The sequence below is a fragment of the Nannocystis exedens genome, from assembly GCF_002343915.1.
Classification (GTDB): Bacteria; Myxococcota_A; Polyangia; order Nannocystales; family Nannocystaceae; genus Nannocystis; species Nannocystis exedens.
In genome coordinates this window covers 7,516,693-7,632,035 of record NZ_NETK01000001.1, presented here as the reverse complement: position 1 = coordinate 7,632,035, position 115,343 = coordinate 7,516,693, and the positions used below count along the sequence as shown (strand labels likewise).

The following is a 115,343-nucleotide window of genomic DNA, read 5'->3' as shown; positions in this document are numbered from 1 at the left end:
CCGCCGAGCAGGCGCAGCTCGGCGGAGATGTCCTTCGGGACAGGCGCCGGCTCGGCGGGGCTGTCCGCGCGCGAGGCGAGGCTGTCTTTCGGGTCATGTGCGGGCGGGCTGTCCTTCGCGCCAGGTCCGGCGTCGCGGCCGCCCTCGGCGCCATGTTCGGCCGCGGCGAGCGGCGACGGCGACGTGTCCTCGGAGACATGTCCGAAAGGCCGGACGAGCAACAGCCAGGCGGCGGCCGCGGCGAAGGCGACGCCGAGACCGATGACGAGGGCCGAGCGGCGGCCGGCCCCGGGGCGCGGCGCGCCGGTGACGGCCGTCCGGTCGGCGAGGAAGCGGTCGACGGCGGCGGCGACGAGCGCGTCGTCGGCGGCGGCGTCGGTCGCTTCGGGTTCGCCGCGGCGGAGCGCGTCGAGCAGCTCGCGCTCGCGCCGCGTCGCCGGTCCGTCGCCGCGGTGCGCCGCGAGGAAAGCGGCGTCGTCGGCCGGGAGCGGGTCGCCGCCGAGGGACGCGTCGACGAGCCGGCGCCAGCGTCGGTCCTCGGGGGTGTCGTCGATTGCTTCGGGGTCGTGGTGCATCGGAGGCTCCGTCACGGGGCCGGACGGCCGAGGTTGAGGTCGCGGCGGATCAGCTTGCGGAGGGTCTCTTCGGCCTTGAGGACCCGCGACTTGACGGTGGGCACCGGCGCTCCGGTCAGCTCGGCGATCTCGGGCAGGGTGTGGTCGAGCGCGTGGCGGAGCACGAGGGCGATCCGCTGCGGCTCGGGGAGGAGCGCGAGGTAGTCGGTGACGGCGCGCGGGATGTGCTCGCGGAGGTCGTCGCCGAGGTCGGCAGGCTCGCTGCCGAGGTCGTCCTCGTCGTGGGCGACGACGGACAGCCGGCGCCCGCGACGGAGCCAGCGGAGGGTGACGCGGACGGTGATCCGGCGAGCCCACGCCTCGAGCGGGCCCTGGCCGGCGTAGGTCCGCGCCGACTCCAACAGCTCGATGAGCGCGGACTGCGAGACGTCGTCCGCGTCGGTGCCGGAGCCGAGGAGCGCCCGGGTCACCCGGCGCGCGACCGGCAGGAGCCGGCGGGCGAAGCTGGTCGCGGCCTGGCGATCGCCGGCCGCGGTCGCCCGCGCGAGCGCGCGAGCCTCGGCGTGCTCGGCGACGTCGTCGGGCTGCCCGTCGGCGGCGACGGCCACGAGCACGGGTGCGGGGGCCTTGGCGAGCAATCGGCGGTAGGGTGGCCCGGCAACGGCCCGGCGGATGAAAAATTATGGCGGGGCCCGGGCGGTCGCCGCCGCCGGTCGGCGGGCGGACCCGACCGCGCCCTGGCGCACTCGGGCGGGGCCAGGGCCAGCGGCGGCACCGACGCTCGGAGGCGGACCCGACGGCGCCCTGGCTCGGGGCCAGGACGACCGGCGAGGCATCGGAGGCGGACCCGACCGCGCCCTGGCGCACTCGTCGAAGGCGGACCAGACGGCGCCCTGGCACGCTCAGGCGCGGCCGCTCGACGGTCGGCACCTACCGGTGCTAGCGCACCCACGACAGGCCCAGGCCCGCGGTGGCGCCGACGGTCGGCGGGCGGACCAGCGGGGTGGTGCCCACGGGCGTGCGGGCGACGAGGTCGAAGTTGCGCAGCCAGAGGTCGAGGCCGGCCGCGAGGACGAGGGCGAACCCGCGCCCGAGCTGGAGGCCGAGGCCGACGGTCGGCGCGAGGGCGACCCGCAAGCCCGCGCCGCCGCGCGCCTGCGAGCCCGCGGTCGGCCGCCAGACGATCGCCTCGCCGCGCCCGACCACGGCCGGCTCGACGAAGAAGCGGCGGCGGGCCCCGAGCGGCACGCGGAAGCCGACCCGCACGGTGAAGCCGACGCGGCCGAGCCGCAAACGGGCGTCGTCGCGGGTCTGCTGGCCGAGCTCCGGGGTGAGCGGGGGGTGGAGGAGGCCCGCGCCGCCCACGGCGACGACCAGGCCGCGGCGGCCGAGGACGCCGAGCTCGACGCCGAGCCCGCTGCCCCACGGGAGCTGGGCGGCGTAGCTCGAACCGGCGTACCCCAGCCCGAGCGACAGGCGCAGGCGCGGCGCCGGGGCGGGCTTCGGCGGGGCGGCGGGCGCAGGCGGCGGCGCGGGGGCCGGGGACGGCGGGCGCTCCTCGGGCACCGGCACGGCGATGACCTCCATGTCGGCAGGAGCCTCGCTCGCCGCCAGCGAGGCGACCAGGCCGCGGATCACGACGCCGAGGATCTCCCGCGTCTCGAGCGGGTCGTCGGGCGTGTCGAGGTGCCGCGTGTAGAGCCGCTCGGGCGCGCCGAGGAGCAGGTAGACGGCGCTCCCCTGCCCGGCCGCGGCCTCGACCCAGACGACCGCGAAGGCCCCCTCGGCGAGGCGCTCGCGCGCCCACCCGAGCGGCTCCGCGAGCGCGGCCGCCGGCCGGGCCTCGACCGCCGGGCCGACGTCGAGGTCGGCGAGGTGGCCGCGGAGGGCCTGGACGACCGCGACGGCGTCGAGCCGGCCGCCCTCGATCACGCCGACGACGATTTGCCGGGGCTCGGTGGCGGTGGCGGTCGCCTCGGCGGGGGGACTCACGGGCGAGGGCTCGCCGACGATGAGCGCGAGGGCCAGAGGGATGGCGACCACAGGCGCCAGTTGTATCCCGGCCCGCGAGCGCCGACCAGCAGGGCGCGGCGGTTCAGCACTCCAGGCAGGTGCCCACCACCGCGGTGCCCTGCGGTTCGAGCTCGACGTTGTTGGACGCGACGATCCCTCGCCACTCGAACAGGCCGCCGCCGAGGTCGGTCGCGGCGTGGTTCCACCGGTCGACGGTGACGGCGTCGGTGGCGAGCTGCACCCACCAGGCCGCCCGCGCGGCTCCGGTGTTGGTGAGCGTGAGCTCGTAGCAGGAGCCGCTCACCCAGTCGCTGGTGAGCACGCGAGCGACCGCGAGCCCCTCGGAGGCGTCGACGACGACGAGGCCGCAGCGCCCGTCGCCCGGCTCGCCGCCCGCGAGCTCGAGGACCTCGCCCTCGCCGCGGCAGGCGAACACCAGCGCGGCGCCGAGCAGGGCGAGCAGAGGGCGACGTCGAGCTCGCGGAGCGGCGCGCATGTCCTCTTCTTCTAGCGGGCGGACCCGCGGCAGGCAACGGCCCCGCCGCGCCGCGCTCGGCGGACGAAGCGCTCGCTCGCCGCCTGCAGGGAGCATCCGCGCAGGCAACCGCCGCGCCTCGCTCGGCCCGGCGCACGAGGTGCTCGCTCGCAGCCCGCTGCACGTGCCTCGCAGGCAGCGGCTGCCCCTCACTCGGCCCGGCAGACGGCCACGTCCGCCGCGCCTCGCTCGGCCCGGCGCGCGAGGTGCTCGCTCGCAGCCCGCTGGACGGTCCTGTCGCTGAGGCACACGCCTCAAGCATGTCCACGAAAACATGTCCTGATAGACGTGTTTTCGTGGACATGCTCTTCAAGACAGCCCCATCGCCCGGCGGCGGACGCTTCGCGGTCCCCCGGACGTCCGGGCGCGAGCTGCTGCACGAGCGGCCGCCTGCGAGCGGGTCGGCCCGGCCTCGGCCGCTCGCGCCCGCGACGGCCGGCCTCACTCCTCGCGGCGGACGAAGTGCTCGCTCGCCGCCAGCTGCACGTAGAACTCGCGCAGGCCGACCTCGCCGTCCTGCAGGGCCGTGCGGGCCTCCTCGGCCAGGCAGTTCTCCTCGACGCCGTAGGCGAAGTTCGTCAGCAGCCCGCTGACGCAGTCGGTCGTCTGCGGCAGCTCGGCGAGCTTGTTCGCCAGGTCGGTCAGGCCGTCGAACTGGATCAGCGGCGTGAGCATCGAGTCCACCGCCTGGCCGGTGGCGTCGATCGGCAGCCCGTTCTCGTCGGCGCGGAAGCGGCCCGCGGCGTCGAAGTGCTCGAAGCCGAAGCCGATCGGATCGAAGTACTGATGGCACGACTGACACGCGGGGTCGCCGGCGTGCGCGACCTCGTAGCGCTCGCGGGTGGTCTGCGCGCCGGGCATCGGCGGGTCGATCGCCGGGATGTTCATCGGCGGCGGGATGTGCGGGCCGCACAGCAGCCGGTCGTAGACCAAAAGCCCGCGCTTGGTCGGCGACGAGCTGTCGGCGTGGGCCTGCCCCGCGAGCACCGAGCCCTGGGCCAGCAGGCCCACGCCCCAGTCGGCCGGGCGCTCGACCACCGCGCTGTCGCCGGCGACCTGCCCGAAGCCGTAGAACTGCGACAGCGTCGCGTCGAGCACGGTGATCGGCGCGGTCAGCAAGGCGCGGACGTCGCCCTCCTGCGCGAACACCACCTCGTCGACGAAGCGCCGCGTCTCGTCGATCATGCGCATGCGGATGTCGTCGAACGTGGCGACGTCGATCTTCACCTTGCTCTCGACCTGCGGATACTTGGCCCACTGGCGGAAGAACAGGTGCAGGACGTCCTTGCCGCGCGGGGTCGAGAGCAGCGCGCCGGCCTCGGCCATGCGGGCCTCGGGAGTGGCGAGCGCGCCCTGCTCGGCCTTCGCCAGCAGCTCCGGGCTCGGCGTGCTGCCGCCGTAGGTGTACGCGAGCGCGGTCGCGACCTCGTACGGCGTCAGCGCGTAGCCGTCGTCGCCCGGCTCGCCGAGCTCGCTGCGGTACACCGCGTGCGGCGACTGGATCAGGCCGACGAGCGTCCACTTGAGCGCGACCGGGAATTCGACCTCGGCGGCGATCGCCGCGAAGTGCGACGCGTAGCGCGCCCGCTCGTCGGCCGTCAGCGGGCGGCGGAACAGCCGCTGCCCGTATTTATCGATGAATTCGGCGGCGCAGGCGGAGTCGGGGCTCTGGGCCGCGCACGGCAGGATCAGCGGCAGCACCGCGGGCGCGGTGACCGCGTCGCCGACGTCCTCGGCGGTCGCGAGCCACTCGGCCGCGGTCTGGTCGCCGACGAGCAGCGTCGCGGCGTCGTTGGTGAACCCGTGCTTCGACGCCGGATCGATGCCGAGCTGCACGCCGGACCAGGTCGCCTCGATCTCGGGGAAGATGTCGCGCAGCGTGTGCTCGAGCTCGACCTGCGACAGCCGGCGGAGCACCCGCGCGCCGAGCCGCGACTGCTCGCAGCGCCCGGACGGGTTCACCGGCGGCGGGTCGTCGGTGTCGCTCGATCCGCCGGTCGGGTCGTCGGTCGTGGCGCCGCCGGTCGACGCGCCCCCGGTCTCGGTGTCGCCGACGTCGGTGTCGCTGCCGGCCCCGCCGCCGCCCGGGCATCCTGTCCCGAAGGCCAGGCCGAGCGCGAGGTACACATGTCGGGAGGAGAGGTGGGTGCGTGTCATGCCTTGAGCTCCTGGATCGCAGAGACCGACTGACCGCCGATCGAGCCGAGCGGGACGTCCATCGCGTCGGCGAGGGTCGCCAGCATGTCGATGTGGCTGCGCTCGACCTGGACCGCCTGCTGCGTCTTGAGGTAACCACCGCCGCCGCCGATCAGGATCGCCGGCAGGCTCGAGCTCCACGGCTTGCCGTCGAGCCACACGTCCGAGTGGTCGGAGTTGTGATTGGCGCCGTCGGACACCTCGCTGCACACGTACACGAGGGTGTTGTCGAGCACGGTGCGGGTCGGATCCTCGACGTCGAGCGGGTCGGGCTGGTCGAGCACCTTCAAGAACTTCTCGGCCAGGCGCTCGAAGAACCACTTCTGGCACTGCGCGAACTCGGCCCGGCCGGCGCCGTCCCACGAGTGCGACACCGGGTCATGGTGGCCCTTGGGGATCCCGGGGCCGCCCTCGAAGCCGAAGTTGAGGCCGGCGTTGACCCACATGTTCTGCAGCGTGATCACCCGCGCCGAGCCGCACAGGAACGCGTACGCGCTCGCCTCGAGGTGCGCGTCGAGGATCTTGCCGAAGAAGCTCTGGTTGAGCGGGTCGAGCCCGGCGACCGCGTCGACGGCCGGCAGCGCCGGCTTGCTGTCGCAGCTGACCATCGGCGGCGGCGGCCCCTCGCCCGAGGCCTTGGCCTTGAGGTTGCGGACCGCGTCCAGGTGCAGCGCCAGCTTGCTCTCCTCGCGCGTCAGGCCGGACACCGCCGCCTGCATCGCCTCGATCTCGCCCTCGGTCAGCGCCAGCGTCGCGGCGCGGAACTTGTTCTCGTCGACGCCGGGCATCGGCATCGGCGCCGGACCGACGCCCTGGAACAGCTGCGCCACCGCCTCGACCGGGCTCTCGATCGGCCGCACCCACGAGCCGTGCTTGACCAGGTAACAGTCGCTGTAGAAGCCGGCCCCCTTGTCGTAGGGGATCGCGCCGATCACGTGCGGGGTGACGCCCATGCCGTCGGCGATCAGCCGATCGATCGAGTCGCTGCCCTCGCCCTCGGCGAAGCCGGTCAAGGTCGCGCGGATCGCCACGTGGTTCGAGATCCCGCCGTTCATCGACAGCCCGTTGACGACGGCGACGCGGCTCTTGTACGGGACGAGCGGGCTCAGCACGTTCGAGCCCTGCAAGAAGGCGTCCCCCTCGCCGTAGGGCTGGAGGTGCTCGGGCGGCATGCCGTGCGGGATGTAGAAGATGAAGAGGCGCTTCGGCCGGTCGCCGGGGGCGGCGACCGCCAGGCGCGACATCTTCGCCGCGAGCGGCGCGGCGATGCCGAGGCCCATTGCCGCCAGGAAGGTGCGGCGCATCAGTCGGTGCTGCGATCGGTGCATGCGTTCCTCCGCGCGCGCGGAGCTGCCCGCGCGCGATGTTCGACAGGAGTGTGACGGGAGCAGGAGAGCGAGGCGCGGCGGAGCGGCATGGACGAGCGACCGGGCGTCGCCCGACCGGCGCCGAGGAGTCACCTCGGAGATGACCCAAGGTTCATGGTAGTAAGTTCATGTCGTAAAGTTCAGGCCGGCCCGCCGGCGTCGGCCGGGTGACGCCTCACGCCCTCCTGTGGCGCCGCGGCGGCGGGGTGGATGAAAAAAAATCGCGGCCGCTCCCGCGCGCGACCGCCCGGCCGAGGCGCGCGCCCCCGCGCCGACCGTGAGGCGCCGAGCGCCCAGACCCGCTCCTGCAGAGGAGCGGAGCCCGAGGCCGCGAAGTCGAGGGTGCGGTGGCCGTCGACCGTGTCGACCGGGCCCGCGCCGCCCGCCGAGTCGCACGCCCAGCGCGGCTTCAGGTCGGGCCCTGGAAGCCGCCCGCGCGGAAGGTCAGCACCAGCGTGTCACGGTGCCCGCCGGCTTCGTCCAGCGGCTGGATCGGCGTGGTCTCGTGGATCACGCGCGCGTCGTCGAGGAGCAGCAGCGTCCACGGTTCGCTCATCATGAAGCGCAGGCCGTACGGACCCTCGGCCTCGAAGACACGGGTCTCGCCGCCCTTGATCGCCCGGCGCGCGACGAGCAGCACCGCGACGAAGTCCACCCCGTCGCGGTGCGCTCCTTCGGGGGTCGGGCGGCCGATGCCGTCGGCGGTGTCGATGCGGAACTGATGCGCCTCGACGAACCAGCGCGGCACGACCGGCGCGCGCGCGCTGCACACCGCGCCGAGCCGTCGCAGCAGCGACGACCACACCGGCAGCTCCGTCACCTGCGGCAGCATCGGCGCGAACCACCGCTCCAGGCCGCCGTGGAGCGCGTTGTACTCGAGCGGCTGCCAGTGAGCGCGGTGCGGCGTGATCTCGACCCGCGCGCCCTCGACGACGAAGCAGGAGTGACGGCGCCGGCGGTAACGGCCGCCGTCGCGCAGGTACGTGTCCGGCGGGAGCTCGTCCCACGACGGCTGCAGCGCCTGGAGCCCGCCGAGCCCCTCGGGCAGCCAGGACGCCAGGACCGGCGCAGCCACGATCGCGTAACCATTGCGACGGAGGGCTGCCTCGACGTCGGCCGGGTCGGTGTAGGGAGGGAGCAGCGGGGTCATCGGGGGACGGAGAGGCTGGCGCTCGAGCGACGCGGCGAATGTACAGCATCGCGCCCATGCGTGGCCCGTCCTCGCCGAGCCGACGGCGCCGCCAGGGCGATCCTCCGCGCACGACGTCCCGCGCCCGCCCCTGCGGCGCGGGCAGCGAGCGGGCCGCCGTGTGTCCACCGGGTTTGCCCTGGTGAACCCGAGCGCGCGGCCGTCGGCGAGAAGACACGCGGGCCGCCGTGAGTGTCCCCCGGGTCCGATCGATCGGGAAGATCGTGGTGAAGACGAGCGAGCGGTCGTCGCGGGACATCGCGGGCCGTTGTGTGCGTCCGGGTCTCCTCGTGATGGAAGATCGTGGTGGACCCGAGCGAGCGACCGCCCTCCTGAACAGACCCATGGGCGACCCCATGGGGTTGTCCCATGGGGTCTGGCGGTCCGCGAGGCGCGTTCCGGCCCCCGCGCGACGAGATTCCGAGGCTTTAGCCGCGGCGTAGCCCTTGCTGAGGCCGCACCGGCGCCGCACGGGCCCGACCCGAATGCTGCGAGGCGCCGGTCCAATCAGCGACGAAGGGATAACGAACGAATGCGCTCGAGAATCAGCAATCATGGTCCTGGCTTCCGCTCTTTCACCACGACGAGCACGATCGTGGCCGCGTTCGCCGCGTTCGCGCCCGAGGCGCACGCCGACCCGACGCGGCTGTGGGGCACCTACGACGGCGGTTCGGGGACCGACGCCGGACGCGGGGTCGTCATCGACGACGAATTCAACGTCGTGTGCGTCGGCGAAACCACCTCCGAGACCGGGATCACGGCCGACGCCGCGCACGACGGCGACTACAACGGCGGCCGCGACGCGTTCATCACCAAGTTCGACTGGTTCGGCCAGCAGATCTGGGGCAACTACTACGGCGGCAGCGGCGACGACATCTTCCACGACGTCGTGTTCGACGAGGCCGAGGGGACGTTCTTCGCCGGCGGCGCGACGCGCTCGGCGAACACCGGGAACGTCATCGCCACCACCGGCACCCACCAGACCGCCCTCGACGGCACCGGCGACGCGATGCTGGTCAAGTTCCGCAACAACGGCGCGCGCCTGTGGGGCACCTATTTCGGCGGCGACCAGCTCGAGGAGGCGTTCGCCACCTGCATCGACTCGCAGGGCGACGTCTACATCGTCGGGACCACGACGTCCGAGGGCCTGTTCGACGGCATGGTCGGCTTCACCCCGTGGGACGACGAGCTCGACGGCAGCATCGACGCGTTCATCGCCAAGTTCGACGGCACCGGCGGGACGCTGCTGTGGGGCACCTATTACGGCGGCTCGGGCGGCGAGACCAAGGCGCTCGACTGCGCCGTCGGCTCGGACGACGCGGTCTACGTCACCGGCCACACCACCTCGGCCAACAACGAGCTCGACGGGTCCCACTTCGACACCTACGGCGGCATGCAGGACGCCTTCCTCGTCCGCTACGATTCGTCGGGGGTCCTCGAGTGGGCCACCTATTACGGCGACACCGGTACCGACCAGGCCCGCGGGGTCGCGGTCGACGTGTCGGGCACCGACGACCTCGTGTACATCGTCGGCCTCACCGACTCGGACAACGATATCGCGGTAAACTCGACGACGCTCAGGGCCGGCTCCACCGACGCGTTCATCACCCAGTTCGACGTCGACGGCGACATCCTGTGGGGCCGCTACTACGGCGGCGCAGGCCTCGACCAATTCGAGGGCGTCAGCGCCGAGGGCGTCATCCAGGCATCGGGCGCCACCTCGTCGTCCGGGCTGTTCACGAGCGGCTTCGACAACGCCTACTCCGGCTTCGGCTGGGACGGGATGTTCGTCACATTCGACGCGAACGGCACCGCCGTGTGGGGCTCCTACAACGGCGGCGACGGGCTCGACGAGTCGGTGATCGCGGTCGACCGCCGCTACGACACGCTCGTCGGCGTCGGCTCGACGACGTCGACCAGCAACACCGGCATCAACGACTCGAACTCGCCGGGCACGATCCACGACCCGACCTATAACGGCGACTACGACATCTTCATGACGTTGATTCGCCTGTTCTCGACCTGACCGCGGCGCAGCAGGTCTTTCACGGGACCGCGCCCCGGTTCGCCGAACGGCGGACCGCTCCGCAAACGTGATCGGACCTGCTCGCGTCCTCGCTATTGCGCGGGCAACCGCCGCTCGGGTGCACCCCGTCCGGCCGCGTACGATCCTCTCTCTCCTCGAGGATCGGCGCGGTGGCGTCGCACGACCGCCGCCCTCGCCTCACGCCCACCATCGCAGGTCCTCGAGCCGGAGGTGTCGTCGTTGGGCTATCCTCGACGCAAGTCCGACCCGAGGCACACGCAATGCTCATTCGTCCGTACACCCCGGCCGATCGCGAGGCCTGCCTCGCGCTCCTCCGCAGCAACATCCCCGAGCACTTCTCCAGCGGCGAGGAGCCCGACTTCGCGCGCTACCTCGACAGCCTCCCCGGGCCTTACTTCGTCGTCGAGGACGGCGGGAGGATCGTCGCCGGCGGCGGGATCGCGGCCGAGCCGGACGGCATCACCGCGACGCTCTGCTGGGGCATCGTCGACGCGGCCCGCCAGCGGACCGGGATCGGCACCCAGCTGCTGGCCCACCGCCTCGACGCGTTTCTCCCGGCCAACCCGCAGATCCGGCAGCTCCAGACCAACACGTCGCAGAAGGTCCAGGGCTTCTACGCGAAGCACGGGTTCGTCGTCGTCGAGGTCAGGCCCCGCGCGTTCGGCCCCGACCTCGACCACGTCCGCATGATACGCCAGCTCTCGCCGCCGGCGTCCGCACCGTGAAGGGACGAGGCGCTGCACGGAGCCGACGCGGACGAGGGCGAATGTCTCGACCCCCGGTCGTGAATCACAGAGTCAGACGCCGCGCACCCCCAGGCAAGGACGAACTCGTCGCGTCGCCCGCGCGCGCGCCGGCTCAGGTCCCGTCGCGCTGCAGCAGCGCCGACGCCTGCGCGCGCAGCGGCGCGGCCGCCTCGGACTTCGTCGCGAGCACCTGCTCGAACCATCGCGTCGCCGCAGCGCGCTCGCCCTGCGCCGCCGCGAGCTCGCCTGCCCGCAGGGCCGCGCGGGCGCCCGGCTCGCTGTCGCCGGCGCCAATTTCCGCGTAGACGGCAGCCGCTTGCTCGTACGATTGCCGCGCCTTCGCCGGTGAGCCGGCCGCGGCCGCGAGCTCGCCGAGGCCCGCGTGGGCCTCGGCGAGGAAATTGTCGCGCACCCCGTTCGCCTCGGCGACCCGCAGCGCGCGCGCGTAATGATGATGGGCCGCCTCGCGCCTCCCTGCCCCCGCGTACGCGTGGCCGAGGCCGACCAGCGGGTACAGCAGGTAGCGGTGCTCCGCGTCGTAGGTCGCCTCCATCAGCGCCAGCGAGCGGAGATAATGGGGGATCGCCTCGAGGTGGCGACCGCGGCGGACGTCGACGTCGCCGAGCCCGTGGATCGGGTGCGCCAGCAGCGGGTGATGTTCGCCGAGGATCGCCACGAACAATTCCGAGGAGCTGACGAAGTGGGCTCGCGCCGCGTCGAGCCGGCCCTGCTCGAGGTACATCAGCCCGAGGTTGTTGTGGACGATCGCCTCGAACGGCTCGCGCTCGCCTCGCTGCCGCAGCCCCGCGAGCGCCCGCTCGTACGCGCCGCGCGCCGCCGCGAGATCGCCGCGGATCTGCTGGTTCGTGCCGACGTTGTTGTGGAACAGGACGCGCAGGACCGCGTCGTCGCCGGCGCGCTCGATCAACGACTCGGCGAACGGCGCCGTCGCCAGCGCCTCGAGCGGGCGGCCGAGGTGGTTCCCGACCACGAACATGCGCACCGTCGCCGCCTCGGCCGCGGTCGCGTGCAGGTCGTGGCGGATCCCGAGCCGCGTCGCCCGCTGCAGCGCCGCCTCGGCCTCCTCGCCGCGCACCAGGTTCATGAGCACGCGCCCCTCGACCAGCGCGGCCTCGGCGTCGAGCGGCGCGTAGCCGAGGCCCGCCGCCTCGTCGCGGGTCCGTCGGGCGAGCGCGAGGCCCTCCTCGTATCGACCTGTCCGATCGAACACATCCGCACGGGCCAGGTCGGCGCGCAGCGCGGTCACCCGCTCGGCCACCGCGGGGTCGGCGGGCAGCGCGAACGACAACAGCCCGCTGGCGTCGGCGCAGGTGGCGAGGCTCGGCAGCGCCGCCGCGGCCTGGACCGCGTTCTCGACCACCGCGTTGTTGGCGGCCGCGAACACGTCGACGAGCGCCGACAGGTGGGCCTTGCGGCGGTCGAGGCAGGCGACGCGGAGGTCGGCGAGGTTGTCGGTCTGCGCCCCCGAGGCCCGGTCCTCGCACGCCGCCTGGCGCTCGGCCACCCACGCGCGCGCGTAGGCGTCGATGCGGCCCTGGACCCGCCGGGCCGTGTCTGTCGCGAAGGGCAGGTGCGTCGCCGCGAACGCGCGCGCCACCGCGGCCTCGCGCGCCGGGTCCCACACGCCCGCGAGCTGCTCGACGCCGACCTGGCAGCGCTGGCCGTCTTCGATCCGCGTGACCGCGATGGCGTAGCTGGCCAGCGAGGCCGCGCCGATGAGCGCGGCCGTCGCCGCGGCGCGCATGCGCACGCGCCACGGGTCGTGCTCGAGCGCCTCGATCATCGCCGCCATGCTCGGCCAGCGCTTCGCGGGGTCGATCTCCAGCCCGCGCAGCAGCGCCTTGAACACGCGCCGCGGCACCTGCGACTCGAGCGGCGGCGGCGGGACGACCCCGCGCTTGACCGCCTCGCGGATCGCCGCCCACGAGTCGCCGGCGAACGGCCGCACGCCGTAGAGCGCCTCGTACAGAGTGACGCTGAAGCTGAACTGATCGGCGAGCGGGCTGGCCACGCGCCCGAAGTGCTGCTCCGGCGACATGTACGCCGGGGTGCCGAGCGAGTTGCCCATCTGCGTCAGGCGGACCGACCAGTGCAGGTTGTTCGAGCGATCGGGCGAAGATGTCCCCGAGGACACATGGGTGGATTGCGGCGAGCGGAGACCTTGTTCGGTGTCGACGAGCTCTTGCTCGAGCGCGGCCGCGCGGGCCGCATCGTCGGGCCCGCCCTCGGCCTGCACCAGCCCGAAGTCGAGGACGCGGGCCCGCCCGCGCTCGTCGACGAGCACGTTGTCGGGCTTGAAGTCGCGGTGCACGAGGCCGGCCGAGTGAGCGGCCGCCAGGCCGCGGCCGGCGTCGCAGATCGTGCGCAGGACGAGCTGCCACGGCCGCGGCTCGGCCCGCAGCCAGGTCGCCAGCGTCTCCCCCTCGACGTACTCCATCGCCAGATAGATGCCGCCGTCGTGCTCGCCGACCTGATAGACCTGCACGACGTTCGGGCTCGACAGGCGGGCCATCGCCTGCGCCTCGCGGGTCATCCGCTCGCGCACCGCCGGGTTGTTGAGGAGCTGCCGGCGGACCAGTTTCAGCGCCACCTTGCGCTCGAGCCGGGCGTCGTAGCCCTCGAAGACGACGCCCATGGCGCCCTCGCCGAGCTTGCGCAGCACGCCGAAGGGGCCGATGAGGGCCGGATCTGGGCTGGCCTCGCTCATCGCGCAGCTCTACAGCGCGCCCACGATCTTGCCGCTCTGGAGGAGCCCGCCGGACGCGAACGGCGTGCCGCAGGCGGGCAGCTGGCAGCTCAGCGGCTGCGGGCCGAGGCGCATGTTGTTCGCGTTGAGGCAGACCGCCCCGTTCGGCCCCCACTCGGCCTCGACGACGAATTGATGGTCGGGATCGACGTTCTGGATCCCGAGCTGGTCGAGGACGTGAATCACCGTACCCTGCTCGGTGTGCGACACCCCGTCGCCGCAGTAGTCGGCGCGGACGAGCCGCGTGCAGGCCTGGTGGACCTCCCGCAGATCGGCGAGCCACGGCTTATAGCCCCATTCCACACACTTCGCCAGGGCGGTGTCGCGGCACGCGAACGTAACGCTGCTCACTGCGGGCGGGATGCGCCCGCCGGTGCCCGGATTCCACACGTCCCCGAGCAAGATCGCCTGGGTCGGCTCGCCGGCGCCGTCGAGGCACAGCGGGCCCCAGCCGCCGGAGTCGACCTTGAGCGAGACGTCGAACAGCCACACGTCGGAGCCCGGGGCGAGCTGCGCGACGTCGAGGATCTTGAGCAGCTTCTGGTGGGTCGTCCCGCCCTCTTTCACCTCGAAGTGCAGCTTGGCGTCGTCGAGATCGACGCCCGACAGCTCCTCGCCCTGGTTCGAGGTGACGACCAGCATGCTGCCCTCGAGCCGGGCGTCGTCGGCCGCGCCTTCGCCCTTCACGTTGACCTTCTTCAGCTGGATCTGGTCCGCCGGGCCGTTGGGCCCGTTGAGCAAGGCCCCGTTGAGCAGCGCCCCGTTGAGCAGCGCCCCGTTGAGCAGCGCCCCGTTGAGCAGCGCCCCGTTCACCTGGGCGCTGCGCGCCTCGACCTCGTCGCCCCCGCAAGCGCCGTCACCCGCCCGCGGCTCGTCGCACCCCGCAATCGCGGTCATCACCACCACCGCTCCGAACATCGAAGTGATTCGCATCGGCCCCTCCCGCGTCCGATCATTATACACAACACCCTTCGATGGTGGCCAGCGCGAATATCGAGCGGCGTGTACGACCCTGTCGGCCGTCTCCTACGAATCCGCCTGCCGTCATAACGAGGACGAACAATGTTGCCTCTCCCCGTCGCCCGAGCGTCGCCGGGAGCGCGACACATTGGAATTCTCGGGCGCGGGCCCCTCGAACATCCGTTCGCATCGCCGCGCCGACGCGCCGCGCGAGCGAGCACCGGTGATTTCCCGAGGGGCGTTGTCGGGGCAGGTCGTCAAATCTGCCAGCGTAGCGCCGATCCTGCCCCGTACTGGCGTGAATGTGACACCTCGCGACATGGCGCGGAGTAGGCGCCGATCGCCGCCGCGCACGGTGCCTTCAGACCCCGACTGTCGCGTCGAAACTGCGGGCATTCAATCACCGGAGCCACGGTACGAGCATTCGCGGGAGGGCGAACGACGGCCGCCGCGACTCAACCTCGTCGTCGACACGGGTCGTGATCCTTCGCCCGGCGAACGAGGCCCTGAGCGACGGGGCGGCCCCTCGTCGAACTCGGAGTCCTCGCGGCAGCGAGGGCCTCACTCGAGCAATTCGCAGTAGTCGGCCTGCGGTGGGGAGTCGAGCAAGACGGTGAGCGCGAGCGCCAGCTCCTCCATGAACAGCGAGAACAGCGCCGTGTCGTCGCGCAGCGCCTTCGAGAGCTCGACCTGGATCCCGCCGAAGTCCCTCGCGCCGGTCGCGTTGGGGGAGACGCGGTTGACGATGTTGTCCTCCGAGAACCCCCTGTAATCATCGCTGTCCGGCAGCGCCGGCGAGTTGTTGGTCACGTCCACGGGGGCGCCGTCGGGCCCGTAGATCTTGTAGGTGATCTCGCTGTCCCTGCCGTGGAGCACGTCGAGGCGACCCTCGATGAAAGTGGCGATGTAGCATTTGGTCTGGCGGCTCGCCCGACCCCCCAGGTACACCGCGGGCACGTCGTGATCGAACCCGTGCAACGAGACGGCGTAGGTGTACGGGCCGCTGTCCTCGAGCTCGCCGTAGCCCGGGAACGACGCGCCGGAGATCTGCGTCGCCGTCACGTGCCAGCGCTCGAAGGTCCCGCTGCCCACTGCCCCGAAGCGTCCCAGACGCTCGGCGCATGACCGCGTCCCGCCAGGACGCTCAGGAAGCCGGGGAGCAGGCCGCCCGCCCCGCTGAGCCCGGTCTCGATGCCGCCGCCGTGCGGGACGAGCACCGCCAGGCGATCGTCGCCGCGCAGCTCGACACACTCGCGGAACTGTTTGTTCGCCGCCGCGTTAGCCTCGGTGAAGTGGTCCCGGCGCTCGACCTCGCCGTCGGTCCCGACGACGTAGGTCGCGGACGGGGCCGTGCCGTAGACTGTGGCGAACTGAGGGTTGGCGAACACGGTCGTCGGATTCTGGGTGCCGAACAGCTTGAAGAAGCCGTTGTCCTTGTCGCCGGAGTTCAGGCGCCGCCAGATCTCGACGCGCAGGTCGTCTTCGGTCTCGTCGATCTCCGCCACGGTGAAGTTCGCGTTGGGGATCGGGCTGCCGGCGCCGAGGCTGATGCGGATCTGCGCCGCCTCACCCTCGAGCGCGACGTCGTCATCGATCAGCCCGAGCGCGTCCGCCAGCCCGGCGGAGATCCGGACGTGCTCCCGGCGAGGAAGCTCGCCCGGGAGCGGTCCCTCGCGCAGCACGATCTCGACGTTCGGCACGATTTCGGTCGGCTCGCTGACGGTCGTCGTGGCGGTGAGCTGCTCGCAGCGGTGGGTATAGAGGCTCGCGGCCTCGGCCGAGGAAGCGGCCGTGAGCGTGGCGAGTACGGAGAGGAGAGAACAAGCGTATATTTGAGACATTGTGGTGATCCAGGTGGGTGGCGTCGAGCCAGGACCGCGTCGACCCTTCGGTCTCGACGCTCCCGGTAGACTCGAGCCCCGCCGATTCGATCACGGAAAAACGCGAGGCGGCGCCTCGCCTCGGTGGGACCGAGCGCATGGGCTTGCGAGCAGGGGCCTACGGGATCATCCGATCACGCTGTCCGGCGCCGTCGTGCTGGCGCCTCACGGCCCGCTCGACGAGGCCCGTGCCGTCGCTCGCGTTCGCGGGCGCAACTCGGCGGTACCTGAGACATCGCCTCGTCGCCCTCGCCGCCGTCCCGCTCATCGCAGGGCGGGGATCAGGGAGCGGGCGTCTTCACACCGCATCACCAGGGACCACCTCGAGCGTGGCCGGCGAGCGCGGGCGTGGCTCGGGTCGCTCACGGACCGGACCTTCGCACGTCGGCGCGACCGATCGGCCCGGCTCGTGCGTTCGGCCCACAGGCGCAGCACCGCCAGGTTGAAGCCCGCCCCGCCGCCGTACACGATCACCAGCACCGGACCGCGGCCGACGAGAGGCGGCGCGCGATCGTAGATGACCGAAAGGCCAGCTCGCAGGCTGGCTCGACCAGCACCCCGTGGTCGTCGACGAAGCGCAGGCATGCCTGCACCGCCGCGAGCTCGCTGACCGTCCACGGCACGATCTCCCGGCGGCTTGCCCCCCGCGCTCGCATCATTCACGCCGGGCCACGACATGTCATCGACCCGAGCTCGCGTCCTCCCCCGCCGAGCGCAGCGCCGGCGGCGTGAGCCGGCGCCGCCAAGAGGGCGGTTCCGGCCAGCGCCGCTCCTCGGCGTGGATGAGGCGCCTGCGCTCGCGATAGACCGCGTGGACGCGGCCCAGCGCGGCGCCGGTGCATGGGCCTCGCGGCGCATGACAGCAAGGCCTCCGGCCGCCTGCCGAATGCAAGTCGGCGCCTCCGCCAGGAGCGGCGGCGAGACCGTGATCGTCAGACGACGATCTCGATGCCGTGAAAGTTCTCGTAGAAGCCGAGGTCGACGGCCTTGCCCGGGGCGAGATCGAAGCTGTGCGGACCGAGCCAGGCGCGGATCGATACGGCCTGGGCGGCGGTGCCGGCCCACTGCAGGGATTGAATGCGGGTGCGCGGCGCCGGCGACAGCGTCGAGGAGAGCGAGCGGTGGCCGCGCTGCACGGTCAGGGTGACGGGTGCTGCGTGCGTCCCCACCCACGTCAGCGCCGCCGGCGAGAAGGCGTGGTGATCGATGGCCGTGATGACGTCGCCCGGCGCGAGGCCGGCGGCGCCGGCCGGGCTGTCGTCGAACACGCCGTAGATGCTCGGCGTGATCGACCCCTGGAAGACCAGCCCGAGCGCGAGCTCGGGTCCGACCGCGACCTCGAACCCGAGCGCGCGGAGCTGGCTCGGCGTCTCGAGCCCGGCGGGGCGCTCGACCGCGGCTTCGATGAGCGGCGCGAGCGGACGATGGAGGTCGGCGAAGAACGCGAGCACGTCCTGGGTCGTGTAGCCGGCGTGCCCGGGGCCGAAGCCGACGAACCGCTCGTAGAACGCCCGGAACGCGCCGTCGAGCGACTGCCCCGCGCCGGCGGTGCGGAGCGTGGCGTCGATGGCGAACGCCACCAGCATGCCCTTGTCGTAATAGTCGATCGAGTTGTTGACGCGCCCGGCGTACTTCGCATGATTGAGGTACGAAGCGTACGACGAGTCGGCGCCGCTCACCCGTCGATAGGCCGGCTGCACCGTGAGGTGATTGAAATACCCGACCAGGTTCGAGAAGAACTGGCTGGCCGAATAGATGCCCGCGCGGGTGCAGGCGAGGAATTCGTAGTAGCGGGTGAAGCCCTCGGCCACCCACAGCCCCTCGGTGAACGCGCCGCCGACGAGGTGCGTCTCGAGGTGGCCGAGCGGCGCCGGCCGGCAGCGGCGCACGTTCCAGGCGTGGAACAGCTCGTGGGCGCACACGCGCACGCCGATGTTGAACTGATCCTCGTCGACGAACACGTCCGGCCCGAGGCCGCACATCGTGCTGGTGAGGTGTTCGAGCCCCCAATCATTGTTGGGGTTGAGCGACAGCACGAACGTGTAATCCTCGAAGGGGAACGAGCCGAAGACGCCGTGAAACACCTCGACCGCGCGCGCCACCGCGTCGGCGAAGCGCCCCGATTCGGCGGCGAACCCCACCCCGCGATCGAGGAACACGAAGTAGAACGGGGTGCCGCGGACGTCCCGCCGGAGGGTGTCGAAGTGGCCGAACACGACCGGCGTGTCGAGGAGGATCTCGTAGCTCGGATACTCCCACGCCGTCTGTTCGCCGAGCCGCCGCGCGCCCGAAGGGTGGTGCACGTGCCAGTCGGCGGGCAGGCGATAATGCACCTCGCAGGCGCCCAGGTGGGCGGGCGTGAACAGGTAGCGCGCGCCGAGCACGACGGCGAATCGCTCGTCGACCAGGCCGGCCGACTCCGAGAGATCGTCGCCCCAGGCGGACGCGGTGTACGCGATCCGGACGTCGCCCGCGCCCTCCTCGACGATGAACGCCTGCCAGCCGTCGCGCCGCACGCGTAGCTCGCGGCCGGTCACGCCGCAGGTCGCCCGCACGTCGAAGAGATCGCGGGCCTGCGGCGCAAATTCATAGTCCCCCGGCACCCAGGTCGGGATCTGCAGCCGCACGCTGCCCTGCGCGGCCGGCCCGCGCACCACCATCTCCACCCCGAGCTCGTGCTGGTGCGGCTTCAATTCCACGGAATAGACGACGCTCGACGATTCGACCATGGTGCTCCTCCTCTGGGCTCCAGACGACGCAGGGGCCGTACGCCGCGGCGACCCGCGACCTGCGGCCCCCATTGTTTCAGGCCGGACAAATGAACGGATAATGGCGATTGTCGATGATCGGCTCGACGTCGAAGAAGTCGTTCAGCACCGACTCCGCCGTGCAGTACGCGCCCTCGACCCACGCCTGATCGTTCGAGTAGGCCTCGCCGACGATGAAGATCTGCGCGTCGACGCCGTGGACCAGCTGCGACGGCTTGCGGATCTTTCGCTGCACGTCGCCCACGTCGTAGTGGGGCGCCCACTCGTGGTAGCCGGCGTTGAAGGGCGGCAGCGACCAGTCCATGTAGCGGGCCTCGAGCGGCGGGGGCACCTGCGAGAAGTCGGAATTCGGGCCGAAGTGGAGCTCCGCCAGCATCTTGCGCAGCATCTTCACCATGCGCGGCGGCACCCTGCGCGGACCCTCGAGCGGCTGCGTGTCCTGCGACGGCGGCACCTTGCGATCCTGGTTGGGCTCGAGCTCGAGCTCGTGCCAGAAATCGGCGTTGTCCTCGTCGTCATAGCTGGCGAGGATGCCGTAGACCTTCGGCTGGTTCTGGTTGCGCGCGTTGTTGCCGAAATAGACCACCATGCGGATCGGCGAGTTGGTCACGCTCGGCCCGATGGTGTCGCGGCGGGCGGCCTCGCCGAGCTGCTTCCGCTGCGCGATGGTGAGCGCCGTCTCGGTGATCCCCTCGATCGTCCGTACCAGCGCGTCGAGCGACGAGAACGGCTGATAGTCGACCTCCGGCCGCGCCATCGCCTCCAGCGCGTTCGCCGGGAAGCCCTGCTTCGCCAGCGCGGCCACCACCTGCGGCGTGCTCACGTAGCCGGTGATCTGCGCCGGGTAGGTCGGCGGGCTCGACGCGTCCGGCGCCCACCACGGCTCGTCGAAGAACATCCCCACCTTGTAGGACGGCTGCATGATCGCCGCCTCGAGGTAGAGCGACACCTTGTCGGCGTTGAGCACGTCGGCGGCGTCGGCGTGCGCCTGGAAGCGCGTGGCCTGCGCCACGAGGTCGATCGCCGCCCGCGGGATCGCCAGCCACGCGTAGTCGGCCACGCGCTCGCCCGCGGCGATGTTCGGGTTGTCGCGCGTGGCGTAGGTGAAGACCGCCTTGTCCCCCTTCCAGAGGATCGAGTGGAGCCGCGTGTCGGGGTGATAGCGGAGCTCGACGCCCTTGGCCTTCGCCAGCTCCACCACACGCTCGAAGAGCGCCGTGAACATCCCCGAATAGCCGATGGACAGCGTGCGATAGACCGCGCCGGGGGTGAACTCGTCGTTGACGCTGATCGACACGCCGGCGTGGGTATTGATGACGTTCGAGCTGTAGCCGTTGCCGTCGGCGGCGTAGTCGTAGCCCTCGCAGCCGAGCTGATCGTAGAGCAGGTTCCAGTAGCCGATGTCGCGCAGCCGATCGCCCTGCTGGAACACGCTGCTCTCGGGGAGGCGCGCCGTGATGGTGCCGTTGTCGTAGAAGTTGCACCACCATTCGCGGGTCTGCGCGCGGGACGGCACCGCGAGCCTCTCGATGATGGCGAAGCCCTGGTCGGGCGTGGCAGCGGCGCCGAAGTTGTTGACCGCGTATGGCGCCGGGTCGTGCGAGGAGATCCCGTTCAGGTAGAAGTTCCGGCTCCGCAGGTAGAAGAGCTGGTTCTCGGTGACGTTGAAGGGGATCGCGTAGCGATCGAGCCCGAGCTTCTCGACGACGGTGGTGACGAGGCGGTGGCCCGGAGCGGTGTAACTCGAAGTGTCTCGCTTCTTGCTGTCCCAGTAGGAGTACCGCATGCCGCCGAGCTCGAGGTACGAGTTGTCGGGATCGTCCTTGTAGAACCACGTGCAGATGCGTGCGCCCGGCGACCGCGAACCGGGGTGCGCCTGTGAAAAATTGTAGCGCCCCCAGTCGTACAGCTCGAGCACGTCGCCGGCCGCCGGCAGCTTGGAAGCCTTGCCACCCACGGGCTTGCCCTCGAGCAGGCGCCACGCGGTGTAGAGCCCCGCGGCTCCGGCCCCGAAAATGGAATAGGTCTTCCCCTGCTTCATCTTGTCGTCCATGGTCAATGCCCCCTTCCCCGGCTGTTCATCCCCCACCGAGCCGCTTCATCTGGCCCGGCAGATCTTTCTGCGGAATCACCACCTCGACGAGGACCGGCCGGTCGTGGATCCCCGGGAGGCGGCGCAGCGCGGCCTCGAGCTCGGCGATCGTCTCCACCCGGACGCCTTCGGCTCCGAACGCGCGCGCGAGGGCCACGTAGTCCCACTTCGGCAGGACGTCGAAGGCGTCGAACTTGTGCTGCGGGCCGGGCTCGAACGCGCTCATGTCCACGAACACCTGCTCGATGGCATAGACCTGATTGCTCATCACGAAGATCACCGCATTGAGCCGGTTCCGCGCCAGCGTCGACAGCGCCTGGCACACCATCATGAACGCGCCGTCGCCGGCGACGGTGATCGCCCGCTTGCCGCTGCCGAGCTGCGCACCCAGAGCCGCGCCGGTCTCGAAGCCGATGCATTGCCACGTCGCCGAGGCGACAAACCCGCCCTTGGCCAGCCCGACCATGTTGGTGGCGACGTAGAGCGAGGAGCTCACGCCGTAGACCATCACGATGTCGCGGAGCAGGTCGCTGTCCTTCAGGAACTTCGTCGTGTGCTGAAAGAAGCGGTTGTAGGTGATGAGGTCCGGCCTGTCTCGGAACTCGGGATCGTCGTTCGACGCCCACGGCTCCGGCCAGACCGGCGGCGGCGGCGCGACCGTCGCGAGCGGATACCCCGCAGCACCGCGGAAGCGCTCGACGAGCGCCGTGATGAAGTCCTTCATCGTCACGTCGGGGTATTCGAAGTACCCGACGCGCACGCCGGCCGTGGTGGCGAGCACCATCCGGGCGTACTTGTCCTCGATGAAGGCGAGGTAGTCGTCGGTGATGATGGCGCCCAGCGTGAGCACGCAGTCGGACGCCATCACGATCTCGCGCACGGAGGCGATCGAGGCCGCGTCCGAATAGGTGCCGATGAACTTCGAGCCGCCCTCGTCGAGCACCGTCTTGCCGAGGCTGGTCGTCGTGTAGAGGAAGCCGCTCGCGTCGATGAGCTGCCGGAGGAGATCGGTCAGGCCGAAGCGCAGGAGCTCGACGCCCGCGAACACGAGCGGTCGCTTCGCCGCGGCCAGCATCGACCACGCCTGCGCCACCGCGTCCTCGAGGGCCGCCGGCGGGCTGTGCTTCACCCGCGGCGCGAGCACCTTCGCGGGCGGCCGCGGGCAGGGCTGCCCCCACACCTCGCTGTAGCAGGCGATGTACACGGGCCGCCTGTGGGTGATGGCGTCGACGAGGAGCTCGTCGATGGCCTCGGCGGCGCCGACGTTGGTGGACAGCGTGACCGCCCGAACGGTCACCTGCTCGAGCACCTTCTGGTCGGCGTCGAGATCGCCGGTGGAGTGGTGAAAGAGCACCTCGTACATATCGGTGATCTTCCGCGCGTCGGCGCCGGGCGTGGCGCTGATCACCACGATCGGGCTGCGCTCGACGAAGGCGCCCGCGATGCCGTTGAGCGCGCTGAAGGTGCTGACCCCGAATTGCAGCGAGATCGCCGCCAGCCCGCGCGTGCGCGCGTAGGCGTCGGCGGCGTAGCTGGCCTCGAGCTCGTTGACGGTGCCGACGGTCTCGATCCCCTCGAAGTGCTCGAGCGCCTGGGTGAAGTGGCGGACGTAGTCGCCGGGGATCTGGAACACGTGATCGACGCCCAGCTCCTTGAGTCGCGTGAGCAGGTAATCGGCAACCGTGAATGGAACGCTGGCCTCGTGATCGACCATCTCCCCCACCTCTATTCGCGAATCGCGCCGCGCCAGCGCCTGGCCTCCGGCTCCCCAAAATGTTGAAGACCCAACTACAACACTTCAACGATGGGCGTCAATCGATCGCTCGCATCTTTCACGCGGCTCGGAAACGCCCGAGGCGTCGCCAATGCAACGTCTTTGTCACCGGGCGAAATGGCACATCGGTCCACGACGCCGAGCTCATCCGCCGGACCGTGGGCCGGAATGCGCGCTCGCAATGGTCACGGCGCGAGGAACGACGGCTCGGCCCTGCCCGTCGCTCGGCTTCATCCGATTGGTCCTCGGATCTCCATCGGGCGCATGGCCATGACGCCGTTAACCCCATTCCATACCAGCATTCAAGCATGCTCGCCCCTCTCCAAATTGGTTCGGCCGGGTCTGCAATGGGTCGCATCGCCGGGACGCCGTTATTCCATTCCTGGTCGGCAGCTCGGAGCGCTCGATTCCGGTGGGCGACGAGCGGCGTATGCCTTCGGCGGGGGCTCTGCCCGCCACACCTGGGTCTCGAACTCCTCAATGCCGGCCGTGCGCGCGCGTGCCGTCCTGTCACCCCCACGTCAGCGACGCGACGCGCGATCACGGGTAGAGTTGCGGCCCACGGAGCGGGGCTTGACCCGACTGCCGCGTGGAGGAGAACACTGATGATTCGAGAAGATCAAATCGAGGCCCGTTATCGCCGCTCGTTCGGGTACCGCGCCGGGTACCTGCCGCGCGACCGCCGTGCGGTCGACGCGTTCCACCGTGACCTCAAGCGCCGGCCCCACGAGACGGCGTCGCTGCGCAGCGGCGCCGTGCTGCGCATGGCGCAGCTCATCGAGACCAACCCGATCATCCGGATGTACGTCTCCGAGATGATCGACCAGGTGCCGGGCGACCACAAGGTGATCGAGAACACCGCCGAGCTGCTCCTGGCGCTCCAGCGCGTCACGGTGACGGCGCCGGCCTACAACCCCGATCCGGCCCAGCGCAACGCCTTCCCCATGTCGTCGCTGTTCGCCTACATGATGATGACGCCCGCCGGCGAGGCGCTGTTCCGCAACGACGCCTGGAACGACTCGCTGCGCGGCGTCCTCCGGGAGTGGTGCGCGTACCTCGATGGTCCGGAGAGCGCGCACGTGCTGAACGAGGGCGAGGACGGCTGGCTCTCCCCCTTCGCCTACCAGGACATGAAGCTCTGGGAGTTCGTCCACGATCGAGACCGCCCGCACTGGGGCTGGACCTCCTACAACGACTTCTTCCACCGGGAGATCCGGCAGGACGCGCGCCCGATCGCCGCGCCCGACGATCCGCGAGTGATCGTCTCGGCCAACGACGGGAACCTCGTCACCATCGCGCGCGGCGTGAAGCGCAAGGACCAGTTCTGGCTGAAGGGCGAGCCCTTCTCGCTGGAGGACATGCTCGCGCGGAGCGAGCACGTCGACCGCTTCGTCGGCGGCTACGTCTTCCAGTCCTTCCTCAGCGGGGCCAACTATCACCGGTGGCACGCGCCGATCGACGGCGTGGTACGCGAGGCCCGCGTGGTCCAGGGGCTCATGTTCAGCGACGCCGAGTCGGCGGGCTTCGACCCGAACGCCGGGATCCTCTCCGAGGGGTACGACGCGACGGTGAACACGCGCGGCCTCGTGTTCATCGAGAGCGCCGATCCTCGGATTGGGATGGTGTGTGTCATCCCGATCGGGATCACCGAGATCTCCTCGATCACGATCCGCGTCGAACCCGGCAAGGTGCTGCGTAAGGGCGACGAGCTGGGCTACTTCAGCTACGGCGGCTCCAGCATGTGCCTCGTCTTCGAGAAGAGCGCGATCGATCACTTCACCGTCGCGTCGCCGCCGCCCCTCCCCGTGGTCGACCCGACGAGCGGACCGGCGCTCGCGGTGAACGGCGGGATCGCGATCGCCGCGGTCACCGGCGAACGACGGCGGGCATGACCCGATCGAGAGCGGCGGGGGAGGCAATTCCCCCGCGTGCGGCTCAGGACGGGCCGCTCGCGAGCGCCCCCGGGGCCGCGAGGGCCGGGGTTGCGGCGATGCGGGTGTTCGCCGATGATCGGCGCCGGCCATCACCGTGGCCCGCCCCCGCCATGCCCCCTCGTTCTGCGCTCATGCTCGGTGCTGACCCGGCCCGCTCAGCAGGATGATGCACCCGGACCATGGCACGCGGAGAGCAACTCCTTCGCCAGTGGTCGATCCTCGACCTGCTGTCCGAGGGGCGCAAGAGCCGGCGAGCGCTGGCCGAGCAGCTCGGCGTGTCGCTCAAGACGATCACCCGCGACATCGAAGCGCTCTCGCTCTTCCCGATCGCCGAGGAGCGTGAGGGGATCGATGTCTTCTACCAGCTCCTGCATGGCTCGGCGCCGCGGATCCGCTTCGAGCCCGAGGAGGTCGCCGCGCTGCTCTTGAGCAAGCGGACCGTGCTGGCCGCGCTCGAAGGATCTCCGTACGCGGCGGCGGTCGCCTCGGCGCTGGCCAAGGTCGAGCTGCTGCAGCGCGATCGCACCGACCGCGACCTCCGCCGGCTCCCCGAGGTGTTCCAGAGCAGCTTCGACATGCCCCGGATCCGCGCGGACCTCCAGGAGCGCCTGCTGGAGGCGGCGATCGAACGTCGGCGCGTGTGGATCCGCTACTTCACGGCCGAGCGTGGGGCGCACAGCGAGCGGGTCGTCGAGCCGTTCTTGATCCGCCTCCACCCGCACGGCCTCGACCTCGTCGCCTACTGTCTGGAGCGCCGGGACTTCCTGTCGTTCCACGTCAATCGTATCGAGGCGCTCCGGGTGCGAGACGACACGTTCGACCCGGCCGCGCGGGCGTTCGACCTCGATCGGTTCCTCGCCACGACCTTCGATGGCCGCCGCGGAGACCCCGTGATCGACGTGTGCATCCGCGTGAAGCAGCCGACCGCCGCGTGGGCGCGCGATCAATTCTACCACCCGACCCAGGAGCTGCGCGAGCTCGACGACGGGGTCGAGATCCGATTCCGCTCGGGCGCGCCCGAGGCGATCGCTGCGCGGGTCCTGAGCCTCGGCCCGGACTGCGAGGTCGTCGAGCCCGAGGCCCTGGCCCGGCTGGTGGCGCAGAAGGCCGAGGCCATCGCGGCGCGCTACCGCGATGCTGCGAGCGGGCCGGACCCTGGACCGGATCTGTCCGGGATCGGTGCTAACACTCGCCGCGAGGAGGGAGGTGCGACATGACCCAGCACCATGAGGGGCGCGTGCGGGTGCCCCGGTTGCTCGATCGAGGCCACCCGTTTCGCCAGTGGAAGACCTGGGAGATCCCGGGGACCGACTTCACGCTCACGGGCTACTCGCGCGCCAACGACAAGACGTTCTTTCACATCCCGGAGCTGCGCTGTTGCATCGACGCCGGGCTCTGCGAGGGCCGCCAACCCGACACGATCTTTTTGACGCACACCCACAACGACCACGTCGCCGACATCGAGTTCATGGTGGGCAAACCGTCGGGCGTCGATCTTTACGTGCCGAGCGCCGCGGCGCCGTACGTCGAGCGCTACGTCCGCGCGCGGCGCGAGCTCAACCACGTCGCCGCGTTCGACCCGTCCCTCGCCGGCGAGCTGCGGATGCACCCGGTCGGCGACGGCGACACGATCGCTCTCGGCAAGCGCGGCACCTATCAGGTCCGGGTCGTCGAGTGCGCGCACAAGGTCCCTTGCGTCGGCTACTGCTTCTCCGAGCGCCAGAGCCAGCTCACGCCCGAGCTCGCGCGCAAGCAGGCCGAGATGGCGGCGGCGGGCGAGGCCGCGGCGTTCGGCCGGCTGGTCGCGCAGCACCGCAAGCAGGGGGTCGCGGTGACCGAGGAGCACCTGCGCCCGCTCTTCGCGTTCCTGGGCGACACCCACGCCAGCGTGTTCGAGCGAAACCCGTGGCTGTTCGACTACCCCGTGATCATCACGGAGTGCACGTACCTCGACGACGGCGAGGAGGAGCGCGCGAACCGCGTCGGCCACACGGTGTGGAAGCAACTGCGGCCGATCATCGCGGCCCACCCGGAGAACACGTTCGTGCTGATCCACTTCAGCCTGCGTCACTCGGATCGCGAGGTCGTCGAGTTCTTCGAGGCGGAGCTTCACCGCGAGCCCGGCGCCAGCCTCGACAATGTCGTGGTGTGGGCCCACCGCGACAGCTACCTGCCCGAGCAGCACCAGCGCCGCGAATCGTGAGCGTGGAGGCCGGGTCACCCGCAGACGCTCCGGCGAGCGCCTCGCGTCCTTGAATTCCGTCGGCCGCCTCGACCTCCTCGTCACCTTTCGAATTCTGCTTCGAGCTGCTCAACCACGACATTCAGCAGGACGACGCGTCATGTCGAATCCAGCGTTTTCCATCGCCCCCTCGATCGAGCGACTCTCGGACTGGCTCGCCCCGATCCAGCAGATATTCGTTCGTCGTGGGTACCCGCAGACCTATCTCGGCGGTAGCAGCGCCCGGGAGATCCTCGATGCCATCCTCTTCGACGAGCCGCTCGCCTTGCGCGACATCGATCTTTATCTGGTCCGGGGCGGCGGTGCCGGCGATCTTCGCAGCCTGTGCCTCGACATCGAGCAGGAAGGCCACGCCAGGGTCGGACGGCTCCGGGAGAAACGGCGAGCCAACCCGGACCTCCCCGGAGACGCGTGCTACCAGCACGTCGTCGGCGAGGGCGCCCACCTCTACGCGAAGGGACGGCCCATCCTGAGCCTGGGCGTCCTGCATCGGCGGGGCGACCTCGCGCTCAACGGCCTGTTCGACGTCGACACGACGTTCCTGTGCCTCGACAACCACCGGCGCCTCGCCGATTACGCCCTCCTGGCCGCCCGGTACCGCGACGATCCCGGCGGCCTCCACGTCGCGGGGCTGATCCTCGACCCTCACCACGGCTACCTCGCCTGGCGCGACAAGGCCCCGACGATCGTTCACTGGCAGGAGGTGGCGCGCTGCCCCGCGCAACAAGCGTTTCGTATGGTGCGGACGCTCGCCAAGGCGTCTCGACATCGCGTGCCGCCCGACCTGCTCCTCGGCTATCAGAGGATTCGAAGGGCGTCCGGCCGCGACGATGCGCACGAGCTCGACCAGAGCTTCTTGAAGATCCTCGGCGACACGTACTGGACAGAAGAGCTCGGCATGCTGGCCGAGCTGGACACGCTCTCTTCGCTGTCGGCGCCGCTCTCCGAGCTGATGTGCTCGCACCCTCCCGAAGCGCTGAGACGGCGCGTCCCGGAGCTTTCGACCGTGAGCCCCCGCCGACTCGCCTGCACGAGGATTGAAGGATTGCTGCGACTCCTGGCCACGCCCTCCGCGAGGGAGCTACGAGCGCGCCTCCTGGCTGTCGTCCCGTTCGTGTTCGGCCCCGAGGATTAGGCCATGGTCCGCTTCCAGACGCCCTCGGAGGCCGCCGCCTACCTCGCGCCGATCCTCGATCGACCCGTCGCGCCGTTCGAGACGGAGATTGCGCCCGGGATCGTACTTCAGACGGCTGCGCTCCCCCTGTCCGGCGGCGCTTTCGTCAACTCGTATACGGTCACGTGGAGACCGCCCGCGCGGGCCGCCCTCTGCTTCTCCGATCCTCCCATCAGCGCGCTGGACTTCGCCCGCCGGAGCGAGAGCGTCGTGACGACGACCGGCGGCTTCTTCTTCCTCGCGGATCACTGCCGGCACCGCCCCAGGACCCTGAGCCTGAACCTCGCAATTCAGCGCTCCCAGGTGTCGAGCCTCCCGGTATCCGATCAGGACGCCCTGGTGAACCGGGACGGCGCCCTGTCGGTCGTCGAGGTCGCCGCCCATGGGGTCTTGACGCTGGGGCGGCGGCCCTTCCGCTGGGCGGGGTCACGCACGCAGCACGACGCCGATTGCTACGCCTACGGCAACGCCAACAGCATCATCCTGCATCAGCCCGATGCTCGGACAGGGAAGGCGCGGATCTTTCAGGAGAGCTCGCGCTTCACGCCGGAGATCACCTGCTCGCGCTGGAGCGACATCGGCTTCATGTCACGCCCTGACGGTCATTTCGCGGCCGTCTCCCGTCAGGATCGAGGACAGCTCGACATCTTTCGCCACGATCTCGTGCTGCGTTGCCCGCGGACCCTCGCAATGGAAGGGGCGCACCTCGAGGTGCATACGATCGGCCCGCTGTCGCTTTCCCGCTCGATCCAGGCGGCCATCTCGGTGGGCCCGTCCTTGTCGTACCCCGACCTCTCGCGGCACCCGCTCAACCACGATCGCTCGCTCGGGAGCTTCCCATTGCTGGCGGAGCGCCCTGCGACGCGTCTCGTGTTCTACCAGACAGTCGACGGGGCCCGGCACCTGTGCCTGCTCGACGGCCGGCCCGGGAGCGACACGTTCCCGGGGGCGACGCTCGCCGAGACGATCGCGCTCGTCAACTCGCGCGGCCAACTCACTGCGGGTTGCTTCCTGGATTCCGGCCACACGAGCAAGATCATCGCGCGCCGGAAGGGCGCCTTCTCCACCTACGGAAACCGTCATTATCTGCAGTGGCCGAGCGAAGCGGACTCCTCTTTCCTCTGGATGCCCGATCGAGGGCGCCCCACCGCGAGCTTCATCGCACTTCATCCCGGCGAATCCTGAAGCGACGGCGAGCGCGGCGTCCTCGTCGCGTTCGCACGTCGCGGTGCTCTCGCGCGGTGGAGCGAGTCGCCGCGGGTGGCGGAGCGGGCGCCGGTCTGCGACGTGCTGTTCGCGGAACGGGTCCGGTCGCCGCGCCGATTGTCTGTACATGGATCACCGTCGCGGCGGCGCGCCGGACCAGCTGTGTTCGCCGGACAGGCGGCGGGCCCGCCGGCGCGAACGCAGAAGGTCGTCGCAGCGGCCCGCATGGGCACACGAGCGGCACGCGTGACCCGCATGCGAGGAAGGTGCTCGCATTTCGCCGGCTGTTGACAGCAGCGCATGATTCGAAGATCGTCCGTGATCATCGGCACCTTGCATCTTGGTCGATGGCCGGGCTGGCGCGGGAGCGACGCGCGGAAGCCCGCATGTGATGATTTCGCGGCGAGATCCCGGCGCTGTCCAGGAGCTGGGCGATGACTGAGTCTCAGGACTACATTCTGACGGCAGAGCTCCACGGCGGGCTCGACGCGATCATCTACGAGGGTCGCCGTGGCTCGGACGGCGCGCCGGTCGCGGTGAAGGTCCTGCGCAACCAGCTGCCCGGGCCCCGCGAGATCGCCAAGCTCAAGCACGAGTACGCGCTCCTCAAGGACCTCGACCTGCCGGGGGTGGTCAAGGTCCACGCGCTCGTGCGTCGCGACCCGGGCGGCCTCGCGCTCGTGCTCGAGCGGCTGCAGGGGCGGTCGCTCGCAGACGTCCTGCGCGGCGGACGGCTCGAGCCGAAGACCGCGCTCGAAGTCGGCGCGTCGCTGGCGGACACGCTGGCGGCGGTGCACCAGCGGCAGATCATCCACAAGGACGTCAAACCCGCCAATGTGTACATCGATCCGGCGACTCGCCGGGTCAAGCTGATCGACTTCGGGATCTCGACGCGGCTGTCGCAGGAGCCGCAGCGGGTCCAGAGCCCCGACTCGCTCGAGGGGACCCTCGCGTACGTCTCGCCCGAGCAGACCGGGCGGATGAACCGCGTCGTCGATCACCGCACCGACCTCTATTCGCTGGGCGTCACCCTGTACGAGATGCTGACGGGCGCGGTGCCGTTCCGCTCGGCGGACCCGATGGAGCTGGTCCACAGCCATATCGCGCGCTCGCCGGTGCCGCCGCACAGGCTCGCGCCGGACGTCCCCGAGGTCGTGTCGGCGATCGTGATGAAGCTGTTGGCGAAGGCCGCGGAGGACCGCTACCAGAGCGCGGCCGGGCTCAAGGCCGACCTCGACGCGTGCCTGGCGGCGCTGCAGGCGACCGGGCGGGTCGCGCCGTTTCCGCTCGGCCGGCGCGACGCGGCGTCGGAGCTGCGGCTGCCGCAGACGCTGTACGGCCGCGATGCCGAGCTGCGCGCGCTGCAGGACGCGTGGGAGCGGGCGAGCCGCGGCGCCGCCTCGCTCGTGCTGGTGTCCGGTTCGGCGGGCGTCGGCAAGTCGGCGCTCGTCCACGAGATCCACAAGGCCATCGCGCGCCGGCGCGGCTACTTCGTCGCCGGCAAGTTCGATCAGCTCAACCGCTCGGTGCCGTACGCGTGCGTGGCGGAGGCGCTGCGCGAGCTCGTCCGCCAGATGCTGACCGAGCCCGCGCACGAGCTCGCGCGCTGGAGGGTGCGGTTGAACGAGGCGCTCGCCGGCAACGGCCAGGTGCTCGTCGACCGGATCCCGGAGCTCGAGCTCGTCATCGGCCCGCAGCTGCCGGTCCCCGCGCTCGGCTACGCGGCGTCCCAGTACCGCATGAACCTGGTGTTCCAGGGCTTCCTGCGGGCCGTCAGCGCGGCCGAGCGTCCGCTCGCGGTCTTCCTCGACGACCTCCAGTGGGCCGACCCGGCCTCGCTCAAGCTGCTGCGCCACCTGCTCGGCGACGGCGCGGGCGCGTCGATGCTGGTGATCGGCGCGTACCGGGACAACGAGGTCGACGCGAGCCACCCGCTCGCGCTCGCGGTCGGCGAGCTGCGGGCCGCGGGGGCGAACGTCGACGAGATCCAGCTCGGGCTGCTCGATCCGCCGACCGTCACCCGGTTCGTCGCCGACACCCTCGCGTGCGAGCCCTCGCGGGCCGCCTCGCTCGCCGCGCTGGTGTTCGAGAAGACGCACGGCAACGCGTTCTTCGTCGCGCAGTTCCTGCGAGCGCTGCACGACGACGGGCGGCTCGTGTTCGACGCCCGCGCCGGCCGGTGGACGTGGGAGCTCGAGCGCGTCGCCGAGATGCCATGCACCGACAACGTCGTCGACCTGATGGCGAGCAAGATCCAGCGCCTCGCGCCGGCGACCCTGCGCGCCGTCGTGCTCGCCGCGTGCATCGGTCACCAGTTCGACCTGCGGACACTGGCGACGATCAGCGAGCGCTCGCCGTCCGAGGCCGCGGGTGACCTGTGGGAGGCGCTGCGCGAGGCGATCGTCCTGCCGGTCGACAGCGAATACCGGTTCGTCCACACCGCCATGGACGACAGCGCGGACGCGCCGGACGGCCCGGGCTTCAACGTCGCGTACCGCTTCCTGCACGACCGCGTACAGCAGGCGGCTTACTCGCTGATCGACGCCGACCGCAAGCAGGCGCTGCACCTGCGGATCGGGCGGCTCTTGCTCGCCCAGCGCAGGGGCGGAGAGCTCGGCGAGGCGCTGTTCGACGTCGTCCATCATCTCGACCTCGGCGCCGCGCTGATCACCGACCCCGGCGAGCAGGTCGAGGTCGCGCGGCTCAACCTCGCCGCCGGACGGCGCGCCAAGACGGCGACGGCGTACGAGGCGGCCGCGGCTTACTTCGCGGCCGGCGCGGCGATCCTCGGCGCGGGCGCCGAGCTCGAGCGCGAGCTCGAGTTCGAGCTGGGCGTGGCGCAGGCCGAGTGCGAGTACCTGGCCGGGGCGTTCGACCGGGCCGAGGCGCTGTTCGCGGCGATCTTGCAGCGCGGCGGCGCCAGCTCGCGTCGCGCCGAGGTCCACGGCCTGCGCATGACGCTGTACACCTCACAGGGTCGGTTCGCCGACGCCGTCGAGGCCGGGCTCGAGGGTCTGGCGCTGCTCGGCGTCGATCTGCGCGGGACGCCGGCGGAGCAGGCGGCGCTGCTCGCCGCGGAGTTCGCGGCCGTCGACAGCAACCTCGCCGAGCGCAAGATCGAGGCGCTGTTCGACGCCCCGGCGCTGGTCGACCCGCGGCAGCGCGCCCTCTCGAAGTTCCTCGCCGGCATCTGCGCCAGCGCGTACCACGCCAACCAGACGATCTTCGCGCTGGCGATCGTGAAGCAGGTCAACATCGCCCTGCAGCACGGCCAGTCCGACTGGTCCGCGGTCGCCTTCGTCGAGTACGGGTTCGTGCTCGCCATCACCTTCGCCAAGTTCGCCGAGGCTCACGCGTTCGGCAAGCTCGGCATCCGGCTGTTGGAGCGCGACGGCAACGCCGAGCTGGCGGTCGAGGTGTACTTCGTGTTCGCGCTCGGCCTGCATTACAGCGAGCACGTCCGACGCGCGCTCGAGTATTTCGCGCGCGCCCGCGAGGCCGGCCTCGCGGTCGGCCACTTCGTGTTCCTGTCGTATTCGTGTCTGCACCCGGCGACGATCCGGCTCAGCCTCGGCGACGAGCTCGCGGCGGTCAAAGAGGATGTCGAGGACGGCCTCGCGCTGATGCGGCGGACGCAGGACGCGCTGACCACCGGGGTGCTGACGATCATTCGACGGACGATCGACGCCTTGACCGGCCGCGCCGCGGGCCTCTCGACGCTCGGCGGCGACGGGTTCGACGAGGACGCGTTCCCCGCGGCGATGGAGCGGGCCGGGCTGACGTACGTCGCCTGCTTCTTCTACGTCGTCAAGCTGCAGCTCTGCTACCTCGCCGGCGAGTACGCGCGCGCGTGGACGATGACGGAGCTCGCCGCGCAGCGGGTCACGATCGCCGGCGGGGCGTACTTCACGACCGAGCTGTCGTTCTACGCCTGCTTGACCGCCGCGGCGCTGCTCCCGGGAGCGAGCGGCGCCGAGAAGGAGCGGCTGACGGCCGCGCTCGCGGACCACGCCGACAAGCTGGCGAACTGGGCCGCGCACTGCCCGGACAACTACGAGCACAAGCACATGCTCGTACAAGCCGAGCGGGCGCGGGTCGCCGGCGACGAGCTGGCCGCGCTCCGGCTGTACGACCAGGCGATCGCGGCGGCGGAGGCCAGCGGGTTCGTACGCTCCGAGGCGCTCGCCGCCGAGCTGTGCGCGCGGTTCCACCGCGCATGCGGGCGGCCCAAGGTGGCGCGCGCGTATCTCGGCGACGCCATGCACGGCTACGTCCGCTGGGGCGCGACGGCCAAGGCGGACCAGGTGCGGGCCGAGCACGCCGATTTGCTGGTCACCGCCCTGTCGGCGCGCCCGACCGGCGAGGATGCGTCGCCGTCGACGACGACGCGGGCGATGAGTCCGCAGCTCTTCGACGCGGCGGCGGCGGTCGAGGCGGCCCAGACGCTGTCGGCGGAGCTCGTCCTCGATCGGGTCCTCGAGCGGCTGATGCGGCTCGTCACCGAGAACGCCGGCGCGCAGCGGGGCGCGCTGCTGCTGAACCGCGACGGCGAGCTGACGATCGAGGCGACCGTCGCGGTCGAGCCGTACGAAGTCCGCGTCGGCCTCGCGCGCCCGCTCGACGCCGGGGCCGAGCTCGCCGCCACGGTCGTGCAGTACGTCGCGCGGACGCGCGAGGCCGTGGTGCTCGACGACGCGGGCGAGAGCCGCTTCGCCGGCGATCCGCACGTGCTCGCCCGCGCCCCGCGGTCCATCCTCTGCCAGGCGCTGATGCACCAGGGCCGCCTGACCGGGATCCTCTACCTCGAGAACAACGCGGCCCGGCGGGCGTTCACCCCGGCCCGGCTGAAGCTCTGCGGCCTGATCTCCGCGCAGGCGGCGATCGCCGTCGAGAACGCGCTGCTCCACGAACGCGTGCAGCGGGTGAGCGACGAGCTCCGGCGCACCAACGAGCAGCTCGAGGAGGAGGTCAAGGCGCGCACGGCGGAGCTGCGCCGCGCCGGCGAGCGGCTCGAACAGGAATTCGCCGAACGCGCTCGCAGCGACGCGGCGCGGGCCGCCCTGCAGGAGGAGGTGATCCGCGCCCAGCGGGCCCGGATCGAGGAGATGTCGACGCCGCTGATCCCGATCACCGACCGGGTGATGGTGATGCCGCTCGTCGGCACGCTCGACACGCCGCGCGTGCAGCAGGCGCGAGAGGCCGCGATGCACGGTGCGCAGGTCAACCGCGCCGAGGTCGTGATCGTCGACATCACCGGCGTCTCGCTGGTCGACGCCGAGGTCGCGACCTCGCTGCTCGAGACAGCCACCGCGCTGCGCCTGCTCGGTACGCGCATGGTGCTGACCGGCATCGGCGCTCAGGTCGCGCGGACGCTCGCGCTTCTCGACGTCGACCTCGGGGCGCTCGTCACGCGGGGGACGCTGCAGAGCGGGATCGCCTACGCGGTCGGGAACCTGCGGGCGAGCGGGTAGCCGCACCGTCGGCGACGCGGCGGCACGCGCCTCGCCGCGCGCCCGTCCGCGCTGTCGTCGCTCCGCGAGGTCGCCCCGCACGACCCCGTGCTACCGCGCCTGGTCCTCATCCTTACCGGCTGACCGTCAACCGTCGGAGACCCTCGATGAGCGAGGACGCACCGGACGCACCGGACATTCGCTCTGCCCTCCGCGTCGAAATCAATCGGCGCTCGCGAGGAAGGTGTTGGCGGACGGGGAGCAGACGGGGGTCTCGGCGTCCGGGTGCGTGGTGAGGATGGTTTCGAAGTTGCTGACGGTCACGCCCAGCGTGGCCAGCTGCGCGGGCGTAAACGGCGTGATCAGCGTGTCGGAGCCGGCGCCGCCGTCGTAGACCTCACCGAGCTCGAGCTCGCACCGGCCGAGGATGACGACGACGTCGTCGCCGCCGTCGCCGTAGACGGCGTCCGTGCCGCGGCCCGCGTACAGCACGTCGTCGTCGTCGCCGCCGCGGATCCGGTCGTCGCCGCTGCCGCCATGGACCTCGTCGTCGCCCGCGCCGGCGTCACCGAGGTTGTCGTCGCCGGCGCCCATGAAGATCTCGTCGTCGTCGGCCGTGCCGGCGAGACTGTCGGCGAACTCGCTGCCGTAGACCTCGTTGAGGCCGGGCAGCTCGAGCATGCCCTCGGCCGTGCTCGTGCCGGCGAGCGCGAGATCGAGGATGCCGTCGCCGGCCGAGCGCCCGAGGTGGGCCGCCACCCACGGCGGCGGGGTGCTCCACCCGCCGGTCCAGCCCGCGCACGCGGTCGAGCTCGTCAACATGTCCGTGGCGGCGCAGGCCGTGATCGCGCCGCTCTGGCTCGACCACGCCGGCTGCGGACCGCCGATCGGCGAAGCCTCGTAACCGGCGCCGCAGCCGGCGCCGCCGTCGAATACCCACTTGTGGTACGTGGTGCTCCACGAGTGGCACGGCGAGATGTCGAGGCCGCTCATCACTTCGATCCACCGCAGGTAGAGAGGCGTCGGCGTCAGCATGACGACGCTGTAATTCTGCTCCTGCGTCTCTCCGGGCAAGGTGAGATTCATGGGCGTACGCGACGAGATCGTACCGACGATGCGGCGGCTGTTGTTGAGCATGGGAAAGTTCAGGGGACCGCCGGAGTCGCCCTTGACGACGATCGGGAGCTGCCGATACGGCTGGAGCGCGACGATACGGGGCGCCATGTAGTCCTTGTCGAAGACCTGCTTGACGATCTCACCGTCGGCGTAGCGCTTGATCCGCGCCGGACATTCGGTCGAATCGGCGCAGTCGACGCTATCGAAGCCCATGCCCACGTACGTCGCCCACGCGAGTCCCGGGCCGGTGCCGAACAGCAGGTCGCGCAGGTAATCGGCCTCGCAGCCGTTCGGCACCATGACCGGGATCTTCGGCGGCACCGGGTGCGCCACGCTCATCGCGTCGACGTCGACGATGCAGAAGCCGATGTCGGCGCCCGAGAACGTGGTGGTGTTGAGCCACTCCCCGCTGGGGTGCCGCACACAGTCCGCGAGCCCGCTCCACACCGGCTGGTTGCCGTCCTCCCCGAAGGAGACGGTGTAATCGCCGCCGTTGATGCAGTGCCCCGCGGTGACGACGACGCCGTTGCCGACGTATGCGCCGGTGCAGCGCCCGCGGGCGTAGCCGAAGTAGTCCTCCGCGGCCTGGTCGTGGTCGTTGAGGATGAAGACGGTCTGTGCATAATCGCAGGCCGCCGCTTCGGCCTCCGTGCTTTTCATCGCATGGGCCGGCGAGGACAGGTGCGCGATGACGGTCGCGACGAGCAGCGAGAGACGGCGAGACCAACGAGGACGGACAGAGCCATGGTTCATGGTGTGCGAGGATCAGCAACCGACGTGCCTCGAATTTGTCATGGAGTTCCGCGAGCCGGCGGCGATGTGACGGCGCATGGCCGCAGGGCCGCCCCAGGGGCGCCCCAGGGGCCTCGGAATGTAGCGCTATTATGGATGCCGTCCTCGCGCAAGTCCCAGTTCGTGCTCCACCCGACGCTCACCGATCGGAGCAGCTTTACCGAACAGGCGCGCACGACGACGCCGGTCACGTCGAGCTCGCGGAACAGTGGGAAGGGTCGCTAGCAGGACATCGGCGATCGTGAAGTCGTCAGCGGCGATCCACGTCCGCCGGTCGAGCCGGCGCTCGTCTGGACGTGGCAGCGGCGGGTGTCGAGGCCGGGCGATGCGGGTGGTGCGGCCGAAGTGACCCACAGGCCGGGTCACGCGGGCGACGCCGCCGCGAGCGCGCCGAAGATCGCCGCGACCGCGACGGCCCCCGGAGCGGGGACACCGCGCAACGCGCTCTCGGGCACGTAGCTCGCGCGACCGGCGTGCGTCCGCGTCATCGTCCGCGTCGCCTCTGCGCCGCGCTGCGCTGCTGCGGCGGCCGCTGCGAGCCCCTCGTCGGCCGCGAGCGCCGCGAGCGCCGCGAGCAGCGCGTCGAGCATCGTGCGATCGCCTGCCTCGGCGCCGCCGACCTGCTGGATCCGCCGTACGCCCGCGCGCAGCGCCGCCGGCCAGTCCTGCGACGCTCTCGCCGCGACGCCCATCGCGGACACCCCGATCGACAGCAAGAGAACTCCATCGAGTACGTCCGAACAGCGCCGTGATGTTGTCCCTCCCGCCGCGGGCGTTCGCATGCTGAATCGCGGCCGGCGCCGCGTCGCGGATGTCGAGTCGGAGCAGTTCACGCAACTCATCGTCCGCGAGGTACTCGTGCAACCCGTCCGAGCAAAGGAGCAGCCGATCGCCGGCCATCAGCGGCAGCGCCCCGATATCGGCCTCCGCCGCGTCCTCGCGCCCGAGCGCGCGAGTGATCGGGCTCTTGCACCCGCGCGCCGAGTCTGGCGTGAGCAGACCCTGCGGGATCTGCAGATTGTGCAGCGTGTGGTCCTCGGTCAATTGGTAGACGCCCACGCCACGGCCGAGATACGCCCGCGAGTCGCCCACCTGCCCCACGACCGCGAAGTCATTGACGATCAGCAACACGGTCGCCGTTGTGCACATTCCTTCGTGCTGCGGCTCGGACCGCGCCAGGCCCCGGATCGCCCGCGACGCCCCCTGAATCGCGTCGTGCATCAGCACGCCCACGCTGGCGACCGCCTCCGCGTCACCCGGCGAGCGGGCGACCGCGGCCAACCTCGTCGCCTCGCGCTGGACCCACTCCCGGATCGTCGAGGCCGCCAACGCCGACGCGACCTCCCCCGACACCCGCCCGCCGACGCCGTCACACACGACGAACAGCCCGAGCTTCGGGTCGATCGCCAGCGCGTCCTCGTTTTGGACCCGCTGCCGGCCGATGTCGGTCGCTGCCGCGCATCGTGTGCGCAGCCCTCTCTCGCCCCTGAAGTATGGAGCCGGCACCGGCGACCACCGCTGCGGCCGCCCCGACACTCGGTCGAGCGGCACCAGCGCCGGCAGAGCCGCGTCGTCCGAAGCTAGCAGCCCAGCGCTGCTCGCCGGCGTCAGGGTCAGTCTTCGTGAGCGGCGGCTCATGGGGGAGCAACGAGGTCGGGTGCGGCGCACCAAACCTCGTGCTCATTCTCGCACAGCGCAGAATCGCTCACAAGTGTCGGCCGCCGCCCCCTGCCCGTGAGCGAAGCGCCTCGCACCTGCGACCACCACTCGCAGTTCGCTGACGCAGGTCGTCCCTCGCATCGAGGACGAAAGCAGAAGAACTACCTCGTCGAACGTGGCGTACTCGCCCGCTTCTTCGAGAGCTGGTCCAGAAGCACCGAGGCGGGGAGGTTCGCCCAGGGACGAGCCGCCGGGCTCTTGAGGAGCTCGCCGAGCTCCTTCAGCGAGAGGGAGGAGAGGTCCTGCTCCAACCGCTCGAGGAGCGGGCGCATCTCGAGCTCCCCGAGTGCGTCCTGGAACTGGCGTCGGATTCGTTCGACTGTCGTCACGGCCACGACTGTACAGCGTTCCGCCCGCGATGGCCTACCGCGCTGCGGGCGCCTACCGGAGGGTGACATCATTTCGCCACCCGCAATCGAGGTGGCCGGTGTAGTCGGCGCTGGCTACGCGCTGGGCCAGATCGACGGTGAGGCGGCGGAGATCTGAGGAGCTGGCCGCGGCCACACGATGCGGAGCTTGACGATCCGGCGCTTCATCGCGTGCCGCGTGATTCCGAGGAGCTGCGCAGCACTCACGATATTGCCGCCCTGCTCGAGGGCCGCGACGCAGAGACGCCGCTCGGCGGCTGCAAGATTAAGGTCTTCGAGGATGAGCTGAGGCATGGCGCTCTTGTACCGCGTCGACGTGGTCTCGTGCGGATCAACTCGCACGGCTCCGACCCTTGTCCGCGACTCGGCCCGCCTGGTGACGTCGCAATCCCGGCCCCCACGACGGACCCTCGGCAAGTCAGCCGTGATGACCCGCGTGGTGGGCGTCGCCACCTCGCGCGAGCGGACCCCGCGGGCCGAGCGCGCGCCGGCGGGTTCGCTGGGCCGGTGTAGTCGCTCAAGGACCAACTGCGCTTGGTGCAGGCGCCGGCCCACACCCCGGGCCGCAACGGCCCCTCGGAATATCCTCAGACTCCGCGACGGCTGGCTGATGAGCCAGTCATCGACACCGCCCCACGTCCCCTCGCGCCCGACCCCTGGCAGAGGGCGCGATGCTCGGCGCGCTGTCGATCGACGGCATCGAGGCGATGATGACCGTCGAGGGCGGTACGACCGCCAAGGTCTTCCTCGAGTTCATCGACAAACATCTGGCACCGAAGTTGCGCCCGGGCGATGTCGTGGTGATGGACAACCTCGGAGCCCATCATGCGACAGGCGTCCGCGAGCGTGTCGAGGCGCGGCGCGACGGTCGTCTACCAGCCGCCGTACTCGCCCGACCTCACAGTCAATCCCATCGAGCTCGCCTGGTCGAAGATCAAGGCCGCGCTCCGCGGCCTCGGTGCCCGAACCGTCCCGCTCCTCAAGGCCGCGATTTCCGCCGTCGCGGATCTCGTCACCCCAGCCGATGCAGCCGGATGGTTCAAGCACTGCGGCGTCAGCACGCCTCAAGTCGCATGAACGTGCTGTGAGCGCAGGCGACAGAGATTTCGGTCCCCGTGAATAGAGCGATGGCCGAGCCGGTCGGCGAGCCGCTGCTCCCGCGTCGCCTCCGCGTCGGTGTAGTTGCTGGCCCCGAGGACAGCCACGAACAGCTCGACCTCGAGCTCCGGGCGCCCTGGGCGATCAGCCCTCGATCGAGAGGTCCGGCCTCCCCGCTCGGACCGCATCGACTGCGCCCCGCGAGACGGCCGTGCCCCGGAGAGAAAGCGCTTTGAGCGACCGGAGGCCGGCGAGGATTTGGAGCCCACGATCCGTGATCGCGCAGTCGTCGAGCCGGAGCCGCTCGAGGCTCTTGAGCCGGGTGAGGTGCGTGAGCCCGGCGTCGGTCACCCGGGTCTGGGAGAGATCGAGGTCATGAAGGCGTGACAGATCTTTGAGCCGGGCGAGGGACGCGTCGTCGACGTTCGTACGCGCGGCGAAGAGCCATTCGAGATCCGTGAGACCCTCGATCGAGGCGAGCGCCGCCCCGGAGACGGCGGTGCCGTTGACGCAGAGCCACCGGAGCTTCGTCAGGGCCTCGAGGTGGAGCATGCCGCGATCGGTGACGCCGGTGTACTGAAGATCGAGCGTGCGCAGCTCGGTGAAGCGGGCGATCGTGGCGAGGCCGGCGTCGGTGACGCGGGCGTGGCCGAGCTGGAGGTCTTCGAGCCTGGTGAGGCGCGCGATCAGGAGGAGCCCGGCGTCGGTGATGCCCGCCATGTGGAAGCGGAGGACGCGGAGCCCCTCGAGCGGAGCGACATACGCGAGCACGCGGTCGGTCAGGTGCGGGTTGAAGTCGAGCCAGAGCTCGCGGAGATCCGCGAGGCCTGCGACGGGCGCGAGCGCGTCGTCGGGGACCGGGACGTCGGCGAGATGCAGCCGCTCGAGGTGTTTGACGGACGCGAGGTGGGCGAGGCCTCTTTGGGTGATGCGGATGGGAGGACGGGCGTTGGGCCCGCGAGAGAACGCGATGCGTTTGAGGTGCGGGTGGGCGTCGAGGACCGCCATGTCCTCGTCGGTGGCCTCGTCGGAGAAAATGATCTCGTCACCGGCCAGGCGATAATGACCGGGCGCAGGAGCTGCCATCGTGACCTCGCTCGTGGCGGGACCGGGAGCCGGGCCGCCCTCCTGGACCGGCCCGGCGCCGCCGCACGCCAGGGCGCAGAGCATCAGGATACCTGCCGCGGTCCCCTTCCGGTGCATGGGTCTTTCGATCATGGCGCCATGAACGCCCCGCAGCAGCAGGACTTTACATGCTGACCGTGACTTGGGCCTAAATCGGATCGGCGCGGAGATGCTCGTCGTTCTCGGGAGGTGACCTCGAAGGCTCGTGCAGGCGTCGGTCACGGCTCGCCTCGCCCTCTGCGGTCACACCACGAGGAGAGGTCCAGTCGAGGATCCCCACCAGACTCCCGTCGGCCCCGAGCAGGATGTGAAATGCGTGCGAAAACGCGCGTCGTCACATGCGTCGAGGCTGCGCCGCCCCGTGGCGACGTGCGAGACTCCGCGGCATGTCACTGCCATTCTCGATCCGGGGAACGCTGACCTTCACGGATGGGTCGACACGCGACGATGCCCGTCGCGTCCTCGAACCCGCAGCGGTGCTGTCGAGTGGCATGGCGCAGGAGGGCGCGGCGTCGCTCACGTTCGCAGTCGACATCGTCGCGCCGGCGCGTCTCTTCGAGGCGGCGGTCAGCGCCCTCTTCGACACGGCCGATCGTGCGGTCGCCGGGATGGTCACGTGCGTGTGCGGCGACGAGATCATCCGGGTCGGCCCTCCGCAGCCGCACCCCTGGTTCGAAACGGGGCGAGCGGCTCCGGTCGTCGCCGGGGTCCTGGCAGATGAGAAGCGTCGCGTCGACGAGGACCGTGTGCACTGGGTCGCATCCGCGGGCGACGTCGTCGCGGTGTGGCTCGGGAACGATACCCTGCAATGGACCCATCTCGCCCAGCCCGATCGGCCGGTACGATGTTGTATCGCCGACACGATGGTCGACGGCCTCGATGTCGCGGGGTCGTTCGTGTGCTGGCGGGCCAACATGGCCGTCGGCTTCTTCGACGTCTCGCGCGACGAGGATCGCTGGCGGTGGATTCTCGACCACCACCCCAGGCGCGCGTTCCTCTCGGCTCACGGCGTCGTCGTGTCCGCCTCCGACGACGTCGTGCTGCTCCTCGACAGCCGAACGGGGAGGCCGATCCACGAGCGCTCGCTGGGCTGTCGAGCGCCCGACGCCGTTCGCGACGGTCGGATGGTGCTCGCGGACACCGACTCCGAGCTCGGTGTGTACGAGGTGGCGACGCTCGAACGCGTGGGCGGAGCGGCCGTCGCTCTCTCGTCGATCGCGTCGTCGGCGCTGTCCGCGGAGGGGCGCTGGGCCGTCGCTGCGGACGTGTACGGAAGAGTCGCGCGCCTCGAGACGACGAGCGGCGCCGTTCGTCTCACGGAGGCACCACGCCGGGTTGGAAGGGTCTCGCTCTCGGATGATGGTCGGCTGACCACGCTCTCGTCGCGCGATTACCTGTGTGTCCACGACGCGGACACCGATGAGTGGATCGAGCTGCGGGGCGGGCCCGACGGACACGGCCTCGAGCCGAACAACAATGAGGTGATCGCCGTCTCGGACGACGAGGTCATCGCACGCGACCCATTCCGTGCGCGTGCATGGCGCCTCGATCGCCCGAACGAACCGATCGATCTCGTGTTGCCGGACGGACAACGCAACTACGGTGCCTTCCGCCGCTCGGATGGCGCGGTGTTCCTCCTCGACATGGCGGGACGCCTCGTCACGGTGCGTTGAGAAGCGGTGCCGGGCGGGCCGCCGGGCGGCTCGACCCCCTGCGGACGTCGTCGCCCCCGGTCACTCGCGGCTCGGCGCGGCGGAGGCCACCGGACTGCAAGACGCTCGCGGAGGGCGTGGGCGGAGCACGAGCGCTCGAGCCTGCCTCTCGTCGTAAGTGTGCGACGAACCGCATCGTGACGCGGTGGCCACGGCCGGACTACACCGGCGGGGCATGGTCGGCGAGCGTGACGGCGCGGAAAGACATTGGCGGCGAGGTGCTGTGTATCTCGGAGTGCTTCCGAGGCCGGGGCGCCGCCTCGACCGCCGCGGCGCCGATCTCTGGACGGTTTCGGTCCAGGACTGCGCCGAGGAGCGCCTCGCCGCGCTCGCGGACTCGGCGGCAGTGAACCGTGCGCGTCAGAAACGTACTTGCAGGCCAGTCCCCCGGAGCTCCAGCTCGTAGCGCCGCAACGCGTGCGGTGGTGCCAGCGCCCAACTCCCACCCCGATCGTCGGCAGGCGAAGGCGCCGGTGAACGCCGCGAACGACAGGGCGCACACCGCGGGGTTCGTCTCGTCAGCTCTCACCGCTGCATAGCCTCGCGCTCTTCAACACTCGGGCGGAGGACAAGGACACGCGGCTGGTGATGCTCGGGGTCGACGACGTTCGATTTTCTTACCCGCGCTCGCCTCCTCGCCGCGTCTGCGCCCACGCGCTCGGTTTCGATTTGCTGCGCCTCGAGCGAGGGCGCCTGTTCAGTGGCATCTTCCTTGGCGAGAGCGAGGCCAACCGGCGCCACGTCACCGCCACCGAGCGCACCGCCACGGTCGCGCTGAGGATCGACACGCTCGAAAAGGGCCTACGGCAGCGAGGGCGCGGCGAGCGACGCCGGCACCACCCTTCGGCGCTCCGTCGCCGCTTCGCGGTATCGTCGCTGGCGCGCCGCGTGCCGATGGGCTCCAGCGGGAGTTTGTTGGTATCGACGACCGGCCAGGCGCAGTGATTCCCGCCGCTTCGCCCCGGCACAAACTGGCCCACAGTACAGGTCACCTCGATCACACCGGCGGCACAGCACGACGAGCTGTCGGCACCGCCCGCACAGAAATGCTCGGAATCCCCGCTCGTCGTCGATGGCGTCGCCACTCCGCCGTCGACATCCACTTGCCTTCCTGAGATCGCCGCGGTACCTTCACCCGTCGATCATCGCCTGACCTTAGGGTCATCTTCGACACCGAGCGCTGCGGGCTGCCACACACCGCAGCGCTCACCCTTTTCTTGACGGCAGCACCTCTCTACCCGCAGCGCCGTTCCCGTCCGCGAATTCAACCCAAGGACCAGCTGGCCTGGTTCACCCTCGGCCCGATGGTGGGCTGGCTTACACATCAGGCAGGAGCCGCCGAGCCGCTGCGACACCGGCGGCATGTCTCGTCGGCGAATTCACGCGGATCCTGGCCGGCGCTAACATCGCGGCATGGTTTGCGCGCATCAGCGCCCTCGAGGCGAAGACATCGGTCGCCTGACGCACACGAAATGGCGGGCGTTACGGCGCGACCGGAAGGAGCTCGTGACTCGTGCTGGATCGCCTGAGCTCCATGGCCGCGAGGAGACGAACACCGCGTGACCGATCGTCCCGCAATGTCATCAACTGCTCACGCGTGATCGCAGGATTCGCGACAGTCGAGGCGCGAACGTCGTCGGCGTCGTCTCTGAGCAGACGCTCGAAGACGGGCGCAGGTAGCTTTGGGTTCCTCGCGGCGGCTCCTCGCACGAATGATTCGGGGTCATCGGCGAGTTGCGCGACGAGCTCGGCCGGGGTCGCGGGGTTCCTGGCGATCATTGCACGGACCTCGATCTTCGGGTCGCGCGCGAGGAGCTCGATGAGCTCAAGCGGCAACGCAGGGTTCCTGGCGACGGGCCAGCGAAGTGGCAACTCTCGACTTCGAGCCATTTCACTCAAAAAAGCGGGCGGCGCATCCGGATGCTCGGCCAAGCTCATGCGAAAGCCTTCCTCGGGATCCTGAATGAAACGCTGCATCAGATCCGGTGGCAACGTGTGAAACCTGGCGGCGTCGAGGCGGACCGAAAGAACGGGATCGTCCGCCAACTCGCGTAGCAGCACCTCCGGCAAATCGGCGCGCCGGGCGATCCCGCGGCGCACCTCCACACTCGGGTCTCGCGCGAGCGGCGCCAAGAGCGTGATGTCTGCTTGCGGGTTGCATGCGAGATTGCGCCGGACCTGCTCACTCGGGTCCGCCAAGAAGCGCACCGTCTGCGCGCTCGTGAGCGGCTGCCCACCGGCGACTCGCGCGCGCACCGACGCGTCGCCGTCGCGGGAGAGCGCGTCCACGAGCTCCGGCGGTGAGTGGCGGGAACCGGCGACCATTGCGCGCACATCCGGTGAAGGATCGGCCGCGAGTAATGCGCGAAACGCTCCGCTCGTTGCAGCGTTCGCGGCGACCGCTGCGCGCACGCCCCCGCTCGGATCGCGAGCAAGCGTTTCGAGCAGCTCTGGCGATGCGAACTGCGCGGCAACCTCGCGCACCTCCTCGCGAGCATCCTGGGCGAGATGGCCGACCCAACTCGCAGGAAGGTCGACGTACTCCGGAAGCCTACTGAGCACTCTCGTGGGGAGCACCGCGACGAGAGCACCACCGTTCGCGCCTGTGAACGCGGAATTTTCCACGATCGCGTCGGCGCAATCGAGCGCGAGGTCCGCCAGCGTCTTTGGCGGCGTCGATGGATGGCGCGCGACGGCGGATCGTACGTCGCGCCGCTCGCTCGTCGCAAGCACTTCGAGACGCTCCGGCGATGTCGTCGCGGCGCAGGCCTCCTCGAAGGGATCGGGGCTCATGAGCAGGGGAATTAGCACGGATCGCGACGACCGGCCCGGCGATCAGGCCTGGACAGCGTGGGCGGAGCCTGTCAATGACTTTGAGACACGGTGCTGGTCATGTTAAGTGAGTGGGAGAATCGCCAGGGTAACAGTCCGGCAGTGGATCGGTCGTGATGCACCTGTGCGTAAGGACATGCACTTCGTGTTCGTGAAGGCGGTCGGGGCGGCGCGGAGGGTTGATGTAGACCGCGGCGGGAGGCCGGCGCGGCGTGGGTCGTCCGCGGACGAAGCGCTCGGATGGGCTTCGCAGGCGGCGTGGAGGGCGGCGGCCCTGACGGTCAGGATGGCGTCGGTGCGGCCGTAATGCACATCGGCGGGGGCCAGGAAGGCGATGCCGGAGTGGCGGTGGTGATGGTTGTAGCCGTCGACGAGCTAACCAAGCGCCTCGGAGGTTCGATGTCGAACGAAGAAGAGAACGTGGACGAGCGTGGGGCGCTTGTCTTGAGGCCGGATTCGCCGAGGCGCGGCAGGTTCACCCTGTCGCTCTCGGACTCTTTCTGTTTCGAGGTCACCGAGTCCGGGGTCACGGGCGGCTGGACTTTCGGCCGCGGACGATCCGCGAGCGGGTGGCGCTGTGGCGTAGAATGTGGGGCCTATGACGGCACAGGAGCGGTGGGGGCGCCACGTCGCGGCGTGGGGATCGAGCGGACTGTCGTGCAAGGACTACGCGGCGAAGGCGGCGTCAACCAGCGGACGCTGACGTGGTGGAAGTCGAAGCTGCGGAGCGCCGGCGGCGCCCAGCCGGCGGTGGCGACAGGCTTCGTCGAGGTGACCGAGCAGCTCGCGGCGACCGCTCCGCCGGTCGGTGCGATCGAGCTCGACGTCGGCGGTGGCGTCCGAATCCGCGTGCATGGCCGCGTCGAGGCCGAATCCCGACGACGACGCGGATCTTCGTGTGCACCGAGCCGCAGGACATGCGGCGCTCCTTCGACGGGCTTGCCCTCGCGGCGAGGCAGGTCGTCGGCGAGGACCCTCGGAGCGGGGCGCTGTTTGTCTTCACCAACCGGCGCGCACGTCACCTGCGGATCCTGTGGTGGGATCGGAGCGGCTTCTGCTTGCTGTGCAAGCGGCTGCATCAGGCCCTGTTTCGGCTGCCCAGTCCAGGTGCCCCTTCGGACAGGTCGGTCGTCATCGACGCGCGTGCGCTCGCCGAACTGCTGCGAGGTGTGCCGTCGACCCGACGAGCCATGCGCGAAAACGCTTGACTCGTGCGCTGGGAGCTCTCGCGCGGGGTCTTGCCGTTGTGCTCGTTGAGCTTGCCGTATCGGCGGCGCCACTCGTAGAACTTGGCGCGGGCGATGCCCAGCCACTCCACGAACTTCACGAGCGGCACCTCTGTCTTTTCGGACAGCCTGTGCACGAAGTCGACGATTTGGTCGCGCTCGTCGTGGGGAACCCAGCGGTCCGTCAGGGCTCCCCAACAGTTGTTTTTGTCCGGACGAGCTCCTCGGTCACTTCGGCGATCACCTCGTCCTTGCGGGCCAGACGGGCCCTGAGCCGCTCGTTCTCCGCGAGCAGCTCCTGCTCCCGGCTGGTCTCGACGCGCTTGCGAGATTCCCCGAAGGCCGCCGCGCCGTGCTCGAACAGGTGGCGCAGCCAGCCGTAGAAGACGCTCGGCTGCAGCTCGGCGCCCTCGCAGACCTCCGACACCGGGACCTTCGCGAGGTGGTGTCGGCGCAGCAGATTGATATTCTGGTCAGGGGTGTGGTGACGGCGTGTCTTCTTGCTTATGGGCGGTCCTTGCCCCGGCTCCTTCTACCAGGTCGGGGCGTGTCCCATTCCAGCTGAGCCAAAACACTTCCTTCCAGGCCTGAATCTCATGTGCTGAAGGCATGTCCTGCCGACCCGTCAGAGCGGCCGCGTGGCGTAGCAGACGTCGTACTGGGGAAAGTCGTTCTGCTTGAAATACATCGCGTGCAGCAGCCCGTCGGAGAGCGCGAGGCCGTGCCCCGGCCCGATGTAGGTGCTCTCGCTGCCGTCGGGCCTGCGGATGTGCCACAGCGCCGGCTCCTCCTCGTACCACGCCGCGAACACCTCGCCCGTCTCGCTCGTCAGCAGGACCAGCTTCTCGGTCGGCACGGCGCCGAGCGTCGACGCGGCGAACGTGCCGCCCAGGCTGCGGGTCGCCAGCGCGGCCACCTCGTCGGTCGTGGCGTAGATGATGAAGATCGTCCCGGCTCCGTCGAGCGCGATCGCCGGGGTCACGTCGGACATGTCCGAGGCGATCTTCTCGACGACCCAGCCCTCCGGCGAGCTCTCGGCGTAGTACATTTCGTCGTTCGCTCTGCGGTAGACTACGTGACGCTTGCCGCTCGCGTCGATCGCCATCGCGGCGTTGCTGACGCTCACGGTCCCGCCCTCGACCTTCGCGCTCGCTATGAGCTCCTCGCTGTACCCTCCGCCGGGCAGGCGCGCCGAGTGGTAGAGATTGCCGGCTTGCAGCGTCAACAGCTCCGGCGACCCGTCGGGAGCCAGCGCGAGCGCAAAATCGTACGGCTCGGGCGCCACCTCCTCCTCCAGCCACTCGTCGCCGCTGCGCAGCATGAGCGAGGTCGTTCCCCAGGTCGACACGACGGCGAAGCCGATCACCGGCGCGCCCTCGTGATACACCAGCGCCGCCCCCTTTAACGGATAGCTGCCGAGGCCCTCGACCTTTTCGGCGCGGAAAGTGTCGCCGTCTCGTACCGCGTACATCAGCTCGCGCTCGCCCCTGTACACGAAGCCGCCACCGTCGCCGCTCATGGCAAAGGCGTACGTCGAGCCGATGGCAAAGCTCCCCCAGAGTCCTTTCTCGGCGACCACCGAGACGTCCCATTCGCCCGTGAACGAGAACAGGCAGGGGCCTTCGACCTCGTCGCCGGTCTCGCTGCCGCCGGTGTCCGGACCGCGCGTCATCCCATCCGACTCGCCCATCGCTCCGCCCGACCCTCCACAGGCGGCCGCCACGATCGCGGGCAGCAAGAACCCGAATCTCATGGACCGAGCGAGCCCGCGTGTTCGCAGCGAGGTCATCTTCATGCCGGCGACTTTACCGACAAGCCGGCGCGCTGACTACCGATGAGCCGGGCGCGGCCACGAGCACCGTGCCCGCTCCTCACGGGGTGGGCGGCGCCAGGTAGCGGTCCGTCGTGCGCCGCCGAACGGCAGGGCCGGCGCCGAGACTGGCGCCCCTAGTGCTGCCCGGCTGAAAACGCCAGAAGTTTGGAGCGGATTCGCACCCGGGGTACTTGGACAGGCGGAAGACCACCATGGCACGGACGGCCCCCAGGATCCTCGTCTCCGAACGACAGCGGCGCATCCTCGACAAGCTCGAGCGGAGCCACAAGACCCACAGCAACTGGTCCCGAGGGTGCAAATCGTGAAGTTGTCCGGGCAAGGCGTTCCGAACAACGAGCAGGCGGTGGAGCTCGACATGGGACCCGAGGCGATCGGCCGATGGCGACACCGGTGGCGGAGCCGCCAAGCTGAACTGCCGCTGCGGAGGAGAGCGGCGTCAGCGACCTCGAGCTCGAGCGCTTGATCCTCAAGGTACTTGCGGACGGACCGCGGACGGGCGCGCCGCCCCGATTCGAGGCCCATCAGGTGGCACAGATCTTCGCGTTGGCGTGCGAGCCCCCGGAGAAGAGCGGCGTCCCCTTCAGCCACTGGACGCCGGGAGCGCTCGCACAAGAGCTGGTGAAACGAGGGATCGTCGACTCGATCTCCGCGCGCCAGGTCGGCCGATTTTTAGAGGGAGGCCGACATCCGGCCGCACAGGGTCAAGTACTGGCTGCGAAACACGCCCGCGGACCCGGAGCGCTTCGCCGGGTGGTCCGGACCATCTGCGAGCTCTACGAGCAGGCGACGACTCTCCACGAGCAGGGCGTCCATCTCATCAGCTGTGACGAGAGGACCGGCATCCAGGCGCTCGAGCACGCTCGGCCTGCGCTCCCGGTGCGGCCCGGAAGGATCGAGCGCATCGAGTACGAGGACGTCCGGCACGGCACGCTCTGCCTGACGGCGAATCTGGAGATCGCCACCGGGCACATCGTGAGCCCGACGATCGGTGCGCGCCGTACCGAGCAAGACTTCGTCGACCACATCGCGCGCACGATCGACGGCGATCCCGACGCACGCTGGATCTTCGTTCTCGATAATCTCAACACCCACAACTCGGAGGCGCTGGTACGATTCGTCGCCTCCCGCTGCGGCCTCGACGTGCCCCTCGGCGCCAAGGGCGAGAGCGGTGTCCTGCGCACGATGGAGACGCGCGCGGCGTTCTTGTCGGACCCGTCGCATCGAATCCGGTTCGTCTACACGCCGAAGCACTGCTCCTGGCTGAACCAGATCGAGATCTGGTTCAGCATCCTCGTCCGCCGCTTGTCACGACGCGCGAGCGTCTCCTCCCTCGATCACCTGCACGAACACCTGTCCCACGCCATCGGTGGGCGGTGCTGCGCCAGCAGCCGGGCCGGTCTGCTCGCGCTCGAACCGGTCGCTCGCCTCCCCGGGCCGGAAGAACAGCGTGTGGATCACCCGCAGCTCGGCCTCCGGAGCGCGGTCGAGCGCGAACCACGGCTCCAGGTTCCGCGCTGACGCTGTTGGCCGGGATCCTCCAGGGCCAACTGGACTCGCTGCTGTGCGGCCTCGCCTTCCCTGATGGCGTTCGCGGGCTTCTCGTGGCCGCTCGGAACCAACCATCGCCGCCCATCCTCTGCTGTAGGGAAATTCCCGGGCCACGCACAGGCATCACGCCGTACACCCCGTTGCCTCTCTCCATCCATTTGAAATCAGCGTCTCGCCGCAATTGATCGGCCCGTCATCCTCACTTCCTCGACGACACCTCGCCGATCCGCTTGAACGCAGCGAGGCCCTCCTGCTGCACTTCAGGCGGCAGCACCTCGATGTCGACCCGCGGCAGGTGCTCTGGCAGCTTCCGCCGACCCGTGGGCCGCCGCGGCGCACGCTCCCGCTCGGGCACGTCGGGATCGATCTTTTCGGACAGGTCGGGCGTGGGGCGTCTGCGAGTCGGGGCTGAGCAGCATGCCCAGGACCTGCAGCGCGAGCTGCGAGTCCGCGGCGTGTCGCTCGGTTTGCCTGCCGGCGACGATCCCCCGCTCGAGCGTCGCGCACCGCTCGAGCGTCTGCAGGTAGAGCTTGCGGTACTGCTCACGCTCCGCGGCGAGCCGCTCGCGCTCCGTCGTCAGCTGCTCACGCTCCGCCGTCCACTGCTCGCGCTCTGCGCTGAGGCTGTCGACCCCCGCCTCGAGCTTGCTCGCTCGCGCTTCGAGCTGGCGGTAGGCGGCCTCGTTCATGGCCTCTCCCTGATACTCCCCGCAGCGCAGGAGTCAAGAGCGATCTCGCGCCTGCCACGATCGCGGGGTCGAGGCGACGCCGCGCCGCAGCTCGTGGAGGCCGCGCCCGTCGACGATCATTGACCTGTCCGAAGGGTCATTCGCCGTTGGCAGCCGGAACAGCGCCTGGTGTAGCCGCTTGCACAGCATGAAGTAGCCGTTCTTGTCCCACCACAGCACCTTGAGCCGGTTCGAGCGCCGGTTCGTGAACACGAACAGCGCGCCGCTCCGCGGGTCCTCGCCGAGGACCTGCTTCGCCGCCGCAGCGAGGCCGTCGAAGCTGCGCCGCATGTCGAGCGGCTGCGTGCAGACGAAGATCCGCACGACGTCGGGATCATCGCCGCGTCTCCAGCACGTCGAGCACGCGCGCGAGCACCTCGGCCTCCACACGGCCACGCATCCGGACTTGCACGCGGCCGACGACGAGCTCGATCACGCCGGCGCGCCGCGAGTTGCTCGGTCACCTCGATGAAGCTCGCCGGCGCTGGCCCCGTCGCGCCGGCGCTCGCCAGCTTCGACTTCCACCACGTCAGCGTCCGCTGGTTGATGCCGGCCTTCGCCGCGTAGGCCTTGCACGACAGGCCGCTCGACTTCCACGCGGCCACATGGACCCGCCAGCGCTCCTGCGTCGTCATAGGCCCCACTTCCTGCGCCGGAGCTCCACCCGCTCGCGGATCGTCCTCGGCCTGAAGTCGAGCCGTACGGTATCGCCGGACTCTGTCACCTCAACCCAGATCGAATCCGAGACCAGCAGCGTGAACCTACCGCGCCTCGCATCTCCGGCGCCACAAGCAGCGCCACCGGGAGATCGCGCGATCGCGCAACAGGGCCTCCGCGCCGGCTTCGACCCCGGCCGGACCAAGCTTTCGGGCCGCCGGTTGCCGGGCCGCCGAGACAAGCGGAGTGAGGACGGAGACGGGCAAGTCCGAGCGAGGGACGACATCACGCTCGCCGGTGGCACTCGGGCGGTGGCCCCGTCAAAGCGCTCGACGTGAAGAAGAGGAAGGCGACGAGGCGCCTCATCAGCGAGAACTTCCACCACGGCTTGCTAGCGCTTCATCGGCACCTTCGCAGACGGCGTGGCCTCGCCGGCGGCCTTGGCCTGCCGCTCCATCCTTGCGAGCAGGTCGCGATTCATGCCGTTGTTCTGCGCGAGCGCCAGACCATCCGCGCTCTGAAGGAGCTCACCTTCCGCGAGGAGCTGCTCGCATACTGCACGCGTGCGAGCGACGGCCCACGGAGGAGGAGCCTCGGCGAGGTGACGTTCGATGTCGGAGCGGCTCGAACCCTGGTAGCGATGCTCTCGACGACCTCGTCAAACGCTTCGACGGGCTCTTGGGCCCCGTAGGCGCTCACCTCGGGCCCGTTGTATCGAAGCGCCGCCGGCGGAGCGCGACGACGCGCACTGGAAGAGGAGCCTGGGCCGGTCGCTCGCCGACGCCGCTCTGGCTCGCGTACACTCCCACTGAGGTCGCCCCGTGCCGCCCTGCCCATTCTGCGCCATCCCCGACAGCCAGATCGTGTGGTCGGACGAGCTCGTGATCGCGGTGCGGGATCTCCATGCGGTCTCGCGCGGCCACACGCTCGTCATCCCCCGGCGCCACATCGCCACCTGGTTTGACGCCAGCGCCGCCGAGCGGGAGGCCATCTGGCGAGCGGTCGACGCGATCAAGCACATGCTCGACGCCAGCGACATGCCCGACGGGTACAACGTCGGCTTCAACGCGGGGTCGGCTGCGGGCCAGACCGTCATGCATCTCCACGTGCATGTCATCCCGCGCTACGTCGGCGACATGGACGATCCGCGCGGGGGGGTCCGCCACGTCATCCCCAGCCGCGGAAACTACCTCCGCGACACGCCGCCGCTCGCTTCGGGCGGCGAGGACGACCCGTTCGCCGCGCACGTCCTGCCGCTCCTGGCGCGCGCCGAAAAAATCGACATCGTGTCGGCGTTCGTGCAGGCAAGCGGCCTCGAGCGGATTCAGCATCCCCTCGAGACCGCTCTGCGTGAGGGCGCCGTCATCCGGATCATCACCGGCGATTATCTCGAGATCACGCAGGTCGAGGCGCTCGAGCTCCTCCTTGACTGGCAGGCCACCCGGGGAGAGCGGGGGACGCTCGCGGCCAAGGTCGTCGAAGTTGCGACGCTGCCCGGCCGTACGCGCTCGTTTCATCCCAAGGCCTGGCATCTTGAAGGCCCTGCCTTCGGCGTCGCGTTCGTCGGCAGCTCGAACCTCTCGCGCTCGGCGCTCGACACCGGCATCGAATGGAACCTCCGGGTCGAACGCGACGTCGACGCCCGTGCCTGGGGCCGCATCCGCGAAGCGTTCGCGGCGCTCTGGTCGAGAGCCAAGCCGCTCGACGCGGCCTGGATCGCGGCCTATGCCGCCAGGGTTCGCGCCCGTCCTGCCTCGGTGCCGCCGGGCGAGGTCGAGGTCGATCCACCCCTAGCGCTTGCCACGCCCCACGACGTGCAGAAGGAGGCGCTCGCGTGCCTGCGCGCGACCCGCGAACAGGGCCGACGCCGCGCCCTGGTGGTGCTTGCTACCGGCCTCGGCAAGACCTGGTTAGCGGCATTCGACTTCGTCCAGCTGTGGGACGAGCTCGGCCGTGTACCGCGCCTCCTCTTTCTCGCCCATCGCCGCGAGCTCCTGCGGCAGGCGGCCGCCACGTACCGGGCGCAGCTGCGCAGTCGCAACGCCAACTCCCCCGTCGGCTGGTGCCTCGAAGATCACGCGGATATCGGCGCTGATCTCGTGTTCGCCTCGGTTTCCAAAGCCTCGCGCGCGCCGTGGATCGACCAGCTCGCCGCCGAGCGGTTCGACTACGTCGTCATTGACGAAGTCCACCACGCGGTTGCGGAGTCGTATCGCAAGGTCCTCGCACGTCTCGATCCGACGTTTCTGCTCGGCCTCACCGCCACTCCCGATCGTGCCGATGCGGCCGATATCCTCGGGTTGTTCGACGACCACGTCGCCTACCGCGCCGACCTCGCACGCGGGGTTCAGATCGGCCGCCTGGTGCCGTTTCGTTACTTCGGCGTCCGCGACGATATCGACTACAAGAATATCCCCTGGGGCAACCAGCACTTCGATGCGGAACAGCTCGCCGCTGCGGCGCAGACCGAGCGTCGTATGCAAACGCTGTGGGTGTCCTGGCAGGCCCACCCAGGCACGCGCACGCTCGTGTTCTGCTGTAGCGTGGCGCACGCGGACTACGCCGCGGCCTGGCTGGCGGCGCGGGGCGTGCGGGTTGCCAAGGTTTATGCGGCCCCGGGCTCGGATGACCGCGACCTCGCGTTGACGCGATTGCAGCGCGGCGAGCTCGACGCGATCTGCGCGATCGACATCTTCAATGAGGGCGTCGACCTCCCCGCGCTCGACCGCGTCGTCATGCTACGTCCGACCGAATCGAGCGTCGTCTTCCTGCAGCAGCTCGGGCGCGGGCTTCGGGCCGCCCCCGGCAAGCAGGCCGTGACGGTCCTCGACTTCGTCGGCAATCACAAGATCTTCCTCGAGCGTCTGCGCACCCTGCTCTCGCTCGGAGACCGCGCCGCAGCGCTCGCCACACTGGTCGCCACCGGCCGCACCGAGCTCCCGCACGGCTGCACTGTCGAGCTCGAGCTCGAGGCCAAGCGGATCCTCGAGAGCCTGTACCGCGTCGGCGGGGCTGAGCGCGTCGAACAAGCCTACCGGGAGCTGCGCGACACTCGCGACCATCGCCCGACCGCCGGCGAGTTGCAGCGTCTCGGATATGCGCCCGCCACCCTGCGCGCTCGGCACGGCAGCTGGTTCGCCTTCGTCGCCGCGGAAGGCGACCTCACGCCCGAACAGCTGCGCGTGCTCGACAACGGCTTCCTGGACGACCTCGAGACCACCGAGATGACGAAGAGCTTCAAGATGGCGACGCTCGACGTGCTCCTCGACGCCGGCGCGCTGTTTTCCGGTCTGCCGATCCGAGACCTCGCCCTCGGCGCGTGGAGTCGTCTGCGGCGCTCGCCTGAACTTCTGGACGATGTGCTCGAGCACGATCGCCTGCCCGAAAATCCTGACGAGTCCGCCGTCCGCCGCTGGGTCGCCTATTGGCGTGACAATCCCATCGCCGCGTGGACGAACGCCAAGAAGAAGAAACGGACGTGGTTCGTGGTCGACGAGAACGACCGCTTCCGTCTCGCGCTCCCACCCGATCCCGCGCTTCCCGGGCTCGTGCGCGAGCTCGTCGACTACCGTATCGCGCGCTACCGCGTGCCGATCAGCGATGACAGCTTTGTTTGCCGGGTAATCTGGAATAAACGCGACCCGATCATCAAGCTGCCCCAGCGGGCGACCGAACGCGTGTCCGGGCAAGAACTCCCTGTTCGTCTGCCCGATGGCTCCGTCTGGCTATTTCGCTTCGTCACGGGATTCTGCAAGGTCGCGCGGCCCGTCGGGTCGGATCGCAACCAGTTACCAGATCTGCTGCGAAGGTGGTTCGGACCCGCCGCGGGTCAACCCGGCACAGCCTTCGACGTCCGCTTCGTCGCCAGCCCCGACGGGCTGTGGTGCGAGCCGGTGCAGAGCAACCTGATCCCGTTCACCCGACGCGCCGTCGTCGCCTATCCGGACCTGCGCGCTGCGGCTGGTCCCGCGCTCGGGGAAGCCGAGCCGCCCGACTCCGAGCTCGTGCTACTGCCGGTCGAGGGGGATGCGCCGGATCGGTTCGCGGTGCGTGTCTCCGGAACATCGATGGACGGCGGGTCGCATCCGCTTCGCGATGGTGACTGGGCCATCCTCCGCTACTGCCGCGGCTTGCCGGCGAGCGCGCTCACCAACCGCGTCGCGCTCATCCAGCTGCCCGAGGGCAGCTCGTGGCAGCTCAAGCGCATCGTCCAGCGCGAGGGCCGCTGGCGCCTGATCTCCGACAACCCCGAGGGTCCGTCGTACGAAGCGACGGAGGACATGCTTGCGATTGCCCGGCTCGAGGGGTCGGTGCGGCCCGAAGATATCGCGCCACCCGTCGGTACGACGGTCACAGATCTCGAAGCCACCTTCGGCATCGACCGGCCTGCCACCGGCCGATGGGGCGGTCATTTGTTTGTGTTCATCGACCGTCCCGGCCAGCTCGTCGCCCCCGACCGGGTGCAAGTGCCCGTCACGCGCCGGCCAGCCGAGACGGCCTTCGTCCTCGCACAAACTGAGGGCGGATTCCAATACCTGGGCGTCGGGCGCTGGCAAGACGACGCGTGGAAAATCCCTGACGTCGACTACCGGACGTGGCAGCGCTGGGGTGACGGGCGCACCGTGTCCAGGGTCCTTCCAGATGGCAGCCTTGCCCGCGCGCAGCGAGTTGTCGACGTGATCCTCGCCATGCCGAACGCGATGCTTGTCCAGGGGGGGCGGCGTGCCCGCGTGCTCGGTCCGTCGCAGCGCGGCGGGCTGCGTATCGATGGCGGTGACGAAGGCTTTGCCGAGCGCTCGATCTCGCTGACCGATCTCGCATGGGTCGCCGTCGCGAGCGACGACGTGCGAGCCCATGGCGGCGTACTCGACGACGCGCGGGTCAACCGCGCGCGCTACCTCGACGGCACCCCCAAGGGCTCGACCAGGTGGATCGATACCGGCTGGGCGCTCGCCGCCTGGAAGCTCGCCGAGCCTCGTCTACGCTCGTTCGGGTCACTTCGTCCGGTTCGCGCCGACGGCTCGACGATCGACGCGACCTTTCGCCTGGAAGAGGTCGACGGCCGGCCCACCATCGTGTTTGAGGCGCGCGGGGGAACCCGCGGTTCAGCCGACGCACGCAATACCGAGTATGCTGAGGGCCTCGAGTTCATCCTCGAACGACTCGGTCAGGCAGGGTTGACTCTCGCGGATGCGGCGGTCGATACGCGCGAGACGGCGCACCTCCCCATCGAGGTACGACGCCTCGAACTCGGGGGGTATCCGGTAATAATCTCCGACCCTGCCGAGCTTCGGCGTCGCCTGAGTACCGCTCAAGCGAAGGTCGGCAAGGCGCCGGGCGCCCGGGCGGGCAACCCGACACGGCGGCTGCGCCTATGGCCCGGCGGCGCTGAGCTCGACCTGCCGGGACTGGCGGCGCTCCTGGGGGTAACGAGGGACGAGCCTACTGCGTGAAGCTCACGCGCCTGGCCGTCGGCCGTCTGCGAGTGACGTCCTGCACCCTGCAGGCAGTCGATTGGGTGATCGATGAGCGTCAGCGACCGCCCAGCGCTGCCTGTCCAGCGAAGCCAAAGCGCAGGAGTCCTGCGTGTGGACGAGAACTTTTCGGCTACAGATGCACGGTCAGGACGTCCGTCGTCCGCGCAGCCGCCCCAGACCTCATTTTTGACGGGGGGATTCCCGTAGTTGCTCCCATCCGACGAGCTCCTGCGGGAGGCGCCGACCGGCGACGAGCAGGGGTCTCACCCGGGCTCGGAGGCGCTCGGGGAGCCACTGCAGCCCTGACTCAGGAGCGTTCGGTTCGACGTCGGGCAGCGAGCGGCCTGCACCTCGATCGAGGAGCAGGTCGTACCATCGCTCCGCGGGCAGGAGGGGGAGAGCGCCCAGCGCCCGGGCTGCGGCCGCAGGGATCTGCAGACCCTCGGCATCGAGATCGCCAAAGTAGTGGATCTCAAAGGCGCCGAGCTCGACGACGATGCGGCCGAGGTCGTCGAGCATGCCGGCGAATGCTTTTCCGGAACCATAGACCACGGCAAGGTAGCCGCCTTCACGGGCGTTCCAGCGGCGGAACGAATCATAGGTGTGCAGGTTCTCGATTACGAGGATCGTCGTGGCATCGCTGGCGGCGGGCCCGGGCTCCCATACGATCGGGACCGGGACCGCGCGCACGCGCAGGAGCTCCGGGCCGAGGCCGACGCGGGCGGCCAGGCGCGAGCGCAGCAGCACGTCGAGGCGCTTCTCGTCGCCGAGGAGCTCGACCGAGCGCTCGCGCAGCGGCACCGGCTCGCGCCGACGACCGCCTTCGGCGAGGAAGCGCTTGATCTCGAGGAGGTCCGCGAGCACGTCGGCGGCGATCCGCGGCTCGTCGATCAGGCGCGCCAGTTCGGGCGGCCAGGCGATGCTGCGGTGGTCAATCGGGGCGCCTTCCGAGGTAGGACCTGCGAGTTGAACCCACCGCGGGAGCGGGGGCGCGGGCGTAAGGTCCCACAGGCTGCGCTGTTGCGGGAGCTGCAGGTGGCCCTGGTCGCGGAGGGCCGTGAGGTAGCCGGCCAGGGCCTCGCGTCCGCGATCGCTGTACTCAATCGCCAACGCGCCGCGGAAGACGTGCCAGACGTCGTCAAGCGCGAGGCGCCGGCGCTTGCCGGCGCGCTCGCGCAGGGCGAACAGGAGGGCCTCGGTGGCGCTCACGCGGTCCTCGCGTGCAGCCGCACGCCCTCGACGGGGTCGTGGTCGTCCTCGGTGACGTGGAGGTCGCCGGTCCGACGGTCGCGGTGGGCGTTGCGCAGGCGGATCGTGTTCGGGAGCACGGCGATCGCGTCCGGGTCCTCGACGCCGGTGGTGTAGACGAGCTGGACGCCCATCTTCTGCGCGATCGTCCGCTGCATCTCGAGCAGGGCGCGGTTGGAGCAGGTGCCGATCGGGTTGTCGAGGATGAGGGTGCCGGCGTCGACGACCGACCGGCCACGACCGCGGCGGCGGGCCCGGATCTGGACGATCGTGCAGTAGAGGAGGATCGCCGCGGTGAGCTGCTGGCCGCGGCTGAAGGTGCTGAGCAGCTCGACGGGGACCGGGTCGGGGCGGAGGATCGCGTCGGGCTTGAGCACCGTGACCTTGAAGGCGTCGTGGCGGCCGCCGGCGAGCTCGAAGATCGCCTGCTGCACGAGGTCGAGCGCCTTCGGCACGTTCGCCGCGTCCATGAGTCGGTCGATCAGCGGGGCGATCCGGGCCTGCTTGTCGGCGTCGCCGTCGGGGACGTGGAAGTCGACGCGCAGGTAGCTGCGGCCCCCCCATGCCCCGAGCGTCTCGGGCAGCACGCTGGCGCGGGCGGCCTGGCGCAGGACCTGGGCGGCGTCTTCGCCGAGACCGATCAGGTTGGTGATGAGGATCCGGCGGTGATCATCGAGCTCGGCGATCGCGGCGTCGAGGACCTCACGCGCTTTCTCGAATTCGTCGACGAACTTGGTCGCGTCGGCGGCGAGCTCGGTGGCGTCGGCCCGCAGGCGGTCGCGGGCCTGGTTCTTGAGGCTGGCGAAGCGCTCGTCGGCGGCGATGTTGCGGACGGCGTCGCTGCAGTTGCGCACGCGCAGGGCGCTCCGCTCGTCGGCGACGCGGGCGTTCTGGAGGCGCGAGCACAGGTCCGTGACGGACGACCGCACGGCGGTATCGTCGTCGGGCAGGTCCCGCGGCGGGCGCTCGTCGAGCTCGTCGGCGACGACGGTCAACAGCAGCTCGAGGGCGCTCTCGTGCGCGGCCTTCCTGGCCTCGAGCTGTTTCGCGGCGTCGTGGTGCTGCTGCGCCTCGCTGTGCCGGCGTTCGTGTTCGGTGGCGGCGACCTGGGCCTCGTCGCGGAGCTGCTCGACCATCGCGTCGGCGTCCCGGCTGGTGGTCGGCAGCGGACGGCCGTCCTTCGGGACGTCGTCGGCGTCGCGCTTGCGAGAGAGGTTCGTGACTGCCTGCTGGGCGGCCGCTTGCGCGTGTTCGGCCCGTGCCTGGTCGCGGACGGCGTCCTCGAGGGCAGCCTGCGCGCGGGCGAGCTGGCCCGGCAAGTCGGCGCGGGCGAGGGCGGCGCGGACCTCCGGCTCGTCGAGGCCGCGTTCGAGCTGCTTCGCGTAGGCGGTGCGGACGCGGACCAGGTCCCGCTGCAGCTGTTCGAGCTCCCACTGCAGACGGTTCTCGCTGGTCTTCTGCTCGTAGCTGGCGCGCAGCTGCTCGTACTCGGCCTCGGCCTCGGCGAGCGCCGGGATGTCGTCGTCCTCGTCGGCGCCGTGGTAGAGGACGGCGTCGAGCTGGCGGCGGATCGACCGGCGCTGGTGGCCGAGCTCGTCGACCCGACGCTGGGCCTCGTGGCACCGCTCGCCGGCCTGGCCGATCAACATGGCGAGGTCGTCGAGCCGCCGACCGAGGGCGTCGGACTCGCGCTGCAGGCGCTCGAGCTCGTCGGTCCAGGCCTGGAAGTGACGCTCGTACTGTTCGATGAAGGTGCCGACGCGCGCGGCGTGTTGCTTCGCCTTCGTGACCTCGACCTCGGCGGTCTGCCGCTCGCCGGCGGCTGCCGCGATGTCGGCCGCGAGCTGGTCGAGGCGCGCCTCGACGTCGGCGATCTGCTCGGCGAGCTGCTGCGCGTGCCGGACCAGCGAGGCGAGCAGGGACTCGTGGGCGTCGAGCTTGCCGCCGCCCCAGGCGGCGAGCCAGCGGGCCAGCTCGTCGGCGGCGGCGTTGCTGGTCTGCTCGCGGCGGCGCAGATCGGCGACCACGCGGCCGCGGGCCTCCTTCGCCTCGGTGAGCTCGTGGCGGCGGACATCGGCGGCGGCCCGGTCGTAGGCGGCGGGGTCGGGGGGCAGGACACAGGGGGCGGGGCCGCTCGGGCTGTCCGCGCCGACCCAGGTGACCTGGATCGGCGTCCGCAAGCGCATGTCGAGCGCCGGGAGGTCGCGGGCGACGGCGAGGTCCTCGGCGCGGAGGACGACGACGCCGGCGTGCCGGGCCGGATCCCGGGCGATGGCATCGCTGGCCTCGGCGCTAACGTGGTTCTCGGCCAGGTAGCGCAGGCCGGCGTGCGCGGCGATCTTGCGCGCTCGTAGCGTCCGCACGACCTCCGCGACGTCGCGGGTCGGGGGCAGGAAGCCGTCGGTGCGCAGGGCGTCGAGCGAGCGCTCGTCCTCGGCCGCGTCGACGCCGAGCTCGAGGATCCGGCGGCGGGCGGCCTCGGCCTGCTCGCGCAGCAGCGCCTCGAGGCGCGGGTGCTCGAGGTCGGCCTCGTCGACGCCCTGGATCTCGCCCAGGATCGGCGTGCGCCGCAGCCTGTCGCGCCAGGCCAGCGCCTGGTCGAGCTTCTCGCGGGCGCCTTTGGCCTGGGTCTCGATCCGACCGCGCTCCTCGCCGAGCGGGCGCAGCGTGGCGGCGAGCTCCTGGCGCTCGCGCGTCCGCTGCTCGTGGCGCCGGCCGGCCTCATCGGCGCGGGCGGTCGCGCGGGCGGCGAGCTCCTGCCAGCGGGCGAGCGCGTCCTCGGCCTTCTCATAGCTGTCGAGCGTCCTGTCGCGGGCGAGCGTCTCGCGCGCGTGCTCGCGCTCCTTGAGGCGCTGGCGGCAGGTGCGGGTCTCCGCCGTGAGGCCGCCGATCCGGGTGTCCGCCTGGCTCTTCTCGTCGCGGAGCGCCTGCTCGGCCGCCTTGCAGCCGCGGTGGTGCTCCGCGGCGTCGTGCTCGCGCTCGGCGTGCAGCGCGTCGCTGGCCCGGAGCGCGCCCCGCAGCCGCGAGCCGGCGCGCTCGAGCGACACCTTCAGGGGGACGAGCTCGCGGGTGCTGCGGTCGAGCACGGCCTGCTTGGCGACGACCTGGGCGGACAGCGCCTCGAGCTGCTCGAGGGTGTGGGCGGCCTCGACGGTGTCGACGTCCCGCCGGCGCCCGGCCCAGGCCGCGCGCGCCCGCTGGAGCGCCTCCTCGGCCTCGCCGGCGCGCAGGCGGACGGCGCGGCGCTCGACGCCTACGGCCCAGCGCCGCTTGAGGTCGGCCTCGTTGCCAGCGATGCGGGCCTGCTCCTGGGCGCGCTCGTGGTCCCGGCGGCGCTCGGCGGCGCGGCGCTCGAAGCTCTCCGCGCGCTGGCGGAGGGCCGTGGCCGTTCCGGCCGCCGCGTCGGTCGTCGCCTCGAGGTGGCGGCGCGCGGCCTCGCGGGCGTCGACGGCGGCCGCGAGCTCGCGCAGCGGCGGCAGGGCGGCGTCGAACAGCTGGCGCTCGAGCAGGAGCACCGGCCGCTGCTTCAGCTTGCTGCGGAAGGTCTCGAGGTTGGCCGACAGCTCGCCGGCCTTCTCGGTGTCCATCGCAAGCTGCAGGAAGAAATCGACGAACGCCCGGGGGTCCTGGAAGCGGAAGCTCTCGTCGGCCGCGCCCTCGCGGGTGTTCATCTCGATCTGGACCTTCATCAGGTCGGGGTCGAGGCCGAGCTGCCCGAGGTGCGTGCGCCAGGGCGACGGGGCGTCGGTGTAGAACACCTCGCGCGCGGGGTTGCGGCTCTTGTGGCCGGCGAGCCACTCGCGGAACGCCTCGAACGAGGCCACCGGCTCGCCGAGGCCGCGGACCGGGAGGTCGTCGAAGCCGAGCTCGGGCCCGGCCCGGAAGCTGAACAGCAGCTTGCGCAGCTTGGACTCGTCGGGGGAGCGCTGCAGCCCCTTCCAGCTGAGCACCTGACCGAGCACCTGGACGCGGGCCGGCGGCGAGGCGAACAGGTCGAGCCGCGGGGCGAGGTCCCACTCGCTGACGACGAAGGCGAGGTCGCCGTCCTTGACGTAGTCGGCGAGGCGGCGGCTCTTGCCCTCGGCGGCGCTGCCGAGGAACTCGCGGACGCCGGGCCGGATCAGCGAGAAGAACAGGTTGAGGATCGACGACTTGCCGCCCCCGTTGCGCAGCCAGAGCACGGTGTCGACGCCGGTGCCGTGGTGCTCGTCGCGGAAGTCGAGGGTCAGCGGGGAGAGACGGGCGTCGCGGTGGCCGATCGACGCGAAGTGGAGGCGCATGAGGCGAGGCATGATCGTTACTCCTGGGCGGCGGCGTCGCGGGCGGGGCGGACGCTCTGGACGAGGGTGAAGGCGTCGTGCGCGGCGAGCTCGCGCACGTGTATCCGGTAGGCGGCGAGGGCCTGCCAGGTGCCGCCGTCGTCGTCGGACAGGCGGCGGACGAGGCTCCCCTTCTCGAGGACCTCGAGGGCGTACTCGACCATGCCGTGCAGCGTGCTCGCGGCGCGGCGGCCGTCGGGGGTGGCGCGGGTCTCGGGGCGCTGGAGGACCGCGCGCCACGCCTCGCGCAGCTCGGGCGAGCCGAGCTCGGGGTCGTGCTGGCTGCGGCGTTGCAGCTCCTCGCTCAGCCGGACGACGTAGGCGACGACCTTGTTGGTCGAGAAGCGGAGGCCTGCGCTGTCGTCCGAGGCCGCGAGATCCTGGGCTGCCGGGAAGCACCACGCGGCGATCGCCAGCTGCACGAGGCCGTGGCACATCCGGTCCTCCACGCTCAGGGTGGTCCGACGGTAGTCGGCGAGCTTGTGGACGAACGGGCCGTCCTCGTTGGCGCCCAGCACGACGCCCTGGGGCGTGAACCCGAGGACCGCGAGGTGCAGCCCGCGCGCGACCGCGTCGGTGCAGTGACGCATGGTCGGGTCGGTCCGGTAGCGCTCGATGAGCTGGGCGTAGGCGGGCTCGCGCGCCGGCTTGAGGCCCGGGGTCAGTCCGAAGGCGACCAGGCGCGCCGCGGATTCGATGGTTTCGAAGTGGAAGGGGGTCACGGGGTCGGCACCTTTCGCAGGAGGACGAGGTCATCACCGGAGAAGTCGGGATCGATGAATTGCCGGCCGCTGCTCCGGATGCTGTAGCGGCGAGCGAGCGGGTCGTCGGGGTTGCCGAACAGGGCGAGCAGGCGGAGCCCGAGCAGGCGGAGCAACCGCGCCTCGACCCCGTCGGCGCGCAGCTCGGCGAACCACGTGGACAGCAGCAGTTCCTGAGGCGGGAGGGAGGTCAGCAGGTCCTCCACGACGGCGTGGTCGTCGGCCGTGAAGTAGGTGCGCGTGGCGTCGACGGTCTCGAGGTCCGCCAGCTCGGGCGCCACTTCGGTGTCGTCGCTGGCGCGCCGCGGGGCGAGCAGCTTGTCGATCAAGGTGCAGAGCCGGAGCTGCGGCGGCGGCCTGGGCGGCTGGAACCGGGCCAGGAGGCCGTCGGCGAGGGCGGCCAAGGCGCCGGCCGGCAGCTCGAGCGCAGTGCGGAGGACGTCGGCCTCAAGGTCGGGGTAGGAGGCAGCGAGGCGCGGGCGAAACACCTGACGGTCCTGCTCGCGCAGGTAGTCCTGGTTGGCGGGGATGATGCGGCCGTGGAGCTGCATGTGGCGGCGGTAGCACTCCTCCACGGTGTCGCGGAGGCGGGCGAGCGCGCCGGCGTCGCTGTCGCCGGCCGCGTCGAGTCGATCCTCGATGCTGCGCAGGAGGTCGTGATCGTGGCGCTGGCGGTCCTCGAGGTGGGCCCGCGCGCCGGCGAGGAAGGCCAGGACCTCGTGGATCCAGTCGACCTGCGTGACGTCGCGGCGGGCGGTCTCGAGGTAGGCCTGGATCTTCTGCTCGTACTCGATGCTGCGCATGCGGTAGCGCTGGGCCGTCTTGACCGCGTCGGCGATCAGGCCCCGATGGATCTGCGAGCGCAGCACCGCCTCCTCGGCGATCTGGGCGTCCTCGACGGGGTACTCGAGCATGCCCGCGTAGATGTTGATCGCCTCGGTCGTCGCCTTGAGGACGATCGTGCCGTCACCGAGCTCGGACTCGCGGAGCAACCGCAGGCAGATCTCGCGGTGGACCACGCGCTCGCCGTCGAAGGCGGCGTAGCGCTCGCGGAACTCGCGTCGGCGGTCGCGCTCGTTGAGCAGGTCGAGCACGGCCGCCTCGGCGACGCCGCGGCGCTCGGCCGGGCTCAGGTCGGGGCGCATGCGGCCGACGATCGGCTCGAGCTCGTCGCACAGCTCGTCGTGCGTCATGCCCGTGCCGAGACCCATCCGCTCGATCGTCAGGTCGAGGGCCCGCAGGCACAGCGCGCGAAGGTCGATGCCCTCGAGGTCGTCGTCGCGGTGGACCTTCACCGCCTCGATGCGGTGCAGCGGTCCGAGGCGCACGAGGGTGCGCAGGCGGCGGGTCACGGCGTCTTGCCAGTTGTCAGGCGCGACTTCGCTCATGGTCCCGGAGCCTAACGGAACCGGCTGACAGCGGGTAGCCACGCGGCGCCGCCATGCGGTGTCGACGCTGCGGCCTCGCGGTGGGCCGCGGCGTATCGGGCGAAAGACGGGGCGAGTCGGGGGCATTTCTTGTCGGCTCCTCACAACCCCTCTCCCGTCAGCCCGGCGGATCGGCTCACGGTCCCGGCAACAATTTTCGGACCCCGCGTATTTGTAGATCAAACGATGTTACGCTCGGGACCGGCGCTATCGCGCGCAGTGCCGGCTGGAGTATCGTGCGGGCGTCGTGTCGACCGTGACGTTCATGCACCGTCTGGAGGACGTGGAGGCCCTGGAGCGGCGGCTCCGCGAAGAGGTCCTCACCGCGAACCTCGCGGGCACGGCGGTGACGAGCACCGACGGCAAGTTCCAGGTGCTCCGGGTGCTCGATCACGGGGCGAGCAGCGTGGTGTGCGAGGCGCTCGACACCAAGCTCAAACGGCGCGTGGCCCTCAAGCTGTTCCCGGGCCTGGCCGACGATCGGCTCGCCCGCGGGGTCAAGCGCGAGGCGCAGGACCTCGCCGGGGTCTCGCACCCGAACATCGTCATCGTCCATGACTTCGACGTCCTCAAGCTCGTGCCGGGCGAGCACCGCTGCTTCTTCGTCGCCATGGAGCTCGGGGTACCGCTCAAGAAATGGCTGGAGGAGGCGACCCGCAGCCACGAGGAGATCCTGGCCACGTTCAAGCGCGTCGGCGAGGGGCTCGCGGCGATCCACGCGGCCGGGTTCGTGTACCGCGACTTCAAGCCGGGCAACGTGGTCCTCGTCGCGGGCGTGCCGAAGATCGTCGACTTCGGGCTCGCCCTCTCGGCGGCGGCCGGCGGCGACGCGAGGCGAGCGCGCGTCGGTACGCCGGCGTTCATGTCGCCCGAGGCGCTCGCCGGCCAGCCCCAGGACGCGCGCAGCGACCAATTCTCGTTCGCCGCCGCGCTGTGGAAGGCGCTGTGCGGCGCGCTGCCCTACGACCCCGGATCCGACGATCCGGGGCAGCGCCGGCCGCTGCATCCGCCGAAAGTGCCGCTCCCGGAGCCCGTGCTGGAGGCGCTCCGGCGGGCCCTCGACCCCGTGCCCGACCGTCGCTTCCCGGACATGCCGGCGCTGCTGGCCGCGCTGCCGCTGACCGAGCCGGCGCGCGGACCGTCGGCGACCGGGCCCGCGCCGGCCCTCGGCATCGACGTCGACTCGACGACCGAGCTCGTGCCCGTGCGCCGGCCGACGCGCCGCAGCGTCGCGCCCTGGTTGGCGTTCCCGGCGGTCGGCGTGTTGTCGGTCGGCGGCGTGCTGATGGCCATGGGGTTCTGGGACGCCCCGCAAGCGACGGAGGTGGAGGCGTCGGCGGCCGAGGAGATCGAGGTGATGGAGAGCCCTGCGGCGCGGCCGTCGGGAACCGACGCCGAGTGTCCCGACGTCGCCGCCGTAACCGGGGTCTGGAGATTCTCGGCTGCCGCCGAGTGGGCCGAGCAGACCTTCCACCTCGGGAAGGTCGGGCGGTACACGCTCGAGCTGACGCGCGACGGTTCGCCCTGCGGCCTGTGGGTCGACCTGCGCAAGCTCGGCAACGACGGCATCGTCTACGCCCAGCCCCGCAGCGACCGCCAGCGAGTCGAAGTCGCATGGGCGCGGCCCTTCACCGGCGTTTTCGCAGGGCGCTTCAGCCCCCGGAAGGCGGGCGAGGCCACCGCCGATCACACGTACGAGTTCTCCTTCGTCGTCGACGGGGATCGGCTGTACGGCGACTTCCACGCCGAGGCGGCGGGCGGCAAGCAACGCTTCTCCGGCGTGGTACGTGGCGCGCGTACGACAGTCCAGGACGCGCCGACGGACGACCTACCCTGCACCGTTCTGTGCGGGGCGCGTTGCCTGGGCGCCGAGGCGACGGCCGAATGCCGACAGGCATGCACGGGCGACGCGTGGGCGGAGCCCACCTGCCCGCCACCCGATGCGATCGCTACGATCGGCTTGCCGGCGAAGACCGGCGCGTGCCGCGACGCCAGGGGGTTCGCTGGGCGATGGCTGTTCCTCGCGCGCGACCGCACGAGCCGGGAGCAGCGCGCCTACGAGGTCGAGCTCGGCGCTGCCGGGTGTGACCTTGTCGTCGCGTCCGCACTCGACAGCGAGCGGAAGGACGTCCCGTTCGACGGCAAGGGGCGCGTCGATGGCTCAGGCCTGTGGCAGATCGAGCTGACGAGCGGACGGAGCGCGCGCGAGCAGGTGCGACACGTGTGGTCACTCGTCGGCCGCGACCCCGCCTTCGGCGAATTCACGGCCCGCCACGGCGACGAGCAGCTCGCGGCCGGCGTCCTCGCGGCGTACCGGCGCCCGTGAGCCGAACACCCCGCCTCGCGGGACAGGAGCAGCATGGCCAAATTCACCCCGACCGAGATCGCCGCGCTCGTGCGCGCCCACTCTCACCGCCTGCACCGCTTCTTCAGCAGCAGCGGTGTCCCGCGCGCGGAGGCGCAGGACCTCGTGCAGGCGACCTTCGAGGTGCTCCTCCGCAAGCTCGACGGCACGATCGACGACGTCGAGCGCTATCTGTGGGGGATCGCCCGCACGAAGCTGCTGCAGGCCCGGACCCGGCTCAAGACCTACGAGGAGTTCCACCAGTCGCATTTCGCGGCTTCGACGACGACCCTCAGCCAGAAGGTCGATCGCCGCCTGCGGGTGTCCGTCCTGCTCGCGCGCCTCGACGAGGAGGAGCGCACGATGTTCCTCATGCGCTGCGAGGGTCTGACGATCGAGCAGATCGCCGCGGCCACCGAGAAGGGCCCGGCGACCGTCAAACGCCGCCTCGCCGAAGCCCGGCGCCACATCGACGCGATCGCCAGCGAGACGCGGACGCCGGACGACGCCATCGGCGTCGAGGACGTCGAGGACAGTTACCGGCACGACGGAGCGTGAGCCGATCTGCCCGGCTGACGGGACACCTCCATGCCCAAGGCGGCAGGAGGACCCGATGCCGAAGCAGACCCCCTTCGTACCATCCGCGCTGACCACCATCCTCGGAGAGATCGACACCACGAAGGCGCAACTGGCCGCGGATACGCCGGAACGGCAGAGGCTCGTCATGACCGCCTGGATCGCGCGTGCGCGGGCAGCCCAGGAGCGCGGCCACATCGCTGAACGGCACGTCCATGCGGTCGCGCAGGTCCTGCAGGCCCTGGGGCAGACGTGGTGGCCTGGCATCGTCCCCGCGCTCTCCCGCTCGATCCGTCCGCAGCGCGTGTTCCAGGGGACACCGGAACGCCTCGGGACCTGGCACGCCGTCGCCCGCGAGGCGGCGGAGCGGTTGCGGCACGTGCCGCGCTGGGCCGACGACGCGGCCTGCGAGCCGCGGCCGTTCGCGCCGGCGGCGATGTTCGCGGCCATCGACGAGGCTCTCGTCGCGCTCGGCGGCCCGCTGGGCGAGGCGGCGTGTCCGTCGCCCGAATCCGTCGACCAGGCGTCGCGGCGAATCGACGAACTCCGCCGGACAGCCGCGGAGCTGCGATGGCTCCGCGGTTGTGTCCCCGGTACGGCGTGGGGCGCGGCGATGGGCCGGCTGCGGGGGCTCGCCCGGGCGCTCGGAGCGGAGGGTGGACCCATCGAGGAAATCCTCGACCCGACTTTCGTTCGCTCCTCGTGGGCGCAGTTCCTCGGGCGGGATCCGCGTCGTGAGGCTCTTCTCGCCGAGATTCCTGGTCCGGCCAGCGACCCTGAGCGCGTACTGACCTGGCTGCTGCGAGCCTTCGACATCCTCGACAACCCGTCGTTGATCCCGCTCTGCCGCCAGTTTCAATCGCAGATCCTTGCGCTCCGACCCGAGCTCGCCGAGCGACGCAGTCGCCGCCGACTGCGCGCACTGCAGCGGCGGTTGGTGGGGGTCGAACTGCCTACGCGCAGCGAGCCACAGGATTCGTGGATGCTGCGTCCATCGGCCCAATTCGCAGCGTCGATCGAGAAGGTGCGCGCGCGATTCGCCGGTCGACGCGCGCTGTTCGTCAGCAACCGTAGCTTCCGGGAGCTCGAAACGCGCATCCATGAAGAACTGGGCCTCGAGTGCGAGACAATCGCCTCGGTCGGTGCAGCGCGCCGCCGGCAGGCGCTCCTGCGTCGAATCCGTGGTGGAGCCTATGACCTCGTGCTCGTCGCTCACGAATTCTCAGGGCACGCCGACACCGAGCAGTTCGCAGAGGCGTGGATACCGACGAATTCTGGAAGAGCAGCATGGCCTGCGCCGGCTACGGCAAGTGGCTGGCCAATGGCACCGGCGCCGACGCCGGCGACGCATGGCTGTCCGGCATGGTGCTGCGCCTGGGCGAACTGCTGATCTACCAGGTCGCGCCGACGGCCTTTGCCGAGATCGAACAGCTGCCGCACCTGCCAGGTGCCCGCTGGGAACGCGAACAGCGCTTGCTGGGCCGGTCGGAGGGCCAGTTCACGGCCGAGTTGTGCCGCCGCTGGAATTTCCCCAAACGCATTGCCGATGCAGTCGAGCGCTCGTCCGGCCCGATGGCGGCCCTGCCCTTCTGCAAGCTGGCCGGCGTCGTGCACCGCCATCGTCGACACCCTGCCGCGCGATGTCGCCGACGCACTCGGCCTTGGCATGGACGGGATGCGCGCACGCTTCCCGTCTCACGCGTCGTTCGCCGCGGCGGCCCGATTGCACCTGGGCGGCGCGGCTCCGCCGGACCCGCGCCGCATGAACTGACACGTCTGTATCCGTTTTTACTGGACCAGGACTTTTTCTTGCCCCTATGATCGGGAATCCTGACAGAACGGAAACCCGACCATGATACGTGCCAGTGCGCTGCTGTTCGCATTCTTCTGCTCTGCTGCCTGCGCGCAGCAGCCCGGCTTCGATCCGAGCAAGCTGAAAGGGCCCGCCCAAGGGCCGGCGAACGAGGTGCTGGTGCTGGGCTCCCCGCACCTGTCCCAGCTTCCCAAAACCTTCGACCCGGCCGGCCTGCGCCCCGTGCTCGACCTGCTGGCCGCCTGGCGCCCCCAGGCGATCGCGATCGAGGCCCTGTCGGGGCCACAGTGCGATTTCATGCGCCGCTACCCGCAGCGCTACCAGGACAGCATCGAATCGTATTGCTGGGATCCGGCCCCGGCGAGGACCGCCACCGGCCTCGACGTGCCGTCCGCCACCGCCGAGGCGCACAGGCTGCTGGCCGCCTGGCCTGCTTCTCCCACGGCAGCGCAGCGGCGCCGGCTGGCTGCGGTGTTCCTGGCCGGCGGCGAACCGGCTTCCGCCATGGTGCAGTGGCTGCGCCTGCCGCAAGCGGAGCGCCGCGCGGGCGACGGCCTGGACGGGGTGCTGGTGGACCTGCTGACCACGCTGCAAGGACGGCGCGACGAAAGCATCCTGATCGGCGCGCAGCTGGCGGCGCGGCTCGGCCACGAGCGCGTGTATCCGATGGACGACCACACGGCCGACGGCCCGAGCACGGACGAGAAGGCGGCCGGCGCGGCGATCTCGAAAGCCTGGGACAATCCGGCGACAAAAAAACGGCTGGCCGCCTCCGCGGCGCGGGAAAAGTCGCTCGGCACGGCAGAGGGCGTGCTGGCCATGTACCGCGCCGACAACGCGCCGGGCGAAGCGAAGCTCGCCTACGACAGCGACTTCGGCGCCGCGCTGGAAGAACCGTCGCCGCAGCGCTTCGGCCGCAACTACCTCGGCTATTGGGAAACACGCAACCTGCGCATGGCCGCCAACATCCGCGAGGTGCTGGGCGAGCATCCCGGCATGCGCATGCTGGTCATCGTCGGCAGCTCGCATAAAGGCTACCTCGAGGCCTACCTGCACCAGATGCACGACGTACGGATCGTCGACACGGGTCCGCTGCTGCGCTGATGTCGTGCAGGCTTGCAGCAGCAGCCCCGCCGTCGGTCCGGCTCAGGGGATGTCCGCGACGGTCACGCCGAGCCGCTCGACTTCGCGGGTCAGGGCGCCGCGACGGGCCGCGCGGATGCGGCAGCAATCTCGCAGCCTTGGTGAGCGGAGGCGCGCGGTCGTGCGGATGCAGAGCCGGGCGTCATGCCCGCGTGCGCGAGGCCGGGCGTCTACGTCCCGCGACAGACCCACGACTGCGACGCCGCGGTGCTCGTGCGCCGGCACCTCACCGGCTTCCTTGAGCGGCTCGAGGAGAGCGGCCACGGCCTGCTGCCGGAGTTCGTGAAGGCCGAGCTGGAGGGGTTCGCTGGGTGCGGTGACTTCGCGCGAGGGTTCGTAGTCGAGGCCGACGTTGAGGAGGAAGGTCAGGCGCGCGGCGATCTTGCGCAGGGCGCCCTCGGCGATCGTCTTCTGCGCGCCGGTCAGCTCGAGCGCGGCGAAGTGGGTCGCGGCTTGCTGCACGGTGAGGGCGGTGGCCTCGGCGACCTCGCCGGCGAGACCTGCGAATCGCAGGGCTTCGGCGGCGGCACCCTGGGCTGCAACGCCGATTGCGGCGGCTTCGACGTGTCGCAGTGCGACCCGTGCGGCAACGACCAGATCGACGACGACGAGACCTGCGACGGCGCGGCGCTGGCCAACGAGACCTGCGAGTCGCAGGGCTTCGGCGGCGGCGCTCTCGCCTGCAACGCCACGTGCGACGCGTTCGACACCTCGCAGTGCGACGTGCTCGACCCCGGCGAGACCTGCGACGGCGCGGCGCTCGGCACCGCGACCTGCGAGTCGCTCGGCTTCGACGGCGGCGTGCTGACGTGCGCGGCCGACAGCTGCGGCGCGTTCGACACCTCGGGCTGCATCGGCCGCGGCAACGACAAGCTCGACGGCGACGAGCCGTGCGACGGCACCGAGCTCGGCGGCGAGACCTGCGAGACCCAGGGCTTCTTCGGCGGGACCCTGGCCTGCAGCGAGCAGTGCGACGACTTCGACCTGTCGCAGTGCACCGATTACGGCAACAACCAGATCGACGCCGGCGAGACCTGCGACGGCAGCGACCTCGGCGGCGCGACCTGCGAATCGCAGGGCTTCGCCGGCGGCGTCCTGACCTGCGCCACCGGCTGCGGCGCGTTCGACACGTCGGCCTGCACTAAACTGAGTCGCCGGGCTCGGTGCCCCTTCGAGGCGACGGCGCCGCGGCGCCGTCGCCTCGTCGACGTCAGCACTCGCCGCCGTCCCAGAACATGGCCAGGCCGAGGTCGCACAGCGCCGGGATGAGCGTGTCGAGGCTGTTCGCGTCGAGCGGGTTGCCGGTCACCGCGAGGAGGGTGTTGCTCACCGCGCACGGAGCGTCCATGAACGGGGCCAGGGTGGTGATCTGATTGTTGCCGAAGGCGAAGGTGAACGTGAGCGCGGGGTAGTTCTGGAGCGGGGATAGGTCGGAGATGTGATTGTTCGGCAGCGTGAGCATCCCGAGGGAAGGAGGGGGCACGGCCGGGAGCTCGGTGAGGCCGGTGTTGGCCGCCGAGATCGAGAACAGCTTCGGCGCGCCGGAGAGGACGTCGAGCCCCTCGGCCAGCGGGTTGTCGTCGACCGCGAGATAGCGGAGCTGCGGGTGATCGGCCAGCGCGCTCAGGCTGGTGATCTGATTCTCGCGCAGCGACAGGTCGAAGAGCGCGCTCGCGTCGGCCAGAGGTCCCACATCGACGATCGCGTTGCGGTCGGCGTACAGATAGGTCAGGCCGGGTAGCGCGGCGAGCGGCTGCAGGTCGACGATCGCGTTGTCCTGGAGCGCGAGCAGGTTCAGCGCCGGCAGGCCCGTGAGCGTATCGAGCTCCGTGAGGCCGTTGTTCTTCAGGTCGAGCCGCCACAGCCGAGTCAGCCCGGCCAGCGGCGAGAAGTCGTGGACCGTGGTGTTGTTCAGGGTCAGATCCTCGAGGTTCGAGAAGCACTCGAGACCGGCGATCGAGGCCACGCCGCCGTCGACGACCAGCATCTCGAGCTCGAGCGCCGTCTCGGGCGAGATCGGCCCCTCGGCGATCCCCAGCGCGTCACGGACGACCTGCAGGAGCACCTCGTCCTCGAGGACGATCTCGCTGCAGTCGACGGGCTCGGGGGCGGTGGTGGAGGTGACGTCGGGCTGGTCGGTGGTGCCGCTGGTGGTCTCGAGGGTGGGTTCGCTGGTGGCGGACTCGTCCTCGGGCGCGCCGCCGGTGGACCCACCGGAGGTGGGCTCCGTGCCGGGCGTGGGGGCGGTGGTGGTGGCATCCGTGGTCGCCGTCGCCTGCGGGCTGTCGCCGACCTTGTAATCGAGGACGCACGCGGACAACCAGGCCGAGGCGAGGACGGCGGCCGCGGGCTTGAGCTTGGACAGGATCATGCATCGCTCCTTTATTCGTGTCGTTCTCCGGGGGGCGGCGGATCCTTCACGACGCGAGGTGAAAAAATTTCGCGGTCGTCGGCGCGCAGAGAATGTCGTCAGCGGCTCCACGCGCGCGAGCCGGAACGAAGCGCGATCGAGCGAGGCGAGTCACCGGGTCGGATGAAACCGGCGAGCCCGGCCGCGGGTCCTGCCCTGAAGGGCGCGCGTTCGCGGTGCACCGAGTCGTCGCGGCGGCGCTCGTGGTAAGTTCGTCGTCCTTGCCAATCGTCACAGCCCTCGCCGCGCTGCTCGCGGTCCAGGTGCCCGACCCGGCGTCGGCCCGATTGGTGTGGGACGCGCCGAAGGACTGCCCGGGGCGCGAGGACCTGCTCGCGGCGATCGAGCGGCGGCTCGGGCGAGCGTTCGCGGGCGAGGTCGAGGTCGAGGCCCGGGTGACGCACCACGCCGAAGCGCCGCGCTTTCGCCTGACGATGCGGGTCGGCCCGCGAGGTCGCGCGGCGCCCCGCAGCCTGACGTCCGGGCGCTGCGCGGCCCTCGTCGACGCCGCGGCGCTGCTGGTGGCGGCCGCGGTCTCGCCGGGCGAGGCGGCGGCGACGGAGGTGCAGCCCGGCGCGGACCGGGCGCAGCCGGTCGGGGACGCGGCGAACGAGGTCGCCGAGGTGGAGGTCCAAGCAGAGGCGGTGGAGCCGGAGCCGCGGGCCGAGCAGGCGCCGGAGCTCCCCCCGACACCGGCGGAGCCGGAGGTGTGGGAGCCCATGGTCGTGAGCTCCGAGACGCCGCTGGAGGCGCCTCGGCGAGCGCGGCGGCGGCTCGGCGGGACCTTGAGGCTCCAGGGAGGTCCCGAGCTCGGGGCGCTCCCCGGCGTCTCCGGGGCCGCGATGGTGGTCGGCGGTCTGCTGTGGCGGCGCGCGCGGCTGGAGCTGCGCGGTACGTTCCTCTCGCCGCGGACGGAGGTGCGCCCGGAAGGGTCGCTGCGGGCGTTCGCCGGCATGGGGGCGGTGCTCGGCTGCGGGCGGCTGGGCCCGCGGCGGATCGAGATCCCGCTGTGCGGCGGGCTGGAGCTGGGGGGCGTGCGCGGGACCGCCACCCGCGCGGCCGGGGCGCGCGGCACGACCGGGTACTGGCTGGCGCTCGTGGCCTCGGCCGGCGTCGCGGTGGCCGTGCATCCGCGGGTGCGCCTGGGCGCGGCGCTCGAGGGCGTCGTGGGGCTCCTGGTGCCGAGCTTCGAGCTGCGCGATCCGGGGCCGGATCTGCCCCTCTTCACCTCGTCCCGGATCTCGGGCCGGCTGCTCTTCACGGTCGAGCTGCATTTTCGCGATCCGCGGTGACGGAAGCCGGGGCCGCCGGAGAACCGAACCAACAGGTCATGCACGACACGGCGACCGCTCGCGCACCCGGACCCGACGACGAACCGCGCCGCGCGCGGTTCCACGCCCTGTACTGCCGCGAGTTCGAGTTCGTGTGGGTGGCGGCGCGTCGCTTCGGGGTGCCGCGCGCGGCGCTCGAGGACGTGGTGCAGGACGTGTTCATCGCCGCCTATCGCCGGCTCGACGCGCTCCACTACGAGGTCTCGCCGCGCGCGTGGCTGTTCACGGTGACGCGGCGGGTCGCGTGGCGCTACCGGCGAGGCGCGACCCGCCTGGCGCGGCGCGTGGCGGCGCTCTCCGAGGCCGGGCCCGCGAGCCACGAGGCCCCGCATCGGCAGCACGACGCGGCGCGGCAGCTCGAGCAGGCGCTGGGCCAGCTGGGCGGCGACCTGCGGGCGGTGTGGGAGATGTCCGAGCTGCTCGGCATGAGCGGGCCGGAGATGGCGGCCGAATTGGGGGTACCGCTCAACACCGTCTATTCGCGGCTGCGTCTGGCGCGAGGGCAGCTGCAGGCGCGCCTCGGGGAGGCGGAGCTGGCCGCCTGCGCGGCCGCGACGCGCCGCGACGACGCGCCGCCGCCCAGGCAGGCGCGGCGCACGTGGGTGTTGCTGGGGCCGACGCTCGGCAAGACCGCAGCCGTCGGCGTGCTCGGAGCGGTGTCGGCGAGCCGCGCGGCGGTCGCGGCGACGCTGATCGTCGCGGGCGGGGCGACGCTGCAGGCGGTCGCGCGCACCGAGCTGCGGCCGGAGAGCGAAATCCGGGCCGAGGTCGAGCGGGCCGAGAACGATCTGTCCCGAGAGACAGATCGTGCGGCGAGCCCGGCCAAGCCGAGCCCCGAGCCGCTACCGGTTGTTCCGACGCCTGCCCCGGCCCGGGCTCAGATCGATCGGCTGTCGGCCGAGGTGGCGCTGCTCGACGAGGCCCGCGCCCGCCTCGACGAGGGCGCGCCGGCGGCCGCGCTGGCGCTGCTGACCACGCATTCGCGCGAGTTCCCGCGCGGCGCCCTCACGGACGTGCGCGAGGCGGGGCGCGTCGAGGCCCTCTGCGCAATGCAGCGCGGCCCCGAGGCCGAGGCCGTCGCCCGGCGCCTGATCGCGACGCACCCGAGCTCGCCGCTGACGCAGCGATTCGAGCGCTACGCGTGCGCGCCCTGATTTCGACGCGCCCTGCTTCGGGTCCCGACAACGGGGACACGCCGACGAGGAACACCCGGGCTCACCAGCGGAGCAGCACGTGTCCGATCGTGATGCCCGGACCGACGGTGAGCATCAGCGGTTGCGTGTCATCTAGTGCTGCGACCGTAAGGTAGCGATCCGAAAACGATGCGCGAATTTGCGCTCTGACCTGGAACGTGATCTACGGGTGCCATGAGGCAGAAGAAGCCGCGGCCCCGGTTCCCCGGACTCAAGCTCAAGGACGAGGATCGAGAGCTCCTGCGCCGAAAAGCCCGGGAGCGGCTCACGGTGCGGACCTGGAAGCGAATTCGCATGCTGCAGTTGCTGGACGAGGGGAAGACGCTGGCGGCGACGGCGGCAGCGGTTGGATCGGCGGTCCCCTCGGTTCGGCGGGTTGGAGAGCGGTATCTCGCTGCGGGCGTCGAGGTCGCGCTCAAGGACGCGAAGCGACCGGTCCCACCGCGGAAGCTCGATGCTCGGCAAGAAGCCGCGATCGTCGCCATGGTCTGCGGGCCACCTCCTGAAGGACGCGCTCGGTGGACAATCATGCTCATCGTCGAGGAGTGCATGAAACGCAAGCTCGTCGACCAAGTCGGCCGGGAGACGATCCGGGTGTTGCTGAAAAACCACGCGCTCAAACCGTGGCGGGAAAAAAATGGGCTCTTCAGGGTTGAGGGTGGCGTAGGTTGCGCGCGAAATCGCGCCGTGATATCGTGCGCGAAATGGCAGAGACCGAACTCTACGCCCGAATTCTCGGTATCGAGGCTCCCTGGAGAGTTGCTGCGGTGAAGCTGCAGCTCGGGCAGGGGCAGATCGTCATCGAGGTCGAGCACGACCCCGATGTGCCGACGACGTGCCCGGAGTGTGGCCAGGCTGTTCCCCGTCACGATACGCGGACTCGCCGATGGCGGCACCTCGATACGTGTCAGTATCGGACGATCATCGAAGCCGGCGTACCGCGGACGTCGTGCCCGAAGCACGGTACGCTCACGATGCGCGTCTCGTGGGCGGACGGTAGCGCTCGGCTCACCGCGCTGTTCGAGGCGCTGGTGATCGACTGGCTCCGCGATGCGCCGATTGCAGTGGTCGCGGAGCGCCTCGGGCTCTCGTGGGATCAGGTCGCCGGCGTCCAGGAGCGTGCAGTACAACGCGGACTCGAGCGCCGCGAGGTCGCGCTGCCGGAGATGCTCGCCGTCGACGAGACCTCCTTCCAGCGGCGCCACGAGTACGTCACGATCGTGCATGACCCGAAGTCCGCCAGCAAGCGGGTCATCCACGTCGCCGACGGACGCGGCAAGGGGGCCCTCAAGGGCTTCCTGAGCGGCTTTTCGCGCCCAGAGAGGGCTGCGGTCTCCGTGGTCGTCATGGACATGCACGAGCCCTACATTCAAGCTGTCCGCGAGGCCATCCCCGATGGCGACGCGAAGATCGCCTTCGACAAGTACCACGTCGCCGCGCGCCTCGGTCAAGCCGTCGACCACGTGCGACGCGAGGAACACCGCGCTCTCCACGGCCTCGGCGACAACCGGCTCAAGGGCACCAAGTACCTCTGGCTGCGCAACCCCGAACGGATGAGCAAGGAGGTCTGGGACGACTTCGAGGCGCTGCGGACGAGCTCGCTGCGGACGGCCCGCGCGTGGGCGCTCAAGGAGGCGGCGATGGAGGTCTGGCAGCACACCTCGCCGAGCAACATGCGGGACCAATGGGGCATGTGGTACGATTGGGCTATCCGCTCTCGCCTGGAGCCGATGAAGGCCGCCGCGCGCATGGTCAAAAATCACCTCGGCGGCATCATCCATGCAGCCACCGAACGGATCACCAACGCCTCTGCCGAGGGCCTCAACTCGGTCATCCAGAAGCTCAAGTACGTCGCCCGCGGCTTCCGTAACCGCGACCGCTTCCGAGCTGCGATCTACTTCCACCTCGGCGGCCTCGACCTCTATCCTGCCGGGATCACGCGCTGAGTCAGCGGTATCCACCACAAACCCTGAAGAGCCAAAAAATGTGGTGCGTTCCTCAGATCGACGAGGAGTACGTCGCGCGGATGGACGACGTCCTCGACACCCTGGCGCGACCAGCCGACGCGTCGGAGCCGGTCGTCGCTCTGGATGAACGACCGGTCGTGCTTCGAGACCCCGCTCGACCTGGCCGGCCAGCCTCACCTGGCCGCATGGCCCGTCAAGACTATGAATACGTGCGGCGCGGAACCGCAAATGTCTTCTGCATCGTCGAACCCAAGGCAGGGCGCCACCTGACCTATGCGACGCCGAACCGCACGGCGAAGCAGTTCGCTCGGGCTCTCCGCAAGATAGCTCAACGATATCGTTCGGCGCGGACAATTCACCTCGTCATGGACAATCTTAACACCCACCGCCAGAACTCGTTATGCACCGCTTTCGGCGATGACGCGGGGCGCGAGCTTTGGAGCCGGTTTACCGTGCACTATACTCCCAAGCACGGGAGTTGGCTCAACCCTGCCGAGAACGAGGCGAGCTTATGGTCACGTGAATGCCTTGGACGGCTTCGGATCGGCTCTCTCTCCGAACTGCGCCGTCGAACGTCTCTGTGGAACAAGGACGCCCACCGCCGGCGGCGGAAGATCACTTGGCGGTTCACCAAGGAGCAAGCCCGAGCGGTGTTCAGAATCAGCCAGATCACTACGTCGCGGTCGGAGCACTAGTTCTCTCGAGTCCGTCCGCGGCTCTGTCGCCTCCCCCATCGGCCGGCGCGCTGGCGGCGACGGTCCCAGGCCCGCATGCCGAGGCCCCGACGATCACCAGCGCGAGGGCGATCGGCGGCTCCGGGATCGACGCGCCAGCCACGTACCAGCCGGTCCCGACTTGGACAACGTCGTCCGTCGGCCGGGCCGTGGAAGGGCTGGCCGCGGACGGGTGAGTCAGGAGCACCGCCGCGGCGCGAGGACCCGCACGAGGTACACGCGGCGCGCGCCAGGTGGCCTCCCGACCAGAGCGGCGTTATCGGGCCCGGTCGTCACGGGTTCACGCGACATCGGGGCGACGACGCGGGCCGAAAGGCGCAGCGATCTTCGCCGATACTGTCAGCACCGACGTACCTGTCACCCCGCATTCGCGCAATGAACACGGGGGCGCTGGCGGCGCTCAGGCGTTCGTGCGTGGGTGCTGGAGGTGATAGACGAACGTCGCCAGCAGCGCGCCGCCCAGCGGTCCGACGAGGTAGAGCCACGCGTGGCCGACCGACTTGCTGCCCATCGCGGCCAGGGCTGAACCGAGGCCGACGGCCGGGTTGAACGCGCCGCCCGAGATCGAGCCGCCGGCGAACGCGGCGACCACGATCGTGAAGCCGATCGCTAGGCCGTAGAACGAGTTTTTCGCGACGGCGTCGTCGGTCGCGACGTTGAGGACCACGAGGACCAGGGTGAACGTGAAGATCGTCTCGACCAGCAGGGCGGGCGTGTGGCCGACGTTGCCGGGCGCGACCAGGAACACTTGCTGCGTCACGACCGGGGCCAGCGCGGCGGCGAACGTGGCCCCGGCGAGCTGTGAGCCGACGTACCCGAGCGCTGCCGGCGGCGCGAGCTTTCCGCGCAGGAAGATCGCCAAAGTTACCGCGGGGTTGTAGTGACCGCCGGAGATGTGGCCGCCCATGTAGACCATGCACATCAGTGCCGCGCCGATGACGAGCGGGGCCAGGGCGCCGGCGTGTGCGACCGCCAGGGCGATGCTGAAGACGAACAGGAAGGTGCCGGTGAACTCGGTGACGTAGTTCTTCATGATTGTTCATAGGACACGGCTCGACTCCCCGGCGTCACTCGCGAAGAACGTGAGGCGACGCGGCGAGGTGACCTTGACCGCGAAGCAGTTCCGCCAGGCCCCTCGTCAGGCGACGACCGGCCGGCGCGACGCTCAAGAGTGAAGATCGACGTGCCCCGTTGCGATCCAACAAACTTCTGCTCGTACCTCCCGGGATTCCCCACAAACATGTGCGTGGGCGCCCGCCCAGCGCCCGCCCACGCCCACTCGCTCGCCCTCACAGACAAGCCGGCCGCTGAAAGGCCGGCTGCCGAACGTCCGGATCCACGGCTCCGATGCACTGCCGAGATTTCGGGCATGCGCGAGGCTTTCGTCGTAGAGATGCAGTCCTGCGACCCCGAGCGCCTGATCTTCATCGGCATCGCGGGATCGGGTCGGCGACATCGCGTCTGCTCCGCGTCACCGCCAGGCGAGCGATCGGGGCTGCAAGATCGCCAGATGCCCGGCCCTCCGCAGCACGATCTCCGGCTCGCCATCGTCGTCCAGGTCGACGGAAGTCGCCGCTGGCCAGCCGCTCGTAGGGTGGCGCCGCCCTCCTCGCGCTCCCGCGCCGCCGACGCCCGTGCGGCCTCACATCCCCCTCTCCGCCTGGGAGGAGTTCCGCCGCTCGGCGGCGCTCCACCCGCTGCGTGACGACGTGTGGGTCGTCGAGGGCGACATCCCCGTCCACGGCGAGGTTCTGCGCGTCGTCGCCCTCGGTGCAGTCGGCGTCGAACTCGGGCCGGTAGATGAGTCTATTCGCGGTGGTGAGGCCGTGCGGCCAGAGCACCTTCACCATGCTCACACGCTCCACGGCGTCGCCGGTCGGGCCGCGGCGCACCTCGCGGTAGCCGAGCTTTCGGTTCAGCTCGATCACGCTGACGTTCGCGGCCTCCGTGTGCGTGGAGACGAAGTCGACGCCGCGTGCTCGCGGGAACCCGTCACTTGCGCAGACGGAGCTTGCCCGTGAGACCGGTCAGCGTGATCTCCAGGCCGTCCATGGTTGTCTGCTGGAAGACGATGTGATCGGCGTTGTTGAAGTCGATAGTGATCTGCTCGCCCGCGTTGGCCACCGTGACCATCCCGGCCGGGAACGAACCCGGAACGTCCATCAGCGGCGACTCCCCGGTCGGCGCCAGCTCCTCGTTCGACGACTCGGTGACGTTGATGACGCCGTTGACGATGATGTTGTGGATCATGTCCATCATACCAGATACGGCCCCGGACTCATGATCGGGGATCGTGAACGGGAAGCCGGCCATGAATGCGTCGAGCCCCGTGAGCACGAGGTCCTGGATGACGAGCTTGACGGTGAGGACGAGGGGGATCTCGCAGGTGAGCTCGGGAGTATCGGCGAAGGTGAGCTGCGCGGCGAAGATCTTGGCAGTGCCCTCGTCGTCGAGCATGACCTGAACATCGCCTCCCGTAGCGATCAGACTGACCGGGAACTCGCACCCGATCCCCATCTTCGCGCTCGCCGTTGAATCGAGCTGGTTGAACTCGGGCGGCGTGCCGTCGGCGATGGTGAAGGAGAGAGGCGCGTCACACACGTTGCCGACGCTGTTGCCGTCGAAGTCGAGCTGGTTCGGGTTGGCGGCGCAGCGGCAGTTGTCGTCCTTGTTGGCGATCGTGTCGCCATCCTCGTCGGCGTCGTCGGCCGGGGCCTGGCAGTCGCCCGGCATCACTCCCGTGGTAGTGCTCGTCGCCGGGTCGGTCGTCGTCGGCGTGTCCGTCGTCGTGGTCGACGTCGTCGTGGTCGAGGTCGTCGGCGTCGAGGTCGTCGGCGTGTCCGTCGTCGTGGTCGTCGTCGTGTCGTCGGTGGTCGTCGACGTGTCGGTCGAGGTCGTTGTCGAGCCCGATGCCGAGGTGTTGCCGTCGTCGCCGCACGCGGCCACGACGAGGATCAACGAGGAAAGCAAGGAGAGTTGCAGGCGGGAGAGCATTCCTGACTTTTATCACAAGCCCGCCGGCGACCACCGACGAGTCAGAGTACTCATTTCGTGAAGATGGATGCAGGTATCTTCGAATGTGGAAAGCGCGCATCCAACCACCTGTCGGCGAATCACAGGCGATGCGGGTCGAGGACATGGCCCGAGCGACATGCGGCGAGGCGCGCGCCGGGGCAGCTCAGCGTGCGCGCGCGGATCGAGGACCGGCAGCCCGAGCTCGACGACGACGACACGCTCGATGGTGCGTGCCCTGGAGCTCGTGTCCCCCAGAGGAGATGCAGTCGTTCGCGCGCGCCGGCGCGGACTGACCCGCGCCAGATCATGCCAATGACGGTGCCCTCGCGGATCCGCCACGGGTCTCCATGGAATCTCATCCTCGATCACAGTGATGTGCTCGGACGGGACGCTCCCAGGACAAGCCATGTGGACCTCAGTGCGAACGATCCCCTGCTGGGGAACCACAGGCAGTTGGGTGAGTCGGGGTGCGCTCGACGGCCAGGGCTGCATATTCGTCGGCACATGTCCGGGTGAATGGCCGCAATGCCCGCGCCGTAGGACGAACTGCGTACGACCTGCCGCCGACGCGAGCTTCACATGGCGATCAAGACGGCTCCGAGTCGGAATCGTGACCTCGTCGCCTGTCGTAACGCTGCTGCCGAGAGGCGGCCTGGCGCGGCGGCGCACGGAGCAGACGTGCGCTCGCTATCTGCGCCGGGTTGTCGATGCAGTGAAGAGCTGACCATGCGAAAACGACTCCGACCCAGCTTGCACGCGGCCGACGACGAGCTCGATCACGCCGGCGTCGGCAGCCGGCGCCGCGAGTTGCTCGGTCACCTCGACGAAGCTCGCCGGCGCTGGCCCCGTCGCGTCCGTGCTCGCCAGCTTCGACTTCCACCACGTCAGCGTCCGCTGGTTGATGTCGCCAGCGGCAAGCCCACGCGCATGGTCGGGATGGAGATCGACATCATTGAGCGCCGGCTGGCCGAGAACCAGCTCGCCGAGCAGTCGCAGCGGTTGATGGACCTCTCGACGCCGATGATCCCGATCAACGACCGGGTCGTGGTGTTGCCGCTGGTCGGCGCCATCGACGCCAAGCGCGCCGATCAAATGCTGTCGACGCTGCTGTGCGGCCCGGCGCAGAACCGCGCGCAGGTGGCGACTCTCGACATCACCGGCGTCAGCACGATCGACTCGCACGTCGCCGCGGTGCTGGTGAACGCCGCGCGAGCCGTCCAGCTGCTCGGAGCGGAGGTCGTGCTGACCGGTATGCGCCCGGAGGTCGCCACGACCCTCGTCGGGCTCAACATCGACCTCGGAAACATTGTTACGCGGGCGAATTTGCGATCCGGGGTCGCGTATGCGACCTCTCAGGAGCAGCGCGGGCCTGTCCTGATCGTCGCTCGACCGGGCTCGCGCCGGTCTGTCCCGAATTAGGAGAGACAGCGACGTGCGATAGCCCTCGTGCCAAGGGTACGTCCATCGATCGCCGAGCCGCCGCTGCGACCGGTGTTCATGGCGACGTGTGGCGTCACGCCGATCTTGCGGCGCGTGCGTGTCGTTGCCGCTGCGTGCGCGGCGCTGAAGGACCTCGCGCCGGTGTTTGTGCCCGGGGCCCGTCCGCCGCTCGATGCCCGGCTCCCAGGTCCCGCCGCGTCCGGCGGGCTCCGCCTGCTCATCGGCGGATGTCGACGATCCAGAGGTACGGTCCGCCGGGCCGTGCGATGAAGGGCGTCGGCTCGACGCGGTGACCCGTGACCGTCACGACCTTTCCGCGACGGGCCGTCCTGCTGACGCGCGCGAGACGGTAGGAGGTGCCGCGCTCGTCGACGAATACGAGCATCTTCTCGCCGGCGAGCTTGGTGCCCTCGGGGTACGTGAACATCTCGAAGCGCCCGGAGAGCGTCTCTTCACCGTGGATCTCGACGAGCGACGGACTCTCGAGGAGGTTGTCGGCGCCAACCTCGACCAACTTCATCACGGTCACGCGCAGATGCTTCATCGCGGTGGTCTGACCCGGAGGCTTGTACGGCGTGCCTTCCACCGTCACGCGGCGGTCGCGGAGTTCGTGAAAGGGTGAGTCGGCCCGAGAGGTAACGACCCATCGCGTGCCGTCGTCCTGCTCGACGAAGGCGCCGCGGAACGGCTCCCCGTCCCCCGACTGGGGCTCGGCGACGCGAACGACGGCCTCGAATTGCAGGGCAATGCGAGCCTCCACAAGCGGCGGCGGGTCCGGCGGACGTTGCGACGCGCACGCGACGAGGCCCAGCGCGAGCGTGGCGAGGGCCATGGCGTGACAGAGGGCCAGCTTTCGAAGGAGCCAGGGGGTCATGCGGCGACCTGGCCCGCGCGAAGGCCGGCGAACACGTGGGATAGGCGAGAGGTTCGCGGGTCCGTGGCCCTACGGAGCCGCTCGCGGGGGTGACGGGTGCGGGGAAGAGGGAGCCATCGAGCCGGCATGTCGGGGTGCCGAGAGGGGACATCCACCAGCGAGCTCTGTCAAGCCCGAGCGCAGGGCGCGAGCATCACACACCTGGCCCGGAGCGCTCTTCTTTGCCGCGCAGAAGCCGGACGCGTGCGCCCCGGGCACCGACTGCCAGCGCGAGTGCCCCGCGACCCCGCCAACCTCGAGCGCCTGCTCCCGGCCGTCCCCGGCGCACCGCTTCGTTCGGGATCGACGGATTCGCGGGGATCTACGGGTTCACAGGGGCGTATGTCGAGCAGCTGTTGACCCGCGACGTCGCGCTGTGGCGGCGGTTCCTGCGCGAGGTGATCGACCCGCGGTTCGTCGGGACGGTGGGGGAGCGGCTGCTCGGCGCTCGCTGACCGGCTGCGCGTGCTGGTTTCGCCGACATGCGTGTACCTGCGCGGATGTCGATCGAGACCAAGGTGTTCTGCCGGACCCGGCCGGTGCTCGAAGAAGAGCTCGAGCCGACTCGTGACCCGCCCGATCGCCTTCGAGGTCGAGCGGACGAGTGCGGCCGACTGGGACGAGCTCCGGCAGGCGGGGTTCCGCGGTGACGAGACCCCGGCGGACCTCCCGTGGGTCGTCCGCTTCTCGTTCAAGGGCGACCGGTACGACGGCTTCGACGCGGCCGGCCCGGCGCTCGCGCGGCGCTGCGGCGGGGGCTCGTCTGGGGCTGGCAGTACCGCAGCGGGAAGGTCCGCCGGGTCGCCGCGCGCCCGGACCCGGGCAGTTGGACGCTGCTCGCGGCGTTGCAGGCGGCGTTCGACCTCGGCGACGACGACGACGAGGCCCGGTGGCGCGTCGAGGTCGGGGGGGCCGAGGAGGGCGAGGACGACGGCGCTGCTGTCGACGTGGACGAGGACGACGACGACGGCGACGACGACGACGAGGATGACGACGATGAGGTCCAGGCGCCGGCGACGGACCGGGGCGGGCGGCCGCACTCCGGCTCCGTGTCCGGGGCGGCGCGCGCCGAGGACAGCGACGAGCCGCGGGACGCCTGGTGGCAGGACGGAGCGGGCACCACATTCGCCGTGCTCGGCGGGAACGGCGAGGCGGCGCTGCGCGACCAGAGCGCTTTCACAATGATCCCGCGGGCGGAGATAGCGAGCCTGCGCGACCGCGCGGTCTGGCCGATCCAGAAGATGCAGGCGCTCGCGGCCGCCGTGACCGATGAAGTCGCGCCGTGGTCGATGGGCTGCTGCGCCGTGTCCGGCAAGCGCCTGGCGATCGCTACGATCGGGGATGTCCGTGCTTATCGTCTGCGGGGGAGTCGGGGGATCGAGCTGCTCACGGGTCCCGCGGCGAGCGCCGAGATCGCGGTGTGGGAGCTCGAGGGCGCCGCGCTCGACATCTTCGTGCTGTGCACGCGCGGGCTCTGGTTCGGGAAGGGCGCGGCGTGGCTCGGGCACATCGGCTGGGGGCTCCTCGAGCCAGCGTGGTGGGTCGGGGCGGGCCGGGACGACCTCGTGTTGGTCGGCGGGAGCTCCTACCTGGCTCGACACACGTGGCAGCCCAGCGCGGCCGCGCTCGAGGTCTGGCGCAGCGACGCGGCCTCGGCGTACGTCGAGAACGACGTGGCGCTGGCGACGGGCGACCTCGACGACGACCACCTGCTCGACTTCGCCGCCGCTGCCCAGGGCACGCTGGACCTGTTCCACGGGCGAGCGGACCGAGGGTTCGAGCGACGCGCGCAGTTCGAGCTCGAGGAGCGCGCGACCGCGATGGTGATCGCCGACGTGACCGGCGACGGGCGCTCCGAGATCGTGATCCACGAGGACACGCACGTGCGCGCGCTCTTCCGCGGCGACGACGGCCAGTACGCGGCAGGTCCGCGCTTCGAGCCCGCCGTCTCGCCGCGCGCGCTGGTGCCGCTGCGGACCGGCCCGAATCAGCCGTCCGAGCACGACCCCGATGTGCCGACGACGTGCCCGGAGTGTGGCCAGGCTGTTCCCCGTCACGATACGCGGACTCGCCGATGGCGGCACCTCGATACGTGTCAGTATCGGACGATCATCGAAGCCGGCGTACCGCGGACGTCGTGCCCGAAGCACGGTACGCTCACGATGCGCGTCTCGTGGGCGAACGGTAGCGCTCGGCTCACCGCGCTGTTCGAGGCGCTGGTGATCGACTGGCTCCGCGATGCGCCGATTGCAGTGGTCGCGGAGCGCCTCGGGCTCTCGTGGGATCAGGTGGCCGGCGTCCAGGAGCGTGCAGTACAACGCGGACTCGAGCGCCGCGAGGTCGCGCTGCCGGAGATGCTCGCCGTCGACGAGACCTCCTTCCAGCGGCGCCACGAGTACGTCACGATCGTGCATGACCCGAAGTCCGCCAGCAAGCGGGTCATCCACGTCGCCGACGGACGCGGCAAGGGGGCCCTCAAGGGCTTCCTGAGCGGCTTTTCGCGCCCAGAGAGGGCTGCGGTCTCCGTGGTCGTCATGGACATGCACGAGCCCTACATTCAAGCTGTCCGCGAGGCCATCCCCGATGGCGACGCGAAGATCGCCTTCGACAAGTACCACGTCGCCGCGCGCCTCGGTCAAGCCGTCGACCACGTGCGACGCGAGGAACACCGCGCTCTCCACGGCCTCGGCGACAACCGGCTCAAGGGCACCAAGTACCTCTGGCTGCGCAACCCCGAACGGATGAGCAAGGAGGTCTGGGACGACTTCGAGGCGCTGCGGACGAGCTCGCTGCGGACGGCCCGCGCGTGGGCGCTCAAGGAGGCGGCGATGGAGGTCTGGGAGCACACCTCGCCGAGCAACATGCGGGACCAATGGGGCATGTGGTACGATTGGGCTATCCGCTCTCGCCTGGAGCCGATGAAGGCCGCCGCGCGCATGGTCAAAAATCACCTCGGCGGCATCATCCATGCAGCCACCGAACGGATCACCAACGCCTCTGCCGAGGGCCTCAACTCGGTCATCCAGAAGCTCAAGTACGTCGCCCGCGGCTTCCGTAACCGCGACCGCTTCCGAGCTGCGATCTACTTCCACCTCGGCGGCCTCGACCTCTATCCTGCCGGGATCACGCGCTGAGTCAGCGGTATCCACCACAACCCCTGAAGAGCCCCAAAAAACCCCGATATCTCCAAGAAACTGGCGTTTTCGAGATTTCGGACATGGCCTGATCCGCCGCGACCTTGACGCGCAAACCACCCGACATCGACGCCGAGACCGTCACCCTCGCCGCGAGCGGCGACGCGGCCGCCGTGGAGGCGATCGTCCGCGGCCTCCAGGGCCCGATCCACGCCATCGCCCGGCGCATGCTGCTCGATCGCGACGACGCCTCCGTCGTCCGCGGCCTCACCCCGGCCGAGATGCAGCGTTATCGGGCGCCCTTCCGCGAGCGCGCCGCGCGGGGGCCCGTGCTCGCCTGGCCGCGCGAGCTGCCGATCGTCGGCGAGCCCGCCGACGTCGTCGCCCGCGTCGAGCGCTACCGCGACGCTCTGTGCCGCTCCGACCTGCCCAAGCTGCTCTTCACCGTCGAACCCGGCGTCTTGGTCCCGCCGGCCGTGGCCGCGTGGTGCCGCGCCCACCTGCCGCGGCTCGAGGTCATCGAGCTCGGCCGCGGCCTGCACTTCGTGCAAGAGGATCACCCGCACTCCATCGGCCGCGGCCTCGCCGGCTGGCTGTCGCGCGTACCCGCGTGATCGCGCCTCGCGCCCGGGGAGTCCAGGAGCGCCCGTGGCGCACCGGCCGACGTTGACCTGGCTCTTCGGACAGAATCACTCGTCCGCCGCGGCCTGCGCCAGCGCCGACAAAAATTTTCAGCGCGAGAAATTGGTCGAGGGGTGGGCGTCACCACTCGAGCGAGGCCCGCCGACGAGGCGAGGGTCTCGCCACCTCGACCTATCAGGACCTACTTGCCATGAAGAACCGCACCCTCTCGCTGCTGGCGCTCATGCTGTTCACCCCCGCCTGTGACGCGCCCGACTCGCCGGCCGTCGACCTGCAGCCGATCGGCGAGCCCACCTGGCAGCTCGTCGACTTCCACCGCTTCTCCGCCCCGGTCGGCACCTCGGCCACCCAGTACGCCGAGGCGCGGCAGACCACCGCGGCCGTGCTCCCGGCCCCCAATCACCTCCCGCACCCCGACCTCGGCATCGGCCCCGGCGCCAAGCACATCGATGCCTACTGGGCCGAGATGGCGGAGGGCATCGCCAACGCCGGCTTCGACGAGGAAGATCCGTTCGTCCCCGCCGACGTGAACGGCGGTAACGGCCTGTTCACCACCTTCATGGCCGTCCCGCGGTTCGGGCACGAGGCCTTCGGCTCCTCGCCCGACTACAAGTTCGGCCCGATCATCTCCCACGACGTCTTCCCGATCCACCTGAGCTCCGACCTGTGGCGCGACGGCACCGAGGTCGGCCTGCACGTCGAATTCGACATTCAGGCGCTCGACGCCATCACCCCCTCCTTTGCCGTCGACGGCCACAGTCACTTCCCGCTGTACCTCTGGTACTGGTGGAACAATCAGGGCACCCCGACACCCGGCGAGTACGCCTGGCACGTCACCATGACCGACGCCACCGGCGCCGGCTGGACCGTCAAGGTCCCGGCCGAGCTCCTCGGCGCGCAGGCCCTCGTGCAGCAGGGCGCCGCCAAGGCCCTGAGCGCCGGCGCCGAGGCGCCCGCCGAGCCCGCGGAGATCCAGGTCGGCTTCGCCGGCGGCTGAGCGCTCGCACGGTGCCTGGCAGAGGCCCGCGGCGTCGGCCTCATGTCCCCCGGGTCCTATGCTTATCCCTCGTCGAAGCCCGACGTCGCGGACCTCTGCCCGGCACCGTATCGCCCGCATCCCGACCGCGCGCGCACCCAGGCGGCACACATGTCCCTTCAGACATGTGTACCGCCGATCGCCGTGACCGCGACGGCGGCCGCGCCCGGTCGCAGCGCAGCGTCAGCGCCCGCAGCGGCGGCTCGCCGCACAGCGGCGGCCACCACCGCAGCCCGCGATCGACCGCCAGCGTCAGGTCCAGCGGCGAATCACCCGCCTGCAGCAGATCCTCCGGCAGCTCGTCGGCGCTCACCCAGGCAGTGTACGCCGGACGGCCGCCGCCGCGTCGGTCCGCGCTCCGCTGCCTGCCGGACGCGCGCGATCTCGCGGCCGAGGTCCGCAGCCCCGCTCACGCACCATGCCCGTGACTCCTATCATTTCAGCATTCATCACAGGCCCGTCCGTCGACGATCCATGGTGATCGATGGATCCTCGATGTCGGCCGCGACCGGCGGCCGCGCCGCTGTCACGAATCGGTGACAGTGTGTCGAGCTCCCGTCACTGAACTGCCCGCATTGTCGCCTGACCTGCGCGGTAGTTGACACGAACGTCGCCCAATCTCCCGCTGGGCGCCGGCCGGGCGCCACTTTCGAGCATTAGCGTCCCCGCGCCGGCGCCTCGATCGACGGCAGGAGACCCTCGATGCCTCGCACTCGCTTCACGCTCCGCCTCACCCTCCCTGCGCTGTGGCTCGGCCTGTTCGTCGCGCCCGCGTGCGGCGACGACTCCGCCGCCATGACCGACACCGCCGGCACCGACAGCGAGCCCGGCGAGCCCGGCGAGCCCGGCCAGCCCGGCCAGCCCGGCCAGCCCGGCCAGCCCGGCCAGCCCGGTGAACCCGGCGAACCCGGCGACCCTGGCGACCCCGGCGACCCTGGCGACCCGGGCGAGCCCGGTGAGCCTGGTGATCCCGGAGAGCCCGGCGATCCCGGCCTCGACTTCGATCGGGCCCCGCGCTCGAGCGTCGTCGCCCTCAGCTTCATCGACGACCTCGGCACCGGCGCCACCGACATCGCCGACTTCGTCAAGACCCTCGCCGGGCAGGTCGCCACCGACACCTTGCCGCCCGGCCTGCAGTTCCCGCTCGCGCCCGCCTCCACCGACACCGTGCGGGTGATCGCCGGCCTGCGTCACAACGTGCTCGTGCGCTGGCTCGACCCGCTCGGCCACGACGACCTGCCGGAGTCGGCGCGGTTCGGCGCCAACAACGATTACATCGCCTACTTCGGCGACGGCTGGAACGACTCGCCGGGCGACGTCCCGCAGTGGCACGGCAGCGGCAGCGGCGCGTGGCTGTGGGTCAACCACGAGTACGTCTCCGGCAGCAGCCCGACCAGCACCTCCGCGCCCGACGGCCAGCACCTCACCTTCGCGCAATTCCTCTACCGCTTGAAGGTCCTCGCCCTCGACGTCGGCGGCGACCTCTGGGACGACGCCTCGCTCATCGCCTACGGCGCCGAGTACAAGCGGCAGCTCGGTGGTTCGTGGCTGCACGCCGTGCAAGATCCGGCCAGCGGCGAGTGGTCGCTCGACCGCAGCCGCCCCGCCGTCCGCTACGACGCCACCAGCGCCACCCTCACCAGGATCACCGGCCTCGCGGGCCTCAGCCCCGACAAGGACGACACCGGCGCCGACCTGCCGGAGGGCGTCGTCGCCGGCATCCTCGGCGACTGCTCGGGCGGTCAGACCCCGTGGGGCACCGTGCTCACCGCCGAGGAGAACGTGCAGGACTACTACGGCGACATGGAGACCTGCTGGAACGGCCAGCAGTTCGTCGCCGGCGCCGGCTGTGACCCCGGCCAGGACATCAGCCTCGACGTCACCGCGAGTGACAGCAGCGAGTTCGGCCGCTCGCCCGACCCGAACGCCAGGCACGCGCGCGACCTCTACGGCTACCTCGTGGAGATCGATCCGGGCGCGCCGGCCGACGAGTACTACGGAAAGAGCACCGCCGGCGTCGGTCACCGCAAGCTCGGCGCGATCGGCCGCGCGCGCTGGGAGAACGCCACCTTCGCGGTCGACGGCGAGTGGAAGCCGCTGGTCGGCGAGCCGCTCGTGATCTACGGCGGCGACGATCGCCGCAGCGGACGGATCTTCAAGTTCGTCTCGAAGGACCCCTACACCGCCGGCATGACCAGGGCCGAGGCGCGCGCGCTGCTCGACGAGGGCGACCTCTACGTCGCCCACTTCGCCGACCTCGACAACACCACCGGCACCGAGCTGGCCGGCGGCGTCGAGCCGACCGAGGCCACTCCTGGCCAGGGCCGGTGGATCCGCCTCTCCGTCGACAACACCACCGACGACGCCCCCAACGCCGGCACCGCCGCCGGTCCGGCCGGCACCAAGGTCGGCGCCGCGCTCAAGGCGACCGACTGGAACGCGATCGGCGGCCTTGCGACCGACGACGACGTGCGCCGGGTGCTGTTCACCGCCTGCAACAAGCTCGGGATCATGGAGCTCAACCGGCCCGAGGATCTCGAGTGGAACCCGAGCGATCCGAGCGGCACCCCGCGGCTCTACGTCGCCTTCACCAAGCACGGCGGCCAGACCGCGCTCGACGGCGACGGCGTGATGTTCGCGCCCGACGAGTACGCCGAGAAGGCGCCCAAGCGCAGCGACGCGGTCGGCACGATCTTCGCGATCCAGGAGGCCGACCCGGACAAGCCGGGCAGCTCACTGACCTTCACCTACTTCAAGGCCTTCCACGGCAGCGAGGGCGACGGGGTGTTCGACGCCGCCGATCCGGACAACCTGGTCATCGACCGCGACGGCGGCGTGTGGTTCGGCACCGACGGCAACTTCGGCGTCAGCGGCCACGCCGACGCGATCTACTACCTCGACCTCGATCCGGCGCACAAGGCGGGCGAGCCCGGCATCGTCACTCCCACGTGGGGCAAGGCGATGCGCGTGGTCGCCGGTCCGAGCGACAGCGAGGCCACCGGTCCGGCGCTGAGCAGCGACATGCGCACGCTGTTCTTCTCGGTCCAGCACCCGGGCGAGGCGGTCTACTCGGCCTGGCCCGGCACCCCGTAGGAACTTCGGGACATGTCACGCATGCACGGCCCCGGCTTCCACCTCGCCTCTGCCCTCGCCCTGCTCGGCCTCGTCGCCGGGCAGTGGTGGCTGTCCGCGCGCGCGAGCTCGGAAGCCGCGGCCGCGCCGCCGCGGGCTCTTGTCGCGCGCTACGACCCGCTGGCCGTCGCGCGCGCCGCCGGCCCGCGGGTCGAAAACGCCGAGGCCTCGATCCCGCCGCAGTGCTACACGCGGACCGGCGCGCACAGCAACCCCTGCTACGCCTGTCACACGGCCTCGCAAGATCCGAACGGCATGAACGACTGGCACTTGCAGGAGGAGTACGCCTTCTCCGACGAGGGCCGCGTCAATCACTGGACCAACCTCTTCGTCGATCGCCGGCCGGGCATCGCCGCGATCGCCGACGACGACGTCCTCCGCTACGTCCGCGAGGACAACTACGGCCCGCTGCGCGAGGCCCTGCAGGGCCGCCCCGACTTCGCCGGCTACGCCCCTGACCTCGACCTCGCCGCCGGCTTTGGCCCCGACGGTTTCGCGCGCGACGGCAGCATGTGGCGGACCTACGCCTACAAGCCGTTCGTCGGCGCGTTCTGGCCGACCAACGGCAGCGCCGGCGACGCCTTCGTTCGCCTTCCGCTGGCTTTTCGAACAGGTCCTGACGGACAGGTCTCCGAGGACATCTACAAGCTCAACCTCGCCGTGCTCGAGGCCGCCGTCGCCGGGCCGGCGAAGCTGCCCGCCGGGTTCGCCTGGCCGACCGAGCCGCTCGACGAGCGGGCCGTCGGCGTCGACCTCGACCGCGACGGTCGGCTCGGCGCCGCCACCGTCCTGCGCGGCCTGCCGACGCACTACTTCGGCGGCGCGGCGCGGCACCCGGTGCGCCGCGGCGTCTACCCCGAGGGCACCGAGTTCCTGCACAGCGTCCGCTACCTCGACCCCGACGCGCCCGGCCTGATGGCCGCGCGCATGAAGGAGCTGCGCTACGCGCGGAAGGTCGACGAGCTCGACCGCTGGGCCATCCAGCGCGCCTACGAGGAGGAGTTCGACAGCCGCCAGGAGGGCCAGCTCCCGCGCTGGCGCGGCTCGCCCGAGGTCGGCCTGCTCGGCGACTTCGGCTGGCAGCTGCAGGGCTTCATCGAGGACGAGCAGGGCCGCCTGCGCCTCCAGACCGCCGAGGAGCACCGCTTCTGCATGGGCTGCCACAACGGCATCGGCATCACCGTCGACCAGACCTTCTCCTTCCCGCGCAAGCTCCCGGGCGCCCGCGGCTGGAAGATCCAGGACCTGCGCGGACTCAGCGACGTCCCCGCCGGCGGCCACGCCGAGCCCGAATACCTCACCTACATGCGCCGCGTCGGCGGCGGCGACGAGCTGCGGGCCAACGCCGAGATGCTCGCCCGCTTCTTCCCCGGCGGCGCCCTCGACGAGGCCGAGGTCCGCCGCGCCGCCCCCGGAGGCGACCGCGACCTCGCCTGGCTGCTCGCCCCCTCGCGCGACCGGGCCCTCGCGCTCGACAAGGCCTACTGGTTGATCGTCCGCGAGCAGTCGTTCACCCGCGGCCGCGACGCCACCCTCGCCCCGGCCGAGAACGTCCACCGCGAGATCGGCAGCAAGGCCACCGAGCTGGCCGCCGCCGAGACCCGCTGGCTCGACGCCCGCCTGCAGCTCGCCTGGCCCGAAGTACAGGCGCTGAACCACGGCGCGCCGTGATCGGCGCGATCCGGCCAGGGGCGCGGACCCGGCCCGAGTCTCCCTTGAAACATGTCTCATGGGGCATGCCTCGTCCGCGTGACCGGCGAGGAACCGGGGGCCCGCCGGGCCCGCGCTCGCCTGCACGCCGCCCGCTCCTCTCGGTCTCTTCAGACATGTCCATCACGACATGTCCCTCGCGCCCTGTCACGGCCGCGGGCAGTCGAGGTGCGGGTTGGGCGACAGCCAGCAGCCGGCCCGGTACACCGGGCCCGGCGGATCGGGCGCCGTCGTCCGCAGCTCGAGCTCGACGTTGGAGCCCTCCTCCGCGCAGCGAGGGTCGAGCGCGTCGCCGGTGCGGACGACGATGCAGCGCGGCGCGCCGCCCTGAGGGACCCACTCGCCGTCCACCCCCGCGCACGGCGGCACCGAGACCCGCCAGTTTTCGAACAGGTTGTCCGCCGCGAAGTCGCACACCACGTCCAGCTCCGGCGTCTCGCGATCGGCGTCGGCGAGGCAGCGCGGGAAGCAGCTCGGACCTAAATGGGCGCTCGCGGCCGCGGCCGCGCGGGTGAAGTCGCCCGAGCAGTCGCTGCCGCAGATCGACGCCGCCGGCGGTCCTCGAGCGTGAACCCGGCGCTGGCCGCCAGCAGCCGCACCGGCGGCGGCGCGGCTATCGTGTCGCTGCAGCCGGGGCCGATCCCGTGCTGGGCGCTGCGGATCGACAGCTGTCGCGCGCGCCTGGACGACTTCGTGGCGGTCGACGCCGGGGTCGACGCGCGCGAGGCAGCCGGGGCGCCCCGTCGACGAGGCGGTGGAGATCCGGCTCTCGGCCGACGCTCCCTCCGGAGATCCGCAGTACCTGCCTAGGCTGAGCGAGGACCCGCCGACGTCGTGCTCGACGGTTCGTATCGAACCGACCTGATCTGGGTCGAGGGCGAGGCGTGCGACCCGTGCGACCTCGAGGGCATCGCCGCGCGAGCGTCGACGCAGGTCTGCAGCACGCACGGCCCGCCCGCGATCCGCCTGCTGTGCGGCCCGATCCCGTGGGACCTGAACCCGTGGGACCGCAAGGGCTGCGTCTACGCCGTCGCCTCCTCCCGCGGTTGCTCGTACCGAGCCACCGCGCCCCCTCATCGCATCCGCGTGCGTCGCGACCGGCGATTCACGCCGCCGCGGGCGCGCCGTGCAGCCCAGCCACGACGTCCTCGAGGCGATTGTACGACACCTGCATGCCGCTCTCCATGCCCGAGTTGATGTGCGCGTCGCGGTGCTCCTTGCACGAGTGCTGGACCAGCGTCCGCATCGTCGTCACGCCGCCGACCTCCTCGAGGGTCACCGTGTTGAGCGCCTCGCCGTCGGGGAAGCCCTCGTACACCTCGGTCGACACCACCCGGCGCGGCCGATCGATCTCGCGGAATTCTCCGTGGAAGCCGACCTCCATGTCCTGGTCGCGGATGACGTAGCGCCAGCGGCCGCCCACCCGCAGGTCGACCTCGCAGACCAGCCACTCCGACGTCGGAAAGCCCCACCAGCGCTTGACGAGCTCGGGCGTGGTCCAGGCCTTGAAGATGAGCTCGGCCGGGTAATCGAAGGCGCGGGTGATGAGGATTTCGGTGTCCGACGGCAGGGTGACGACGGCCGAACCATGGCGAGTGGAAACGATCTTGTTGTTGGTCATGACTGCTTCTTCTCCTGGGAATGGAGCTCGGCGAGGAGGTCGTCGAGCCGGTCGAGACGGGTGTTCCAGGTGCGCTCGAAGGTGCGTACCCAGTCGTGGATGGGCTTCAGCGCCGGACCGTTCAGCCGGTACCAGCGGTGCTTCCCGTCGACCCGCACGTGGACGACCCCGACTGCCCGCAGCACGCCGAGGTGCTTCGACACCGCCGGCTGACTGAGGCCCAAGCGCTCCGCCAGCTCGCCGACCGTCGCCTCCCCGCTGCTCAGGGCATCGAGGAGGTCGCGTCGGCTCGCCTCGGCGACGGCGTTGAAAACGTCGGTGGTCGTGGGCGTGCGAGCCACTTGGACATCATATTCCCATATGGGAATGTGTCAAGCCCGAAAGCGCCGCCGCCCGACCGGAGCCGATCGAGCGACGGGCCTTTCCGGAAAGCCGCGGCCCCGCCCGCGCCGTGGCGCGCGAACGGGGCCTTCGACGATGGTCGGCGGCTCAGCTCCAGCGGACGCGCGCGCGCAGGCCCGCGAGGCTGCCGTCGGGCGCGAGGCCGACGATGTAGACCGGGTGGACCGGGCCGCCCTCGGGGTCGGCGCCGACGATGTAGACCTGCAGGTCCGCGAGCGTCGACTGCATCGCCTGCGCGAGCGCGACGGCCTGGGCGGTCTGGCCGGGCGTGTGGTGGTCGACGAGGCGGCGGAAGAAGTCGGCGGCCGGCTCGATGCGGGCGATCCGCTGGGTCGGGTCGTCGGGGTTGAGCCCGAGCGTGGCGATGAAGCTCTGGGCGGTGAGGGTCTCGAGCTGGGCCGGCGCGTGGAAGCTGAGGAAGTGCTCGTTCGTCAGCTCGGTGCCGTAGTCGTCGAACACCAGGTTGAAGGCGAGCGCCTCGAAGTGGTTCGCCAGCTCCTCGCCGCTGCGCTGGCGGTGGCGCGCGACCTTGACCGCGAGGCGGCCGAGCGGAGGCATCTTGGCCACCTCGTCGGCCGACAGCCCGTTGTCGTTGGTGTCGAACGCGGCCACCAGCTGCTCGCGGGCCGCGACCAGAGCCTTCTCGATGTCGCCGCGGTCGACCCGCTCGCTCGGGTTGCCGTCCTGGCGGACGATGAAGCGGTAGAAGAAGTCGACCAGATCGCGCTCGGCCCCGGTGAGCTCGGCGATCTTGCGCCGGATCTCCGCGCGGCTGGTGATCTTGTCGCGGCCGCCGGCTTCCATGATCTGGGCGGCGGCCCACTCGAACGCTGCATTGACCTCGGACTTGGCGATGCGTGACACGCCGCGAGTGTGCCGGGGAACCGCCGGCCGGCCAAGCGAATTTCGCGGCCGCAGACCCGCCAGGACCGCCGCAGACCCGCACGCGGGCCCGCCCGCGCACGTTCGCGGGCCGATGGCACGATGGATCTCCCACGGCCACCACCGCCCTGTGTCGGGTCGGGTCGGTCCCCTGCCGCGAGCCCGAGGTCGCGGCCGAGGGACCTCCAGGTTGCCGACGCAGCCCCGACCGCAGCACCGACGGCCAGCGTCGCGGCCCCGCGCGCCCGCCTGCCGCGACGATCTCGACCCGGGCTGGCGCGGCGCACCTCGCAGCGCCGCGGGGCTCACGATTCGAGATGTCCTCATCGACATGTCTTTGTCGGCATGCTTTTAAAGGCATACGCACCCCGCCCGGTGTCGAGAACCGGCAGGGTATGGCACCTCTGCCGAGCGCGGGGGCATCCCCGTCATGCGCCCCCGCACGGGACCCTGAAGCCGCCGAAATGCCTCCCCCTCGGCGCCGGCACGCCGTCCGCGAGCCCGCGCCGCCGTCTTGGAGCCGCGGGGTCGGCCGGCTGCGATCGGACCGCAGCGACCGGGACGTGTCTGTCCGAGCGGACAGCCGCCTCACCGGGCGTTGACAGCCGGCCGGCCGATTTGCCACGCTCGCGGCGATGAACGAGGGCACCAAGGCGCTGCGACCGGTGCGAATGTGGGACGCGTGGGGCACGGCCCTCGCGCGCTGCGGCCGCGACCTGCCGGCGCTCCTCGCCGATGCCTCGCCGCGGATCACGAGCCCGCGGCCGCCCACGCGGGTGCGGCTGCTCCTGCGGCGCGGCGGCCAGCACGGGCAGGTGAGCCTGGAGCTGCGGGTCGACTTCGTCGGCGTCCCGCGGGCCGAGGTCGACTTCGACGGCACGGTGTACCGCGAGAACACCATCATCGAGGGCAAATCGACCAGCGAGTGGAGCTCGGTCGAGTTCGGCCGCAAGCACGTCGAGCTGCACGTGATCCACGAGGCCGTGCCGAAGCTGATGGACGCCGTCTACGACCGCTCGACCTTCATGCCGAAGCTGCCCGCGCTCGCCGACATCGCGCGGATCGTCGCCCTCCAGACCGCCTTCGACATGGAGCTCGGCGCGGCCCAGCGGATCCACTTCGAGCTCCGCTACGGCCAGGACGAGCGCGAGGCCTTCTCGCGCATGGGCTTCGAGCTCACCTACGCCAACGGCGTGCCGTTCACCGACGCGGACGAGGCGCGGCTCGAGGCCCGCCAGGGCCCGAACTACAGCTGGCCGAGCGGCGTCGCCTGGCGCCGCGAGGGCGCCATGATCTCCGGCAGCACGGCCAGCTTCGGCGCCAACGCGGCCAAGATCTTCCGCTGAAGTCAGCCGCGACTCCTCGGCTGTCCCGAAGCGCAGGTCCACGTCCTCCCGGCCGCCGAAAACCGGCCCGCGTCACGGCGCCTCGCCGGGCTTTCGAGCCGAGGCCGGCTGGCCGGGCGGCCCACGGCGCACATGAATGATGGGATATGCCCGTCGGGGCATTACCGAACGAGCATGTCTCATGCGGCATGCTCGTTCGGCCATTCACCTCACGGCCCGACGTGGCTGACCTCGCCCTCGATGACCTTTCCGACCCACTCCGACAGCTGGACCCCGTCGATCACCGTGGTCCAGAACGACGGCGAGCGCAGCGCCGTGTGGCCCTGGCCGAAGTTGTAGAGCACCTGGGTCTGACCGATGTAATACGTCGAGGCGGCGTCCTCGTGGTCGGCGCGCAGCGACAGGAGCCCGTCCTCGTACACGTCGGCGGGCACGCTGAGCGGCAGCCCCTCGCAGGTGTTGTACTGGCCGTTGCCCCAGCCGAACGACATAAAGCCGCGGATGATCGCGTCGGCCGTGTTGGAGAACAGGCCGAAGCGGATCTCCGGATAGGCCGTCAGCGTGTGGTGGAGAATCCCGGTGGCGAAGTCGTCGGGGTCGGCGCAGTCCGGGCCGCAGGCGGCGAGGATCGTCTGGTCGAGGCCCCACACCTCGCGGAACGTCTGCTGCAGGCACGGCGGGATCACCTGATTGGACACCGGCGGGCCCGAGTCGTCGATCACGATCATCTGCGGGCCCGGGCCGAACGCGTCGGCCACCTGGGCCGCGTTGAGCCCGGCCCCGAAGCCGCCCGCGCTGATCCCGGTCAGCAGCACCTTCTCGGCGCCGGGGAACGTCGGCACCCACTGCTGCAGGTACCTCGTGATGTTCGTGTAGCCGCGGAAGTGGCGGAGCTGGCCGCCGAGCATCGTGTCCTTGTCGCCGCCGTGGATGTCGCCGGTGCAGTACGGGACGTAGATCATGCTCCAGTCGCGGACCGGGTTGCCCGGGTTGTTGCGATTGAAGATCCCGTCGGGCGGCGGGATGAACGGGATGTTGAACGCCGAGAAGTCGCACACGTCGTTGAAGCAGGCGCCGCCGCCCTCGAGGTAGATCATCACGTTCTTCGAGTCCGGGTTCAGGCTGATGCCGAAGCCGGCGGTGTCGCCGTTCATGCACATCGTGCCCGGCACCTCGAAGTACTGCCATTGCAGCGGCGGCGCGTCGATCGGCTCGACCGCCGTGCAGTCTGCGAGGCAGCCGTCGAACGCGTCGTCGTTGCCGTCGTCACACGCCTCGCCGGGGTCGAGCTCGCCGTCGCCACAGCCGGGCGCCGGCGGCTCGCCGGTCGTGCCGGTCGTGCCGGTCGTGCCGGAGCTCGAGTCCTCTCCGAGCGAGCCGCTGCCGCCGTCGCTGTCCGGAGGCGTGCTGGTGGCCGCCTCGGTCGGGACCCCGCTCCCGGACGTATCCGCGCCCGTCGCCTCCGTCTCGCTCGCGGGCGCGTCCGAGTCGGACGCGTCCTGGCCGGTCGCCTGCGACGCGTCGCCGCAACCCGCGAAGAGGACGCTCGTCGCGCACATCAGGCGCGCGAGGGGAATTGAGAGCCGTGCCATCGGATCCGACCTCCTGACCGGCAGATCTCCGGTCACGCCAGACGATCGTCTCCCGCCGGCGAGATTGCAAGGTGGCGCGCCGCCCCCAGCCCTCCGCAAATGTCGGCCGGCGGACGGCGCTCGTCCTCCGATCATATGTTTCGAAGGACAGCTCGTTGACGGATCGGTCCCGCTCGCGCGGCTCGGATCGTTCGCGGCCTCCGGCGACGCCGGCTACGGGCTCAGGCGGGCGATCCACGCGTCGCGTCCGTCGATCCCCTCGTCCATCCCGTCGGTGACGACGAGCGTGCCGTCGGGCGCCGGTCGGATGCAGCGGGCCTGGCTCGCCCCGCCGCCCGCGCCGGCGATCACCGAGGCCCAGCGCGGCGCGCCGTCGGGCGCGATGCGGCGGACCCATGGCTCGCGCTTGCCGGCCTGGATCGTCGCCCCGGCGAACAGGACGTCGCCGTCGTCCGTCAGCGCCAGCCCGTAGCACAACGCGCCCGCCGCCTCCGGCCCGGCCTCGATCTCGGTCCACACCATCAGCCCGTCCTCGTCGTAGCGGCGGAGGAAGCTCTTCCACGGCACCGGGTCGACCGCGGACTCGTAGCCGCACACGATCACCCCGCCGTCGTCCAGCGCCACCGCGGCGTGCAGGGTATCGGCCTTGCTGGCCGCCCCGTTGTAAAGGCGCGACCACAGCAGGTTGCCGTCGGCGTCGTAGCGGGCCGTCCACGCGTTGTTGCTCTCGCCGGGCGCGGCCTCGTAGCCGGCCGCGTAGATATAGCCGTCGGCGGTCACCGCCACCGCGTTCGTCGCGTCGTTGCTGCCCGCCGCGCCGTCGTACGTCCGCGTCCACAGCACGTCGCCGGTCGGCCCGTACTTGCGCAGCCACGTGTCGTTGCCCGCGCCCTGCGTCGCCGTCGCCCCGCCGATCACCAGATCGCCGTCGGGCGTCAGCACCGCTCCGCTGGCGACGTCGTTCAGCATCGCCGCGCCGACGAACTTCTTCGTCCACAGCGGGCTGCCGTCGGCCGCGTGCTTGCGGACCACCACGTCGTTGCCCTGCATCGGCTCCTGGCGAACCCGGCCAGGTACACCGTCTCGGCCGCGTCGACCACGATCGCGCGGCCCTGATCCTCGAGCATCGCCCCGCCGGCGTAGGTCTGCGTCCACAGCTCCGCGCCGTCGGCCGCGTACTTGCGGGCCCACCGGTCGTAATCGTCGGCGCCGACGCCGACCCGGCCGATGACGTAGATCGAGTTGTTGGCGTCGACCTCGCAGGCAAGCGCCTCCTCGACCATCTTGAGCCCGCCGGCGTGCGTGATCGACCACAGCACCCGCCCCGACGGCTGGCAGTCGGCGTTGCAGCCGTCGCCGTCGGCCGCGTTGCCGTCGTCGCAGACCTCCGGCGCCTGGACCACCCCGTCGCCGCAGCCCGCGCCAGGCCCGGTCGTCTCGCCGGTGGTCGGGTCGGTGTCGGTGAGCGCCTCCGTCGTGGTCGTCGTCGTGCCGCCGTCGGAGCTCGTCGTCACCTCGGGCCCGGTCGAGGTCGCGGCAGGGTCGTCGTCGTCCGGCGCGACGAGCGAGGCGACGAGCAGCGCGGACCTCCCTGCGGACACCGAGCGCCATCACGACATGTCCCATCAGACACCTCACCGCCCCGCGCCGTCACCTTCCGCTCGCCCCCGGCGCAGGCGCCGGATCAGGATCGCCGCCACCGCGAGGTTGAGCGCCAGCGCCGACGCGCCCGTCGCCCGGGGGTGGCGCAGCAGGTGATGGACCTCGAACGGGACGAACGAAAGCGTCGTCACCACCGTCACCGACTCGGCCCAGCGGCGGCCGAGCCACAGACCGACGCCCTCGATCGCGAACAGCGCCCCGTACAGGAACGAGCCGACGCCGAGCTCGGCCAGGCGCCCCGGCGACACGCCGGCGAGCCCCGCCAGCAGGCGCTGCAGTTCGGCCCGCTCGCTGTGCAGCGACAGCGCCGACAGCCACGCCTGGGCGCGCTCGGCGACGGCGGGGCGCAGCAGCTCGAGCGCGCCGAGAGCGACCGTTGCGAGCAGCGCCGCCTTGCCGAACTTGAACAGCGCGATCGCTCGCAGCAGCCGATCGCGTCGCCCGTCCGCTCGCTCGTGACGCCCTCGCCGGTCCGCGCACGTCATCGCGGCCCCCGAGGGTGGCGGACACGGGGCGCGTAGACGCGTGATCGCGGCCACGCGCGCGCCCGCGGCGGGCCGCTTGTCCCGGCGCACAGGCGCGGCCCGGCCGCGCGGCTATGGACAGCACACGCGGGAGGCAGGTGACGATGCTCGGGCGCAGACAGTTCGGCAAGCTCGGTGGATGGTTGGCGCTCGGCTTCGCCTGCGACTTCGACCGCGGCGGCGAGCCGCAGGTCGACGGCGACCGCTGGCAGCGGGCCCTGCAGATCGCCCGCGACCTGCTGCTCGTCGGCCCCGAGGGCCAGGACCTCAAGCTCGAGTACCTCAAGGTCCTGATCGACGACGGCCTGCCGCCGACCGACGCGTCGAAGAAGATCCTCGTCCTCGGCGCCGGGATGGCCGGCCTCGTCGCGGGGCACCTGCTCAAGCAGGCCGGCCACGACGTCACGATCCTCGAGGCCAACGCCAACCGGATCGGCGGCCGGATCAAGACCTTCCGCGCCAGCGAGCCGCAGCAGCCGGCGCCGTTCGCCGACCCTGCGCAATACGCCGAGGCCGGGTCGATGCGCCTGCCCGACTTCCACCCGCTGTCGCTGGCCCTGATCGACAAGCTCGGGCTGACGCGGCGGCAATTTTACAACGTCGACGTCGTCGCACCGAAGCTCGCCGCGGTCCCGCCGGTCCGCTACAAGTCGTTCACCGGCGAGGTGTGGCAGTACGGCGAACCGGTCGCCGAATTCGTCCCGCCCGATCAGGCCCTGCGCACCTGGATCGCCGTCAACGGCCTGCTCGTGCGCCGCGGCGAGTACGTCGACGATCCGGCGCTCGTCAACGAGAGCTTCGGGGTCATGGGCGCCGAGGCCGGCCGCACCGCCGCCGAGATCTTCAACGCCGCGCTCGACCCGGTCCGCGACTACTTCTCCGATCCGCTGCCCGACGGCACGCGGGAGAACAAGCCGACCGCCGAGTGGATCGAGGGCTGGGCCCGCGCGATCTACGACTTCGACAACTACTCGATGGGCCGCTACCTGCTCGAGTACGCGCTGCTGGACGAGGCCACCGTCGACGCGATCGGCACCATCGAGAACGCGACCTCGCGGCTGTGGCTGTCGTTCATGCACACCTTCATCGGCCGCAGCGACATCAACCCCGGGGCCCGCTACTGGGAGATCGAGGGCGGCTTCTGGCGCCTGCCCTACGCGTTCGAGCCGATGCTGCAGGGCCAGCTCGTGCTCGACCGCCGCGCCGTCCGGATCGTCACGAGCGACGGCCACGGCGGCCCCGCCGTCCGCGTCGAGACGGTCGACGAGAGCGGCGCCGTCGGCCCCGAATACACCGCCGACCTGGCGATCGTCACCATCCCGTTCTCGGCCCTGCGCCACGTCCAGTTCGACCCGCCGCTGTCGTACGGCAAGCGCCGCGCGATCATCGAGATGCACTACGACTCGGCGACCAAGATCTTGCTCGAGTTCAGCCGCCGCTGGTGGGAGTTCACCGAAGAGGATTGGCAGCAGGAGCTGGAGGCGATCGCGCCCGGCCTGTACGAGCAATACGGCGAGGCGCCCGCCACCCGCGTGTTCGGCGGCGGGTCGGTGACCGACAACCCCAATCGCAACATCTACTACCCGTCTCACGCCATCCCCGGCAGCCCGGGCGGGGTCGTCCTCGCCTCGTACACCTGGGCCGACGACGCCGCCCGCTGGGATTCGATGCCCGAGGACGAGCGCTACGAGTTCGCCCTGCGCAACCTGCAGGACGTGCACGGCGACCGGATCGCCGCGTTCTACACCGGCCGCGGCCGGACCCAGAGCTGGATGAACGACCCCTACGCCTTCGGCGAGGCCGCGGTGTTCTTGCCGAACCAGCTCATCGAGCTGCACCTCCACACCCGCACCGTCGAGGGCCCGCTGCACTTCGCCGGCGAGCACACCTCGCTCAAGCACGCGTGGGTCGAGGGCGCCATCGAATCCGCCGTGCGCGCGGCGCTCGAGGTCCACCGCCGCTGATCGCGCCGTCTCACGGCCGCCGCACGATCGCCGCCGACCGCCCCCGCCGCGCGAATGGACGCAGGCGGCGGCTCCGCCGACCTTGCACCGGCCGGCGGCGGTACCACCATGGTCCGTGCAATGTGGGCCTTCGATCCACAATACATGCTCTACATGGTACCCGGCCTGCTGCTGTCGCTGCTGGCCTCGTGGTACGTTCATTCCACGTTTCGCCGCTACGCGCAGGTCCCGCTGCAGGCGGGCCGCGGCGTGACGGGCGCGCAGGCGGCCGCGGCCGTGCTGGCGCAGGCCGGGGTCCGCGACGTCCGCATCGAGCCGATCGACGGCGCGCTGTCCGATCATTACGACCCCGCGCACAAGGTGCTGCGCCTGTCGCCCGACGTCTACGCCGGCCGCTCGGTCAGCGCCGCCGGCGTGGCCGCGCACGAGGCCGGTCACGCCATTCAGCACGCCCAGGGCTACGGGCTCATGCGCCTGCGTCAGGCCCTGGTGCTGCCGGCGCGGATCGGCTCGCAGCTGTCGTACATCGTCATCATCGCCGGCCTCGCGCTGCACATGCTCGGCCTGGCGTGGTTCGGCGTGTTCCTGTTCGCCGGCATCTTCCTGTTCGAGCTGGTCACCCTGCCGGTCGAGCTCGACGCCTCCCGCCGGGCCCGCGAGCGCCTGCAAGCCGCCGGCCTGGTGAGTCGCGCCGACTACGTCGGCGTCAAGCGTGTGCTCGACGCGGCCGCCTTCACCTACGTCGCCGCGCTCGTGACCACCGCGCTGCAGATGCTCTACTTCGTCACCCGGATCCGCGGCGAAGAGCGCTGACGCCGGACCGAGGCCGAGTCCGCCTCCGCCGGCAAACAATGCCGACGGCGGCGACAGGGTTGGCGCGCGATCGGATCGCAGTGCAGGCTAGATCGGCGACGACGTCGAGCGCGGGAACCATGGCCTCCCCCGCGCTCGCGTCGTCGGGGTCCTGTCATGCTCCACCGACGATCCCACGCGGCGTGGTTCGGCGCGGCGCTGCTGGCCTGCCACGCGGCCGACGAGGAGGTCGGCCCGCGCAGCGGCGAGGCGCCGATCTGCGACGTCGTCTTCTCGCCGCGACCACCGGCCGAGAGCCACAACGTCCGCGTCGCGCGGCTCATCGGCGAGGCCGAGCGCACCCTCGACATCGCCATGTATTCGTTCAAGGACGCCGAGATCCGGGCCGCCCTCGCCGCGGCGACCGAGCGCGGGGTCGAGGTGCGCTTCTTGTTCGAGAAGGCCGGCGAGGACCGCAAGCTCGCCGGCGCCGCGCTGCAGGACTCGCCGTCGGGCCGGCTCGAGCAGAGCGGCGTCGACGTGCGCTGGGTCAACAAGATCATGCACCACAAGTTCATGATCGTCGACGGCCCGCGCGACGACCTCGCCGCGGCCGACCGCGCCCACCTCGTCACCGGCAGCGGCAACTGGTCGCCCGGCGCCGCCACGATCTACGACGAGAACACCCTGTTCCTGCGCGGCGAGCGGGAGCTGGTGCTGCGCATGCAGCAGGAGTTCGAGCACCTGTGGACCCACTCGCGCGACTTCGTCGGCGACCCCGCGCTCACGAGCCGCCCGTCGACGCTCGCGCTCACCGACGCGATGATCGCCGACGAGCCCGGCGCGCACGTCTACTTCACCTCCGCCAACTTCGACCTGCGCGGCGGCGACACCTTCGTCGCCAGCGGGCGCGAGGTCGTGAGCGAGGCGCTGGTGGCCGCGATCGCGGGCGCGAGCGAATCGATCGACCTCGCCTCCAACCATTTGCGCCTGCGCGGCGTCGCCGAGGCGCTGATCGCCCGCGCCGGGGAGCTGCAGATCCGCGTCTACCTCGACGGCCAGGAGTACATCGCCGCCTCGACCCACGCGGCCCAGGTCGCCGCGCTCGCGGAGTGCTTCGCGCAGGCCGGCGCCGACCCGGCCAGGCGGCGCGCCTGCGACGACCGCGGCTTTCTGTTCGGCTACCAGGTCGGCGCGGCCGGCATCGCCGTGCGCTACAAGTTCTACGCCTACCGCTGGCACGCCAGCTACGCCGAGCAGATGCACCACAAGTACATGGTGATCGACGGCGACGAGCTGTGGACCGGCAGCTACAACCTGTCTGAAAACGCCGAGCACAACACCTTCGAGAACATGCTGGTGTTCCGCGGCCCCGCCTACGCCGAGCTCGTCGCCCGCTTCGCCGACAACTTCGCCGCGATCTGGGACACCGGCCGCGACGACGAGCGCCTCACCACCCTGCACCGCGACATCGCCGACGGCCGCCCGGTGCCGCTGGTGTTCCCGGCGATGGCGCTCGAGCACGCGGAGATCCGGGAGCTCAAGAACAAGATCCGCGCGGCCTGCCCCGCGGTCGACTCCCCGCCTTACCGCGAGCACCCGGAGGCGCACCGGACCTGCGAGTGAGCTGTCTCGAGGGACAGCCCTGCCGCCGGCTCAGAAGCGGTACAGCGCCCCGGCGAACTGCAGCCCCGAGCCGATCGACATCACCAGCCCGAAATCGCCCGGGCGCGGCTTCTTCGCCCGCAGGAGTCGTCGAGCACCCGGCCGAGCGAGGCGGCGATGCAGTTGCCGTAGCGCTCGATGTTGAAGAACGACCTGGACTCGGGGATCCCCGTCTTCGCCAGCCATGCGCGCTGGGCCGGGCCGTTGCTCATGTTGAACAGGACCCAGTCGAGCGGGTCGCCCGACAGCTCGTGGCGCGCCAGCACCGCTCACAGATCCAGGTGAACTTGGTCTGCAGGTTCTCGGGCACCTTGCGGAGGTCGAGGTCGTGGAAGTCGGCCAGGGCCTCGTCGAGGTTGTCGCGCGACCGCGGGTGCTTCGATTGCGCCGGGTCGTCGCTGGATCACGACGTCATGAGTGATTTTCGCCACGACCGCCGCGACGTCCACTCGACGACATCCCCCGCGACGAGCTCCGCGGAGGTCCACCGGCGCGAGCGACAGCGCCTGCAGCCCGCACACCTCGTCACGAGCGCGGCTGTGATAGCGTCGGCGGCGATGCGTACGCCCTCTCTCGCGCTCTCGCTGCTCGCCCTGGCCGCCTGCGCCGACACGGACCAGCCCGACCCGTGCCGCCTGCGCAGCGCCAGCCGCTGCGACATCCGCCAGGTCGACTGTCAGGAGCACGTCCACGCGGTGCTCGGCTGCATTCGCGACACCGATCACCCGTTGCCCACGATCGCCGTCATGACCGCCGACGAATACGCGGTCGCGCACCCGCCGGCCTCGCCGCGCACGCCGGCCGAGCAGCGCCTGTGGGATCAGCACGTGCGCGCCTACGTGCTGCTGGGTCTCTTACCGGCGGACTGGCAGGAGGCCGAGCCGACGCCGGTCGTCGCGCCCTACGTCGCCTACGATTCGACGATCGACACCGTCGTCGTCGTCGCCGACGGCACCCAGCGAGAGGCCGAGCTCTACGGGCTGCTCTACACGCTCGCCCTCGCCGACCGCGACCGCGAGACGGACCTGAGCGGACTCTTGCTGACGAAGACCGGCACCTTCGACAGCAAGCGCGCCCTGACGGCGCTGTTCGCCGGCGAGGCGACCTTGTTCGCCGACATGGCGGTGGCGCGCGAGCTCGACTACGGCGAGCTGGCGGAGCGGTTCTCCTACGCGCAGGCGCTGGACTTCACGCGCCGGCGCTTCGCCGATCCGGAGGTCGCGTGGGGCGAGGCGATGGCGCTGTTCCAGTACTACTTCGGCGCCGACTACGTCCTCCGCGCCTTCCGCTCGGGCGGGGTCCCGGCGATCGACGCCCTCTACGAGGATTCGCTGGCGTCGACCGCCTACGCGCTGGCCGGCAGCGTCGACATCGAGGCCGCGTTCTCGGCGATCGACGTCGCCCTGCCGGCGCCGCCCGAGGGCTTCCGCTACCTCTCGCAGGACAGCTTCGGCCCGGCGATGCTGCAGATCCACCGCGCCCGCGAGGACGGCGAGAGCACGGCGAGCGCCGAGCAGTCGCTGGCCCGCACCTGGGTCGGCGACCGCCTCGTGATCGCCGGCAGCGACACCAGCGACGCCGTCGCGGCGGTGTGGCAGATCGCCGGACCGGGCGGCGAGGTCGCCGAGACCATCGTCCGCGCGAGCGACGACGCCACGCTGACCGCGTTCCAGGAGCTGTTCGAGGGCTGACCGCGGCCCGCGTACGCAGGCTCGGTTACATCGGCTATCCTCTGGATGTGCCCCTGCTCCGCCGCCGGCCGCGGATCCAGCTCTACACCCCGCGGGTGGTGGTCGCCGGCCAGCCGTTCGTCGCCCGGGTGGTGCTGCACTGCCGCGAGGAGGTGCCGCTCGAGTTCGTCGACGTCGAGCTGCGCGGCGCGCTCGACCGCTTCCGCGAGCGCGAGAACGGCACCGAGGAGCGCGTGGTCGAGTTCCTGCGCCAGCGCGCCCGCGTGCGCGAGGCCGGGCCGCTCCCCATCGGCGAGCACTCGTGGAGCGTCACCTTCCGCCTGCCTGCCGGCGCGCCGGTCAGCTACAGCGGCGGCTCGTACCGGATCTCGTACACCTACCACGTCCACGCCAGCGTGCCGTGGTGGCCCGACGCGCGCGCCACCTTCGTCGCCCACGTCGAGAGCGCGCCGGCCGAGACCGCGAGCCCGCCGGCCACCAGCGTGTTCGCCTCGGGCCCGACGCAGGGCGAGTCGCCCGACTTCGAGCTCTCGCTCGGCACCACCGTCGTCGGCCCCGGCGAGCCGCTGCGCGGCGCGATCGCCCTCGCCGACCCCCAGCGCCACGCCTACCGCGAGGCCACCCTCGCCCTCGTCGCGCTCGAGAGCGCCGACGGCTTCCTCGGCCGCACCAGCCACCGCCACGAGGTCTGCCGCTGGACCCTCCCGGCCGACCGCCTGCGTGAGACCGAGCCGCTCGCCTTCACCTTGCAGCTCCCCGAGGGCGTGGTCGCCGGCTTTGACCACGGCGGCGTCGCCCTGGCCTGGTACCTCCACGCCAAGGTCGACGTGCCGTGGTCGCGCGACCCGGAGGTGTGGATCCCGCTGACCGTGGTCGGCCGCCGCGAGCCGGCGCTGCAGGGCGAGCAGGCCCCGCCGGCCGTCGGCACCCGCCGCGTCGAGGCGCTGTGGCGCGACGTCGCCGCCCGCAGCGGCCTCGCGTGGGAGCCCGGGGCGATGCACGGGGCCGTCGCCGGCGCCGCGCTGCGGATCTCCCGCGAGCACGTCGACGGCCGCGGCGCGGTCGCCGTCGCCCGCCTCACCACCCCCGACCTCGGCCTCGGCCTCGCCCTCACCGGCGCGCCCCCGAAGCTGGTCGGAAGGGACATGTCTCAAACGACATGTCTCAATCAACATGTCTCCGAGTTGCTGCGCCGCTGCCCGCCGCGGGCCGCCGACGATCGCGGCCTGGTGTTCGAGGTCGACGAGCCGGGGCGCGACGCGGCGGCGCTGCGCCGGTTCGTCGAGGACGTCAAGGCGGTGGCGGCCGCGCTGGCGGCCGCGCGCGAGGTGATGCCCGCCCCGACGGCCATGGCCGCGGCCGTGCCGGCGTGGGAGCGCGCGGCCGGCCAGCTCGGCGGCCGCCTGCAGCGCGCCAGCATGGCGGTGACCGCCGCCGTCGACGGCGTGGCGATCGCCGTGCGCACCGACTGGGACGCCCGCGGCCGCCCGCGGCGCACCCTGTTCGAGGCCCGCCCCGGCGTCCCGATCGATCGCCGGCACCACCTCGTGTGGCGCGCCGAGGACGGCAGCCCGCCGGCCACCGAGCTGCCGCTGGCCCCCCTGTGGCCGGGCGCCGGCGAGATCGTGGTCGACGCCGGCTCGGTCCGCGTCGCCGTCGACGGCCCGCTCGCCGATCCGCTCGAGCAGCTCGACCGGATCACCGCGCTCACCGTCGTCGGCAAGCACATCGAGGGCCGCCGCGGCCACTACCGCTGACACCTGACCGCGTCGCAGCCGACGCATCCAGGATGACCCGAGGGTCATGTCGCGCGCGCCAGGTCCCGCGGCCATCGGCCCCGACCGCCGGCGCCGCGCAAGACCAAGCCCGCCCCGGCGCCGGGATCGCGCCAATGGCCATTCTCGCGCACGCAAACGACGTTCTACGACCTCGCGCGCCTTGCTCCGGCGGCCGGACCTCGGCTACCGTCGCGGCCTTGTTCGGCAAGCAGTCCGCGGTGGTCGGGAGGGTCGGATGGCAGCGCTCGCAACTATTCTCGCGTTGATCGGCAACCGTCCGGTCTACACCTTCACCGTCGACGGCGCCGACGCCGAGACCCGCGTGCTGCGGTTTCGCGGCCAGGAGGGGGTCAGCGCGCTGTACGAGTTCCGCCTCGAGCTCGCCTGCCCGCACATGCTCGAGGTCGACCAGTTGGTCGGCAAGACCGGGGTGCTCGAGATCGCCGGCGTCGACGAGCCGCGGTTCGTCCACGGCATCGTCGCCCACGCCGAGTACATCGGCGAGAGCCGCGAGTTCGCCCTGTTCGCCGTCACCCTGGTGCCGCGGGTGTGGCGGCTGACGCTGCGCCAGGACTGCCGGATCTTCCAGGAGCAGCGCACGCCCGACATCATCCGCGCGGTGCTCGAGGCGGCCGGCTTCAAGCCGAGCGCCTACCGGTTCGACGTCGTCGGCTCCTACGCCCCGCGGAACTACTGCGTGCAGTACCGCGAGAGCGACTGGGACTTCATCAGCCGGCTGCTCGAGGAGGACGGCCTCTTCTATTACTTCGAGCACGAGGAGGACAAGCACGTGCTCGTGATGTCCGACCACAAGGGCACGCACCGGCCGATCGCCGGCGACCCGCAGGTGTGGTGGAACAGCGCCGACGGGCACGTCGAGGATCGCGAGCACATCCACGAGTTCCGCTTCGGCCAGCACATCCGCTCGGGCAAGGCCAGCCTGCGCGACTTCTACTTCCCGACCCCCGAGCAGGGCATGGAGGTCCGCGCCGAGGCCAAGCAGGACATTGACCTCGAGGTCTACGACTACCCGGGCGAGTACCGCTTCCCGACCGGCAACGACCCCGACCGCGGCCCGGGCATCGCCAGGAACCGGCTCGAGGCGATGCAGGCGACCCGCCGCAGCGGCGCCGGCAAGGGCGACTGCATGCGCCTCGTGCCCGGCTACGCGTTCACGCTGACGGGCCACCGCCGCAGCGAGCTCAACGGCGACTACACCCTGCTGACCGTCAGCCACCGCGGCGAGCAGCCGCAGGTGCTCGACCAGGACGCCAACAGCGCCAACGCCTTCGTCTACGAGTCGCGGTTCACCTGCATCGAGCGGGCCACGATCTACCGCCCGCCGCGGACCACCCCGCGGCCGTTCGTGCGCGGCCTGCAGTCGGCCGTGGTCGTCGGCCCGCCCGGCGAGGAGGTCCACGTCGACGATCAGGGCCGCGTCATGGTCCAGTTCCACTGGGACCGCCAGGGCAGGTTCGACGATCACAGCAGCTGCTGGATCCGCGTCAGCCAGCTGTGGGCCGGCGCCGGCTGGGGCGCCATGTTCATCCCGCGGATCGGCCACGAGGTCCTGGTCGACTTCCTCGAGGGCGACCCCGACAAGCCGATCATCACCGGCCGCGTCTACCACGGCAACAACCCCGTGCCGTACCCGCTGCCGGCGGAGAAGACCAAGAGCACGATCAAGTCGGAGAGCTCGCTCGGCGGCGGCGGCTACAACGAGTTCCGCTACGAGGACCTCAAGGGCTCGGAGCAGATCTTCATGCACGCCGAGCGCGACCTCGACATCCACGTCAAGCACGACCGGATGGAGAACGTCCTGCACGACCGCCACCTGCGGGTCGGCGACGCCGTCAACGGCGAGAAGGTCGGCGACTTCAACGAGCTGGTGATGCGCGACCGCCACATCCGCGTCGACCGCCACCGCCACGAGCACGTCGGCGGCGACGCCTACGTGCACATCGGCGGCATCGACGGCGACGGCAACCAGCACGTCATCATCGACAAGAACGAGTACACGCTGGTCCGCGTCGACCGCCACGACCACGTCGAGGGCTCGGCGATGGCCAAGGTCGACAAGACCACCTCGCTGACCGTCGGCGACGAGGCGCACGTCAAGGTCGGCAGCAAGACCGCGCTCGAGTCGGGCGCCGAGGTCCACGTCAAGGCGCCGACGATCGTCATCGAGGCCGGCACCGGCATCACCGTCAGGGGCCCGGGCGGCTTCATCACGATCGACGCCTCGGGCGTGGTGATCCAGGGCCGCCTGGTCAAGGTCAACTCGGGCGGCGCCGCGCTGGCGGGCAGCGGCTGCGCCCCGATCGCCCCCGAGGACGCGAAGCCGGCCGAGCCCGTCTCGCCGCGACCGGCCGACCGCGGAGCGGAGACCTGAGCCATGCCGCCCAGCGCACGCATCACGGACGGTCACACCTGCCCCGTGCACGGCGGCGGGCCGGTCTGCGTCGGCGACGCGACCATCATCATCGGCAATGTCCCTGCGGCCAGGTTGGGCGACGGCCTCGTCTGTCCGTGCGGCCCCGACCTGATCGCGCAGGGCGAGCAGACGGTGATCTTCGGCAACATGCCGGCCGCGCGCCTCGGCGACGCCACCGCCCACGGCGGCGCCGTCGCCCAGGGCTGCCCGACGGTGCTCATCGGCTCGACCGCGCAGACCGAGGCGCTCAAGACCGACAAGCCGTTCTGCGAGAAGTGCCCCTACGAGCAGCGCCCGCCGGAGCTCGAGGGCTTCCCGCCGGTCATCATCGACGCGCACATGCACATCCAGAGCGGCAACTGCGCCCCGCTGCCGCCGCTGCGCGACAAGGCGCTCGGGCTGCGCATCGATCGCGGCACCGTCAATTTCATGGCCGGCGTCCCGCTCCTCAGCTCGCTCATGGTCGGCGACCTGGGGGAGGTCGCGCCCGAGCCGACCCACGTGGTCGGCGAGCGCCTCATCAGCGAGAACAACGGCATCGACTTCCTCGCCGGCGGCGCCGGCGGCTACTTCGTCGGCGTCTCGATCGTGCTGACGATGGACATGGACTTCTGCCACCTCGACGGCTACGACGGCCTGCACATCTACCAGGAGGACGAGGAGGGCCGCCGCTGGTACGCCAACCGCAGGGACGGCACCCAGCGCTACGAGGACTGCCGGCGGGTCTACCTCGACAGCAACGAGGACCTGCCGATGGACCACGAGGAGGGCGAGCTGCAGGCGCAGGAGGGCCCGATCGAGAGCTCGCGCCAGTTCGACCGCTACCTCAAGGACCAGCGCTCCAACTGCTACGAGACGTGGCGCCAGCAGCGGCGCCGCACCGAGATGGTGGCCGCGCAGAACCCCCTGCGCCTGCTCCCGCTCTACCACTTCGAGCCGCGCCGCTACATCAAGCTCGAGAAGGCCGACGCCCCGTTCAAGTCGCTGGTCGAGAACGGCGGCCTCTACGTCGGCCTCAAGATGTACACCTCGCAGGGCTACATGCCGAAGGAGTCGACCGAGCGCGGCAGGCAGACCGGCGAGGTCACGCGCGCCTTCTTCAGCCGCCTGGCGAGCGAGAACCTGCCGCTCCAGACCCACTGCACCCCGGAGGGCTGGTACACCCACCACCGCAAGCTCTACATCGACCTCGCCAGCGAGGAGGTGCGCGAGCGCTACAAGCACCCGATCGACGGCTCGCTCGACGACCGCGAGCGCATGCAGTACTTCCAGGACCACTTCGTCCACCCGGAGGCGTGGCGCCTGGTGATGCAGGACAACCCGTCGCTGCGGCTGTGCCTGGCCCACTGGGCCTCCGACGACAAGCTGTGGCGCGACCCGGTCGCCGACTTCAAGAAGCCGACGATGACGCACGCCGAGCTGCGCGAGTTCCAGAAGTGGGCGATCGGCCGGGCCGGCTCGCGCTACTACAAGAGCATCCACGAGCTGTGGCCCGAGTCGCCGTTCGCGGGCAAGGCCATGCCCTCGGTCGACGCCAAGGACACGATCTACGCCAAGAGCTGGATCCGCAGCATCGTCGAGCTGTGCGGCGAGTACCCCAACTTCTACACCGACCTGTCCTACCTGCCGATCTTCAACAAGTACGAGGCGTGGGGCGGCGAGGACGTGCCCTACTGGCACCAATTGGTCGAGATCTTGCGCGAATACCCGTACATGGTCGACAAGCTGATGTTCGGCACCGACTGGTACATGATCCTGATGGACAAGCACGGCTACCGCAAGTGGTACGAGGAGACCATCAAGGCGCTCGAGCAGGTCTCGACCGCGCTCGAGGGCCAGTGGTCCGCGCATTATCTGTTCCACCAGTTCGCGCTGATCAACCCGATCAAGTTCTACCGGCTCGACAAGATCGTCGACAAGCTCAAGGACAACCTCACCGCCGCGATCGGCCGGCTCGACGGCGGCGACAAGGCCAAGATGCTGTCCGACCTCGAGCGCCGGCACCAGGTGCTCGCGGCCGCGTGCGACCAGGCCCGCCTGTCGCGGATGCAGGACGCGGTCAAGCAGGGCCCGCTGCGCTTCACCGGCCCGGAGGGCTGGCTGTGATCGTCCAGCCCGGCCCCGACGTCGAGCGCCGCGAGCTGCTCGCCGTCGCCTTCCACGACTACCCGCTCGACGACGCCCTGGTCGCCTGCGTGGTCCCGGTCGGCTCGCCCGCCGCGGCCGCCGTGATCTCGTACGAGAACGCGCTGTGCTCGCTGCACGTCGACGAGCACGGGGCGGCGATCCGCGAGCACCACCTCGACGTCGTCCCCGCGATCGCCAGCGGCGAGCTCGCGCCGGTCCACCCGGCCATGCCCGGGCGCGCCTGCACCTACCTGCAGAGCCGGCGCATGGTCCGCTACGACCTCGACCAGCGGGTCACCAAGCAATTGCGCATGGTCCGGGGAGACGACTCGCTGATCGCCGGCACCTGGCTCTCGGGACAGGAGAACCGCCTGGCCGTGCAGGTCGAGGACACCAGCCGGTACGACGACGGCGGCCTGGTGCTCGGCCGCGTCGAGGTGTTCGACCTCGCGACCGACCGCCGCCTCGGCGCCGCCCCGCTGCCGCGGGCCCGCGACGCCGGCCAGGGCTGGGCGGCCGGCGCCGACGCGGTGGCGATCGCTCGCGACGGCGGCCTCGTGGTGTTCGACGCGGCGATGCAGCCGCTCGCCGATCACCCGCTGGCCCGCGCCGCCCGGACCGCGCTCGCCGACGCCGGCGCCTCCGAGGTCCACGCGCTGCGGATCCACCCGTCGCAGCCGCTCGCGGTGCTGGCGGCCTGCACCGCCGACGTGATGGGCGTCCGCGACTTCACGCTCCACCGCGTCGGCTGGGGCGCGACCGGCGAGCCCGAGGTGCGCCGCCTGGCCAAGCTCCACGCCGTCGGCGACGTCGGCTTCGGCGCCTTCGCCCCCGCCGGCGACGCCCTCGACATCCGCGTCGCCACCGGCGGCGTCACCTGGATGATGCTCGCCGTCGGCCCGCGCCTCCTGCTCGACCTCGGCCCCTCGCGCGGCCTGCAGGGCGCGGTGTGGTCGGGCCCGCGGCGCTTCCTCGCGTTCGAGCGCGGCACTGCCCAGATCGTCGCGTGGAACCTGCCCGAAGGGACAGCATGAGCGCGACCCGGCGCGGCATCCTCGAGCTGTGTTGGGGCCCGCAGCAGGGCGCGAAGGCGATCGTCGTCCCCGGCCGCGGCCTGACGATCGGCCGCGACCCGGCGGCGGGGCTGGTCCTCGACGACCCGAACGTCGCCCCGGTGCACGCCGCCGTCGAGTGGGACGGCGCCGAGGCGCGCCTGCGCCACCTCGGCGGCCCGGCGCTGACCTTGCTCTCGGGACAGGCGGTCACCACCACCGCGCCGCTCGCCCACGGCGAGTGGATCCGCGTCGGCGGCACCGACCTCACCTTCCACGTCGAGGCGCTCACCCCGGCCCCGTGGTCGCGCGAGCCCGACGACGAGGCCGCCGCCGAGGCCGCGCTGGCGGCCCTGCAGCGGGTCCCCGGGCCGCT

Annotated in this window: 87 protein-coding genes and 3 pseudogenes (2 of these 90 only partly in view); 43 read left to right on the top strand and 47 right to left on the bottom strand. The window is 70.8% G+C overall.

Annotation, left to right across the window (positions count from 1 at the left end):
• The 7 genes from NAEX_RS30055 to NAEX_RS30025 form a co-directional block, all read right to left on the bottom strand.
• Positions 1 to 590, bottom strand: the beginning of a protein-coding gene (locus NAEX_RS30055; RefSeq protein ID WP_143825651.1) for a tetratricopeptide repeat protein. It extends 814 nt beyond the left edge of the window; only the first 590 of its 1,404 coding nucleotides appear in the window; it begins with the start codon at positions 588 to 590; the stop codon falls past the left edge of the window.
• Positions 587 to 1,189, bottom strand: coding sequence for an RNA polymerase sigma factor (locus tag NAEX_RS30050; protein WP_100793325.1), 603 nt, complete (start codon positions 1,187 to 1,189; stop codon positions 587 to 589). Before NAEX_RS30050 ends, NAEX_RS30055 begins: the two co-directional genes overlap by 4 nt.
• A gap of 325 nt (positions 1,190 to 1,514) precedes the next feature.
• Entirely contained in the window at positions 1,515 to 2,618 is a 1,104-nt protein-coding gene (locus NAEX_RS30045; RefSeq protein ID WP_096330913.1) for a hypothetical protein, read from the bottom strand.
• A 52-nt stretch (positions 2,619 to 2,670) separates the two neighbouring features.
• On the bottom strand, positions 2,671 to 3,084 hold the full coding sequence (locus NAEX_RS30040; RefSeq protein ID WP_143141096.1) for a hypothetical protein: 414 nt from the start codon (positions 3,082 to 3,084) through the stop codon (positions 2,671 to 2,673).
• A gap of 480 nt (positions 3,085 to 3,564) precedes the next feature.
• Entirely contained in the window at positions 3,565 to 5,280 is a 1,716-nt protein-coding gene (locus tag NAEX_RS30035; protein ID WP_096330911.1) for a DUF1588 domain-containing protein, read from the bottom strand.
• Positions 5,277 to 6,623, bottom strand: a complete 1,347-nt coding sequence (locus tag NAEX_RS30030; protein ID WP_245913830.1) for a DUF1552 domain-containing protein — start codon at positions 6,621 to 6,623, stop codon at positions 5,277 to 5,279. Before NAEX_RS30030 ends, NAEX_RS30035 begins: the two co-directional genes overlap by 4 nt.
• 472 nt (positions 6,624 to 7,095) lie before the next feature.
• Positions 7,096 to 7,836: a 2OG-Fe dioxygenase family protein gene (locus NAEX_RS30025; RefSeq protein WP_096330910.1), complete on the bottom strand. Its 741-nt coding sequence runs from the start codon at positions 7,834 to 7,836 to the stop codon at positions 7,096 to 7,098.
• 571 nt (positions 7,837 to 8,407) lie between these two features.
• Here NAEX_RS30025 and NAEX_RS30020 point away from each other — a divergent pair.
• Positions 8,408 to 9,901, top strand: coding sequence for an NHL repeat-containing protein (locus NAEX_RS30020; protein WP_143141097.1), 1,494 nt, complete (start codon positions 8,408 to 8,410; stop codon positions 9,899 to 9,901).
• Positions 9,902 to 10,182: 281 nt separating this feature from the next.
• Complete coding sequence (locus tag NAEX_RS30015) at positions 10,183 to 10,647, top strand: GNAT family N-acetyltransferase (RefSeq protein WP_096330908.1); 465 nt, start codon at positions 10,183 to 10,185, stop codon at positions 10,645 to 10,647.
• A 133-nt stretch (positions 10,648 to 10,780) separates the two neighbouring features.
• Here NAEX_RS30015 and NAEX_RS30010 read toward each other — a convergent pair whose 3' ends face one another.
• The 8 genes from NAEX_RS30010 to NAEX_RS29975 form a co-directional block, all read right to left on the bottom strand.
• Positions 10,781 to 13,396: a serine/threonine-protein kinase gene (locus NAEX_RS30010; RefSeq protein ID WP_096330907.1), complete on the bottom strand. Its 2,616-nt coding sequence runs from the start codon at positions 13,394 to 13,396 to the stop codon at positions 10,781 to 10,783.
• A 9-nt stretch (positions 13,397 to 13,405) separates the two neighbouring features.
• On the bottom strand, positions 13,406 to 14,368 hold the full coding sequence (locus NAEX_RS30005) for an ADYC domain-containing protein (protein WP_143141098.1): 963 nt from the start codon (positions 14,366 to 14,368) through the stop codon (positions 13,406 to 13,408).
• A gap of 588 nt (positions 14,369 to 14,956) precedes the next feature.
• Positions 14,957 to 15,487 (bottom strand): hypothetical protein, encoded by a 531-nt coding sequence (locus NAEX_RS30000; RefSeq protein WP_096330905.1) that lies wholly within the window; start codon positions 15,485 to 15,487, stop codon positions 14,957 to 14,959.
• Positions 15,454 to 16,236 carry a hypothetical protein gene (locus NAEX_RS54905; RefSeq protein WP_096330904.1) on the bottom strand — a complete coding sequence of 261 codons (783 nt, stop codon included), beginning with the start codon at positions 16,234 to 16,236 and terminating at the stop codon, positions 15,454 to 15,456. The genes NAEX_RS30000 and NAEX_RS54905 overlap by 34 nt, the downstream gene beginning before the upstream one ends.
• A gap of 509 nt (positions 16,237 to 16,745) precedes the next feature.
• Entirely contained in the window at positions 16,746 to 16,898 is a 153-nt protein-coding gene (locus tag NAEX_RS50895; RefSeq protein WP_170136110.1) for a hypothetical protein, read from the bottom strand.
• A gap of 309 nt (positions 16,899 to 17,207) precedes the next feature.
• Positions 17,208 to 19,004, bottom strand: coding sequence for a M61 family metallopeptidase (locus tag NAEX_RS29985; protein ID WP_100793327.1), 1,797 nt, complete (start codon positions 19,002 to 19,004; stop codon positions 17,208 to 17,210).
• 76 nt (positions 19,005 to 19,080) lie between these two features.
• Positions 19,081 to 21,096, bottom strand: a complete 2,016-nt coding sequence (locus tag NAEX_RS29980; protein WP_211302500.1) for a flavin monoamine oxidase family protein — start codon at positions 21,094 to 21,096, stop codon at positions 19,081 to 19,083.
• 25 nt (positions 21,097 to 21,121) lie between these two features.
• Positions 21,122 to 22,849, bottom strand: coding sequence for an alpha-keto acid decarboxylase family protein (locus NAEX_RS29975; protein ID WP_096330901.1), 1,728 nt, complete (start codon positions 22,847 to 22,849; stop codon positions 21,122 to 21,124).
• A 665-nt stretch (positions 22,850 to 23,514) separates the two neighbouring features.
• Between NAEX_RS29975 and NAEX_RS29970 the strand changes: the two genes are divergently transcribed.
• The 6 genes from NAEX_RS29970 to NAEX_RS29945 all read left to right on the top strand — a co-directional run bounded on the left by NAEX_RS29970 (position 23,515) and on the right by NAEX_RS29945 (position 34,936).
• A complete protein-coding gene (locus NAEX_RS29970) occupies positions 23,515 to 24,801 on the top strand; it encodes a phosphatidylserine decarboxylase family protein (protein WP_096330900.1) in 1,287 nt (428 codons plus the stop codon).
• 221 nt (positions 24,802 to 25,022) lie between these two features.
• The gene (locus tag NAEX_RS29965; protein WP_096330899.1) at positions 25,023 to 26,060 is read left to right on the top strand and encodes a helix-turn-helix transcriptional regulator; all 1,038 of its coding nucleotides are present in this window, start codon (positions 25,023 to 25,025) and stop codon (positions 26,058 to 26,060) included.
• Positions 26,057 to 27,046: an MBL fold metallo-hydrolase gene (locus NAEX_RS29960; protein ID WP_096330898.1), complete on the top strand. Its 990-nt coding sequence runs from the start codon at positions 26,057 to 26,059 to the stop codon at positions 27,044 to 27,046. Before NAEX_RS29965 ends, NAEX_RS29960 begins: the two co-directional genes overlap by 4 nt.
• Positions 27,047 to 27,185: 139 nt before the next feature.
• Positions 27,186 to 28,220 carry a hypothetical protein gene (locus NAEX_RS29955; protein ID WP_096330897.1) on the top strand — a complete coding sequence of 345 codons (1,035 nt, stop codon included), beginning with the start codon at positions 27,186 to 27,188 and terminating at the stop codon, positions 28,218 to 28,220.
• A gap of 3 nt (positions 28,221 to 28,223) precedes the next feature.
• Positions 28,224 to 29,444 carry a hypothetical protein gene (locus NAEX_RS29950; RefSeq protein ID WP_096330896.1) on the top strand — a complete coding sequence of 407 codons (1,221 nt, stop codon included), beginning with the start codon at positions 28,224 to 28,226 and terminating at the stop codon, positions 29,442 to 29,444.
• Positions 29,445 to 29,899: 455 nt separating this feature from the next.
• On the top strand, positions 29,900 to 34,936 hold the full coding sequence (locus NAEX_RS29945) for an AAA family ATPase (RefSeq protein WP_096330895.1): 5,037 nt from the start codon (positions 29,900 to 29,902) through the stop codon (positions 34,934 to 34,936).
• Between the two features lie 201 nt (positions 34,937 to 35,137).
• Here NAEX_RS29945 and NAEX_RS29940 read toward each other — a convergent pair whose 3' ends face one another.
• The 5 genes and pseudogenes from NAEX_RS29940 to NAEX_RS48485 all read right to left on the bottom strand — a co-directional run bounded on the left by NAEX_RS29940 (position 35,138) and on the right by NAEX_RS48485 (position 39,204).
• Positions 35,138 to 36,691: a trypsin-like serine protease gene (locus tag NAEX_RS29940; protein WP_096330894.1), complete on the bottom strand. Its 1,554-nt coding sequence runs from the start codon at positions 36,689 to 36,691 to the stop codon at positions 35,138 to 35,140.
• A gap of 494 nt (positions 36,692 to 37,185) precedes the next feature.
• Complete coding sequence (locus NAEX_RS50890) at positions 37,186 to 37,539, bottom strand: DAK2 domain-containing protein (RefSeq protein ID WP_211302499.1); 354 nt, start codon at positions 37,537 to 37,539, stop codon at positions 37,186 to 37,188.
• Positions 37,540 to 37,672: 133 nt separating this feature from the next.
• Positions 37,673 to 38,461: pseudogene (locus tag NAEX_RS54685) on the bottom strand (PP2C family protein-serine/threonine phosphatase); the annotation flags it as partial.
• Positions 38,462 to 38,643: 182 nt separating this feature from the next.
• Positions 38,644 to 38,871: a hypothetical protein gene (locus tag NAEX_RS29925; protein ID WP_143141101.1), complete on the bottom strand. Its 228-nt coding sequence runs from the start codon at positions 38,869 to 38,871 to the stop codon at positions 38,644 to 38,646.
• A 114-nt stretch (positions 38,872 to 38,985) separates the two neighbouring features.
• Positions 38,986 to 39,204: a helix-turn-helix domain-containing protein gene (locus NAEX_RS48485; protein WP_143141102.1), complete on the bottom strand. Its 219-nt coding sequence runs from the start codon at positions 39,202 to 39,204 to the stop codon at positions 38,986 to 38,988.
• 377 nt (positions 39,205 to 39,581) lie between these two features.
• On the opposite strand from NAEX_RS48485, the pseudogene NAEX_RS54680 reads away from it, so the two are divergent.
• Positions 39,582 to 39,987, top strand: a pseudogene (locus tag NAEX_RS54680) (transposase).
• A gap of 165 nt (positions 39,988 to 40,152) precedes the next feature.
• Here the strand turns inward: NAEX_RS54680 and NAEX_RS29910 are convergent.
• Positions 40,153 to 41,016: a leucine-rich repeat domain-containing protein gene (locus tag NAEX_RS29910; RefSeq protein WP_170136109.1), complete on the bottom strand. Its 864-nt coding sequence runs from the start codon at positions 41,014 to 41,016 to the stop codon at positions 40,153 to 40,155.
• A 503-nt stretch (positions 41,017 to 41,519) separates the two neighbouring features.
• Here NAEX_RS29910 and NAEX_RS29905 point away from each other — a divergent pair.
• Both NAEX_RS29905 and NAEX_RS29900 read left to right on the top strand, forming a co-directional pair.
• A complete protein-coding gene (locus tag NAEX_RS29905) occupies positions 41,520 to 42,806 on the top strand; it encodes a PQQ-binding-like beta-propeller repeat protein (RefSeq protein WP_170136108.1) in 1,287 nt (428 codons plus the stop codon).
• A gap of 624 nt (positions 42,807 to 43,430) precedes the next feature.
• On the top strand, positions 43,431 to 43,790 hold the full coding sequence (locus tag NAEX_RS29900; protein ID WP_143141104.1) for a P-loop NTPase family protein: 360 nt from the start codon (positions 43,431 to 43,433) through the stop codon (positions 43,788 to 43,790).
• Between the two features lie 537 nt (positions 43,791 to 44,327).
• Here the strand turns inward: NAEX_RS29900 and NAEX_RS29895 are convergent.
• Both NAEX_RS29895 and NAEX_RS29890 read right to left on the bottom strand, forming a co-directional pair.
• On the bottom strand, positions 44,328 to 45,638 hold the full coding sequence (locus tag NAEX_RS29895; protein WP_143141456.1) for a hypothetical protein: 1,311 nt from the start codon (positions 45,636 to 45,638) through the stop codon (positions 44,328 to 44,330).
• A gap of 705 nt (positions 45,639 to 46,343) precedes the next feature.
• The gene (locus tag NAEX_RS29890; protein WP_096330885.1) at positions 46,344 to 46,532 is read right to left on the bottom strand and encodes a hypothetical protein; all 189 of its coding nucleotides are present in this window, start codon (positions 46,530 to 46,532) and stop codon (positions 46,344 to 46,346) included.
• A gap of 62 nt (positions 46,533 to 46,594) precedes the next feature.
• Here NAEX_RS29890 and tnpB (NAEX_RS54675) point away from each other — a divergent pair, with 62 nt between their 5' ends.
• Complete coding sequence (tnpB, locus tag NAEX_RS54675; protein WP_143141455.1) at positions 46,595 to 46,885, top strand: IS66 family insertion sequence element accessory protein TnpB; 291 nt, start codon at positions 46,595 to 46,597, stop codon at positions 46,883 to 46,885.
• 202 nt (positions 46,886 to 47,087) lie between these two features.
• Here the strand turns inward: tnpB (NAEX_RS54675) and NAEX_RS29880 are convergent, their stop codons facing one another.
• Together NAEX_RS29880 and NAEX_RS29875 are read right to left on the bottom strand one after the other, a co-directional pair.
• On the bottom strand, positions 47,088 to 47,411 hold the full coding sequence (locus tag NAEX_RS29880; RefSeq protein ID WP_096330883.1) for a transposase: 324 nt from the start codon (positions 47,409 to 47,411) through the stop codon (positions 47,088 to 47,090).
• Positions 47,412 to 47,528: 117 nt separating this feature from the next.
• On the bottom strand, positions 47,529 to 48,656 hold the full coding sequence (locus NAEX_RS29875; protein WP_143141454.1) for a hypothetical protein: 1,128 nt from the start codon (positions 48,654 to 48,656) through the stop codon (positions 47,529 to 47,531).
• A 540-nt stretch (positions 48,657 to 49,196) separates the two neighbouring features.
• Between NAEX_RS29875 and NAEX_RS52330 the strand changes: the two genes are divergently transcribed.
• Positions 49,197 to 50,255, top strand: coding sequence for a transposase (locus tag NAEX_RS52330; RefSeq protein ID WP_211302498.1), 1,059 nt, complete (start codon positions 49,197 to 49,199; stop codon positions 50,253 to 50,255).
• Between the two features lie 290 nt (positions 50,256 to 50,545).
• Here NAEX_RS52330 and NAEX_RS29860 read toward each other — a convergent pair whose 3' ends face one another.
• From NAEX_RS29860 to tnpA, 3 genes and pseudogenes are all read right to left on the bottom strand, one after another.
• Entirely contained in the window at positions 50,546 to 50,974 is a 429-nt protein-coding gene (locus NAEX_RS29860) for a hypothetical protein (RefSeq protein ID WP_096330881.1), read from the bottom strand.
• 33 nt (positions 50,975 to 51,007) lie between these two features.
• Positions 51,008 to 51,337: an IS66 family insertion sequence element accessory protein TnpB gene (tnpB, locus tag NAEX_RS29855; protein WP_211302497.1), complete on the bottom strand. Its 330-nt coding sequence runs from the start codon at positions 51,335 to 51,337 to the stop codon at positions 51,008 to 51,010.
• A gap of 182 nt (positions 51,338 to 51,519) precedes the next feature.
• Positions 51,520 to 51,648: pseudogene (gene tnpA / locus NAEX_RS54670) on the bottom strand (IS66 family insertion sequence element accessory protein TnpA); the annotation flags it as partial.
• Positions 51,649 to 52,004: 356 nt separating this feature from the next.
• Here tnpA and NAEX_RS29850 point away from each other — a divergent pair.
• Together NAEX_RS29850 and NAEX_RS29845 are read left to right on the top strand one after the other, a co-directional pair.
• Positions 52,005 to 52,361, top strand: coding sequence for a hypothetical protein (locus tag NAEX_RS29850; protein WP_096330880.1), 357 nt, complete (start codon positions 52,005 to 52,007; stop codon positions 52,359 to 52,361).
• A gap of 130 nt (positions 52,362 to 52,491) precedes the next feature.
• Complete coding sequence (locus tag NAEX_RS29845; protein ID WP_245913828.1) at positions 52,492 to 57,123, top strand: DEAD/DEAH box helicase family protein; 4,632 nt, start codon at positions 52,492 to 52,494, stop codon at positions 57,121 to 57,123.
• Between the two features lie 204 nt (positions 57,124 to 57,327).
• On the opposite strand, the gene NAEX_RS50885 is transcribed toward NAEX_RS29845, so the two are convergent.
• The 4 genes from NAEX_RS50885 to NAEX_RS29830 are packed head-to-tail and all read right to left on the bottom strand — an operon-like array spanning position 57,328 to position 64,863.
• Positions 57,328 to 58,356 carry a Wadjet anti-phage system protein JetD domain-containing protein gene (locus NAEX_RS50885; RefSeq protein ID WP_170136107.1) on the bottom strand — a complete coding sequence of 343 codons (1,029 nt, stop codon included), beginning with the start codon at positions 58,354 to 58,356 and terminating at the stop codon, positions 57,328 to 57,330.
• Positions 58,353 to 62,687, bottom strand: coding sequence for a coiled-coil domain-containing protein (locus tag NAEX_RS50880; RefSeq protein WP_170136106.1), 4,335 nt, complete (start codon positions 62,685 to 62,687; stop codon positions 58,353 to 58,355). Before NAEX_RS50880 ends, NAEX_RS50885 begins: the two co-directional genes overlap by 4 nt.
• 5 nt (positions 62,688 to 62,692) lie before the next feature.
• Positions 62,693 to 63,436 carry a hypothetical protein gene (locus NAEX_RS29835; protein WP_096330879.1) on the bottom strand — a complete coding sequence of 248 codons (744 nt, stop codon included), beginning with the start codon at positions 63,434 to 63,436 and terminating at the stop codon, positions 62,693 to 62,695.
• Positions 63,433 to 64,863: a hypothetical protein gene (locus tag NAEX_RS29830; RefSeq protein ID WP_143141453.1), complete on the bottom strand. Its 1,431-nt coding sequence runs from the start codon at positions 64,861 to 64,863 to the stop codon at positions 63,433 to 63,435. The genes NAEX_RS29835 and NAEX_RS29830 overlap by 4 nt, the downstream gene beginning before the upstream one ends.
• Positions 64,864 to 65,149: 286 nt before the next feature.
• On the opposite strand from NAEX_RS29830, the gene NAEX_RS29825 reads away from it, so the two are divergent.
• Genes NAEX_RS29825 through NAEX_RS29805 form a run of 5 tightly spaced genes read left to right on the top strand, consistent with a single transcriptional unit; the run spans position 65,150 to position 70,739 of the window.
• On the top strand, positions 65,150 to 67,228 hold the full coding sequence (locus NAEX_RS29825) for a serine/threonine-protein kinase (RefSeq protein ID WP_096330877.1): 2,079 nt from the start codon (positions 65,150 to 65,152) through the stop codon (positions 67,226 to 67,228).
• 33 nt (positions 67,229 to 67,261) lie between these two features.
• A complete protein-coding gene (locus NAEX_RS29820; protein ID WP_096330876.1) occupies positions 67,262 to 67,804 on the top strand; it encodes an RNA polymerase sigma factor in 543 nt (180 codons plus the stop codon).
• A 55-nt stretch (positions 67,805 to 67,859) separates the two neighbouring features.
• Positions 67,860 to 69,212: a hypothetical protein gene (locus NAEX_RS53170; RefSeq protein WP_096330875.1), complete on the top strand. Its 1,353-nt coding sequence runs from the start codon at positions 67,860 to 67,862 to the stop codon at positions 69,210 to 69,212.
• The gene (locus tag NAEX_RS29810) at positions 69,110 to 69,643 is read left to right on the top strand and encodes an HDOD domain-containing protein (protein WP_096330874.1); all 534 of its coding nucleotides are present in this window, start codon (positions 69,110 to 69,112) and stop codon (positions 69,641 to 69,643) included. Before NAEX_RS53170 ends, NAEX_RS29810 begins: the two co-directional genes overlap by 103 nt.
• Positions 69,644 to 69,674: 31 nt before the next feature.
• Positions 69,675 to 70,739 carry a DUF5694 domain-containing protein gene (locus NAEX_RS29805; protein ID WP_096330873.1) on the top strand — a complete coding sequence of 355 codons (1,065 nt, stop codon included), beginning with the start codon at positions 69,675 to 69,677 and terminating at the stop codon, positions 70,737 to 70,739.
• A gap of 42 nt (positions 70,740 to 70,781) precedes the next feature.
• On the opposite strand, the gene NAEX_RS48475 is transcribed toward NAEX_RS29805, so the two are convergent.
• A complete protein-coding gene (locus NAEX_RS48475) occupies positions 70,782 to 71,240 on the bottom strand; it encodes a hypothetical protein (RefSeq protein ID WP_143141451.1) in 459 nt (152 codons plus the stop codon).
• Here NAEX_RS48475 and NAEX_RS29800 point away from each other — a divergent pair.
• Positions 71,232 to 72,047 carry a hypothetical protein gene (locus NAEX_RS29800; RefSeq protein WP_143141450.1) on the top strand — a complete coding sequence of 272 codons (816 nt, stop codon included), beginning with the start codon at positions 71,232 to 71,234 and terminating at the stop codon, positions 72,045 to 72,047. The genes NAEX_RS48475 and NAEX_RS29800 overlap by 9 nt on opposite strands.
• Here NAEX_RS29800 and NAEX_RS29795 read toward each other — a convergent pair.
• Positions 71,989 to 73,149 carry a leucine-rich repeat domain-containing protein gene (locus NAEX_RS29795; protein ID WP_096330871.1) on the bottom strand — a complete coding sequence of 387 codons (1,161 nt, stop codon included), beginning with the start codon at positions 73,147 to 73,149 and terminating at the stop codon, positions 71,989 to 71,991. The genes NAEX_RS29800 and NAEX_RS29795 overlap by 59 nt on opposite strands.
• Before the next feature lie 215 nt (positions 73,150 to 73,364).
• Here NAEX_RS29795 and NAEX_RS29790 point away from each other — a divergent pair, with 215 nt between their 5' ends.
• From NAEX_RS29790 to NAEX_RS29770, 5 genes are all read left to right on the top strand, one after another.
• Positions 73,365 to 74,480: a hypothetical protein gene (locus NAEX_RS29790; protein ID WP_143141449.1), complete on the top strand. Its 1,116-nt coding sequence runs from the start codon at positions 73,365 to 73,367 to the stop codon at positions 74,478 to 74,480.
• 38 nt (positions 74,481 to 74,518) lie between these two features.
• Entirely contained in the window at positions 74,519 to 75,673 is a 1,155-nt protein-coding gene (locus NAEX_RS29785; protein ID WP_143141448.1) for an RNA polymerase sigma factor, read from the top strand.
• 213 nt (positions 75,674 to 75,886) lie between these two features.
• A complete protein-coding gene (locus NAEX_RS29780; protein ID WP_096330868.1) occupies positions 75,887 to 76,483 on the top strand; it encodes a helix-turn-helix domain-containing protein in 597 nt (198 codons plus the stop codon).
• Positions 76,417 to 77,658: an ISL3 family transposase gene (locus NAEX_RS29775; protein ID WP_096330867.1), complete on the top strand. Its 1,242-nt coding sequence runs from the start codon at positions 76,417 to 76,419 to the stop codon at positions 77,656 to 77,658. The genes NAEX_RS29780 and NAEX_RS29775 overlap by 67 nt, the downstream gene beginning before the upstream one ends.
• Before the next feature lie 38 nt (positions 77,659 to 77,696).
• On the top strand, positions 77,697 to 78,374 hold the full coding sequence (locus NAEX_RS29770) for an IS630 family transposase (protein ID WP_096325584.1): 678 nt from the start codon (positions 77,697 to 77,699) through the stop codon (positions 78,372 to 78,374).
• A gap of 439 nt (positions 78,375 to 78,813) precedes the next feature.
• On the opposite strand, the gene NAEX_RS29765 is transcribed toward NAEX_RS29770, so the two are convergent.
• The 3 genes from NAEX_RS29765 to NAEX_RS50875 form a co-directional block, all read right to left on the bottom strand.
• A complete protein-coding gene (locus NAEX_RS29765) occupies positions 78,814 to 79,446 on the bottom strand; it encodes an MIP/aquaporin family protein (protein ID WP_096330866.1) in 633 nt (210 codons plus the stop codon).
• A gap of 391 nt (positions 79,447 to 79,837) precedes the next feature.
• The gene (locus tag NAEX_RS48470) at positions 79,838 to 80,341 is read right to left on the bottom strand and encodes a hypothetical protein (RefSeq protein ID WP_143141570.1); all 504 of its coding nucleotides are present in this window, start codon (positions 80,339 to 80,341) and stop codon (positions 79,838 to 79,840) included.
• A gap of 64 nt (positions 80,342 to 80,405) precedes the next feature.
• A complete protein-coding gene (locus NAEX_RS50875; protein ID WP_170135311.1) occupies positions 80,406 to 81,146 on the bottom strand; it encodes a hypothetical protein in 741 nt (246 codons plus the stop codon).
• 7 nt (positions 81,147 to 81,153) lie between these two features.
• Between NAEX_RS50875 and NAEX_RS52325 the strand changes: the two genes are divergently transcribed.
• Positions 81,154 to 81,468: a hypothetical protein gene (locus tag NAEX_RS52325; protein WP_177326090.1), complete on the top strand. Its 315-nt coding sequence runs from the start codon at positions 81,154 to 81,156 to the stop codon at positions 81,466 to 81,468.
• A gap of 539 nt (positions 81,469 to 82,007) precedes the next feature.
• Complete coding sequence (locus tag NAEX_RS29750) at positions 82,008 to 82,847, top strand: STAS domain-containing protein (protein WP_096330864.1); 840 nt, start codon at positions 82,008 to 82,010, stop codon at positions 82,845 to 82,847.
• Between the two features lie 238 nt (positions 82,848 to 83,085).
• Here NAEX_RS29750 and NAEX_RS29745 read toward each other — a convergent pair whose 3' ends face one another.
• Positions 83,086 to 83,742, bottom strand: a complete 657-nt coding sequence (locus tag NAEX_RS29745) for a hypothetical protein (protein WP_143141569.1) — start codon at positions 83,740 to 83,742, stop codon at positions 83,086 to 83,088.
• 884 nt (positions 83,743 to 84,626) lie between these two features.
• Between NAEX_RS29745 and NAEX_RS29740 the strand changes: the two genes are divergently transcribed.
• From NAEX_RS29740 to NAEX_RS29720, 5 genes are all read left to right on the top strand, one after another.
• A complete protein-coding gene (locus tag NAEX_RS29740) occupies positions 84,627 to 86,915 on the top strand; it encodes an ISL3 family transposase (protein ID WP_096330862.1) in 2,289 nt (762 codons plus the stop codon).
• A gap of 104 nt (positions 86,916 to 87,019) precedes the next feature.
• Positions 87,020 to 87,529 carry a hypothetical protein gene (locus NAEX_RS29735; RefSeq protein WP_177325894.1) on the top strand — a complete coding sequence of 170 codons (510 nt, stop codon included), beginning with the start codon at positions 87,020 to 87,022 and terminating at the stop codon, positions 87,527 to 87,529.
• Between the two features lie 218 nt (positions 87,530 to 87,747).
• A complete protein-coding gene (locus NAEX_RS29730; RefSeq protein WP_096330861.1) occupies positions 87,748 to 88,554 on the top strand; it encodes a hypothetical protein in 807 nt (268 codons plus the stop codon).
• Between the two features lie 741 nt (positions 88,555 to 89,295).
• Entirely contained in the window at positions 89,296 to 91,686 is a 2,391-nt protein-coding gene (locus tag NAEX_RS29725) for a PhoX family protein (protein WP_096330860.1), read from the top strand.
• Between the two features lie 12 nt (positions 91,687 to 91,698).
• A complete protein-coding gene (locus tag NAEX_RS29720) occupies positions 91,699 to 93,396 on the top strand; it encodes a hypothetical protein (protein ID WP_143140392.1) in 1,698 nt (565 codons plus the stop codon).
• 186 nt (positions 93,397 to 93,582) lie between these two features.
• Here the strand turns inward: NAEX_RS29720 and NAEX_RS29715 are convergent, their stop codons facing one another.
• The 4 genes from NAEX_RS29715 to NAEX_RS29700 all read right to left on the bottom strand — a co-directional run bounded on the left by NAEX_RS29715 (position 93,583) and on the right by NAEX_RS29700 (position 96,322).
• The gene (locus NAEX_RS29715) at positions 93,583 to 93,852 is read right to left on the bottom strand and encodes a hypothetical protein (RefSeq protein ID WP_143140391.1); all 270 of its coding nucleotides are present in this window, start codon (positions 93,850 to 93,852) and stop codon (positions 93,583 to 93,585) included.
• 688 nt (positions 93,853 to 94,540) lie between these two features.
• Positions 94,541 to 95,056 carry an SRPBCC family protein gene (locus NAEX_RS29710; RefSeq protein WP_096330857.1) on the bottom strand — a complete coding sequence of 172 codons (516 nt, stop codon included), beginning with the start codon at positions 95,054 to 95,056 and terminating at the stop codon, positions 94,541 to 94,543.
• A complete protein-coding gene (locus tag NAEX_RS29705; RefSeq protein ID WP_096330856.1) occupies positions 95,053 to 95,397 on the bottom strand; it encodes an ArsR/SmtB family transcription factor in 345 nt (114 codons plus the stop codon). The genes NAEX_RS29710 and NAEX_RS29705 overlap by 4 nt, the downstream gene beginning before the upstream one ends.
• Before the next feature lie 148 nt (positions 95,398 to 95,545).
• Positions 95,546 to 96,322 (bottom strand): nuclease A inhibitor family protein, encoded by a 777-nt coding sequence (locus tag NAEX_RS29700; RefSeq protein WP_096330855.1) that lies wholly within the window; start codon positions 96,320 to 96,322, stop codon positions 95,546 to 95,548.
• Positions 96,323 to 96,975: 653 nt separating this feature from the next.
• Here NAEX_RS29700 and NAEX_RS29695 point away from each other — a divergent pair.
• On the top strand, positions 96,976 to 97,686 hold the full coding sequence (locus NAEX_RS29695; protein ID WP_096330854.1) for a hypothetical protein: 711 nt from the start codon (positions 96,976 to 96,978) through the stop codon (positions 97,684 to 97,686).
• Positions 97,687 to 97,895: 209 nt separating this feature from the next.
• Here the strand turns inward: NAEX_RS29695 and NAEX_RS29690 are convergent, their stop codons facing one another.
• The 4 genes from NAEX_RS29690 to NAEX_RS29675 form a co-directional block, all read right to left on the bottom strand.
• Positions 97,896 to 99,278, bottom strand: a complete 1,383-nt coding sequence (locus tag NAEX_RS29690; RefSeq protein ID WP_170136104.1) for a pectin acetylesterase-family hydrolase — start codon at positions 99,276 to 99,278, stop codon at positions 97,896 to 97,898.
• 213 nt (positions 99,279 to 99,491) lie between these two features.
• On the bottom strand, positions 99,492 to 100,328 hold the full coding sequence (locus NAEX_RS29685) for a Kelch repeat-containing protein (RefSeq protein ID WP_100792858.1): 837 nt from the start codon (positions 100,326 to 100,328) through the stop codon (positions 99,492 to 99,494).
• A complete protein-coding gene (locus tag NAEX_RS29680) occupies positions 100,241 to 100,879 on the bottom strand; it encodes a hypothetical protein (protein ID WP_096330851.1) in 639 nt (212 codons plus the stop codon). Before NAEX_RS29680 ends, NAEX_RS29685 begins: the two co-directional genes overlap by 88 nt.
• Positions 100,880 to 100,912: 33 nt before the next feature.
• Positions 100,913 to 101,425, bottom strand: coding sequence for a DUF2127 domain-containing protein (locus tag NAEX_RS29675; protein WP_096330850.1), 513 nt, complete (start codon positions 101,423 to 101,425; stop codon positions 100,913 to 100,915).
• A 143-nt stretch (positions 101,426 to 101,568) separates the two neighbouring features.
• On the opposite strand from NAEX_RS29675, the gene NAEX_RS29670 reads away from it, so the two are divergent.
• From NAEX_RS29670 to NAEX_RS29660, 3 genes are all read left to right on the top strand, one after another.
• A complete protein-coding gene (locus NAEX_RS29670; protein WP_100792857.1) occupies positions 101,569 to 103,428 on the top strand; it encodes a flavin monoamine oxidase family protein in 1,860 nt (619 codons plus the stop codon).
• 108 nt (positions 103,429 to 103,536) lie between these two features.
• Positions 103,537 to 104,241 (top strand): zinc metallopeptidase, encoded by a 705-nt coding sequence (locus tag NAEX_RS29665; protein WP_211302496.1) that lies wholly within the window; start codon positions 103,537 to 103,539, stop codon positions 104,239 to 104,241.
• Positions 104,242 to 104,397: 156 nt separating this feature from the next.
• On the top strand, positions 104,398 to 105,846 hold the full coding sequence (locus tag NAEX_RS29660) for a phospholipase D-like domain-containing protein (RefSeq protein WP_096330847.1): 1,449 nt from the start codon (positions 104,398 to 104,400) through the stop codon (positions 105,844 to 105,846).
• 80 nt (positions 105,847 to 105,926) lie between these two features.
• On the opposite strand, the gene NAEX_RS29655 is transcribed toward NAEX_RS29660, so the two are convergent.
• Positions 105,927 to 106,151, bottom strand: coding sequence for a 3-oxoacyl-[acyl-carrier-protein] synthase III C-terminal domain-containing protein (locus tag NAEX_RS29655; protein WP_096330846.1), 225 nt, complete (start codon positions 106,149 to 106,151; stop codon positions 105,927 to 105,929).
• 291 nt (positions 106,152 to 106,442) lie between these two features.
• Here NAEX_RS29655 and NAEX_RS29650 point away from each other — a divergent pair, with 291 nt between their 5' ends.
• The 6 genes from NAEX_RS29650 to NAEX_RS29625 all read left to right on the top strand — a co-directional run.
• A complete protein-coding gene (locus tag NAEX_RS29650; RefSeq protein WP_143140390.1) occupies positions 106,443 to 107,576 on the top strand; it encodes a hypothetical protein in 1,134 nt (377 codons plus the stop codon).
• A 47-nt stretch (positions 107,577 to 107,623) separates the two neighbouring features.
• Positions 107,624 to 109,333 carry a hypothetical protein gene (locus tag NAEX_RS29645; protein WP_096330844.1) on the top strand — a complete coding sequence of 570 codons (1,710 nt, stop codon included), beginning with the start codon at positions 107,624 to 107,626 and terminating at the stop codon, positions 109,331 to 109,333.
• A gap of 256 nt (positions 109,334 to 109,589) precedes the next feature.
• Entirely contained in the window at positions 109,590 to 111,746 is a 2,157-nt protein-coding gene (locus NAEX_RS29640; protein ID WP_096330843.1) for a type VI secretion system Vgr family protein, read from the top strand.
• 3 nt (positions 111,747 to 111,749) lie between these two features.
• Positions 111,750 to 113,894: a PAAR domain-containing protein gene (locus NAEX_RS29635; RefSeq protein WP_096330842.1), complete on the top strand. Its 2,145-nt coding sequence runs from the start codon at positions 111,750 to 111,752 to the stop codon at positions 113,892 to 113,894.
• Positions 113,891 to 114,949 (top strand): hypothetical protein, encoded by a 1,059-nt coding sequence (locus NAEX_RS29630; protein ID WP_096330841.1) that lies wholly within the window; start codon positions 113,891 to 113,893, stop codon positions 114,947 to 114,949. Before NAEX_RS29635 ends, NAEX_RS29630 begins: the two co-directional genes overlap by 4 nt.
• On the top strand, positions 114,946 to 115,343 hold the 5' portion of the coding sequence (locus NAEX_RS29625; protein WP_096330840.1) for a DUF4123 domain-containing protein. It continues 442 nt past the right edge of the window; the window shows 398 of its 840 coding nt (coding positions 1-398); it begins with the start codon at positions 114,946 to 114,948; its stop codon lies off the right edge, out of view. The genes NAEX_RS29630 and NAEX_RS29625 overlap by 4 nt, the downstream gene beginning before the upstream one ends.

Bases quoted from the DNA above. Each gene is read 5' to 3' on its own strand.
- NAEX_RS29745 (WP_143141569.1), bottom strand. From the start codon at position 83,742: ATGACCCCCTGGCTCCTTCGAAAGCTGGCCCTCTGTCACGCCATGGCC.
- NAEX_RS29660 (WP_096330847.1), top strand. From the start codon at position 104,398: ATGCTCCACCGACGATCCCACGCGGCGTGGTTCGGCGCGGCGCTGCTG.
- NAEX_RS50875 (WP_170135311.1), bottom strand. From the start codon at position 81,146: ATGCCGGGCGACTGCCAGGCCCCGGCCGACGACGCCGACGAGGATGGC.
- NAEX_RS29810 (WP_096330874.1), top strand. From the start codon at position 69,110: ATGGCCTGCGCCGGCTACGGCAAGTGGCTGGCCAATGGCACCGGCGCC.
- NAEX_RS30025 (WP_096330910.1), bottom strand. From the start codon at position 7,836: ATGACCCCGCTGCTCCCTCCCTACACCGACCCGGCCGACGTCGAGGCA.
- NAEX_RS29960 (WP_096330898.1), top strand. From the start codon at position 26,057: ATGACCCAGCACCATGAGGGGCGCGTGCGGGTGCCCCGGTTGCTCGAT.
- NAEX_RS29945 (WP_096330895.1), top strand. From the start codon at position 29,900: ATGACTGAGTCTCAGGACTACATTCTGACGGCAGAGCTCCACGGCGGG.
- NAEX_RS29910 (WP_170136109.1), bottom strand. From the start codon at position 41,016: ATGGCGGTCCTCGACGCCCACCCGCACCTCAAACGCATCGCGTTCTCT.
- NAEX_RS29955 (WP_096330897.1), top strand. From the start codon at position 27,186: ATGTCGAATCCAGCGTTTTCCATCGCCCCCTCGATCGAGCGACTCTCG.
- NAEX_RS29765 (WP_096330866.1), bottom strand. From the start codon at position 79,446: ATGAAGAACTACGTCACCGAGTTCACCGGCACCTTCCTGTTCGTCTTC.
- NAEX_RS29805 (WP_096330873.1), top strand. From the start codon at position 69,675: ATGATACGTGCCAGTGCGCTGCTGTTCGCATTCTTCTGCTCTGCTGCC.
- NAEX_RS30030 (WP_245913830.1), bottom strand. From the start codon at position 6,623: ATGCGCCGCACCTTCCTGGCGGCAATGGGCCTCGGCATCGCCGCGCCG.
- NAEX_RS29650 (WP_143140390.1), top strand. From the start codon at position 106,443: ATGCGTACGCCCTCTCTCGCGCTCTCGCTGCTCGCCCTGGCCGCCTGC.
- NAEX_RS29905 (WP_170136108.1), top strand. From the start codon at position 41,520: ATGTCACTGCCATTCTCGATCCGGGGAACGCTGACCTTCACGGATGGG.
- NAEX_RS29670 (WP_100792857.1), top strand. From the start codon at position 101,569: ATGCTCGGGCGCAGACAGTTCGGCAAGCTCGGTGGATGGTTGGCGCTC.
- NAEX_RS29750 (WP_096330864.1), top strand. From the start codon at position 82,008: ATGGCGATCAAGACGGCTCCGAGTCGGAATCGTGACCTCGTCGCCTGT.
- NAEX_RS54905 (WP_096330904.1), bottom strand. From the start codon at position 16,236: ATGTCTCAAATATACGCTTGTTCTCTCCTCTCCGTACTCGCCACGCTC.
- NAEX_RS29720 (WP_143140392.1), top strand. From the start codon at position 91,699: ATGTCACGCATGCACGGCCCCGGCTTCCACCTCGCCTCTGCCCTCGCC.
- NAEX_RS29820 (WP_096330876.1), top strand. From the start codon at position 67,262: ATGGCCAAATTCACCCCGACCGAGATCGCCGCGCTCGTGCGCGCCCAC.
- NAEX_RS29640 (WP_096330843.1), top strand. From the start codon at position 109,590: ATGGCAGCGCTCGCAACTATTCTCGCGTTGATCGGCAACCGTCCGGTC.
- NAEX_RS30005 (WP_143141098.1), bottom strand. From the start codon at position 14,368: ATGCGAATCACTTCGATGTTCGGAGCGGTGGTGGTGATGACCGCGATT.
- NAEX_RS29770 (WP_096325584.1), top strand. From the start codon at position 77,697: ATGTGGTGCGTTCCTCAGATCGACGAGGAGTACGTCGCGCGGATGGAC.
- NAEX_RS29675 (WP_096330850.1), bottom strand. From the start codon at position 101,425: ATGACGTGCGCGGACCGGCGAGGGCGTCACGAGCGAGCGGACGGGCGA.
- NAEX_RS29875 (WP_143141454.1), bottom strand. From the start codon at position 48,656: ATGAGATTCGGGTTCTTGCTGCCCGCGATCGTGGCGGCCGCCTGTGGA.
- NAEX_RS29725 (WP_096330860.1), top strand. From the start codon at position 89,296: ATGCCTCGCACTCGCTTCACGCTCCGCCTCACCCTCCCTGCGCTGTGG.
- NAEX_RS29690 (WP_170136104.1), bottom strand. From the start codon at position 99,278: ATGGCACGGCTCTCAATTCCCCTCGCGCGCCTGATGTGCGCGACGAGC.
- NAEX_RS29975 (WP_096330901.1), bottom strand. From the start codon at position 22,849: ATGGTCGATCACGAGGCCAGCGTTCCATTCACGGTTGCCGATTACCTG.
- NAEX_RS30020 (WP_143141097.1), top strand. From the start codon at position 8,408: ATGCGCTCGAGAATCAGCAATCATGGTCCTGGCTTCCGCTCTTTCACC.
- NAEX_RS29940 (WP_096330894.1), bottom strand. From the start codon at position 36,691: ATGAAAAGCACGGAGGCCGAAGCGGCGGCCTGCGATTATGCACAGACC.
- NAEX_RS29970 (WP_096330900.1), top strand. From the start codon at position 23,515: ATGATTCGAGAAGATCAAATCGAGGCCCGTTATCGCCGCTCGTTCGGG.
- NAEX_RS29830 (WP_143141453.1), bottom strand. From the start codon at position 64,863: ATGAGCGAAGTCGCGCCTGACAACTGGCAAGACGCCGTGACCCGCCGC.
- NAEX_RS30035 (WP_096330911.1), bottom strand. From the start codon at position 5,280: ATGACACGCACCCACCTCTCCTCCCGACATGTGTACCTCGCGCTCGGC.
- NAEX_RS29965 (WP_096330899.1), top strand. From the start codon at position 25,023: ATGGCACGCGGAGAGCAACTCCTTCGCCAGTGGTCGATCCTCGACCTG.
- NAEX_RS29985 (WP_100793327.1), bottom strand. From the start codon at position 19,004: ATGGTCGAATCGTCGAGCGTCGTCTATTCCGTGGAATTGAAGCCGCAC.
- NAEX_RS53170 (WP_096330875.1), top strand. From the start codon at position 67,860: ATGCCGAAGCAGACCCCCTTCGTACCATCCGCGCTGACCACCATCCTC.
- NAEX_RS29980 (WP_211302500.1), bottom strand. From the start codon at position 21,096: ATGGACGACAAGATGAAGCAGGGGAAGACCTATTCCATTTTCGGGGCC.
- NAEX_RS29780 (WP_096330868.1), top strand. From the start codon at position 75,887: ATGAGGCAGAAGAAGCCGCGGCCCCGGTTCCCCGGACTCAAGCTCAAG.
- NAEX_RS29695 (WP_096330854.1), top strand. From the start codon at position 96,976: ATGAACGAGGGCACCAAGGCGCTGCGACCGGTGCGAATGTGGGACGCG.
- NAEX_RS29795 (WP_096330871.1), bottom strand. From the start codon at position 73,149: ATGATCCTGTCCAAGCTCAAGCCCGCGGCCGCCGTCCTCGCCTCGGCC.
- NAEX_RS29785 (WP_143141448.1), top strand. From the start codon at position 74,519: ATGCACGACACGGCGACCGCTCGCGCACCCGGACCCGACGACGAACCG.
- NAEX_RS29665 (WP_211302496.1), top strand. From the start codon at position 103,537: ATGGTCCGTGCAATGTGGGCCTTCGATCCACAATACATGCTCTACATG.
- NAEX_RS30040 (WP_143141096.1), bottom strand. From the start codon at position 3,084: ATGCGCGCCGCTCCGCGAGCTCGACGTCGCCCTCTGCTCGCCCTGCTC.
- NAEX_RS29730 (WP_096330861.1), top strand. From the start codon at position 87,748: ATGAAGAACCGCACCCTCTCGCTGCTGGCGCTCATGCTGTTCACCCCC.
- tnpB (WP_143141455.1), top strand. From the start codon at position 46,595: ATGCGGCGCTCCTTCGACGGGCTTGCCCTCGCGGCGAGGCAGGTCGTC.
- NAEX_RS50880 (WP_170136106.1), bottom strand. From the start codon at position 62,687: ATGCCTCGCCTCATGCGCCTCCACTTCGCGTCGATCGGCCACCGCGAC.
- NAEX_RS29710 (WP_096330857.1), bottom strand. From the start codon at position 95,056: ATGACCAACAACAAGATCGTTTCCACTCGCCATGGTTCGGCCGTCGTC.
- NAEX_RS29635 (WP_096330842.1), top strand. From the start codon at position 111,750: ATGCCGCCCAGCGCACGCATCACGGACGGTCACACCTGCCCCGTGCAC.
- NAEX_RS29860 (WP_096330881.1), bottom strand. From the start codon at position 50,974: ATGAACGAGGCCGCCTACCGCCAGCTCGAAGCGCGAGCGAGCAAGCTC.
- NAEX_RS29950 (WP_096330896.1), top strand. From the start codon at position 28,224: ATGGTCCGCTTCCAGACGCCCTCGGAGGCCGCCGCCTACCTCGCGCCG.
- NAEX_RS30010 (WP_096330907.1), bottom strand. From the start codon at position 13,396: ATGAGCGAGGCCAGCCCAGATCCGGCCCTCATCGGCCCCTTCGGCGTG.
- NAEX_RS29890 (WP_096330885.1), bottom strand. From the start codon at position 46,532: ATGCACGCGGATTCGGACGCCACCGCCGACGTCGAGCTCGATCGCACC.
- NAEX_RS29775 (WP_096330867.1), top strand. From the start codon at position 76,417: ATGGCAGAGACCGAACTCTACGCCCGAATTCTCGGTATCGAGGCTCCC.
- NAEX_RS30015 (WP_096330908.1), top strand. From the start codon at position 10,183: ATGCTCATTCGTCCGTACACCCCGGCCGATCGCGAGGCCTGCCTCGCG.
- NAEX_RS29895 (WP_143141456.1), bottom strand. From the start codon at position 45,638: ATGAGCCCCGATCCCTTCGAGGAGGCCTGCGCCGCGACGACATCGCCG.
- NAEX_RS48485 (WP_143141102.1), bottom strand. From the start codon at position 39,204: ATGCCTCAGCTCATCCTCGAAGACCTTAATCTTGCAGCCGCCGAGCGG.
- NAEX_RS29685 (WP_100792858.1), bottom strand. From the start codon at position 100,328: ATGCAGGGCAACGACGTGGTGGTCCGCAAGCACGCGGCCGACGGCAGC.